The sequence below is a fragment of the Pseudomonas sp. P116 genome, assembly GCF_020149425.1.
Classification (GTDB): domain Bacteria; phylum Pseudomonadota; class Gammaproteobacteria; order Pseudomonadales; family Pseudomonadaceae; genus Aquipseudomonas; species Aquipseudomonas anatoliensis.
Genome location: NZ_JACVHB010000001.1, coordinates 1,028,391 through 1,142,315, shown reverse-complemented (window position 1 = coordinate 1,142,315; position 113,925 = coordinate 1,028,391). Strand labels below are relative to the sequence as shown.

103 protein-coding genes and 2 tRNA genes (2 of these 105 running past the window's edge) are annotated in these 113,925 nt (G+C 58.5%); 43 read left to right on the top strand and 62 right to left on the bottom strand.

What is annotated here, in order from left to right:
* Positions 1-594, top strand: the 3' portion of a protein-coding gene (locus ICA15_RS05565) for a hypothetical protein (RefSeq protein ID WP_210701005.1). 378 nt of this gene lie to the left of the window's left edge; only the last 594 of its 972 coding nucleotides appear in the window; the start codon falls outside the window, past its left edge; the stop codon is at positions 592-594.
* Positions 595-657: 63 nt separating this feature from the next.
* On the opposite strand, the gene ICA15_RS05560 is transcribed toward ICA15_RS05565, so the two are convergent.
* From ICA15_RS05560 to ICA15_RS05550, 3 genes are all read right to left on the bottom strand, one after another.
* Positions 658-1,476 (bottom strand): 2OG-Fe(II) oxygenase, encoded by an 819-nt coding sequence (locus ICA15_RS05560; protein WP_210701004.1) that lies wholly within the window; start codon positions 1,474-1,476, stop codon positions 658-660.
* An 80-nt stretch (positions 1,477-1,556) separates the two neighbouring features.
* Positions 1,557-1,853, bottom strand: a complete 297-nt coding sequence (locus tag ICA15_RS05555) for a hypothetical protein (RefSeq protein WP_210701003.1) — start codon at positions 1,851-1,853, stop codon at positions 1,557-1,559.
* Between the two features lie 10 nt (positions 1,854-1,863).
* The gene (locus ICA15_RS05550) at positions 1,864-2,115 is read right to left on the bottom strand and encodes a hypothetical protein (protein ID WP_224450850.1); all 252 of its coding nucleotides are present in this window, start codon (positions 2,113-2,115) and stop codon (positions 1,864-1,866) included.
* Positions 2,116-2,706: 591 nt separating this feature from the next.
* Here ICA15_RS05550 and ICA15_RS05545 point away from each other — a divergent pair.
* Both ICA15_RS05545 and ICA15_RS05540 read left to right on the top strand, forming a co-directional pair.
* Positions 2,707-3,501, top strand: coding sequence for a DNA adenine methylase (locus ICA15_RS05545; protein WP_210701002.1), 795 nt, complete (start codon positions 2,707-2,709; stop codon positions 3,499-3,501).
* Between the two features lie 452 nt (positions 3,502-3,953).
* Positions 3,954-5,795: a potassium transporter Kup gene (locus tag ICA15_RS05540; RefSeq protein WP_411959648.1), complete on the top strand. Its 1,842-nt coding sequence runs from the start codon at positions 3,954-3,956 to the stop codon at positions 5,793-5,795.
* Positions 5,796-6,490: 695 nt separating this feature from the next.
* Here the strand turns inward: ICA15_RS05540 and ICA15_RS05535 are convergent.
* From ICA15_RS05535 to ICA15_RS05520, 4 genes are all read right to left on the bottom strand, one after another.
* The gene (locus ICA15_RS05535) at positions 6,491-7,786 is read right to left on the bottom strand and encodes a virulence factor family protein (RefSeq protein ID WP_210553845.1); all 1,296 of its coding nucleotides are present in this window, start codon (positions 7,784-7,786) and stop codon (positions 6,491-6,493) included.
* Positions 7,786-10,425, bottom strand: a complete 2,640-nt coding sequence (gene mprF / locus ICA15_RS05530) for a bifunctional lysylphosphatidylglycerol flippase/synthetase MprF (protein WP_150605455.1) — start codon at positions 10,423-10,425, stop codon at positions 7,786-7,788. Before mprF ends, ICA15_RS05535 begins: the two co-directional genes overlap by 1 nt.
* A gap of 278 nt (positions 10,426-10,703) precedes the next feature.
* Positions 10,704-10,780, bottom strand: a tRNA-Met gene (locus ICA15_RS05525).
* Positions 10,781-11,001: 221 nt separating this feature from the next.
* Positions 11,002-11,078 (bottom strand) — tRNA-Met (locus tag ICA15_RS05520).
* A 280-nt stretch (positions 11,079-11,358) separates the two neighbouring features.
* Between ICA15_RS05520 and dinB the strand changes: the two genes are divergently transcribed.
* Positions 11,359-12,420 carry a DNA polymerase IV gene (gene dinB / locus ICA15_RS05515; RefSeq protein WP_150594478.1) on the top strand — a complete coding sequence of 354 codons (1,062 nt, stop codon included), beginning with the start codon at positions 11,359-11,361 and terminating at the stop codon, positions 12,418-12,420.
* A gap of 95 nt (positions 12,421-12,515) precedes the next feature.
* On the opposite strand, the gene ICA15_RS05510 is transcribed toward dinB, so the two are convergent.
* The 4 genes from ICA15_RS05510 to ICA15_RS05495 all read right to left on the bottom strand — a co-directional run bounded on the left by ICA15_RS05510 (position 12,516) and on the right by ICA15_RS05495 (position 17,288).
* Positions 12,516-13,469 carry a hypothetical protein gene (locus tag ICA15_RS05510; RefSeq protein WP_042557944.1) on the bottom strand — a complete coding sequence of 318 codons (954 nt, stop codon included), beginning with the start codon at positions 13,467-13,469 and terminating at the stop codon, positions 12,516-12,518.
* Positions 13,470-13,486: 17 nt separating this feature from the next.
* Complete coding sequence (locus ICA15_RS05505; RefSeq protein ID WP_150618056.1) at positions 13,487-15,202, bottom strand: proline--tRNA ligase; 1,716 nt, start codon at positions 15,200-15,202, stop codon at positions 13,487-13,489.
* Positions 15,203-15,331: 129 nt separating this feature from the next.
* Entirely contained in the window at positions 15,332-16,891 is a 1,560-nt protein-coding gene (locus tag ICA15_RS05500) for an AmpG family muropeptide MFS transporter (protein WP_210553844.1), read from the bottom strand.
* A gap of 43 nt (positions 16,892-16,934) precedes the next feature.
* Positions 16,935-17,288 (bottom strand): MGMT family protein, encoded by a 354-nt coding sequence (locus tag ICA15_RS05495; RefSeq protein WP_210553843.1) that lies wholly within the window; start codon positions 17,286-17,288, stop codon positions 16,935-16,937.
* A gap of 164 nt (positions 17,289-17,452) precedes the next feature.
* Here ICA15_RS05495 and ICA15_RS05490 point away from each other — a divergent pair, with 164 nt between their 5' ends.
* Entirely contained in the window at positions 17,453-18,460 is a 1,008-nt protein-coding gene (locus ICA15_RS05490) for a DUF481 domain-containing protein (RefSeq protein ID WP_150618053.1), read from the top strand.
* Between the two features lie 146 nt (positions 18,461-18,606).
* Here ICA15_RS05490 and ICA15_RS05485 read toward each other — a convergent pair whose 3' ends face one another.
* Complete coding sequence (locus ICA15_RS05485) at positions 18,607-18,816, bottom strand: cold-shock protein (protein ID WP_002554837.1); 210 nt, start codon at positions 18,814-18,816, stop codon at positions 18,607-18,609.
* Between the two features lie 353 nt (positions 18,817-19,169).
* Here ICA15_RS05485 and dcd point away from each other — a divergent pair, with 353 nt between their 5' ends.
* Entirely contained in the window at positions 19,170-19,736 is a 567-nt protein-coding gene (dcd, locus tag ICA15_RS05480) for a dCTP deaminase (protein ID WP_150604965.1), read from the top strand.
* Positions 19,737-19,843: 107 nt separating this feature from the next.
* Positions 19,844-20,053: a hypothetical protein gene (locus ICA15_RS05475; protein WP_042557949.1), complete on the top strand. Its 210-nt coding sequence runs from the start codon at positions 19,844-19,846 to the stop codon at positions 20,051-20,053.
* Between the two features lie 68 nt (positions 20,054-20,121).
* Here ICA15_RS05475 and pdeM read toward each other — a convergent pair whose 3' ends face one another.
* From pdeM to ICA15_RS05425, 10 genes are all read right to left on the bottom strand, one after another.
* Positions 20,122-20,778, bottom strand: a complete 657-nt coding sequence (gene pdeM, locus ICA15_RS05470; protein ID WP_150604964.1) for a ligase-associated DNA damage response endonuclease PdeM — start codon at positions 20,776-20,778, stop codon at positions 20,122-20,124.
* On the bottom strand, positions 20,778-23,264 hold the full coding sequence (locus ICA15_RS05465) for a ligase-associated DNA damage response DEXH box helicase (protein WP_210553842.1): 2,487 nt from the start codon (positions 23,262-23,264) through the stop codon (positions 20,778-20,780). The genes pdeM and ICA15_RS05465 overlap by 1 nt, the downstream gene beginning before the upstream one ends.
* Before the next feature lie 197 nt (positions 23,265-23,461).
* On the bottom strand, positions 23,462-24,226 hold the full coding sequence (locus tag ICA15_RS05460; RefSeq protein ID WP_150604961.1) for an ABC transporter ATP-binding protein: 765 nt from the start codon (positions 24,224-24,226) through the stop codon (positions 23,462-23,464).
* A gap of 13 nt (positions 24,227-24,239) precedes the next feature.
* Entirely contained in the window at positions 24,240-25,358 is a 1,119-nt protein-coding gene (locus ICA15_RS05455) for a succinylglutamate desuccinylase/aspartoacylase family protein (RefSeq protein WP_210553841.1), read from the bottom strand.
* Between the two features lie 31 nt (positions 25,359-25,389).
* Entirely contained in the window at positions 25,390-26,100 is a 711-nt protein-coding gene (locus ICA15_RS05450; protein WP_047300003.1) for an ABC transporter permease, read from the bottom strand.
* A complete protein-coding gene (locus ICA15_RS05445) occupies positions 26,097-26,825 on the bottom strand; it encodes an ABC transporter permease (protein WP_150604959.1) in 729 nt (242 codons plus the stop codon). The genes ICA15_RS05450 and ICA15_RS05445 overlap by 4 nt, the downstream gene beginning before the upstream one ends.
* A gap of 56 nt (positions 26,826-26,881) precedes the next feature.
* Positions 26,882-27,664, bottom strand: a complete 783-nt coding sequence (locus ICA15_RS05440; protein WP_042557957.1) for a transporter substrate-binding domain-containing protein — start codon at positions 27,662-27,664, stop codon at positions 26,882-26,884.
* A 398-nt stretch (positions 27,665-28,062) separates the two neighbouring features.
* On the bottom strand, positions 28,063-29,751 hold the full coding sequence (locus ICA15_RS05435; protein WP_210553840.1) for an ATP-dependent DNA ligase: 1,689 nt from the start codon (positions 29,749-29,751) through the stop codon (positions 28,063-28,065).
* The gene (locus ICA15_RS05430) at positions 29,748-30,779 is read right to left on the bottom strand and encodes a ligase-associated DNA damage response exonuclease (protein WP_210553839.1); all 1,032 of its coding nucleotides are present in this window, start codon (positions 30,777-30,779) and stop codon (positions 29,748-29,750) included. The genes ICA15_RS05435 and ICA15_RS05430 overlap by 4 nt, the downstream gene beginning before the upstream one ends.
* A 160-nt stretch (positions 30,780-30,939) precedes the next feature.
* On the bottom strand, positions 30,940-33,390 hold the full coding sequence (locus ICA15_RS05425) for a penicillin acylase family protein (protein WP_210553838.1): 2,451 nt from the start codon (positions 33,388-33,390) through the stop codon (positions 30,940-30,942).
* A gap of 182 nt (positions 33,391-33,572) precedes the next feature.
* Here ICA15_RS05425 and ICA15_RS05420 point away from each other — a divergent pair, with 182 nt between their 5' ends.
* The gene (locus ICA15_RS05420) at positions 33,573-34,130 is read left to right on the top strand and encodes a cysteine hydrolase family protein (protein ID WP_210553914.1); all 558 of its coding nucleotides are present in this window, start codon (positions 33,573-33,575) and stop codon (positions 34,128-34,130) included.
* A gap of 238 nt (positions 34,131-34,368) precedes the next feature.
* Here the strand turns inward: ICA15_RS05420 and ICA15_RS05415 are convergent, their stop codons facing one another.
* Together ICA15_RS05415 and ICA15_RS05410 are read right to left on the bottom strand one after the other, a co-directional pair.
* Positions 34,369-34,578: an SEC-C metal-binding domain-containing protein gene (locus ICA15_RS05415; RefSeq protein ID WP_008083915.1), complete on the bottom strand. Its 210-nt coding sequence runs from the start codon at positions 34,576-34,578 to the stop codon at positions 34,369-34,371.
* Complete coding sequence (locus ICA15_RS05410; protein WP_150618046.1) at positions 34,575-35,069, bottom strand: LEA type 2 family protein; 495 nt, start codon at positions 35,067-35,069, stop codon at positions 34,575-34,577. Before ICA15_RS05410 ends, ICA15_RS05415 begins: the two co-directional genes overlap by 4 nt.
* Before the next feature lie 388 nt (positions 35,070-35,457).
* Here ICA15_RS05410 and ICA15_RS05405 point away from each other — a divergent pair, with 388 nt between their 5' ends.
* Entirely contained in the window at positions 35,458-36,492 is a 1,035-nt protein-coding gene (locus ICA15_RS05405) for a hypothetical protein (RefSeq protein ID WP_210553837.1), read from the top strand.
* A 97-nt stretch (positions 36,493-36,589) separates the two neighbouring features.
* On the opposite strand, the gene ICA15_RS05400 is transcribed toward ICA15_RS05405, so the two are convergent.
* The 3 genes from ICA15_RS05400 to ICA15_RS05390 all read right to left on the bottom strand — a co-directional run bounded on the left by ICA15_RS05400 (position 36,590) and on the right by ICA15_RS05390 (position 39,014).
* Positions 36,590-36,946 (bottom strand): hypothetical protein, encoded by a 357-nt coding sequence (locus tag ICA15_RS05400; RefSeq protein WP_210553836.1) that lies wholly within the window; start codon positions 36,944-36,946, stop codon positions 36,590-36,592.
* Between the two features lie 499 nt (positions 36,947-37,445).
* Positions 37,446-38,018 (bottom strand): recombinase family protein, encoded by a 573-nt coding sequence (locus tag ICA15_RS05395; RefSeq protein WP_210553835.1) that lies wholly within the window; start codon positions 38,016-38,018, stop codon positions 37,446-37,448.
* A 210-nt stretch (positions 38,019-38,228) separates the two neighbouring features.
* The gene (locus ICA15_RS05390) at positions 38,229-39,014 is read right to left on the bottom strand and encodes a hypothetical protein (RefSeq protein ID WP_210553834.1); all 786 of its coding nucleotides are present in this window, start codon (positions 39,012-39,014) and stop codon (positions 38,229-38,231) included.
* Between the two features lie 29 nt (positions 39,015-39,043).
* Between ICA15_RS05390 and ICA15_RS05385 the strand changes: the two genes are divergently transcribed.
* On the top strand, positions 39,044-39,559 hold the full coding sequence (locus ICA15_RS05385; RefSeq protein ID WP_210553833.1) for a hypothetical protein: 516 nt from the start codon (positions 39,044-39,046) through the stop codon (positions 39,557-39,559).
* Entirely contained in the window at positions 39,560-40,498 is a 939-nt protein-coding gene (locus tag ICA15_RS05380; protein WP_318010470.1) for an FRG domain-containing protein, read from the top strand. It abuts the gene before it with no gap.
* 104 nt (positions 40,499-40,602) lie between these two features.
* Here ICA15_RS05380 and ICA15_RS05375 read toward each other — a convergent pair whose 3' ends face one another.
* Positions 40,603-41,115 carry a hypothetical protein gene (locus ICA15_RS05375; RefSeq protein ID WP_210553831.1) on the bottom strand — a complete coding sequence of 171 codons (513 nt, stop codon included), beginning with the start codon at positions 41,113-41,115 and terminating at the stop codon, positions 40,603-40,605.
* A gap of 323 nt (positions 41,116-41,438) precedes the next feature.
* Here ICA15_RS05375 and ICA15_RS05370 point away from each other — a divergent pair, with 323 nt between their 5' ends.
* Positions 41,439-41,768 (top strand): hypothetical protein, encoded by a 330-nt coding sequence (locus tag ICA15_RS05370; protein ID WP_210553830.1) that lies wholly within the window; start codon positions 41,439-41,441, stop codon positions 41,766-41,768.
* A gap of 37 nt (positions 41,769-41,805) precedes the next feature.
* Here the strand turns inward: ICA15_RS05370 and ICA15_RS28555 are convergent, their stop codons facing one another.
* The 5 genes from ICA15_RS28555 to ICA15_RS05350 form a co-directional block, all read right to left on the bottom strand.
* Positions 41,806-41,949 carry a hypothetical protein gene (locus ICA15_RS28555; RefSeq protein WP_342345741.1) on the bottom strand — a complete coding sequence of 48 codons (144 nt, stop codon included), beginning with the start codon at positions 41,947-41,949 and terminating at the stop codon, positions 41,806-41,808.
* 407 nt (positions 41,950-42,356) lie between these two features.
* Positions 42,357-43,076 (bottom strand): hypothetical protein, encoded by a 720-nt coding sequence (locus ICA15_RS05365; protein ID WP_169903947.1) that lies wholly within the window; start codon positions 43,074-43,076, stop codon positions 42,357-42,359.
* 483 nt (positions 43,077-43,559) lie between these two features.
* The gene (locus tag ICA15_RS05360) at positions 43,560-45,248 is read right to left on the bottom strand and encodes a recombinase family protein (protein ID WP_210553829.1); all 1,689 of its coding nucleotides are present in this window, start codon (positions 45,246-45,248) and stop codon (positions 43,560-43,562) included.
* 21 nt (positions 45,249-45,269) lie between these two features.
* Positions 45,270-45,743, bottom strand: coding sequence for a YchJ family protein (locus ICA15_RS05355; RefSeq protein ID WP_210553828.1), 474 nt, complete (start codon positions 45,741-45,743; stop codon positions 45,270-45,272).
* A gap of 4 nt (positions 45,744-45,747) precedes the next feature.
* Entirely contained in the window at positions 45,748-46,245 is a 498-nt protein-coding gene (locus ICA15_RS05350; protein ID WP_150597365.1) for a DUF6231 family protein, read from the bottom strand.
* A gap of 200 nt (positions 46,246-46,445) precedes the next feature.
* Between ICA15_RS05350 and ICA15_RS05345 the strand changes: the two genes are divergently transcribed.
* The 4 genes from ICA15_RS05345 to ICA15_RS05330 all read left to right on the top strand — a co-directional run bounded on the left by ICA15_RS05345 (position 46,446) and on the right by ICA15_RS05330 (position 49,149).
* Entirely contained in the window at positions 46,446-47,141 is a 696-nt protein-coding gene (locus ICA15_RS05345; RefSeq protein WP_150618044.1) for an OmpA family protein, read from the top strand.
* Positions 47,142-47,230: 89 nt separating this feature from the next.
* A complete protein-coding gene (locus tag ICA15_RS05340) occupies positions 47,231-47,953 on the top strand; it encodes an OmpA family protein (RefSeq protein WP_150604953.1) in 723 nt (240 codons plus the stop codon).
* A gap of 163 nt (positions 47,954-48,116) precedes the next feature.
* A complete protein-coding gene (locus ICA15_RS05335; protein WP_150618042.1) occupies positions 48,117-48,398 on the top strand; it encodes a DUF1145 domain-containing protein in 282 nt (93 codons plus the stop codon).
* Positions 48,391-49,149, top strand: a complete 759-nt coding sequence (locus ICA15_RS05330) for a collagen-like protein (protein WP_210553827.1) — start codon at positions 48,391-48,393, stop codon at positions 49,147-49,149. The genes ICA15_RS05335 and ICA15_RS05330 overlap by 8 nt, the downstream gene beginning before the upstream one ends.
* A gap of 159 nt (positions 49,150-49,308) precedes the next feature.
* On the opposite strand, the gene ICA15_RS05325 is transcribed toward ICA15_RS05330, so the two are convergent.
* A complete protein-coding gene (locus ICA15_RS05325) occupies positions 49,309-49,773 on the bottom strand; it encodes a CopD family protein (RefSeq protein WP_210553826.1) in 465 nt (154 codons plus the stop codon).
* 99 nt (positions 49,774-49,872) lie between these two features.
* Here ICA15_RS05325 and dinG point away from each other — a divergent pair, with 99 nt between their 5' ends.
* The 5 genes from dinG to pdxH all read left to right on the top strand — a co-directional run bounded on the left by dinG (position 49,873) and on the right by pdxH (position 57,822).
* The gene (gene dinG / locus ICA15_RS05320; RefSeq protein ID WP_042557969.1) at positions 49,873-52,017 is read left to right on the top strand and encodes an ATP-dependent DNA helicase DinG; all 2,145 of its coding nucleotides are present in this window, start codon (positions 49,873-49,875) and stop codon (positions 52,015-52,017) included.
* 93 nt (positions 52,018-52,110) lie between these two features.
* Positions 52,111-54,594, top strand: a complete 2,484-nt coding sequence (locus tag ICA15_RS05315) for a beta-galactosidase (RefSeq protein ID WP_210553825.1) — start codon at positions 52,111-52,113, stop codon at positions 54,592-54,594.
* A gap of 178 nt (positions 54,595-54,772) precedes the next feature.
* Positions 54,773-55,918, top strand: a complete 1,146-nt coding sequence (locus tag ICA15_RS05310) for a serine hydrolase domain-containing protein (protein ID WP_210553824.1) — start codon at positions 54,773-54,775, stop codon at positions 55,916-55,918.
* Between the two features lie 113 nt (positions 55,919-56,031).
* Positions 56,032-57,150 (top strand): OmpA family protein, encoded by a 1,119-nt coding sequence (locus ICA15_RS05305; protein ID WP_210553823.1) that lies wholly within the window; start codon positions 56,032-56,034, stop codon positions 57,148-57,150.
* Between the two features lie 24 nt (positions 57,151-57,174).
* On the top strand, positions 57,175-57,822 hold the full coding sequence (gene pdxH / locus ICA15_RS05300; RefSeq protein WP_150618036.1) for a pyridoxamine 5'-phosphate oxidase: 648 nt from the start codon (positions 57,175-57,177) through the stop codon (positions 57,820-57,822).
* Positions 57,823-57,827: 5 nt separating this feature from the next.
* On the opposite strand, the gene ICA15_RS05295 is transcribed toward pdxH, so the two are convergent.
* Entirely contained in the window at positions 57,828-58,064 is a 237-nt protein-coding gene (locus ICA15_RS05295) for a hypothetical protein (protein ID WP_047300016.1), read from the bottom strand.
* A 176-nt stretch (positions 58,065-58,240) separates the two neighbouring features.
* Here ICA15_RS05295 and ICA15_RS05290 point away from each other — a divergent pair, with 176 nt between their 5' ends.
* Positions 58,241-58,705 carry a glycine zipper 2TM domain-containing protein gene (locus ICA15_RS05290; RefSeq protein WP_150604944.1) on the top strand — a complete coding sequence of 155 codons (465 nt, stop codon included), beginning with the start codon at positions 58,241-58,243 and terminating at the stop codon, positions 58,703-58,705.
* A 57-nt stretch (positions 58,706-58,762) separates the two neighbouring features.
* On the opposite strand, the gene ICA15_RS05285 is transcribed toward ICA15_RS05290, so the two are convergent.
* From ICA15_RS05285 to nhaA, 4 genes are all read right to left on the bottom strand, one after another.
* The gene (locus tag ICA15_RS05285; RefSeq protein WP_210553822.1) at positions 58,763-59,002 is read right to left on the bottom strand and encodes a hypothetical protein; all 240 of its coding nucleotides are present in this window, start codon (positions 59,000-59,002) and stop codon (positions 58,763-58,765) included.
* 8 nt (positions 59,003-59,010) lie between these two features.
* Positions 59,011-59,268, bottom strand: a complete 258-nt coding sequence (locus ICA15_RS05280) for a colicin E3-like toxin immunity protein (protein WP_395602003.1) — start codon at positions 59,266-59,268, stop codon at positions 59,011-59,013.
* A 4-nt stretch (positions 59,269-59,272) separates the two neighbouring features.
* A complete protein-coding gene (locus tag ICA15_RS05275; protein WP_210553821.1) occupies positions 59,273-60,505 on the bottom strand; it encodes a colicin E3/pyocin S6 family cytotoxin in 1,233 nt (410 codons plus the stop codon).
* A gap of 187 nt (positions 60,506-60,692) precedes the next feature.
* The gene (gene nhaA, locus ICA15_RS05270) at positions 60,693-61,883 is read right to left on the bottom strand and encodes a Na+/H+ antiporter NhaA (protein ID WP_210553820.1); all 1,191 of its coding nucleotides are present in this window, start codon (positions 61,881-61,883) and stop codon (positions 60,693-60,695) included.
* A 253-nt stretch (positions 61,884-62,136) separates the two neighbouring features.
* Between nhaA and ICA15_RS05265 the strand changes: the two genes are divergently transcribed.
* Positions 62,137-63,231: a PLP-dependent cysteine synthase family protein gene (locus ICA15_RS05265; RefSeq protein WP_411959645.1), complete on the top strand. Its 1,095-nt coding sequence runs from the start codon at positions 62,137-62,139 to the stop codon at positions 63,229-63,231.
* Between the two features lie 90 nt (positions 63,232-63,321).
* Here the strand turns inward: ICA15_RS05265 and ICA15_RS05260 are convergent, their stop codons facing one another.
* The 3 genes from ICA15_RS05260 to ICA15_RS05250 form a co-directional block, all read right to left on the bottom strand.
* Positions 63,322-64,935, bottom strand: coding sequence for an NAD(P)/FAD-dependent oxidoreductase (locus ICA15_RS05260; RefSeq protein WP_210553819.1), 1,614 nt, complete (start codon positions 64,933-64,935; stop codon positions 63,322-63,324).
* A gap of 97 nt (positions 64,936-65,032) precedes the next feature.
* Positions 65,033-65,686, bottom strand: a complete 654-nt coding sequence (locus ICA15_RS05255; RefSeq protein WP_042557980.1) for a COG3650 family protein — start codon at positions 65,684-65,686, stop codon at positions 65,033-65,035.
* A 119-nt stretch (positions 65,687-65,805) separates the two neighbouring features.
* The gene (locus tag ICA15_RS05250) at positions 65,806-66,405 is read right to left on the bottom strand and encodes a short chain dehydrogenase (RefSeq protein WP_210553818.1); all 600 of its coding nucleotides are present in this window, start codon (positions 66,403-66,405) and stop codon (positions 65,806-65,808) included.
* A 104-nt stretch (positions 66,406-66,509) separates the two neighbouring features.
* On the opposite strand from ICA15_RS05250, the gene ICA15_RS05245 reads away from it, so the two are divergent.
* Positions 66,510-67,424, top strand: coding sequence for a LysR family transcriptional regulator (locus tag ICA15_RS05245; RefSeq protein ID WP_150618030.1), 915 nt, complete (start codon positions 66,510-66,512; stop codon positions 67,422-67,424).
* Positions 67,425-67,551: 127 nt separating this feature from the next.
* On the opposite strand, the gene ICA15_RS05240 is transcribed toward ICA15_RS05245, so the two are convergent.
* From ICA15_RS05240 to ICA15_RS05225, 4 genes are read right to left on the bottom strand one after another with little or no spacing between them, the layout of a single operon-like run.
* The gene (locus ICA15_RS05240; protein ID WP_210553817.1) at positions 67,552-68,028 is read right to left on the bottom strand and encodes a DoxX family protein; all 477 of its coding nucleotides are present in this window, start codon (positions 68,026-68,028) and stop codon (positions 67,552-67,554) included.
* Complete coding sequence (locus ICA15_RS05235) at positions 68,025-68,783, bottom strand: DUF2063 domain-containing protein (protein WP_210553816.1); 759 nt, start codon at positions 68,781-68,783, stop codon at positions 68,025-68,027. The genes ICA15_RS05240 and ICA15_RS05235 overlap by 4 nt, the downstream gene beginning before the upstream one ends.
* Positions 68,780-69,667, bottom strand: a complete 888-nt coding sequence (locus tag ICA15_RS05230) for a DUF692 domain-containing protein (protein ID WP_210553815.1) — start codon at positions 69,665-69,667, stop codon at positions 68,780-68,782. Before ICA15_RS05230 ends, ICA15_RS05235 begins: the two co-directional genes overlap by 4 nt.
* A gap of 25 nt (positions 69,668-69,692) precedes the next feature.
* On the bottom strand, positions 69,693-69,998 hold the full coding sequence (locus tag ICA15_RS05225) for a DUF2282 domain-containing protein (RefSeq protein ID WP_210553814.1): 306 nt from the start codon (positions 69,996-69,998) through the stop codon (positions 69,693-69,695).
* 219 nt (positions 69,999-70,217) lie between these two features.
* On the opposite strand from ICA15_RS05225, the gene ICA15_RS05220 reads away from it, so the two are divergent.
* Positions 70,218-71,615: a DUF2599 domain-containing protein gene (locus ICA15_RS05220; RefSeq protein WP_210553813.1), complete on the top strand. Its 1,398-nt coding sequence runs from the start codon at positions 70,218-70,220 to the stop codon at positions 71,613-71,615.
* Positions 71,616-71,649: 34 nt separating this feature from the next.
* The gene (locus tag ICA15_RS05215) at positions 71,650-72,888 is read left to right on the top strand and encodes a DUF2599 domain-containing protein (protein ID WP_210553812.1); all 1,239 of its coding nucleotides are present in this window, start codon (positions 71,650-71,652) and stop codon (positions 72,886-72,888) included.
* A 165-nt stretch (positions 72,889-73,053) separates the two neighbouring features.
* Here ICA15_RS05215 and ICA15_RS05210 read toward each other — a convergent pair whose 3' ends face one another.
* The 5 genes from ICA15_RS05210 to ICA15_RS05190 all read right to left on the bottom strand — a co-directional run bounded on the left by ICA15_RS05210 (position 73,054) and on the right by ICA15_RS05190 (position 78,055).
* Complete coding sequence (locus ICA15_RS05210) at positions 73,054-73,755, bottom strand: ABC transporter ATP-binding protein (protein ID WP_019580929.1); 702 nt, start codon at positions 73,753-73,755, stop codon at positions 73,054-73,056.
* Positions 73,756-74,523, bottom strand: coding sequence for a high-affinity branched-chain amino acid ABC transporter ATP-binding protein LivG (livG, locus tag ICA15_RS05205; RefSeq protein WP_042557989.1), 768 nt, complete (start codon positions 74,521-74,523; stop codon positions 73,756-73,758).
* A complete protein-coding gene (locus ICA15_RS05200) occupies positions 74,520-75,776 on the bottom strand; it encodes a high-affinity branched-chain amino acid ABC transporter permease LivM (RefSeq protein ID WP_042557990.1) in 1,257 nt (418 codons plus the stop codon). The genes livG and ICA15_RS05200 overlap by 4 nt, the downstream gene beginning before the upstream one ends.
* On the bottom strand, positions 75,773-76,696 hold the full coding sequence (livH, locus tag ICA15_RS05195; protein WP_042557991.1) for a high-affinity branched-chain amino acid ABC transporter permease LivH: 924 nt from the start codon (positions 76,694-76,696) through the stop codon (positions 75,773-75,775). Before livH ends, ICA15_RS05200 begins: the two co-directional genes overlap by 4 nt.
* Before the next feature lie 231 nt (positions 76,697-76,927).
* Positions 76,928-78,055 (bottom strand): branched-chain amino acid ABC transporter substrate-binding protein, encoded by a 1,128-nt coding sequence (locus tag ICA15_RS05190; RefSeq protein ID WP_150604927.1) that lies wholly within the window; start codon positions 78,053-78,055, stop codon positions 76,928-76,930.
* A 354-nt stretch (positions 78,056-78,409) separates the two neighbouring features.
* Here ICA15_RS05190 and ICA15_RS05185 point away from each other — a divergent pair, with 354 nt between their 5' ends.
* Positions 78,410-78,715, top strand: coding sequence for a DUF2288 domain-containing protein (locus ICA15_RS05185; protein ID WP_210553811.1), 306 nt, complete (start codon positions 78,410-78,412; stop codon positions 78,713-78,715).
* A 294-nt stretch (positions 78,716-79,009) separates the two neighbouring features.
* Here the strand turns inward: ICA15_RS05185 and ICA15_RS05180 are convergent, their stop codons facing one another.
* Positions 79,010-81,208 carry a hypothetical protein gene (locus ICA15_RS05180; protein ID WP_210553810.1) on the bottom strand — a complete coding sequence of 733 codons (2,199 nt, stop codon included), beginning with the start codon at positions 81,206-81,208 and terminating at the stop codon, positions 79,010-79,012.
* 196 nt (positions 81,209-81,404) lie between these two features.
* On the opposite strand from ICA15_RS05180, the gene ICA15_RS05175 reads away from it, so the two are divergent.
* The gene (locus ICA15_RS05175; RefSeq protein WP_191626499.1) at positions 81,405-82,301 is read left to right on the top strand and encodes an NAD(P)-dependent oxidoreductase; all 897 of its coding nucleotides are present in this window, start codon (positions 81,405-81,407) and stop codon (positions 82,299-82,301) included.
* On the opposite strand, the gene ICA15_RS05170 is transcribed toward ICA15_RS05175, so the two are convergent.
* Together ICA15_RS05170 and ICA15_RS05165 are read right to left on the bottom strand one after the other, a co-directional pair.
* Positions 82,192-84,474, bottom strand: a complete 2,283-nt coding sequence (locus tag ICA15_RS05170; RefSeq protein ID WP_210553809.1) for a putative bifunctional diguanylate cyclase/phosphodiesterase — start codon at positions 84,472-84,474, stop codon at positions 82,192-82,194. The genes ICA15_RS05175 and ICA15_RS05170 overlap by 110 nt on opposite strands.
* Before the next feature lie 145 nt (positions 84,475-84,619).
* Positions 84,620-84,988: a YkgJ family cysteine cluster protein gene (locus tag ICA15_RS05165; RefSeq protein ID WP_150604922.1), complete on the bottom strand. Its 369-nt coding sequence runs from the start codon at positions 84,986-84,988 to the stop codon at positions 84,620-84,622.
* A 301-nt stretch (positions 84,989-85,289) separates the two neighbouring features.
* On the opposite strand from ICA15_RS05165, the gene ICA15_RS05160 reads away from it, so the two are divergent.
* Positions 85,290-86,639, top strand: coding sequence for a spinster family MFS transporter (locus ICA15_RS05160; protein ID WP_210553808.1), 1,350 nt, complete (start codon positions 85,290-85,292; stop codon positions 86,637-86,639).
* Positions 86,640-86,794: 155 nt separating this feature from the next.
* Here ICA15_RS05160 and rapA read toward each other — a convergent pair whose 3' ends face one another.
* Entirely contained in the window at positions 86,795-89,641 is a 2,847-nt protein-coding gene (gene rapA, locus ICA15_RS05155; protein WP_210553807.1) for an RNA polymerase-associated protein RapA, read from the bottom strand.
* A gap of 254 nt (positions 89,642-89,895) precedes the next feature.
* Between rapA and ICA15_RS05150 the strand changes: the two genes are divergently transcribed.
* The 3 genes from ICA15_RS05150 to ccoM all read left to right on the top strand — a co-directional run bounded on the left by ICA15_RS05150 (position 89,896) and on the right by ccoM (position 90,791).
* The gene (locus ICA15_RS05150) at positions 89,896-90,237 is read left to right on the top strand and encodes an aspartate-semialdehyde dehydrogenase (RefSeq protein ID WP_150604919.1); all 342 of its coding nucleotides are present in this window, start codon (positions 89,896-89,898) and stop codon (positions 90,235-90,237) included.
* Between the two features lie 133 nt (positions 90,238-90,370).
* On the top strand, positions 90,371-90,532 hold the full coding sequence (locus ICA15_RS05145; protein WP_191626498.1) for a hypothetical protein: 162 nt from the start codon (positions 90,371-90,373) through the stop codon (positions 90,530-90,532).
* 145 nt (positions 90,533-90,677) lie between these two features.
* Positions 90,678-90,791, top strand: coding sequence for a cytochrome c oxidase subunit CcoM (ccoM, locus tag ICA15_RS28520; RefSeq protein ID WP_003222396.1), 114 nt, complete (start codon positions 90,678-90,680; stop codon positions 90,789-90,791).
* Positions 90,792-91,797: 1,006 nt separating this feature from the next.
* Here the strand turns inward: ccoM and ICA15_RS05140 are convergent.
* Positions 91,798-93,273, bottom strand: coding sequence for an inorganic phosphate transporter (locus ICA15_RS05140; protein ID WP_150604918.1), 1,476 nt, complete (start codon positions 93,271-93,273; stop codon positions 91,798-91,800).
* Positions 93,274-93,643: 370 nt separating this feature from the next.
* Positions 93,644-93,844: a hypothetical protein gene (locus ICA15_RS05135; protein ID WP_008080067.1), complete on the bottom strand. Its 201-nt coding sequence runs from the start codon at positions 93,842-93,844 to the stop codon at positions 93,644-93,646.
* 650 nt (positions 93,845-94,494) lie between these two features.
* Between ICA15_RS05135 and pcaR the strand changes: the two genes are divergently transcribed.
* From pcaR to pcaC, 11 genes are all read left to right on the top strand, one after another.
* Positions 94,495-95,337, top strand: a complete 843-nt coding sequence (pcaR, locus tag ICA15_RS05130; RefSeq protein ID WP_042558002.1) for a pca regulon transcriptional regulator PcaR — start codon at positions 94,495-94,497, stop codon at positions 95,335-95,337.
* Positions 95,338-95,631: 294 nt separating this feature from the next.
* Entirely contained in the window at positions 95,632-96,978 is a 1,347-nt protein-coding gene (locus ICA15_RS05125) for an MFS transporter (protein ID WP_210553806.1), read from the top strand.
* Between the two features lie 253 nt (positions 96,979-97,231).
* Positions 97,232-98,089 carry a CoA transferase subunit A gene (locus tag ICA15_RS05120; RefSeq protein WP_047300031.1) on the top strand — a complete coding sequence of 286 codons (858 nt, stop codon included), beginning with the start codon at positions 97,232-97,234 and terminating at the stop codon, positions 98,087-98,089.
* Positions 98,089-98,868 (top strand): CoA-transferase subunit beta, encoded by a 780-nt coding sequence (locus ICA15_RS05115; RefSeq protein ID WP_150617612.1) that lies wholly within the window; start codon positions 98,089-98,091, stop codon positions 98,866-98,868. The genes ICA15_RS05120 and ICA15_RS05115 overlap by 1 nt, the downstream gene beginning before the upstream one ends.
* Positions 98,865-100,070, top strand: a complete 1,206-nt coding sequence (pcaF, locus tag ICA15_RS05110; protein ID WP_210553805.1) for a 3-oxoadipyl-CoA thiolase — start codon at positions 98,865-98,867, stop codon at positions 100,068-100,070. The genes ICA15_RS05115 and pcaF overlap by 4 nt, the downstream gene beginning before the upstream one ends.
* 35 nt (positions 100,071-100,105) lie before the next feature.
* Positions 100,106-100,810: a protocatechuate 3,4-dioxygenase subunit beta gene (gene pcaH / locus ICA15_RS05105; RefSeq protein ID WP_150604914.1), complete on the top strand. Its 705-nt coding sequence runs from the start codon at positions 100,106-100,108 to the stop codon at positions 100,808-100,810.
* A 1-nt stretch (position 100,811) separates the two neighbouring features.
* Complete coding sequence (gene pcaG, locus ICA15_RS05100) at positions 100,812-101,378, top strand: protocatechuate 3,4-dioxygenase subunit alpha (protein WP_150617614.1); 567 nt, start codon at positions 100,812-100,814, stop codon at positions 101,376-101,378.
* Positions 101,379-101,538: 160 nt separating this feature from the next.
* Positions 101,539-102,834 carry an MFS family transporter gene (locus tag ICA15_RS05095; protein ID WP_150617615.1) on the top strand — a complete coding sequence of 432 codons (1,296 nt, stop codon included), beginning with the start codon at positions 101,539-101,541 and terminating at the stop codon, positions 102,832-102,834.
* Positions 102,835-102,880: 46 nt separating this feature from the next.
* Positions 102,881-104,245, top strand: coding sequence for a 3-carboxy-cis,cis-muconate cycloisomerase (locus ICA15_RS05090; RefSeq protein ID WP_210553804.1), 1,365 nt, complete (start codon positions 102,881-102,883; stop codon positions 104,243-104,245).
* 11 nt (positions 104,246-104,256) lie between these two features.
* Positions 104,257-105,048, top strand: a complete 792-nt coding sequence (pcaD, locus tag ICA15_RS05085; RefSeq protein WP_210553803.1) for a 3-oxoadipate enol-lactonase — start codon at positions 104,257-104,259, stop codon at positions 105,046-105,048.
* Positions 105,049-105,058: 10 nt separating this feature from the next.
* The gene (gene pcaC / locus ICA15_RS05080; protein WP_210553802.1) at positions 105,059-105,451 is read left to right on the top strand and encodes a 4-carboxymuconolactone decarboxylase; all 393 of its coding nucleotides are present in this window, start codon (positions 105,059-105,061) and stop codon (positions 105,449-105,451) included.
* A 95-nt stretch (positions 105,452-105,546) separates the two neighbouring features.
* Here the strand turns inward: pcaC and ICA15_RS05075 are convergent, their stop codons facing one another.
* The 5 genes from ICA15_RS05075 to emhA form a co-directional block, all read right to left on the bottom strand.
* Positions 105,547-106,353, bottom strand: coding sequence for a methyltransferase domain-containing protein (locus ICA15_RS05075; RefSeq protein WP_210553801.1), 807 nt, complete (start codon positions 106,351-106,353; stop codon positions 105,547-105,549).
* Between the two features lie 266 nt (positions 106,354-106,619).
* Positions 106,620-107,879, bottom strand: a complete 1,260-nt coding sequence (locus tag ICA15_RS05070; protein ID WP_210553800.1) for an OprD family porin — start codon at positions 107,877-107,879, stop codon at positions 106,620-106,622.
* Between the two features lie 371 nt (positions 107,880-108,250).
* Complete coding sequence (gene emhC / locus ICA15_RS05065) at positions 108,251-109,711, bottom strand: efflux RND transporter outer membrane subunit EmhC (protein ID WP_150617621.1); 1,461 nt, start codon at positions 109,709-109,711, stop codon at positions 108,251-108,253.
* On the bottom strand, positions 109,708-112,872 hold the full coding sequence (gene emhB / locus ICA15_RS05060) for an efflux RND transporter permease subunit (RefSeq protein WP_210553799.1): 3,165 nt from the start codon (positions 112,870-112,872) through the stop codon (positions 109,708-109,710). The genes emhC and emhB overlap by 4 nt, the downstream gene beginning before the upstream one ends.
* Positions 112,873-112,875: 3 nt before the next feature.
* Positions 112,876-113,925, bottom strand: partial view of an efflux RND transporter periplasmic adaptor subunit EmhA gene (emhA, locus tag ICA15_RS05055; protein ID WP_150604903.1) — the 3' portion only. It continues 108 nt past the right edge of the window; only the last 1,050 of its 1,158 coding nucleotides appear in the window; its start codon lies beyond the right edge, outside the window; the stop codon is at positions 112,876-112,878.

Genomic DNA, 113,925 nt, shown 5'->3' with positions numbered 1-113,925 from the left:
GTATGGCAGCACAGTGACGCCGTGCAACAACGCGTCGACGCGGCCGGCAATTGGTTGCGTAAGACTGACGGCAAGATCCAGGATCAGGCGATCGAGCGCGAAGTGGAAGCAATGGACAACCGCGAGCAGTTTCAGAGCCACACCCAGACGATCGATGACCACTCAACCGAGACAGTGGGTGGTGTGAAAAAGATCGAGGCGCTGGGCGCGCTCAAGTTGCTGTCGGGCGGATCGGCAAGCCTGGCGGCGGTTGATGATCTGCACCAGGCAACTGGCCGGGATTTGAACCTGGTGGTGGGGCAGAAGCACAACGCCACGGTGGGTGGCGATATGCAGGAGAAGATTCAAGGACTGCGCAAAAGCGTGGCTGGGATCAGCCAGCATATGCAGGCACCCAAGACCTGGTTAGGGTCGCAATCGGTGAACGTGCTCCAGGTGCTATGCGATCTGATCGATCTGGTGGATCAAATGAACATTCAGGTCGCCAGTCACGTCCACGCGTCGAGCCCGCCGCCGAACAATGCTGCGGCATTCACGGCAGGATCCGCCGGCGCCAAACAGCAAGCTTTGAAACTGAAACCCATCACCCTTTGATTGTTCAAATGAAAAGCCCGCCTGAATAGGCGGGCTTTTTTGCGTGTAGGTGAACTGCCCGGGTTATTCGTGGGCTTTGTTGACCAGTTTTTTACCCCGGCCCACGCGCAGGACCTTCGACACTGTGTTGCGCAGTTGATTGTCCACGATGCCCAGCAAGCGCCGTCCAGGTTCTTCAGGCCGCCCGCTGAATGACGTCACATGAAAGTAATCATGATCGTCTGGGGACGTTGCCGAAAAGTAGTAGTTGGATACGCAGCAGCGCGGTGTTTCAGCGCGAACACCGCTCACCGAATGCCACGAGTATTTGTTCGTATCCATCACCACCAGCCGGTTGAATTGGGAAACGATGGTTTTCTGTTTCTTGACCTTCGAATCCCACAACTCAAAATTCCCGCCGTTTTCAAGTGGCCAGTTCGGCGACACGTAGTAGAGCAGGTTCAGGCGGCGATACAGATTGCGTGCACCGTCGTGGCTATTGTCGATATGCGGGTTTAGGAAGTCGTCTTTAAACATCATCGACAGGCCACCAGCGTAAAGGCTCGGGTCTGGCACGATGTCTTCCATTCCAACCAGCTGCGCTACCTTGGCCACGACCGATTCGTGCTGCATCGCATAAGTGATGGCGCTGAGGATCTGCGGATAGTCGGCCAGATCCGTGAGTGTTTTTTTCTTCTCACGGAACGATTGCCGGTCGAAGAACCCGTCTGCATTGCGTGGAAACGCATCGTAAATGTTCTGGGCCATCTCTGCTGTGAGTAGGCCGTCTACGACGAAGTGGCGTGTGTGGGTGCCCTCGGGGTTATTCCATTGTTGTTGAATATCGGCGCCGAGCTCGTCAAGTCGGTTGACAATCAGCGCTGCTATTTGGGTGACTTCCATTTGAGATCCTTGGCCTGATGGCATTTCGCGACCAGCATTCTCCCCGAATCGAATCGTTGTATCAAAGTCGAATCATTTACTTACTCTTCACGGCACCACCAAGATTGCGCGTAGGCGCAGCCATCGATGTACTCGATTCCACTCAGGACAAAACCTGTTACCGCCATCCCTGCAAGTGTGGCATCGAGCAAAGGCGGCAAAGGATCGGGATCGAGCGGCATACCTACTTCAACGCGAGCCATGTTGGTGGCCCGGCCCAGTTGGGCGCAAACGGTTGAATTCACCATCACATTGCCGCGAATAGCCGGGTAACGACGCCGCTCTTTGGCATCGAGCGCAACACCGCGCAACCGCATGGGTGTGACAAGTACGTGCATGCGTGGCCCCTTATTCGTCGGTCTTGATGTCGAGCATTGATTCCACAGCGAAGGCCAGCGCTGCATCCGCGAATTCCAGCAAGTCGCTGAGACCATCGGAATCAATCACCTGATCCAGGTGCAGCGCGTGGGCTTGTCTGAGCAGCGCTTTGTGGTGCGCTCCTGGCATAGCCAGCAATGCAACTTCATCGCGCAGCATTGTTTGCCAACGCATCAACGCCGAAGACTTCGCCGCTTCCATTCCAACGTAACTGCTGTTCATGCGTCACCCCAGCAAGATCAAAATAACTGTATGCATAAACAGTATATCGATTCGGTTTATGGTCCGCACCGGAAGGCCGACTGATGGCAAGAACGCAAGCGATTTGAAAAATCCCATCGCCAATAAAAAAACTCAGGAAAAAGCACTTATCCCCCTCCCGCCGACGGGCTTTGTGTCCTTTTTTTGTGCAAATCCGGATGTAGTGCAAACGAACCTGCAGCCCAGGCGGGCCGTGGGGCTTTGCAGGCGATCGCCAATTGCACAGAGTGCGAACTTTTGAGGGGAAATGCAGTGAGGCTGCACAGCGGTGCACGAGCTAGCCGTGGAGGAGGTATCGCTGAAGTGCCCGGTTTCATTGAGGTGAAAAATACAAAACAGTGATTTAAGCGTGTTTTCAAATTTGAGCATGGTCAAATTTCAGCGTGTTATTCGACGAGCGTTGGCGGGGCATTGTTATGCCTGAGGTCTTATAGGTCGCGGCCTGGAGCCATTTTTACCGCCTCCGAAACTTTGCACTAAGGCGCATCGCCATTATTGGAAAAGAGGTATCATTGATACTGTTTATTCATACAGTGTTAGGGTCTATTTTTTATGTCTTCTCCAATCATTCCATGGATGGGCGGTAAGCGGCGGTTGGCCGATCGCCTCATACCGCTGTTCCCGCCTCATGAGTGCTACGTCGAAGTGTTCGCAGGTGGGGCAGCCTTGTATTTCCTCCGGCCGCAGGGTGCGCCCGTTGAGGTTCTCAACGACATCAACGGCGACCTGGTTACTCTTTATCGCGTAGTCCAAAACCATCTTGAAGAGTTCGTGCGGCAGTTCAAATGGGCTCTGAGTTCACGCCAGATATTCGAGTGGCAGAAGATGACCCGAACGGAAACCCTTACCGATATCCAGCGTGCTGCACGATTTTTCTACCTGCAGCACCATGCCTTTGCAGGCAAGGTAAGCGGGCAGAGCTTCGGTACCGCTACAACTGCCCCAGCAATCAACTTGCTTCGCATTGAAGAGAATCTATCAGCCGCATGGCAGCGGCTGTCAGGCACCTATGTCGAGAATCTCCCTTGGCTCGACTGCGCTGAGCGCTACGACCGTGCACACACATTCCATTACATGGATCCACCATATTGGGAGACCGCAGGCTATGGCGTGGATTTTCCGTTTGAGAATTACGAGCGCATGGCCGAATTCATGCGACGGTGCAAAGGTAAGGTGATGGTAAGCATCAACGACCACCCGGACATAAGGGAGGTGTTTAAGGGGTTTCATTTCGAGGAGGTGAACATTCGTTACAGCGTAGGTAATCCGCGAGGAGGAGCGGCAGAGGCGAGTGGTGAGCTGGTGATAACGAGCTGGGAGCCGGCGTCCCTGGGGCAGTTGTTCTGACTTAGATCGCGAGTGAAAAGCTTTGTATATTTTGGGTATCGTTAGGGCAACCCAGGGATACGAAGCCAACCTTTGGATTGGCTGGCGCAGGAGTGGTGGACATGTCTAACCTCGGTATTTTGTGACATCGATTGCCTGACGCGGGAATCGACGGATGGGCGCTTAGGGCGCGCCTCTGATCAAAAAGTGCGCAATTCTATCGACGAGCAGCTCTCTTGACCAGCTTTATGCAGGGAAATACGACGAGTGCTGCGCTATGCTTCGCGCCGTTGAGCTTTACCAATTTTTTACAGTCAACAAATCGTCTGTAACAACAGGTAAAACAGCGCATGCTGCACCACAAAGCATAGTGCTTCATTCGAAGAAGCCGGTCTGGAATCAGGAGTTGTTGGATGGGTCAGGCAAGTAGTCACGCGGCAGGCGCCGAGGGTTCGGCCTCTAAACCGCTGAGCATGCTGGTCGCGGCGGTCGGGGTGGTTTATGGCGACATCGGCACGAGCCCGCTGTACACCCTTAAAGAAGTGTTTTCCGGCGGCTATGGTGTTGCCGTCAATCACGACGGGGTGCTGGGCATTTTGTCGTTGATCTTCTGGTCGCTGATCTGGGTCGTGTCGATCAAATACATGATGTTCGTGTTGCGCGCCGACAACCAGGGCGAGGGCGGGATCATGGCGCTCACCGCGTTGGCACGGCGAGCGGCGGGGGAGCGCAAGAAGCTGCGTTCGCTGTTGGTGGTCTGCGGATTGATCGGTGCGGCGCTGTTTTACGGCGACAGCATGATCACCCCGGCGATTTCCGTCCTGTCGGCGATTGAAGGTTTGGGCCTGGCGTTCGATGGTATCGATCACTGGGTGGTGCCGCTGTCACTGGTCGTGCTGGTTGCGTTGTTTCTGATTCAGAAGCACGGTACGGCACGCATCGGCATTCTCTTCGGGCCGATCATGGTCACTTGGTTCCTCGTGCTCGGCGCCCTCGGTGTCTACGGCATCAGCCACTCGCCTGAAGTGCTGCACGCGATGAACCCGATGTGGGCGGTGAATTTCTTCGTCGTCCATCCTGGTATGGGCGTGGCTATTCTCGGCGCTGTGGTGCTGGCGCTGACCGGTGCCGAAGCGCTGTATGCCGACATGGGACACTTCGGCCGCAAGCCGATTGCCCGCGCGTGGTTTCTGCTGGTGCTGCCAGCGCTGATGCTCAACTACTTCGGTCAGGGCGCCTTGCTGCTGGAAAACCCGGAAGCGGCGCGTAACCCGTTCTATCTGCTGGCGCCGAGCTGGGCGTTGATTCCGCTGGTCGGGCTGTCGACGCTAGCCACAGTGATTGCCTCGCAAGCGGTGATTTCCGGCGCGTTCTCCCTGACCCGTCAGGCGATCCAGCTCGGTTACATTCCGCGCATGTACATTCAGCACACCTCCAGTGACGAGCAGGGCCAGATCTACATCGGTGCGGTGAACTGGGCGTTGATGGTTGGCGTGGTGCTGCTGGTGCTGGGCTTCGAGTCGTCCGGCGCGCTGGCCTCGGCCTATGGCGTGGCGGTGACGGGCACCATGTTGATGACCACCATTCTGGTGTCGGCAGTCATGCTGCTGCTGTGGAAATGGCCACCGATCCTCGCGGTGCCGGTGTTGCTCGGCTTCCTGCTGGTGGACGGTCTGTACTTCGCCGCCAACGTGCCGAAGATCGTGCAGGGCGGTGCGTTCCCGGTGATCGCCGGTATCGCGCTGTTCGTGCTGATGACCACCTGGAAGCGCGGCAAGCAATTGCTGGTCGAGCGTCTGGACGAAGGTGCGCTGCCGCTGCCGATCTTCATCAGCAGCATCCGCGTGCAACCGCCGCATCGCGTGCAGGGCACCGCGGTGTTCCTCACTGCGCGTTCCGACGCCGTCCCACACGCTTTGTTGCACAACCTGTTGCATAACCAGGTATTGCACGAGCAAGTGGTGCTGCTGACAGTGGTTTATGAAGACATCCCGCGCGTACCCCCATCCCGGCGTTTCGAGGTGGATGCCTACGGCGACGGGTTCTTCCGGGTCATCCTGCACTTCGGCTTCACCGACGAGCCGGACGTGCCTCTGGCGTTGAAGCTGTGTCATCTCGATGAACTCGATTTCAGCCCGATGCGCACGACGTACTTCCTCAGCCGTGAAACGGTGATTGCCTCGAAACTCGAAGGCATGGCGCGTTGGCGTGAGGCGTTGTTTGCGTTCATGTTGAAGAATGCCAATGGCAATTTACGCTTCTTCAATCTGCCGCTGAACCGGGTGATTGAGTTGGGGACGCAGGTGGAGATGTAATCCCGTCCCATTGAAAAGCCCCCGTTGGCCTAGTGGCTGGCGGGGGCTTTTTTATTTCTGGCTTAATCCACAAATCCAGATCAAAAGATCGCAGCCTTCGGCAGCTCCTACAGGTTTCGCATTCCATGTAGGAGCTGCCGAAGGCTGCGATCTTTTGATCTTTTTGCCGCTACAGGCTTTCAGGCATCTCTGCTTCAGACTCGGTCTTCGTGCGTGCTGGTCGTGGCAGCAGCGCCTGTATCACGTCGTCAATCAGAGTTGTAGAGGAAGGGGGGTGAAGCCGATGGTTTTAAGATCAGATTGATTGCTCATGTTCAATTCCCTTGATTTCGAGAGCTGCCGCATTCGATCCCTACAAGGTCTGTCGGCGTCATCCGATATTGCGAGACTGGAAGTAAACGAAACTACACGCCATTGGTGATTTACGGGGTTGACGATTCAATGTGACTTGCCGTTTTTCGCTTCATCGAGAGTCAAGATATTTACGAGTGCATGTATAAGGTTTCTGAATCCAGCGCAATTTCATTGTAGGAGTGAGCCTGCTCGCGATAGCTGTGTATCAGTTGGCAAATAGGTGGCGACACTCCGCTATCGCGAGCAGGCTCACTCCTGCAGGGGAATGGGGTCATCGTCCGAGATGTAAAAAGCCCCCGAAACTGCGAAGTTGCGGGGGCTTTTTGTGGGTGTGGCTCTGATCACTCTTCAGCGACCGAGTCCTTGCTCTGACGCTTCTGGATCAAGTCCACCAGACGCTTGGCCAGCGCCGGGTAGTTCTCATCGAAGTGATGACCACCCGGCAGTTTCACCGCCTCGCCGACAGCAGTCTTGTCCGTGCAGCCACTCTCATCCGTCTCTTCTTCACCATAGATGCACACAACCTTGGTCGGTGGCAGTTTGGCCATTTCCGGGCCGGTGGCGGCTTCTTTGCCGGCGTTGCCGAGCCAGCCTTCGACTTCGATTTCGAAGCTGCCGGTGCGGGCGAAGGCCAGCAGGATGATGGCGTCGACGCGTTGCTGTTCGGTGTCCGGCAGACGGTTGTAGATCGCTGGCAGAACGTCGGCACCGAACGAGTATCCGGTGAGAATGAAGCGCTTGGTGCCCCATTTCTGCCGGTAGTGCTGCATCAGTTCGGTCAGGTCCAGTGCGCTTTGTTCAGGGCTTTTGTGCTGCCAGTAGTAGCGCAGGGTGTCGATGCCGACGACTGGGTAGCCGATCTTGGCCATCTCGCCCGCCACGTCGCGGTCGAGGTCACGCCAGCCGCCGTCGCCGGAGAGGAACAGGGTCACGGTGTCCTTGGCCTGACCGGCCGGCACTTCAACCACCGGGATCGCCAGACCACCGTTGGCCTTGTCGCCACCGACGAGGATCTTGCGCAGTTCGTTGTTCAGCACTTGCGGCAGGTTGATGTCGTAGTCACTGATGCTCGTTTCAGCGTTCGGTTGATCGCGCACGAAACCCGCGCTGGCGTCGTCCGGGTTGTCGTTCCATGCCACCAGCCAGTGGCCGTGGGCGGCGGCTTTTGGCAGCAGGTGAGTGCAGCCGGGTTTTTCCAGCGCGAGGTCGACGGAGATGGCCTGAGCCTTGTCGTCCTTTTGCTCGGACAACCAGCGCCAGGCCAGCACGGCGCCTGGGCCGATGCCGCTAACGAGTGTCGCCGGGCCGTTCAGTTCGCGCAGACCGGTTTGCAGGGCGCGGCTTTGCAGCAGGCAGTCCTTGGGCAGAATCACCTGAACGATCTGCGCCGAGGCGCTGCGGCTCAGGGTGCTCAGCTGTTTGTCGCTGAGTTTCTGCTCTTCGGTGACGGCCACCAGCACCTGCGCCTTGGGTTGGGTGCCAGGGATGACGCGGGTGATGGCAGTGCCATCGGCTGGTTTGAGCTGTTCGAGGGTCGGTTCCGGTGCGGGGCGTTTGAGGTACCAGAAACCGCCGCCGGCAATCACGGCCAGCACGATCAGTGCAGCCAGGATGTACTTCAGGGAGCGTTGAATCATCAGCGTTTCACCAATCCAGTCAAGCCGCCCGCGATCAGGGCAGCAGTGTCGGCCAGCGCCACTAGCGGATCGAGTCCGGCGGGCACGGCCATATAACGGGGTTCCCAGTCAGGCTGGAACTTGTCTTTGAAGCGGCGCAAGCCTTGGAAGTTGTACAGCTGCTCACCACGGCGGAAAACCATCGAGCCCAGACGCTGGGTCAGCGGTGCACCACGCCGGGGTTGCAACCCCGACAGCGGCACCATGCCCAGGCTGAAGCGCGCGTATCCGTGACTCTTATAGTGTTGAATCAGGCCGACCATCATGAATTCCATGGTCAGTTTTGGCGCGTCCGGGTGCGCGCGCATCAGGTCGAGACTGGCCAGGTCATGGCTGTAGGTCTCGAGCAGGTTGGCGAACGCTACCGGGCGGCCTTCGAAGCGAATCACCGCGATGCGGAAATGCTTCAGGTAATCGTCGCTGAAACGGCCGAGGGAGAAGCCTTTCTCGCGCACGTTCTTGCCGGTCAGCCAGGCATCGGAGATCACCTTGAGCTCATCCATCGGCGCCTGACCCGGTTCATGGATCTCCAGCGACAGGCCGTCACGGGTGCCACGGTTCCAGGTGTAACGCAGATCCTTCATCTCCTTGCCCTTGGCTTCGAGGTCAAAGCGGATGAGGTCGACCCGCGCTTCTTCGCCAAGCTTGATCGCAGTCAGTCCAATGTCCATGTAGTACGGCAGGTTTTCCGCACGCACTTGATAGAACACCGGGCGGGCGTGATGGATGTCGCAGAGGTCGCGGAATTGCCAGATCATCTCGGCCCGTTGCTGGCCGGGGCCGATCGGGTCGTACAGGGCTACCAGGCTGCGGCCACGGCGGGCGTACATCAGGAACGCTTCGTCGTTAGGGTGGAACAGCAGCGCCTTGTCACCGGTCAGCGCGAGGCCGCCATCGGGTTGCGCCGAGGCCATCAGAATTTTCGAGGCGCGTTCCAGTTCGTCGGGGGTCGGCAAATGGATCACCGGGCGCGCAGTGCGCAGCAGCCAGGTCAGGGCGATCACGATCAGCAACACCGCAGCGCCGAGCAGAGAACGCAGACCACGCGGGGCATCAGCGTCGAGGGTGAACTGCCACCACAATTGATGGCTGTACGGCACGTCTTGATAGGCGAACAGCAGCAACCACGCTGAAGCACCCAGCACACACAGGCTGGCTACCAGATACAGCGGCGAGAACGGCAGTTCGGTCAAGCGGCTCGGGCGATAGAACGAGCGGCGGAACACCGCCAGCAGACTTGCCGTCAGGGTCATCAACAAGGCTTCTTCCCAGTCGAAACCCTTGAGCAGCGAGAGCAGGGCGCCGACCAGCAACAGAATGGTGGTCAGCATCCACGCCGCCGACAACCGGCGTCGCAAGCCTTGGGCCAGCAACAGACAGAGCACGCCGATCAGGCTGGCGCCGAAGTGCGAAGCGTCGACCAGTCGATGCGGGATCAGAAAACCGATGTGTTCCAGGCGCGTATCGATCTCTGGAGTGGCGCCGGAGAACAGCAGCACCACGCCGGACAGAAATACCAGCACCGCCAGAATCGGCGCAGCCAGACCGGATGCGGCGCGCATGGTCTGGGTCTGAAACAGCCGTTGGCCTTCGTTGATCAGCAGCAATACGCAAGCCACCAGCAGCGGCGCCACCACGTAGATCAGGCGGTACAGCAGCAATGCAGCAGCAAGTGGCGCGGCACCGAGTTGGTTGGCGAAGGCGGCCAGCAGAATCGCCTCGAACACACCGACGCCGCCCGGCACATGGCTGAGTACACCAGCGGCCAGGGCCAACAGATACACCAGCAGAAACGCGCCAAACGGCGGGGCTTCCGGCAGCAACAGATAAAGCACGGTGGCGGCAGCGGCAACGTCGAGGGCGGTGATCACCAGTTGCAGGAACGTCAGGCGTCGACCCGGCAGGCGCAAGGTGCGGCGGCCGGCCTTGACCAGCAGATTGTGCGCGAATGGCTGTTCCGGCAGGCGCCGACGATAGATGCCGATCGCCAGAATCGCACCCAGCAGGAGTACGGCGCCAGCAACAGTGCCGAGCAATCCTTCAGATAACCCCAAGGCCTGGGATGCGCCGGGCAGATCGCTGAGGGTCGCGAGTGCGGCCAGTGGTGGCAAAGCGCAGCCCAGCGACAGGCTGGCGAACAAGGTCATGTGCGCAACTTCCGATGCGCTCACACCAAGCCGTGCATATAAACGGTAGCGCACCGAACCGCCGGACAGCAGCGACAGGCCGATCGCATTGCCAATCGCAAACGCGGTGAAGCCGCCGAGGGCCAGCGTGCGCGGTGGCAATGTCACGCCAGCGTAGCGGGCGGCCGACCATTCATAGCCCAGCAGAATAATGAAGCCGACCACGGTCGCACCGAAAGCGCCGAGCAGGGCAGGTTTCGGCACGTCGAGAATCGAGTCGTGCAAGGCATCGAGATCGAGTTCGGCGAGCAGGTGGCGACAGGCAATCAGCGCAATGGCAAACAACAGCAGAGTGACCGCCAGACCGATGGGCTGACGGTATTTGCTTAACCGATCCAGCAAGCGCAAACGCTCGGGTTTGATCGGGTGTTCCGCTGTGACATTGCCTTGTGGATCAGACGAGTTGGCGCGCATCAATCACCTCTTGGATTGTGCGCGACAGGATGGAGGTATCCAGCCAAGTTACCAATCCCTGTAGAAAAAAATAATCACAAAATATTACGCCTCTCACCGAGGATCGGCGAGGGCAGTCATGGATTGCAGGCGTCTGCGCCGCGACTCAAGCATAGTCGCAACTCGACGTGTCTGATGATCCTGGACGGTTCACTGCACGATGACAGCTCATTGTTGCGAAAGGACTTTTTCAACAGATACAAAAAAGGCCACTCTTTCGAGTAGCCTTTTTTGATGTTTGGTTGCGGGAGCCGGATTTGAACCGACGACCTTCGGGTTATGAGCCCGACGAGCTACCAGACTGCTCCATCCCGCGTCTGTGTGGCGGCATTCTACAGGCGAACGGCGGAGTGTCAACCGCTAATCCTGAAAAGGGTCAAATAAGCGTGATATCGCGTCAAACGGTCGCAGGTTATGGGTAACCATTGGAAATGCAACGAATTCCCGTCTGGGGGAGGGCGCTGCTTACAGTCTTGTTTTGTGCAAAACAAGCGCGCACAAAAAAGGCCACTCTTTCGAGTAGCCTTTTTTGATGTTTGGTTGCGGGAGCCGGATTTGAACCGACGACCTTCGGGTTATGAGCCCGACGAGCTACCAGACTGCTCCATCCCGCGTCTGTGTGTCGGCATTCTACAGAGGATCGCTGGGGTGTCAACCTTCAATCTGGATAAAATTCGTTGAGGTTCAATCGGTTAGCGCTTTTATTGAACGCTTGAACAGGCCGCAGGGCAGGTGGAGCAAGGCTTTCAGCTCTATTGGCGGTCGTTCTTTGATTGAGAAAATAAATTCACTGGAGCTTTCCTACAGAAGGAAAAGAACATTCTGACCACTGGTGCTATATACAGTTGTGAGTGAGATACTGCCGATCCGGTTCGCCACGTTTCCTTTTCTGACATGACTCAGCGAAAAATCATCCACGTCGACTGTGACTGTTTCTACGCCGCCATCGAGATGCGCGATGACCCGCGTCTGGCCGGCAAGCCGTTGGCGGTGGGCGGGTCGGCGGATCGGCGGGGGGTGATTGCCACCTGTAATTACGAGGCGCGGGCGTATGGCGTGCGCTCGGCCATGTCCTCCGGCCACGCTCTAAAGCTGTGCCCCGACCTGACCATCGTCAAGCCGCGCATGGATGCTTACCGTGAAGCGTCAAAGGAAATTCACACGATCTTTGCCGATTACACTGACTTGATCGAGCCTTTATCGCTGGATGAAGCCTACCTCGACGTGTCGGACAGCGCGCATTTCGGCGGCAGTGCCACGCGCATTGCCCAGGACATCCGCCGCCGCGTTTCCAATCAGTTGCATATCACTGTCTCCGCAGGCGTGGCGCCGAACAAGTTTCTGGCGAAGATTGCCAGCGACTGGAAGAAGCCCAACGGTTTGTTTGTGATAACCCCGGATCAGGTCGAAGACTTTGTTAGCGGCCTGCCCGTCAGCAAGCTGCACGGTGTGGGCAAAGTCACCGCTGACAAACTGGGCCGACTCGGCATCGTCGACTGTCAACACCTGCGCGAGTGGGACAAGCTGGCGCTGGTGCGCGAATTCGGCAGTTTCGGTGAACGAATGTGGAGTCTGGCCCGTGGGATCGATGACAGGCTGGTGCACAACGACAGTCGTCGTCAGTCGATCAGCGTGGAAAATACCTACGACACGGATCTGCCGGATCTGCGCAGTTGCCTGGACAAGTTGCCCGAGCTGCTCGAAACCCTGAAAACCCGCATGGCCCGTATCGACAGCAGCTATCGGCCGGGCAAGCCGTTCGTCAAAGTGAAGTTTCATGACTTTACCCAAACGACACTGGAACAGGCCGGGGCAGGGCGGGATCTGGGCAGTTATCAGTTAATGCTGACGCAGGCGTTCAATCGCGGGGGCAAACCGGTGCGGTTGCTTGGGGTCGGGGTGAGGCTGGAGGACTTGCGCGGCGGGTTTGAGCAGATGGAATTGTTTGAGCGTTGACCTGTAAAAGCAAAAGATCGCAGCCTTCGGCAGCTCCTACGTTGGAATGCATTTTCCTGTAGGAGCTGCCGAAGGCTGCGATCTTTTAATAACGCTTAATTCGGTCCCGGATCCGCGACCAGTCGCCCGGCATCCTTGGTCAGCGACTTGAGAAACTCAGCCTGCAACTCAGGATCGTTACGCGTCAACTCGATCAGGCTCTGTTCCAGTTCGCTGGCTTCTTCTTCCAGCCCCAGTTCCGAGAGACGTTTGACCCGATGGACCCACTCGCTGACCTCGTCATCTTCCAGATCGTCGTAGATCAGCCCGTGCGCCTCCAGCAATTTTCCGCGCAGGTGGCTGCTGATCATCAGGGATGAGTCAGAGTGCACGTCATCCTTGGCATCCTCGACGCTGATCTGCAATTTGCCGACATGATTGAGATCATTCTCGGCAAACGGACTGTCGAGCAGGTTCAGACGCAACACGCCGTTACGGTCGGTGGTCATCTCGAAGGTCTGCTTGCCAGCCTTGACCTGCACGGGACGCTCGCTCCACGGCAGGCTCGAATACTCCGTGCGCTTGTCACGCTGGATTTCATCGATGCCGGCCAAGTTCTGTTGCGCACGACCGTTGGATTGCACGTTCATGAACGGGTTGAGCCCGGCAAAACCGTAGCTGAGCCAGTCCCGGGTCACGCTGTCCGGCAGGTTGCCGAGCGCGAAGACGTTGACCACGTTCGCGCCGACGCCACCGACCACCGCTACCGCACCCAGCGGAATCTCGTAGACCTCGCGCCAGGGTTGGTAAGGCGTGTAACGATCGTAACGGCGGGTGACTTCGAACTCGGTGACTTCGAAAGTCTTCTGCTCGTTGATCTTCACGCGTCGCTGCGGCAGCTCAAGCACCTTGGGCTCACCGACATCAATCTGCAGGCGGTGATCGAGCAGTTTTCGCTCGACCCGCTCTTCGTGCTCGCTGCGTTGTGACATGTGATTGGCACAGCCGCTGACCAGCAGGGCACCGCACAAGGCGGTGCCTCCGAGGCCCAAGGTGTTTCGCTTGAACATGACGTCTCTATCTGGTTTCAGCGGCGGATACGGGCCTGAAGGAAGGACAATACGTCAGCCACCGGCAGCGCTTGCGCCTCGCCCTCGGTACGGCTCTTGTATTCCAGGTTACCTTCGGCGAGGCCGCGGTCACTGACCACGATCCGGTGTGGAATGCCGATCAGTTCCATGTCTGCGAACTTGATGCCCGGGCTGGTTTTCTTGTCGCGATCATCCAGCAGCACTTCGAAACCGGCCGCAGTCAGTTCTGCGTACAGCTTGTCGGTGGCTTCGCGCACCTGCTCGGTTTCATAGCGCAGCGGTACCAGAGCGATCTGGAACGGTGCCAGTGTGTCGCTCCAGATGATGCCGTTGGCGTCGTTGTTCTGCTCGATGGCCGCAGCCACCACGCGGGACACGCCAATACCGTAGCAACCCATTTCCAGGGTGACAGGCTTGCCGTTCTCGCCCAGCACTTCGCACTTCATCGCTTTGCTGTACTTGTTGCCCAGCTGGAAGATGTGCCCGACTTCGATGCCGCGCGCGATTGCCAGGGTGCCTTTGCCGTCCGGGCTTGGGTCGCCTGCAACCACGTTGCGCAGGTCGGCAACGGTTGGAACCGGCAGATCGCGCTCCCAGTTCACGCCGAAGTAGTGCTTGTCGTCGATATTGGCACCGATACCGAAGTCGCTCATCAGTTCGACCGAGCGGTCGATGATGATCGGCAGTGGCAGGTTCAGCGGGCCGAGCGAACCGGCGCCGGCGCCAATCGCGTCACGCAGTTCGGCGTCGGTGGCCATGACCAGCGGGCTGGCAACGCCAGGTTGCTGGGCAGCCTTGATCTCGTTGAGTTCGTGGTCGCCACGAATCACCAGAGCGATCAGCTTGCCTTCTTCTTCGGCGCGCACGATCAGCGTCTTGATGGTCTTCTCAATCGGCAGATTGAATTTTTCCACCAGCGCGGCAATGGTCTTGGTGTCTGGCGTATCGACCAGGCGCAGCTCTTCGCTCGCAGCCGGGCGCGAAGTTTCGCGTGGCACTGCCTCGGCCTTCTCGATGTTCGCCGCGTAGTCGGAACCGTTACTGAAAGCGATATCGTCTTCGCCAGACTCGGCCAGTACGTGGAACTCGTGGGAACCGGCGCCACCGATCGAGCCGTTGTCGGCCTCAACCGGGCGGAATTTCAGGCCCAGGCGAGTGAAGATGTTGCAATACGCCTGGTGCATGCGGTCATAAGTGACCTGCAGCGACGGCTGATCGGCGTGGAAGGAATACGCGTCCTTCATGATGAATTCACGGCCGCGCATCAAACCGAAGCGTGGGCGGATTTCGTCACGGAATTTGGTCTGGATCTGGTACAGGTTGATTGGCAGCTGCTTATAGCTGCTCAACTCGTTGCGCATCAGATCGGTGATCACTTCTTCGTGGGTCGGGCCCGCGCAGAAGTCACGACCGTGGCGGTCTTTGAAGCGCAGCAACTCAGGGCCGTATTCTTCCCAGCGCCCCGATTCCTGCCACAGCTCGGCCGGTTGGGTGCTCGGCATCAACACTTCCAGAGAGCCGGCGGCGTTCATTTCTTCGCGAACGATGGCTTCAACCTTGCGCATTACCCGCAAGCCCATGGGCAGCCAGGTGTACAGGCCCGAGGCGAGTTTGCGGATCATGCCTGCACGCAGCATCAGCTGGTGGCTGATGACGACCGCATCGGAAGGCGTTTCTTTCTGTGTGGCGAGCAAAAATTGACTGGTGCGCATGGTTGGCCGTTGTCGGTTGCTATGACTGGAAATGACGGAGCAGTGTACCGGCGAGTTTTGCTGACGTACAGAAGTGCGGCCGGCAGTGAGGTTCAACGGCGGGATTCCTCCCGCCGTTGGCGAAACGTCTTACGATTCTTCCGCAAGCGGCGTCGGCGCAGGCTCGGGCGTTGGCGTCGGGCCTTCGCGGCGGCTTTCCTGGAACCAGTGTACCGCGATCAGCACCAGGGTCGGCACGCCGAGCAGTGCGGTGATCAGGAAGAAGTTGTGGTAACCGAATTTCTCGACCATTACCCCGGAATAGCCGCCGATCAGGCGCGGCAGCAGGAGCATGATCGAACTGAGCAGCGCGTATTGCGTCGCGGAGAACTTCAGGTTGGTCAGGCTCGACAGATAAGCGACAAATGCAGACGTCGCCAAGCCGGAGCTGAAGTTGTCCAGGGAAATGGTCACCATCAGCATCTGCAGGTTCGGGCCCATGTCGGCGAGCATCAGGAACAGCAGGTTGGTGCCCGCCGACGCTGCGCCGCCGATGAGCAGGATCGGCAGAATGCCGAAACGCACAATCAGCAATCCGCCCATGCCGGCGCCGACGAGGGTCATGATCAAGCCGAATATCTTGCTGACACTGGCAATCTGATCCTTGGTGAACCCCTGGTCGATATAGAACACGTTGGCCATCACGCCCATCACCGTGTCTGACATTCGATAGGTGGCAATCAGCCCGAGCAGCAGCAGCGCTTGCCAGCGGTAGCGCAGGATGAAGTCGTTGACCGGCGTCAGCACCGGTGCCAGCCCGCGACGGCCCATGGCCGACAGGCACAATGCGGTGAGCAGCGTATAGAGGATGGCGCGCAGGAAGGCACGGTCTTCCAGCAGCAGGTCAAGCAGGCTGGCGCCTTCGAACAGCACGCTGGCGAAATCGGTGTTGTAGAGCTGGGTGAACATCGCTGGCACGGACACCAGCAAGACGATCAACACGAACACGGACATCAGTTGATGCATGAAGGTGTAGCGCCCGGCCTGCAACTGCGTGCGCAACGGTACAGGCGGTTCGCGCATGAACAGCGTTGTCAGCAGGGCAGGGACCATTAGCGCGCCAAACAGCAAGTAGGTGCCGGCCCAGGCCGAGTGCTGATAGTTGAAGCCGGTTGAGCCAAAACCTTCAGCGAAAAACAGCGCGCCGGCAGTCGCCAGCAGCGCTGCTATGCGATAGCCGGACATATAACTGGCAGCGAGTGCGGCTTGCCGGCTGTCATCGGCAATTTCCAGGCGATAGGCGTCGACCGCAATGTCTTGGGTAGCGGAAGCGAAGGCAACGATCACAGCAATGGCGATCAGCCAGGACAGGTGCTTCTGCGGATCGCAGAAACCCATGCCGATCAGGCCCAGGATCACCAGTGACTGCGAAAGCACCAGCCACGAACGTCGACGGCCAAGCTTGCCCAGCAACGGCAAACGCCATTGGTCGAGCAGCGGTGACCAGACCCATTTGAATGCGTAGGCCAGACCGATCAGGCTGGCATAGCCGATGGTTTCACGGGCCACGCCGGCTTCACGCAGCCAGACCGACAGCGTTGAGAACACCAGCATGTACGGCAGGCCGGCGGCGAAACCCAGCAACAACAGCACGAGCGTCGAAGGACTGGCATAGGCGGCGAGCGCGGCGCGCCAGGTTTTACGGGGCATGGGCTGAAGTCTGCCTCAAGATTGCGGGAACAAAGCGCGCACTCTAACCGCTGTGCTCTACCGGACGCCAGCCATGGCGTTGAATATCCACACGATTGTTCAGGACGGTGATGCCCTCCATGCGCAATCGCGCGCGTTGTTCATCGCCCGATGGACTGCCCACCGGCAGGCTGATCCGACCGCCGGCACCGAGAACGCGGTGCCAGGGCAGTTTGGTATCGCCGGGCAATTGGCTGAGCGTGCGGCCGACCCAGCGGGCGGCGCGCCCCAACCCGGCGAGGTCAGCCAATTGACCATAGCTGACGACTTTGCCGGCGGGCACTTGCGCAAGGGTCGAGTAGAGCGCCGTGCGTCGGATTTGCGCCTCGCTGTCGCCTTCGTGGATCGGGTCTGTCACGTACGCAGTTCCTGAACAGGATCGAATTAATGCATGAAGCGTAAACCCTGATCGGCCAGTTGAGAAATGAACTCAATGGAAATAGTCCGGTCAGTCCTTGTCAGGGTCTTATTCCTCCGGATAATGCCGATCCTTTTACGCAAACTTGAGCCCTCGATTCGCTTATGTTTTCCAGAACCTTGCTGTGCCTTGCTGTTTGTAGCGCATCCACGCCCTTGCTTGCCGACACCGTCTGGATGAAGAACGGTGACAAGCTGACCGGCACTATCACTGTGTTCGACGGCGGCAAGCTGTTGATCCAGACCAAATATGCCGGGGCGGTCACGATTGACTGGAAAGAGGTCAAGACCCTGGACAGTGATCAGCATCTGCTGGTCAAGCAGGACGCCTACACGGGTGAAGTCTCGAAGTCGCTGACCGCGGCTGAAGACGGCAAGGTCACCCTGGCCAATGGCGAAGCACCCAAAACCGTGGAACTGGCGAGCATTCAGCAGATTCTCAAGCCGAAGCCGGTGGTCGAGGATCTGGTGTGGAAGGGTAATGTTGATCTGGCGCTGGACTATCAGCGTGCGGAAAAGGACACCGACGATTACGACGTCGGCTTCAAGACCTCGGCGCGTCATGGTCGCTGGCGGCACATCGCCGAAGGCGAATACAACCGTGAAGTGCAGGATGACGTGACCACCACTGACAACTGGCGCGCCGAGTACTCCCTCGACCGCTTCCTGACCGATCAGTGGTTCTGGCAGGGACGTCTGAACTATAAGCGCGATCACATTGAAGAGCTGGCGCGCCAGCGTGTTGTCGGTACCGGTCCGGGCTACCAGTTCTGGGATGATGAATTGGGTGCGTTCTCGCTGGGCTCGCTGCTTAACCGCACTGATTACGAATACAAGGATGGCAGCAAGGACAACTTCTATTCCGTTGCCATGAAATGGGACTACAACCGCTACCTGATCGGCAAGAAGGTCGAGTTCTTCACCAACGGCGAAGTTGGCAAGCCGTTGTCCAACGTGGCCAATTATGCGCTGGATGCCGAGATGGGCTTGCGCTACAAGGTCACCGAGTGGGCCTCGCTGAACCTGAAGGCCGAGCGTGACATCATTAGCGGCACCAATGATGCAGATTTGAACAAGACCCGTTATACCGCTGGGTTTGGCGTGGCCTGGTAACGTAAAGCAAAAGATCGCAGTCTTCGGCAACTCCTGAAGCAGGAGGAGTTGCTGAAGGCTGCGATCTTTTTTTGCGCCTGCAAAACAGACGCCCACAAAAAAGCCCCGCTTTTAAGGGCGGGGCTCTTTTCTAAAAAAGCTACAAGTTAGATAACTTGTACTTCCTCAGCTTGCATGCCTTTCTGACCGCGGGTAGCGATGAAAGAAACCTGTTGGCCTTCTTTCAGGCTTTTGAAGCCGTCGGATTGGATAGCTTTGAAGTGAACGAACAGGTCGTCACCGGATTGTGGAGTGATGAAGCCGAAGCCTTTTTCATCGTTGAACCACTTAACGGTACCGGTTTGGCGATTAGACATGGTGTAACTCCTTGAACAAAGATAACTGCGACGCAGGAATTGCCCTGGCCGAGACTGAGTGCAAAGAGCAGGAAAAATTCTTGTAGATGGTTGGATCGAAATTCAACATATCGTGTAGAGATTCTCAGTGACACAAGCAACACAGTGACGCCACCTTAACCGGTTTTTCGGAACGTGCCAATGTTTCTTGCAAAGGTTTCTGTGATTTCAGGATCAGCGGTTCTGCGGATCGTCGCCACGCCCCGTATTTCCGGGGAGTTCGGCGAGAATTGCTCGACGGACTTTGAACGCGGCGGCGCGCCCGGTAAGATGCCGGACAGAATTTTTCCACCTCGCTATTCAGGACACCCGCCATGAGCATCAAATCGGACAAGTGGATTCGCCGCATGGCGCAGGAACACGGCATGATCGAACCGTTCGTCGAGCGCCAGGTGCGCGGCAACGATGACAACCGTGTGATTTCCTACGGTGTGTCGAGCTACGGTTACGACGTGCGTTGCACCAACCACTTCAAGGTGTTCACCAACATCAACTCGGCCATCGTCGATCCGAAAAACTTCGACGCCGGCAGCTTCGTCGACATCCACAGTGACGTTTGCATCATTCCGCCGAACTCCTTCGCCTTGGCCAGCACCGTCGAATACTTCCGTATTCCACGCAATGTACTGACCATCTGCCTGGGTAAAAGCACCTACGCGCGTTGCGGCATTATCGTCAACGTCACCCCGCTCGAGCCTGAGTGGGAAGGCCACGTGACTCTGGAATTCTCCAACACCACCAATCTGCCGGCAAAAATCTACGCCAACGAAGGCGTGGCGCAGATGCTCTTTCTTGAGTCCGACGAGGAATGTGAAGTTTCCTACAAGGATCGCGGCGGCAAGTATCAGGGCCAGCGTGGCGTGACTCTGCCGCGGACCTGATTCGTCCATCCGGCGGATGTCGGGAATTCTTTGGCGGGCAGACACTCTATGGGGTGTACTGCCCGTTTTTGTTTCTGGCAAAACGGGCCTTCGCCGAGGAGTGCCCCATGAAGATCGATCCGCATATCAGTGCCGAACTGGCAAGGCTTGAGCCCAATCAGATTGGCGTTTTGGCCTGGTCCTTGTTGGCACATCCGCCCATCAGCATGGCCGGCGGGATTCCTGGTCAGCCTGATCCTGATACCCCCAACGAACAACCGACCGAGCCGGGCGAACCGACCCTTCCGGATGAGCCGCCACCCGCACCTGTCGCCTGACTTGCATTAAAAAACGCGCTAAATGACGCGCTGAATGAATGGTCAGTCAGTAGGGGTCTATCAAGACTTCAACTGACTGGCCATATTTCGTTGTCACCAATGACAAAGATCCTGCAGCTCTCGTCGCGTTCGACCCGATAACCACCGGTAAACGCACCGAACGCTGGCATCAGGCTGATGCGTTCGCCCAGTTTGAAACAGGCCAGGCGCAAGCTCTGCCGGCCTTTGCCGTGTAGCCGATAGACCGGGTGCACGTGTCCGGCCAGCACATGTCTTTCGGCGTGGGGATCGGGTTCGTGTTGTAAGGCGAACGGGCCGAGCAACAGTGGCTCCGGCACGACGCGAATGTTCAACGATGCGGGCGGGTCACCTGCGCGTTTGTCGTGATTGCCACGAATCAGCGTCATCGGCAGATCAGCGTGGCGCGCCCGCCAATCGGCCAGCGCAGCTAAAGTGCCCACCGCGTGAGAGCCGGGCCCATGCAAAAAATCGCCAAGAAAGATCAGTTGTCGGCAGGGCAGTTTCGCCAACAGTCGATCAATCACGGCGATGTTGCTCGCCGTCGTGCCCTGCGGGACCGGCTGGCCAAGGCTGCGATAGGCGGCAGCCTTGCCGAAATGCACGTCGGCGATCAACAGCGCTTGTTGCTCCGGCCAATACAGAGCCTTTTCCGGTAACAACCAGAGTTCCTCACCAGCCAGACGAACCGGGTAGGGCGCATTCATTAGGCCTTGCCCTTGTCGGCTGATTGCTCCAGATCACCGACCATCCGTCTGATTCGGTCAGCGAGTTTTTCCGAACTCATGCTCTCGCGCATGCGCTCCACCAGCAGCGGAAACCCCAAGGGTGTAGGACGTTTGATCAGGTGTACGTCGAGTTTCATGCGATTGATGTGCTCCAGCGTCTGTTCAAGCCTGTGAATATCCAGTTCCTCTCGTAGGACTTCTTCCCCGGCCTGCGCCAGCAGCAGGTTGTCGGCGTCATATTGTTTGAAGACCTCGAAAAACAAACCGCTGGAGGCCTGCACCTGGCGAGTACTTTTTGGCGCGCCGGGGTAGCCGGCGAACACCAGCCCGGCAATTCGGGCGATTTCGCGAAAGCGCCGCAGAGCCAATTCGCCGGCGTTGAGGCTGGCCAGAACATCGCGCAGCAGATGTTCGGGGCTGAACAGTTCGGCATCGAGTTGCTGCGACCAATCAACCGGTGTGGCGCTGAGCAACTCCAGACCGTAATCGTTGACCGCAATCGAAAACGTCACCGGCTGGCGCTGACTGGCACGCCACGCGAGCAGGCTGGCAAGCCCCAAATGCACTTGGCGACCGGCAAACGGATAGAGGAAAAGGTGCCAGCCTTCGCGGGATTTCAGCACCTCGACCAGTAAGTTGTTCGTCGTGGGCAGGCCAGACCAGCGCGCCTGGGTTTCCAGCAAAGGGCGCAGGGCCTGCATTTCCGGCCCGACAAAATCACCCTGTGCAGCGGCGGTGAAGCGTGTCACTACTGCCTCGGCCAATTCATTGGAAAGCGGCATGCGCCCGCCATTCCAGCGTGGTACAGCGGCTTTTTTCGCGGTGCTGCGTTTGACGTAAGCGGTCATGTTCTCCACGCGTACCAGCTCCAGCAAACGTCCGGCAAACAGAAAGCCATCGCCTGGCTTGAGCCGCGCAATAAAACCTTCTTCGACGCTGCCCAACTGCTTGCCACCGCCACCCTTGCTCCAGAACTTCAGCTGAATGCTCGCGTCGCTGACGATGGTGCCAATGCTCATGCGGTGCCGCCGCGCCAGCCGCGCATCTGGCACGCGCCAGACGCCGTGCTCATCCGGTTCGACTCGTCGGTAATCCGGATACGCCGTCAGAGACATTCCGCCATGGCGTACGAAAGCCAGCGCCCACGCCCAATCCGCTAGTGTCAGGTCGCGATAAGCCCAGGCGCCGCGGACTTCTTCGTACAGCGCCTCGGGTATAAATCCGCCCCCCAGCGCCATGCTGACCAAATGTTGTACCAGCACATCCAGCGGTTTGTGCGGTGAATGTCGCGGTTCGATACGCCGTTGCGCCACGGCATCGCGGGCAGCGACGGCTTCGATCAGCTCAAGGCTGTGGGTCGGCACCAGCGTCACCCGCGAGGTGCGTCCCGGTGCATGGCCGGAGCGTCCGGCGCGCTGCATCAGACGTGCGACTCCCTTGGCCGAACCTATTTGCAGCACACGCTCTACCGGCAAAAAGTCCACGCCCAGGTCCAGACTGGACGTGCAGACCACTGCCTTCAAATGGCCGTCCTTCAACGCCTGTTCCACCCAGTCGCGGGTGTCGCGAGACAGCGAGCTGTGATGCAAGGCGATCAATCCAGCCCAGTCTGGTCGCGCTTCAAGCAGCGCCTGGTACCAGATTTCCGACTGCGCCCGGGTGTTGGTGAACACCAGGCTGCTGGCGCAGGCGTCGAGTTCGGCGACTACTTGCGGCAGCATCTTCAGACCGATGTGTCCGGCCCAGGGAAAACGCTCAATGGTCGGTGGGAGGAGGGTGTCGACCTTGAGGGATTTTTCACTCTGGCCCTGAATGCTGACGCCACCGCCCTGTGGGATCAGCACCTGCTCGGCGTGGGATTGATTACCGAGCGTGGCGGAGACGCCCCAGACGATCAGGTCTGGCTGCCAGTAACGCAGGCGGGCGAGGGCCAGTTGCAGTTGCACGCCGCGTTTGTTGCCGAGCAATTCGTGCCATTCGTCCACGACGATCATGCGCAGGGTCGAGAGGGCCGTGTGGGCGTCGGCGCGGGCGAGTAGCAGCGTCAGGCTTTCCGGGGTGGTAATCAGCGTGGTCGGCAGACGTCGGCTCTGGCGCGCACGTTCGCTGCTGCTGGTATCGCCGGTGCGCAGGCCGATGGTCCACGGGATCTGCAGATCGGTCACCGGCGTTTGCAAAGCGCGGGCGGTGTCGGCAGCGAGGGCGCGCATCGGCGTGATCCACAGCACGGTCAGTGGTTCGGCAACGGGTTTGCGTTTGCGCACAGTTTCAACAATAGGCGCGGATCGAGCGAAAAGGTTGAGCGCGGCAAACCACACCGCATAGGTTTTACCGGCGCCGGTGCTGGCGTGGAGCAGTCCGGATTGGCCGTTTTTTACCGCGGCCCAGACCTGTTTCTGAAAGACGAAGGGCTTCCAGGCGCGGTTGCTGAACCAGATTTTTGCAAGGTCGGGGGATTTCGCCATGCCGGCTGCGCGCGCTCTGGAGGTGTTCTTCCAGTGACCGCGCGGACATGGCAAAGGTTTAATAACAGCGCAAATCCCCTGTAGGAGCTGCCGAAGGCTCGGGCCGCGATCGGACGATTTTTTGATCTTAAAAAACAAGGTCAAAAGATCGCAGCCTTCGGCAGCTCCTACAGGGGGGGATACCGTAGGTACGGGCGTTATTTGAGGTTTCCGCTTAGGAATTGCTTCAGGCGTTCGCTTTTTGGATTGCCGAGTACGTCTTCCGGGGCGCCTTCCTCTTCCACCAATCCCTGATGCAGAAACAACACCTGGCTGGACACCTTGCGCGCAAAACTCATCTCGTGCGTCACCATGATCATCGTCCGGCCTTCTTCCGCGAGGCCCTGAATCACCTTGAGTACTTCACCCACCAACTCCGGATCGAGCGCCGAGGTCGGTTCGTCGAACAGCATGACTTCCGGCTCCATCGCCAACGCTCGGGCAATTGCCACGCGTTGTTGCTGGCCACCGGAAAGAAACGCCGGGTACTGATCCGCCACGCGCGCCGGCAAGCCGACCTTGTCCAGATAGCGCCGCGCGCGATCCTCGGCTTCCTGTTTGCTGCAACCCAGCACCCGGCGCGGGGCCATGGTGATGTTTTCCAGCACGGTCATGTGGCTCCACAGATTGAAGTGCTGAAACACCATCGCCAGTCGCGTGCGCAGGCGTTGCAGCTCATTTGCGTCAGCGACGTGCATGCCGTGATGGTCGGTGACCATGCGGATGGCCTGGTCATCAAGGCTCATGGCGCCGGCGTTGGGTTGTTCAAGAAAGTTGATGCAACGCAAGAACGTGCTTTTGCCCGAGCCGCTGGCGCCGATCAGGCTGATCACGTCGCCGGTCCTGGCCTTGAGCGACACGCCTTTGAGCACCTGATGGTCGCCATAGCTTTTGTGCAGGCCTTCAACGGTCAGTTTGTACATGGGACAGACATCCTCAAGGCGAAAGTAGGTAGCCGCTGCGATAGGCTTCGGCGCCCGCGACGTGGGCGATCACCATGCCGGCCGTGGCCATGCGCCGTAGCGAACGGGCGTACATCAGGCCGGCAGTGGTGCAGTGAACGGGGGTGATGCGATCGTGGATCGGGTCGATGATTTCGGCAATCTGTTGGCCCGCCTCCAGGTATTGCCCCGCCGTGGCGGTGTACACCAGCAGGCCGCCGACCGGCGTGGTCACTGGTTCCACCCCGGCCAGTGGCGTGGCGGGGTACGGCAATGGTGGCTGCGGTTTTGTCTCACCGACGATGGCATCGGACTGGATCAGGTAATCGATCAGTGCCTGACAGTCGCGGCTGGCCATGGGGTGATTGACATCGCCCTGACCGCGCAACTCGACGGTCACTGAAAAACTGCCCAGCGGAATCTCGAACTGTTCGCCGAAACGTTCCCGCAGTTGCCACCACAGCAGGGTGAAACATTCATCGAACGACTGTCCGCCGGAGTCAGTGGCCAACAGACTGGCCTGCGACCCCATGTAACGCGCCAGCGGCTCTACCTGCGGCCACGCTTCGGGCGTGGTGTAGAGGTGAACCACCGATTCGAAATCGCAGTGCAAGTCCAGCACCATGTCGGCATCGCAGGCCAGCCGTTGCAGGGTCAGGCGCTGTGATTGCAGTTGTGTGCTGGCGGTCTGGCGGGCGAGGGCGTGGCGCAGGCTGGTGCGGATCAGTTCGAGGTTCCGTTGCGGGTCATCGCCCAGCTTGCCCTCGATGGCGTTGCCGATTTCTTCGCTGAGGTCGACGAACCAACGGTTGAAGTTTTGCCCGCTCTCCAGTTCGTAGCGGCCCAGTGGCACGTCCATCAGTACTTGTTCGAGGCCGATCGGGTTGGCCACCGGTACTAGCACGATCTCGCTGCGCAGACGGCCGGCCGCCTCCAGCTCCGCCAGGCGCTGCTTGAGATGCCAGGCCACAAGCATGCCGGGCAATTCATCGGCATGCAGCGAGGACTGGATGTAGACCTTGCCTCTGGCCTGTTCCGGGCCAAAGTGGAAACTGTGAATCTGTCGTGCGGTCCCCGGCAGCGGGGCCAGCAGGTCATGTATCTGGTGTCGCATGTTCTTTCTCTTTAATCCTGAAAGCGGGGGCTTAGTGAGTCGGCCCGAGGAAGGCCAGCCATCGGCGTTCGGCGAGGCGAAACAGACCGACCAGCGCAAAAGTAATGGTCAGGTAAATCAGCGCGGCGATACCGAACGATTGAAAAGTCAGGAAGGTCGCCGAGTTGGCGTCCCGGGCGACTTTCAGGATGTCGGGGATGGTCGCGGTGAAGGCCACGGTGGTCGAGTGCAGCATCAGGATCACTTCGTTGCTGTAGTAAGGCAACGAACGACGTAGGGCCGAGGGCATGATCACGTAGGCATACAGCTTCCACCCCGTCAGACCGTAGGCCTTGGCCGCTTCGACTTCGCCGTGGTTCATGCTGCGGATCGACCCGGCGAAAATCTCCGTGGTGTAGGCGCAGGTGTTCAGGGCAAACGCGAGAATCGTGCAGTTCATCGCATCGCGAAAGAAGCTGTCGAGAATCGGCTGCTCGCGCACGGCGGCGAGGCTGTAGATGCCGGTGTAGCAAATCAGCAGTTGAATGTAGAGCGGCGTGCCACGAAACAGGTAGGTGTAGAACTGCACTGGCCAGCGGATATAGAAGTGCGGAGAAACCCGAGCGATCGACAGCGGAATCGACACAATGAAACCGATGAAGATCGAAGCGCTGAGCAGCCACATCGTCATCGCCAGCCCGGTGATGTTCTGGCCGTCGGTATAAAGGAAGGCTTTCCAGTATTCCTGCAGGAGTTCGATCATCGTACGGCCTCCCGGGAACCGGCGGCATAACGGCGTTCGAGCCAGCGCAGGATGAAATTCGAGGCACTGGTGATCAGCAGATAGATCAACGCGGCGAGGACCAGAAAGTAGAACAGTTGATAGGTGCTTTTACCGGCGTCCTGCGCGGCCTTGACCAGATCGGCCAGACCGATGATCGACACCAGCGCCGTGGCCTTGAGCATCACCATCCAGTTGTTGCCGATGCCCGGCAGGGCAAAACGCATCATTTGTGGGAACACCACGAAGCGAAAGCGCTGGCCGCGTTTGAGGCCATACGCAGTGGCGGCTTCAACCTGCCCGCGTGGTACGGCGAGGATCGCGCCACGAAAGGTTTCGGTGAAATACGCGCCATAAATGAAGCCCAGGGTCAGCACGCCGGCGCTGAACGGGTCGATCTCGATGTATTCCCATTCCATGTAATCGGTCAGCGACGTCAGCCAGGTTTGCAGGCTGTAGAAGATTAGCAGCATCAGCACCAGGTCCGGCACCCCGCGGATCAACGTGGTGTAGAGCTGGGCGGGCAGACGCACCAGTTTGACTTTTGACAGCTTGGCACTGGCGCCGAGCAGGCCGAGCAACACGGCCACCAGCAGCGACATCGCCGATAATTTGATGGTCATCCAGGTGCCTTGCAACAGCAACGGGCCGAAACCCTGAAGGCTGAACGCGGAGAGCCCCAGATTTTGTAAGAGGTTTTCGAACATAAATCAGCAACCTGAGCGGATGGAAAAGGCGCCCATCGAGGATGGGCGCCGGGGCATTATTTGCCGCTGTACAGATTCAGATCGCCAAAGTGTTTCTTTTGAATCTCGGCGTATTTGCCGTCGTCGTGTAACGCTTTGATACCTTTATCCAAAAGCGCTTTCAGCTCAGTGTTACCTTTCTTAATACCGACAGCAGTTTTGGCCGGCAGCAATTCGCTGTCGACTGGCTTGCTGACTTCGTAGCCTTCACCTTTTGGCGACTTCAGGAAGCCCAGTTCGGCTTGCAGCATGTCCTGAATGGCGGCATCGAGACGACCGGAAGTCAGGTCGGAGTAAACCTGGTCCTGGTTCTGATAGGCCTGAGTCTTCACGCCAGCCTTGTCCAGCACGGCTTTGGCGTAGGCTTCCTGAATGGTGCCTTGCTCGTAGCCGACGGTTTTGCCCTTGAGGGACGCAACGTCTTCGCTCAGGCCGGAACCTTTCTTGAATACGTAAGCGGTCGGGCCGGAGAACAGTTCGCTAGAGAAATCGATGACTTTTTCGCGGGCCGGGGTCACGGTCATCGACGAGATCACACCGTCGAATTTGTTGGCCTTGAGGCCCGGAATCATGCCGTCGAAGTCACTTTCGACCCACTTGCACTTGACCTTCAGTTCGGCGCAGATCGCGTTGCCCAGATCAATGTCGAAGCCCACCAGGCTGCCGTCGGCCGCTTTCGACTCAAACGGTGCGTACGAAGGGTCAACGCCAAAGCGCAGCTCTTTGTATTCCTTGGCCAGCGCGGAGCCAGCGGCCATGCACAACGCCAGTGCAGAAAGGGTCAGCAATGCTTTTTTCATTATTCAATCCCTAAGAACCAATATGAGCGCTTGTGGCGCAGAATTATTGTTACTGGAACGCGTACGACCTATAGAAAGTAGCAATTTCCGAACCAGAGTCCCGAACAAGTGTTTTAAAAGGTTGGGATTGATCGAAGAGGCGGGGATTGGTGCACGGAAATGGGCGGCGTAAAAACCCTGCACCATTTCAGTTCGTGACTAGAGATTGAGGGCACTTGTGGTGAGGGGATTTATCCCCGATGGGCAGCGAAGCTGCCCCAGCATTCCCTCAAGCGGACCGCATACTCGGATTTTGCGACTGCTGCGCAGCCGATCGGGGATAAATCCCCTCGCCACAAATGGCTGTCACTCCAGATAAAGCAATGGATAGTAGGCTTTAACTGTCGTTGAATATGGGGTCAGGCCAACAAGTCCTGCAACGTCGCCAAGCTATCCGCCTCGTCCACAGTCTTGTCCTGCCGCCAGCGCAGCATCCGTGGGAAGCGCACGGCGATTCCGCTCTTGTGCCGGCGCGAGAGGGCGATGCCTTCGAACCCCAGCTCAAATACCAGGCTCGGTTTCACACTGCTGACCGGGCCGAATTTTTCCACAGTGGTCTTGCGCACGATGCTGTCGACCTGACGCATTTCCGCATCCGTCAGCCCTGAATAGGCCTTGGCGAACGGCACCAATGCGCGCTGACTGGACTCGGGCGGGCCGTCCCACACGGCGAAGGTGTAATCGCTGTACAGGCTGGCACGGCGGCCATGACCGCGTTGTGCATAAATCAAAACCGCGTCGACGCTGAAGGGGTCGACCTTCCATTTCCACCACACACCCATGTCCTTGGTGCGACCGACGCCGTACATCGCATCGCGCGCCTTCAGCATCATGCCTTCGACGCCCAGGCGCCGGGAGGCTTCGCGCTGACGGGCGAGGTCGAACCAGTCCGTGCCGGTCAAAACTGGTGAGGGCAGCAGCACCGGGCTGTTGCAGCGGGCGATGACATCTTCCAGTTGCGCGCGGCGCCGGGCTTGCGGCTGATTGCGCCAGTCTTCGCCTTGCCATTCCAGCAAGTCGTAAGCGAGCACCACCACCGGTATGTCTTCGAGGATTTTCTTGTCGAGGGTCTTGCGCCCGATTCGCTGTTGCAGCTGGGCGAACGGTTGCACCGCGGGCGGCTCGGTCGATTGCGGATCAAAGGCATCTTCGGTGTGCGGGCGGGTGCTTTTCCACACCACGATTTCGCCGTCGATCACCGTGCCATCGGGCAAACCGTGCACCAGCACATCCAGTTCGGGGAAGCGCTCGGTCACCAGTTCTTCGCCGCGCGACCACACCCACAAGCGGCCGTCACGCTTGACCACTTGCGCGCGAATGCCATCCCACTTCCATTCCACCTGCCAGTTGCTCGCCGGGCCGATCAGCGCTTCAAACTCTTCAACGGGTTGCGCCAAGGCATGCGCGAGGAAAAACGGGTACGGCTGGCCGCCGCGCTGGGAATGCTCGTCGGCAGATTCCGCGGCGATCAATTTGAGATAACTGGCGGCGTTCGGCCGATTGGACAGATCGGTGTAACCCACCAGACGCTGCGCCACGCGTTTGCTGTCGAGCCCGGCCATCGACGCCAGTGCGCGGGTCACCAGCAGTTTCGACACGCCGACACGGAAACTGCCGGTGATCAGCTTGATGCAGAGCATCAGGCTCGCCCGATCCAGTTGCGCCCACAGCGCAGGCAACTGCCGGGACAGGAACTCCGGGGTTTCACCGCGCAGGGGTAATAATTTGTCCTCGATCCATTCGGCGAGGCCGGCGTCGGAGCTGTGCGGGTTTTCCGGCAGCACCAGCGAAATGGTTTCCGCAAGGTCACCGACCGATTGGTAGCTCTCCTCGAACAGCCATGGCGTCAGCCCGGAGACCGCGACCGCCAGCTCGCGCAGGATCCGCACCGGCACCAATTGCCGCGGCCGGCCGCCGGACAAGAAGTACACCGCCCACGCCGCATCCTGCGGTTCGGCCTGGGCGAAATAGGCCTGCATGGCTGCCAGTTTGGCGTTGCTGGACGTGGTGGCGTCGAGTTCTGCGTACAACTCGGCGAAGGCTTTCATGCGGGTATCTCGGCAATGGTCGGTGTGGCAGCGCTTTCTTCTTCGTCATCGCCGTATTCGGTGTTGAAGCCTTGGGCATCGAGGCCTTGCTCGCGCAGATGGCGCACGAGTACGCCAATCGAGCCGTGGGTGACCATCACCCGTTCGGCGCCGGTCTGGTTGATCGCCCACAGCAGGCCGGGCCAGTCGGCGTGGTCGGACAGCACGAAACCGCGGTCGACCCCGCGCCGCCGACGCGTGCCGCGCAGGCGCATCCAGCCACTGGCAAAGGCGTCGCTGAAGTCACCGAAGCGCCTCATCCAGGTGCTGCCACCGGCTGAAGGCGGGGCGATGACCAGGGCCTGGCGCATGATCGGATCGCTTTTTTTCACATCACCGGCGTAGATCGTCGGCGGCAGGTACACGCCGGCGTCGCGGTAAACCCGGTTCAACGGTTCGACGGCGCCGTGGCTGAGGATCGGCCCGAGGCTTTCGTCGATGCCGTGGAGGATTCGCTGGGCTTTGCCGAAGGAATAGCAGAACAACACGCTGGCCTTGCCGGCGGCGATATTGGCTTTCCACCATTCGTTTATTTCGCTGAACACCTGCGCCTGCGGCTGCCAGCGATAGATCGGCAGGCCAAAGGTCGATTCGGTGATGAAGGTGTGGCAGCGCACCGGTTCGAACGGCGTGCAGGTGCCGTCCGGCTCGATCTTGTAATCCCCTGAGGCGACCCAGACTTCACCGCCGTATTCCAGACGCACTTGCGCCGAGCCGAGCACGTGACCGGCCGGGTGAAAGCTCAAGGTGACGCCGTGGTGTGTCAGGCGTTGGCCGTACGCGAGGGTTTGCAGGTTGATGTCCTGTCCCAGGCGCGCGCGCAGAATCCCTTCGCTGGCGCTGCTGGCCAGATAACGCTGGTTGCCGGTGCGGGCGTGATCGCCGTGGGCATGGGTGATCACCGAACGCTCGACGGGGCGCCAGGGGTCGATATAGAAATCCCCGGCGGGACAGTACAAACCTTCCGGGCGCGCGATAACAAGGTCCATGTCGTTACCAGAATGGGGGGCTTGTTAGCTATGAGGTTGGTGCGAGGGTGGAAGTTCTATTGGATTTTCAGGGGTGAAAATCAAAAGATCGCAGCCTTCGGCAGCTCCTACACAGACAAATGTAGGAGCTGCCGAAGGCTGCGATCTCTTGATCTTTCCGTTACTTGCCCGGGGTCAGGGTCAGACGCGCCTTCCCATAAACCCGATCAAAGTTCTGCGGCTGCATCGGCAATCCGATGTACTGCCCCTTCAACCACTGATCGATGCCATTGAGGTAGTTCGGGCTAAGCGGATTCCCCGACTGCCCGGTGCCGTTCTGCCCCATCAATGGTTCGGCCTGACCGAAGTCGACGATAAAACGCATCGACGGCGCACGGGTAGTAGCAAAGTCTTGGCCCCACGCAAATGCCGAAGTATTCAAAGTCGTGTGATCACCACCCGCGGCCAGCGACCCGCGAACGGTCTGGCCATTGGCATTCTTCCACGCATAGCTGTGCAATTTGCCCCACTGCCAGGCTTTGTGATCGCCGCCCAACTGACTGTCGCCAGCGGTAATCGCCGCCGCGAAGCTGCGGGCGAGTATCACGGCTTTGTCTTCTTTTTGCGGCGTGCGCAGGTCATCCCAGAACGGACTGTCCTCACGCTCCAGCAAATGATCGGCCTGCGCCGCGTAGGACAAGTCACCGTTGGCGATAAACGCTTTCCACGCCGGACTCGACTCGGGGCCGAGTTCGTCGAGGAAGATCTGTTTCATGCTTTCTTGCAGGAACAGTTCATAGATCGCCGCATCAGCCGAAGTCGGGCTGAGCTTGCCGTCGAACGCCATCAACCGCGTGAACGCCTCACGCGCCTTGCTGCGATCGGCTTCCGGCAGGGCATCAATCGCCTGTTTCAGCGGCTGTTTCATGCCTGGCGCTTCGAAGACTTTCTTCAGTTTGGCGGCGAATGTTGTGCTCTGGTCGTATTGCATGGCGATCACGCTGCGACTGTCGTGCTTGCCGCTGCCGGCCAGTTCTGCCAGACGCTCGCCGCGTTCCGGCGCAGCCCAGGAGTTGGACAGTTGCATGCCGTAACCATCCGGGATCACGCGCTGGTTGGCGGTGCCGAGCCAGCCTTGCGCCGGGTCCTGATCGTAGGGGTGCAGCATCGGGTCGGCGTAACCGTCCCAGTCGTAGCGACCTTCCCAACCCGGCGATGGCAGCAAGCCTTCGCCTTCACGGCGATTGGGGAAACGCCCGGTGACTTGCCAGCCGATGTTGCTGGCGTCGGCGAACACCAGATTCAACGCGATGGCGCGGATTTCCCGGCTGGCGTCCGAGGCGCGTTCAACGTTCTGCGCACGGCTCAGATCAAAAAAAGCATCCAGCGATTTGTCGTCAGTGAAACTTGGTGTCTGCAAGGCCAGACCGTAGCCGTTGCCTTGCGCCGCAGCCTGAGCACTGTTGAGCAGTGCGCCGTGACGGGTTTCGTACACCGCTTCGCGAATCGGCCGCTGGCCTTTGACGAAGTAGGTTTCGTTGCGCACGCCCAGTGGCTGCCATTTGCCATTGACCTCGTAGGTCAGGCTGCTGCCCTGGCGACGGATTTTTTCCAGGAACAGATCCTGGTTGTCGCCGAGCACGCTGCTCATGCTCCACGCCACTTTGCCGTTGAAACCACCGAGCACCATCGGCAGACCGGCTACGGTCACGCCGGCAGCCTGATATTTCGGCGCGCGGATCTGCACGAAACTCCACAGCGACGGCGCGGCCAATGGGCCATGACTGTCACTGGCCAAAAGACTTTTGCCGCTGCGGCTGCGTTGCGGCGCGATGGCCCAGTTGTTCGAAGACGTGGCGCCCAGCAGGTTCAACGTCGACAGCTGTTGGCTGGCGCTGCTCAATTCGCTCAGGCCGGGGATCTGCCCGTTGAGCTTGAGGCCTTGCAGCTTGTCGGCTTCGCCCAGCGGCAGGTTTTCGTCGGGCGCCGAAGGGGTCAGCCACGCGAGTTTGTCGGTGGTGACGGTCTGTGCCAGCACCAGCGAAGCGATTTCTTCCGGCAGGTTGGCCGACTGGCTGAAGTTCAGCAGGGCGAAAATCAGCGCTGAATCTTCCGGTTTCCAGTATTCAGGCTTATAGCCGCTGGAGGCGAGGTCGCCCGGCAGCTTGTCGGCGTAGCGGAACAGGTAGGCGTTGACGCCCCGCGCATAGACTTCGAAGAAGCGCTTGAGCCGCGGTGACGAGGCTTTGTACAGCTCACCGGCGCTCTTCTTCAGATTGACCGCGCGCATGTAGCGGTCGGCGTCGAGCATCGACGCGCCGGACATCTCCGCGAGACGGCCCTGAGCCAACAGACGCAGGGTGACCATCTGATTGATGCGGTCGCTGGCGTGGACATAGCCGAGGGCGAACAGCGCGTCGTGGAAGCTGTTGCTTTCGATCAACGGCATGCCCATGGCATTGCGGCGCACTGAAACGTTCTGCGCCAGACCCTTGAGCGGTTGCACGCCGGAGGTGGGCGGGAGGGTGTCCTGAGCGTTCCAGGTCTGACAACCGGTCAGGCTCAAAACACCGGCCACTGCTGCGGCAACGCCGAACCGGGGAAGAAAATGTGTGAGGGCTGGCGAGGCCATGGCAAAGCTCCTGCGGGGGGTAGCGTCAGTAAAGGCGCTACGTTAGTGAGCAGGAGGATGCCGCGCAAGCGGGGCGAGTGGTTATTTCTTGCCACTGATCGATGATCGTTTCATGGCTTGCCTGGTTGAAGGCAGGGATGTTGAAGTACGGGAACTCAAATGACGCTTATGAGAAGACCACCATGGAGCTTCAGGCCAACGCGGCACTGATCATCATCGACCAGCAAAAAGGCATCCTGCATCCGCGTCTTGGGCGCCGGAATAATCCGCAGGCCGAAGAACGCATCCTTGATCTGCTTGGGTTCTGGCGGGTTAGCGCGAGGCCAGTGATTCATGTGCAACACCTGTCGCGCTCGCCGGATTCAGTGTTCTGGCCCGAGCAGGAAGGGGTGGAGTTTCAGCAAAGATTTTTGCCCGGTGACGGCGAATGGCTGATTCAAAAGCAAGTGCCGGACGCCTTTTGCGCCACTGGACTGCAAGCGCGGTTGCGTGAGGCGGGGATCGGGCAGTTGATCATCGTGGGCGTTGCGACCAACAACTCGGTGGAATCCACGGCGCGCACGGCGGGCAACCTGGGGTTTGAGGCGTGGGTGGCGGAGGATGCGTGCTTCACCTTCGACAAGGCCGATTATTTCGGCACACCGCGTTCAGCTGAAGAGGTGCATGGGATGTCGCTGGGGAACCTGCATGGGGAATATGCGACGGTGATTAGCGTTGAGCAGATTCTGGCGGCCGGCTGACGCCTTCATCGCGAGCAGGCTGCTGCGGTTTACTCGACACGCAACCCTGTAGGAGCATTCGAGTGCAACGAGGCTGCGATCTTTTGATCCGGTTTTTTTACCATCAAGGTCAAAAGATCGCAGCGTGCCGCAGCTCCTACAGTTGATCGCATGCCATCTGGATAAATTCGATCAACTGTGGGAGCTAGCCTGCTAGCGATGGCGGTTGATCAGGCGAAGAAGCTCTTCGCCCAGATCATCACGCCCCGTGGCACTTCTTGAATTTCTTGCCGTTGCCGCATGGGCAAGGGTCGTTGCGGCCGACGTCTTTCAGGGCGTTGCGCACCGGTTCCTGGTGGGCGTGGCCGCAGTTCGGACCGTGGACATGGCCGTGATCGTGGTCGTGATGATGGTCATGATCATGATCGTGGTTGCAATCAGGGCCATGGACATGAGGTTGTTGGGTCATCGGTGTTGCTCCGGAATTAAATCGGCGGGGATTATCACGCCATTGCGCTCAAGGTGCACGTAGTGAGCGATGAATAAACCGGTTTCCATTTCCCCCTGCAATCGATAGGGAATCTGCTGCTTCGAGTTTTTCAGCATTTTCACTACGTCCTTTACCTTCGGCCACAGGTTGGTTCGGATCGGCACTTTGAAGTACGCGCTGTGTTTGGGGCCGACGGTAAACCAGTGCTCGTGCTCGCCTTCAGTCAGCAACATGTCAGCCAGATGAATACGGTATTCCAGACCGCGCACGGTCAGGTCGCTGTCGTTGGGATTGTCGACGCGAAAGTGCAGGATGAACTTTTGCTCGAGAAGTTTGGCGCGCACCACTTCTACTTTCACCAGATGCACGGCAGGGTCGCGGGTATCGTCGGCGAACCACGAGACGCAGCCGCCGAGCCCGAGAAACAGGAAAAAGGCGAGGGATTGCAACGCGCGTCGTTGAGCAAACATGGAGTAGCTCCTTTTGTTGCTCAGTCTAGCCCTAAAAGATCGCAGCCTGCGGCAGCTCCTACATGGGATTGCATTTCACCCTGTAGGAGCTGCCGCAGGCTGCGATCTTTTGATCTTTCAAATCAAGCGCCAAAATACCCCGCACAGCATTTCTTGAATTTCTGCCACAAATACCTACCAACTCATTCAAGCTCCTCTGATCGAATCATAGTAGGTGCGTGCAGTTCTGGAGCCGCGACAACATCGTGCCATCACGCCAAGGTGAATGCTTGTGAAGAAGCAGAGGGTGTGTCTGCATTAGGTTGGTGGCGTGAAACTGCGGCTACAGTACAACTGATGAACCCATGCAGTCGGTTAGCGGAGTAGACAATTCGGGAAGGGGGTGGGCGTGGCACATTTGGGGAAAAGCTGGGCAGGCAGGGCATTTGGCACAAACACGGGGAATCTTGCTATCTCCTTCACGAAGGATGAGGAAGAGCTTGAAGGGGTGATTCGGTTTCAAGATGAGCAGTACGGAATCGTCATATACAACGTGACAGGCTCGTTCAAAGATGGAATCCATCTAACGGGGAAGACCGAAACCGTAATTGAGGATGTGGTTTTTGGTGATTTGACTGTTGATGCCGTGCTTACTACGGAAGGCAGCCTAAAAGGTGAATGGACTACTACTCTGGGCTCTGGTGGGCCATTTATCGCACATCCTCACGGCGGTACTAAGACCTTGAACGCCCCTACCTCTGATGTGGAAATTGAGCAGTTTTATACGAGAACCCACATTCTTGGTGCGTTGAATTTAGACAGAACGGCTGTGCAATCGCTTATCGAAATGGTGAAGCGAGATTTCAACGCAGGCGGGCGCCTTATCATAACGTATCGCAATGGCGGTGCAGAGGTTACAAAGTTTGGGTCTGACTTTGAAGCTGCAATTGATGGCTTGGGAGAGTTGAGTTACCTGAAGCTTTTCATACAAGAGCCAGACGAGTTCGGTGTCAATAAGATGGTGATGGTTGAGCTGGTTGAGCACGGCCTAAACAAGATTGTCGTTCAAGGTGTGCGTGAGGTTTGGGTAGAAGGTAAGGCGAGGGTGTTGCTGGATGAGCTTGATAAGAGGAAGAGAAATCTAGTCACCAATTTCAAGAAGCACGGTGTAACCATTACGCAATTGGCATTCTTCGCGATGTTGGTTGTGATAGTGGATATCCAGTCATTCTGGAGCAGAGCCGGTTTCATAGCAGTGTTTCTCATCACCATCAGGATCATTGATTGGCTTCATTCTTCGTACATTCCAAATGCAACAATCCGGATGAATCCGGGTAAACAATCACTTTTTTCAAAGTACGGTGTGTCAGTAGTTTCATGGTTGGCAACGATTCTTGGTGCTTTGATAAACAGTTATCTTGCTTACCTGCTGATTCCATCGTGATCAGACGGCACGATGAGGCTGATTGTGAAAACCTGAGTCAGTAATATGAACGAACAAAGCCCGCTGTATGGCGGGCTTATCACTAGTACGGGCAAACTCAGGCTGTGACTTCTTCCAGCTCCTTCTCAGCCGCTGCCAATTCCTGTTGCAGCTTCTCAATATCGCTTTTCAGACGGTCAACCTTGGAAAGCAAGCTCGCTTTGTAAGCACCTTGCAAGCGTGCAATCTCAGCTTTAATACCTTCTGGGGTGGTGGGAGCAGAGGCGGCAGGTGCAGGGTTTTTGGCAGGTGCTGCCTGATCAACTGTATCAAGCCAGCCTTTCAGAGTTTGGTAGGCTGGTTTGTGACCGCGATTCTTGCAAAATACCGTGATTGGGTCGCCGGACTGCTTATACTCAGCAAGGATGGCTTCAATCTGTTCGTTGGTGTAGGTCTTGCTTTTGAAGTCTGTCATTTCATTTTTCTCCGTATCTGTTGTGTTCTGTATGTTTCGATGGAGGTGATGCTACAGCAGGTTCTAGAATGTTGCTAGAATATATTCAGCAGGGTGATGGCAGTGAAGCTCTTTTTCTACACGAAACCCCATCCCCCGCGCCGCGAGGGTCAAGCACCTTGGGCTTGTTCTTGATTTCAGGCTGGAAAATATGAGCTGTACGTTTGGAAACTGGAAAACAGGGTTTTGTGCGAGGGGGGCTTAACGCTTTGCGACCTGCCTAAGCAGAAGCTGCCGAAATCTGAAAGTAACTCGATGCCCGTCTTGGATGTTCCTGCTGTAGTTACCTGAGAGAGCGGCAGGCAGATGATCTGTCCGCACTGGCAGGATCATCCTACGGACAGTTTGCAAACGGGTGTAGGCTGGAGCCCCGTAAGACGTGGCTTACAGGTGAGTTATGCTCTCAACTCGGAGTAGATTCACACCCTCCTAGAAGGGTATTTCAGAATGTCTGAATGTCTCAGGCTGCCTTGTTCCAGTGGCGTTTGATCGTGGCCAAGCTGGTCCCCAGCTTCTGTGCTGTCTGACTTTGGCTTAGACCGTCAGTCTTGCACTTCTGCACAGCCTTGGTGGTGTCCACAGCTTCGGGACGTCCCAACTTCTTGCCTTCGGCCTTTGCACGGTTGATGCCTGCATGGGTACGTTCAATCAGTAGGTCACGCTCAAACTCAGCCACTGCACTCAGCACTTGCATGGTCATCTTGCCTGCTGCACTGGTTAGGTCTACGCCGCCAAGTGCGAGACAGTGAACGCGAATGCCATTAGTAGCCAAGTGTTCAACGGTCTGACGCACATCCATAGCGTTACGGCCAAGACGGTCAAGCTTGGTGACGATCAGCACGTCTCCAGACTCCATCCGTTCTAACAGCTTCTGGAATCCCGGGCGGTCGCTTGCCTGTGTGCTACCGCTAATTGTCTCAGCAATGACGCGCTGTGGCTCTACGTGGAAGCCTGCCCCCTTCACCTCTAACAGTTGGTTATCTGTGGTTTGGTCAGTTGTGGAAACACGGGCGTAAACGAAGGTGCGGGACATGGGGCTGTGCTCACGGGTGTCATTTAGTGTGGTGCCATCATAGCGGTGGTGTCAGGAAAGATAAAGCACATTTGTTGACACTAGTTGAGCCCGTTTTCAGCTGGTGTCTTAAAACGTCCGTTTAATGAGCCAGAAGGGCCGCGCCGTCCGGCGTCAACGTGACAGCTATATAAACGTCCTCATCCGCACTTGATCTACACAGCACAAATTTCACACATCATCACTTGACACATTGAGCCATATATCAGCAATCGCACCGTTAATCACAGCAACATCACAGGCACTCGACACCGCGATACTTGTCTTAGACACCTCACTCATCAGGTGCAGCATAAACCCGACTACCGTCTGCTTCGCCTGTGGATAGGGATGGGAACTAAGAGAGGACGTGACAACTTCCTGAAACTGAGCCTGCACATCTCGAGTCTGCTCACGGCTGAATCCAGCAGGGAAACACATCACGCTGCCCTCAGGCACAACAGCAAATGTCTCAGTGCTGAGTGACGGGTGAAAGAACACAGCCCTTGTGACGTTTTGTCCGTTAGTGGTCGATGGGTAGGTGAACAGCCATCCAGTTTTAGCTAGATCGGATGCTAGCCGTGGGTTGGTGGCGTTAGCCTTCGCATAGGTCTTGCGTGTCTGCTGGATCAGCTCTAGCACTTCATTAGTGGTGGCGAATCCCTGTGCACTAAGATGATCCTTCACAGGATTCAACATTTCGACCATGCCACAGCCGGTCACTATTCCTGCAGGGGTTCTGATAATCTTCTGTGCATCGTCTCCATGCACTGTGAGTGAGCCGTCAGCCTCGTATCGGGTGGCACGTTTGTCAGCAGCTACCACCACTTCACTACCCAGATGAGCAACGAGAATACACGTCATCATTTCTTCTCTTGAGGGCTTTGCACCAGTAGCCAGCGACTCTACCACGGAGCTGCCACCAGAGAGCCCCCCAGCGGGATGCAGCTTGACTGCACGTAAGCCTAGATTGACCATAAGGCCATCTGCAAGCATGGATGGCTGAAATGTCCCCAAGAATCCGGTATGTCGAAACAAGTGATGAGTACAGAGTTAGGTATGTTGAATACGAACTCTTTGAGGGAACACAATGCTTTGAGCTGCTAGACAGCGATCGTCAGAAGGCAAAGCAGAAGATTGCTGAACTCTCCCAACACTTGAAGAACTCCACCTATCTCAATTTGTCCGTAAAGTGGGGCTTTTGCTGGGCAGAGTACGAGAACAACTCAGGCTACATGACTCATGAGCCTTTGAAGTTTGAAGATTTCCTAGCCGACACTTGCAAGACATTCATGCCGACATTAGACACAGGTTTGAATGGTGGCATGATGCGAGAAGACCATAGGCTTAGGAAGCACATCTATTACGACCACCATGTGCCTGAGCTTAAAGGCACCATGAGAGAGATTGATATTAGGTTTGGTCCTAAAGTGCCTCAAGACTATTATGGTAACTACGATTACAGCAAGTATCCCGGTGGCTACAGTCCATCCGTTTCCTACAGTGGAGAAGGTGATTACTGAATGATGGGTAGTCCGATTGAAATGCCTTTTGAAACAGCACGGGAACTACTGGAATATGTCTCCCCTCTCAACTCGGTTTGGGACAAAGCCCGGTACATTTTCAGGGGGCAGCCTAGTGCCGATTACAAGCTGATACCATCCGTTTGCCGGACTGGTGAGGGCTCGTTTGCACACGGAGCACCTAGGCGTATGTTTGATAAGTCCAGTGCAAATCAGATTGGGTTTGAATTGGAGATACTGAGAAAATTCCTAGATGGTTGTGATAGGTCTGGCCTGCCAGTACCGGGCTACTCTGAGCAACTGAAAAGGAAGTTTTCAGAGTTTCCGTTTTTGTTCCCTGAATCTTTTCTGCCTTGGCCACCTGAACAGCTCTTTGAAATCATGGCTGTTGCTCAACACTACGATGTGCCTACACGCCTCCTAGATTGGACTGAGCGAAGCTATGTGGCCTGTTACTTCGCAGCATCATCAGCCAATTTTGAGTTGGATAGTTATACTCATTTGCCCAAGATTGCAGTATGGGCGTTAGATACTACATACCATGACGGCTGGGAAACAGTAAAGATCATTAGGACACCCGGAGGCACTAGCAGGAATCAGGCAGCACAGTCGGGATTATTCACAACACACAATGTGACAAGATATGGCATCAATGATGAGTATCAGTCAGAAGCCCTAGATGATGTTAAGGAAATCTATTGCAGGGGCAGAAGTTCCCGACCACTGATAAAAACGACACTGCCAGTCACTGAGGGGCCAGAGCTATTAGAGTTGCTGTCAAAGCTTGGCGTTGACGGATCAACTCTGTTCCCCGGCTATCATGGAGTAGCTAAGATGGTGCGTGATTGGGCTAACGTTGAGGTTGGTGTTAGGTTGTCTCAAGATGCTATTGATCAAGCCAATGCTGACAACTACGACCATGACCCGGACTTTCATTGAGCATAGAAAAGCCAGCTCTAATGGCGAGCAATCCGTCACTCAACACAGGCTATACGCCCCGTGATTGCTGGTGCTGGGGCGTATCGGTCTCGGTAGAATCTCTACTACATATCCGGGTAGGCTTCTTTGTATGGAATGGCCTTTGGAGCAACTTCAAGACAAACCCTTTCCAAGTGCTTTGCCACTTCTAGCACTTCCATACTGAGCACGCCAATTGCCTTGGCCTCATAGCCGTAGCGAGCATTGTAGAAGTACCCTGAAAACTCTTTCAGCTTCTGCTCAAGCGGCAACTCAGGTGCAAGCTCCTTTGAGGTATCTAAGATGAGTTGGCGGTAATTGGCTGGAATCTTCCTGAACAGCTTGTCTAAGAAGTGGCCTCTGTCTGATTCCACAGCACTTTGATACATCGTCAAGCCACCGGGCAAAGCAATATCAATGGGCGTGCTATCGTCTTTGGCAAGGAATGACTTCAAGAAAAGTTCCATAGAGAAGCCAGCCAGAACACATGCAGGCCGCCATTGACCTACATCCCCATGCTTCACAATCAATGAAGCGGCTTTGAGATATGAACTTCCCTCTTCTATAACTTCCCAGCTTGGCAATGGCAAGAATGGCATTACAACTCCGTCTGTGATTCCTCGTTGGTAGCGTAGAAGATTACCACAAAAGGAAAGCCGCACATAGATGAACTGTAGAAGACTCAGGAGATGGTTTAAGGGCGCTGGGTATCTAGACATATTGCTCATGCACGAAACACGCTTAAAACGCCTTGCGGGACTCTGTACCGGTGTGATGGTGAGTGCTTGAACGAGTCACTAGATGCAACAACATATATCAAAAAATTTTTCATCGCCTGCCATTGAAAAGCCATCATGCAGTCCCAATATAGGCATAACTCCGCACTTCGCGGTTAACGACGCACAATGAAAGGAAGCTGCAAATGATTAGAGTGCTACTGTCCTTGGACTTGAAAAAGTCAGAGGATCAACGGGAAGCTTTCTATGTCTTCTTGAAAGATAAGGGTTGGAAGAAAACCCATGATGTAGATACTGTTTGGACTCTCGAATATGAGAATGCAAACCCTGATGATGATACATATCGAAAAATCAAAAACCACATCAAATCGACACTGATTGAAGCTTCTGAAGAGTTCAATATCTACAGAGTCGAATATGTAGCTCAGATTGGGAACGCTGAATACATTGCGAAAGCGATTAGGAAAGATGAAGGCGTGTACCAGCAATTCAACCGCCCTCTGCACGAAGAATGATAGGTGACAGAGTCCGGTGACTAAACACCACCGGATTTTAACCAGCAGCAGGACCGGAATTTCCAGTACCCGGCGTGACGCCTGTGTGTTTGTGCGTACTGAATGGAATTCCATTAACTGTCCATTCGCCAACAACGTAGCCTTGGCCTGTCCTGTTGGTTTGAGACACGTTGACATTCATTTGTTGTGCATTGAGGGTGATGGAGTTGGAAGCGTTTGGCTCAATGTCCATCACAATACAGTGCCACACCACCTACCTTCACAGAAAAGAAGATGATCTTGCCGCTCTTGATTATACGGTGCAGAGAGAATCAACGGAGTTGAAGGGGTAGTCCCGTGTCGCATCGACACAGGATGATTCCTTTCATTTTCTGGGGAATTGATTTTCATCAATTATTATTCCCCAGTAACCCTTGGAAGGTAGTGGCTTTGACCTACGGTCGAAGTGTATCAAGTTTAGACCTGTCGGTTTGAGAGTTACCTTCATAGTGCGAATGCTTCACTTCTATATCCGAGCGTAATTCACCCATCAAGTGTGTCCTCTCTTACAGGTCGTTCGCTTCTCTCTCTTATCCGAGCGTAATTAAATCACGCCAGTCCTTGCAGTAGCCCGGTGTTGTCTTGGTGGTACGAGTCGGCAAAGTCCACTTCAAACTGTATCTGCTGACGTACAGTCGGATTGCGTTCAAGGTAGAACTCCATTCCTTCGATAGCGAAACGGGCACACTGGCAGATTCTCCGTGCTTGTTGGTCGCTCATCGTGCGTAAACCCTCAAGACGAATCACGCTCTTTACGTTCTCAGTGCTGATCTCATCAAGCATACAAGCCCGCAGTACATGGGAGGGACTTACGTTCATTTTCCCATTGCTGTCCTTGCCTACTGTTATGCAGGCGCCATAAACGTAATCATCAATCCAGCCAAGGCGTTCAGCATGGGCCACCTTGAAATGGCTAGCGTGCGGGTTGGGCGTTACCTTGGGCTTAGGTCCACGTTTACTGCGTTGTGCGTCAAGATCAACAACCCCATCCGGCAGGCACTCCATTTCTTTCTCGATGATGCTCGGCCTTGGAGCAGGGTCAATCTCATAGCGAGAATGTACGACTGGTGCCTTGCCGGCTTGAGGCAGAGAGTAATCGTAGGGAGCAGGGGAAAGGTCGTGAGTGGTGTAGCAGCCCAATACCTCACCAGTGCTCTTGTCGACGACAAAACTGTCAACGGTAGTGGTACGGAGCTTGGTTAGTGCGGGACGAATGTCGGTAGCTGGTGTGGCGGCGGGAAGTACATTGTTGCGGACGAGCGTGGTCATCGTTTATCTCCTGTGTCAGTTCATTTCGATAGGCAGTTCCTCTCGGGTTGTGCCGGTTGGTTTTGTGAGTCCCAGACACGACGAAGCCTCCTTACAAGGGCACCAATTCGGTGGTTGTAGTGGAGGCTTCCAAGTTGTCTGTCTACCTACTGGGTAGGCGGCGGATTGTACACGTTTTGCGACGTTCGGTCAAGGCGTAGCTTGACAAACCAGATCTCATCAGAAATTGGTTTTCATAGTGAGGAACGCGCTTCGCTTAGTCCAGACCACCCATACGCCCCGTAAACACTGAGTTTGGCGTGAGAGCTGGCTGGATATCATCGATTTGAAGGCAAAGTTTAACCAAGGTTTTTGGTAGGTTATTCGGGGTTATTCGATATGCCTCAATGTCTAATCCATCGCCTTGATTGGTGTCCTACTGCCGTAGATACCGAAGGTGATAGAGCTGTCTTCATCTCCGACCATCTGACTGATCAGCGAGTGCTACACACCATGGCGCGCTTTCCATAATGCAAGAAGCTCTGGCGGTAGCTCGTCCCAAGATTCAGTTTTGGCGAAGATGGCTTCCACTTCGCTTAGCTCGTCTTGGGCCACTTGCAGGTCAACATACTCGTCATACATTGCTTCAAATCGAATCTTCTTACCTCGGTGCATCAGGTAGAAGAGCAGGTTTGGCGTCTCTGCACTGAATGGGAGTGGAATGGCGTTGTTCTTGCTGACCCAGTACGTCTCATCTGTTCTGCCGTTCTTGTTGACGAAGATGTAGAGGCCAAGCCTCTTTATGAGATTGTTAGCGGCTACCCGGCCTTCAAAAGAAACGAGGTCCAGCTTCTTAAAGAAGTCGTCTTTGTTCATCACCTTGTCAGATGCCAACTGCTCACTGATGGCTGCACGCTCCGATTCAAGAGCACCAATTTCGGCTTCCAGTTCGTGTAACAGCTTCGCAGTGATGCGGGATGGGAACTCAGCGTGTGACGCTTCTGCATCGTTCTGACGTGCCTTTAGAGAGGCGATGCGGCCTTCTACCAACTGCAAAGATTTCTGCAATCGGCCTGAACTGTCCTGCACAAGCGACAGGCTGTCTACCTTAGGCAGCATCTCTTTAAACACTTCCTCGGTGCGTGGGGCGCTGATGATCCCGGCGTCACACAACCCCCTAGTAGCCTTGGAGCATTTGTAATACTTGCGGCCACGTTGGCCTTGGAGGTGCATGGCGGCCCCGCATTTGTAGCAATTGAGGATGCCTGTCAGCACGTTGAAATTGGTGGTGGTCTTGGTGACGGTGTAGGTTTTACGAGACGATCTAGCGGCGTGGGCTAGGTAGAATTCATCCTCCGTCACCACGGCAGGGAAGTAGCCCTTGATAGGCTCTCCATCGGGAGTTCTTTTCCCATCTATGAAGATGTGGGGCTGATATTCCCCGAGGGTCGTCCGGCTGTCGAGGATATGACGCACGGTTGAGAAGCCCCACAGGCCGGAGAAGTTTTTCCTTCCTGCACTGAAAGCGGGGATTCCTTCCTGATTCAATGTGGCTGCGATGATACGGGAGCCGTGACCCTTGGTGGAAAGGTCGAAGATGCGGCGGACAATGGCAGCTTTGTCAGGGTTGAGCACGTATCTATCTGGTGTCACATCGAGCCATAACGGACGAAGCTTGCCCAAAGGCTTGCCAGTGGTGCGAGCGTCTTTCTGTTTCGCACGCCATGCAGAAGATACCCTGCCACCCTTGGTTGCCGATTCCTCATGAGCACGCGACATCGTGATGATCGAGATGATCAAGTCGAGTTCGTTGTAATCCTTCGTGTACAGGCGTTTGTCCACACTGGTGTAGACGTTGATGCCTTTTGCCAAAAGATCAAGAAAACGGGGAAGGGCGTCTCTCACTCGTTCACGTGAAAGACGGTCCAAAGACTCCACTACTAAGTAGCTGCCCGGTGGGATGGTTCCGTCTTCAACGAAGCTCAAAAATCGGGCTAGCTCGCCAGTGTCGTCTAGGTGTTTACCCTTGAACGCTGAGCGGCCTGCATCGAAGAAAAGGTATTCACGAGGGTCAGCTAGCTCTAAGTCATTCTCATCGCAGAACGCCTTGGCTGCTCTCACTTGCCTTGCGTAGCTGTCACCAGCTGACTGTTTTGCACTACTGAATCGGATGTAACTGAAGACCTTCCCCACGACGCAAACCTACCCAAATCTCTATGGTAGGTAATTGTAACAACACTTCTTGAACTTCTGCCCGCTGGCGCACGGGCAACTGTCGTTGCGCCCCAGTTTCAACTGCACCGTGGGGTCGATGAAATACCAACGCCCGGCATTTTGCACAAATGAAGAGCGTTCGCGGTGGCTGTGTTCGCCCTGGCTGTCGTGCCAGCGCGCGGTGAAGGTGACAAAAGCATGTTCCGGCTGGCCGCCGAAGACTTCCGAGCTTTCGACGTCAAGGCCCAACCAGGTGCTTTGCGCGCTCCAGGCGCTGATCGATTGTCGATCCAGCCCCGCCTGCTGGGCGGGAAGGGTGGTGGCCACCAGATAGTCGATCAGCCCCAGCACGTAGGCGCTGTAGCGCGAGCGCATCAAGGCTTCGGCGCACGGGGCCGGGAGGCCTTCGTGATAATGACCGCAGCAGGCATCCAGCAGGTTGCCGCTGCCGCAAGGGCAAATGGCTGTACTCATCGCATTACCACCAGTATTTCCCGAAGTTTTCCGGATTGGCCCAGAACCGTGAGTTGAGCCAGTCGGGGACTTGTTTGTAGTCAAGCAGGTCATAGGTGAACAGGGTCAGAACCTGCTCATCGCGGGCAAAACGTTCGCTGGCTTGCAGCGCCAGCGAATAGAAATCAGTTTCCTGCCAGCCACTGGCCGACAGATCCGCCAGCACCGCAATGCGACTGGCGTTGAGATTACGAATGCCACCCAACAGATTCAGGCCGTCGCGCTTGGGCAAATGTTCCAGACAATCAACGACAAGGGCCAGATCGAAACGCCGCGCCGCCAGTTCAGCAGGCAAGGCGCCGGGGGCGGCATGGGCCACGCAGGTGTCCGGATGGGCTGCTTTAAAAGCGGCCAATGCCGGGAACTCACTGGCGCCGATCAGCAGCAGACGCGCCGGGGCATAGCGATCCAGCAAAGCGGCTAACGCCTGTTGGGGCGTGCGGGAAGAAATGACGGCGTTCATCGAAGCTCCTCAATCAGACCGCCAAGACTAGCCTGCCTGACTGCGGCGGCAAAGAGCCCTGTCTCGCAAGGTTTCCAGCAAAAGCGCCAAAGTCCTGTGAACACTATCGCAAACAGCAGTGGCCTATCGCTGGCGGAGATTAAAACTCCGGTCTTTACTCCCTGAATCGGTTTTAAGCCGATCCCTCAGGAGAAAACTAGATGAGCATAGTTCGGACAGCATTACCCTTGGTTCTGCTAACCAGTGTGTTGACTGGTTGCGCAGGTTTGCAGAAAACCGACTGGCCGACCTGTGCGGGGGTCGGAGGTGTCATCGGTGCCGGCCTCGGCGCGACCGAGAGTTCGGCGTGGGCGGGCTACGGCGCGCTGATTGTTGGTGGTACGGCGGCGGCGTATTGCTGGGTTCATGGAGATGGCGACGAAGATGGCGATGGCGTGCCAGACAGCCGCGACAAGTGCCCGGGCACCCCGAAAGGCGTGCAGGTCGATGCTAACGGTTGCCCTCCACCCGTCCCTGAGCCGGTGGTTGAAGAAGCGGTAGTGGTCAAGGAAGAAACCATCGTCATCCGCGATGTTCACTTCCAGTTCGACAAAGCCACGCTGACCGGCGCTGACAAAATGGTGCTCGACAAGGTCGCCACGCGCCTGAAACAGGAATCCTCGACCGCTCAACTGACCGTCACCGGTCACACCGACAGCGTGGGCAGCGATGCCTATAACCAGAAACTGTCGGACCGTCGCGCGCATTCAGTGGTCAAGTACCTGGTCGAGAGCGGCATACCGCAAGGCAGCTTCGTTTCGGTGACCGGTGCCGGTGAAAGCCAGCCAGTTGCGGATAACAAAACCGCTGACGGTCGTGCACAGAACCGTCGTACTGAAATCAAAATCAACCGCTAGTCCTCTTGCATCCGCGGCTTGTGCAGTCGCGGATGCGGGTCTTTACTCCTGTGTAACCGGTATGGGCCGGTGACACAGGAGCTTTCACAATGACTGTTTTCTCAAGGTCCGTCTTGCCGGTGCTGCTGCTTGGCAGTTTGCTTACCGGTTGCGCCACGCACAGCGATGGCACTGCACCCCTCAATCAACGTACGTGGCCGATCTGCAGCCTTCTTGGCGGGCTAGTCGGTGGCGGACTCGGCGCTATTGAAAGCGCTGGCTGGGCCGGTGGCGGCGCAGCACTGGGGATTTTAACCGGCGGACTGATCTGTTATGCCCAGGACGGCGATGAAGACGACGACGGCGTGTTCGACCGCCGCGACCGTTGCCCGGATACCCCGGCCGACACACCGGTCGATCACCGTGGTTGCCCGCTGCCGCAATATCCGGTCGTTGAAAAACCGGTCGAACCGGCGCCGCAAACCGAAGTCGTCACCTTGAGCGATGCTGGCGACGTGTTGTTCGCATTCGACAAGTCCGACCTGACCCCGGCGGCGACAGCCCAGCTCGATACGCTGATGGACAAACTGCGCAATGCCGACGTGGTGAGCATCAAGGTGATCGGACATACCGACAGTAAAGGCTCCGATGCCTATAACCAGGCATTGTCGGAACGGCGCGCCAGCAGTGTGGCGGCTTACCTGCTGAGTCAGGGGCTTTCACCGAACAAACTCACCAGTGAAGGGCGTGGCGAGGGTGAGCCAGTGGCTGACAATGCAACGGATGAAGGGCGCGCGCAAAACCGTCGCGTGGAGTTACATATCAATCGTTAGGATGGGTCTGTAGTCCGCAAGCTAGAGCTGCCGGACGGCGATCAGCGTCGATCCGGCAGCCATTTGGCGGCTGCGTAATGATTTTTCATTTTTGCCTCTGGCTTATCCCCCGCAGAAGCCGTTACTGTGCGCCCAAAGAATAATTCGCAACACGGGGGAGCGTATGAAAGTGTTCTGGGGGCTGGGGCGATTATTGACCCTGCTGTTCTGCTGCGTGGTGCTGGCCAATCAACTGGTACCGTTCGTACATCCGCTGCACCTGTTGGTCAATCTGGCCGGCGGTCTGCTGTTGCTGATCCATGTGCTCGAAATGCTGCTGTGCAATCGCAGTCTCAAGGGGCGCCCGCACCCTTGGCGTGATCGTGGCCGCATTCTGTTGTTCGGCGTATTCCACCTGCAAACCATCCCGGCCCCGGCCGCTCCGGAGGCTTCTTCCCATGCGTAAACTTTGTCTGCTCGCTGCATTTATCAGCCCCTTGGCCTGTGCCCAGGTGGTCAGTGTCGAAACCAATTCCCTGATGCGCCTGCCCAACACCGCCGGCACCTTGCAACTGGAAAAACTGGAAGTGGCCGATTACGGCACCTTGCTGATTCCCGCCAATGTGACTGAACTGAGTGTCGGTGAGTTGCGCCTCGGCCATGAAGCGCGGATCGCTATCGTGCCGGGTGAGCAGGCGCTGGACATGAAAGTCAATCGCGCAGAACTGAGCGAAGGCAGCCGGATCACCGCTCGCGGTGCCCCGGGCACTTATGAAAAAGCCGCCCGCGCAGGGCGCAATCTGAACCTGCAATTCAAGGCATTGAACGCACCGCAGCTGCAAGTCGATGCGCGCGGTGGCACGGGCGCGCCGGGGTTTGTCGGGCTCGATGGCGGCAACGGTGAAGATCCGGGCTGCACCTATGGCTCGGCCGGGCACGGTGCCGATGGCAGTGACGGCAGCGATGGTCAGCCAGGTGCTCCGGGTGCGCTGGTGCGTCTTGAAGTGCCGCGCGAGTTTCCGGTCGAGCTGATCAAGGTCAATGTGGCTGGCGGCGCCGGTGGCCCGGCGGGTGTTGGCGGCAAGGCGGGGAAGGGTGGCAAGTCCAAGGGCTGTGTCGTGTACCGCGCCGATGGCGGCAAGAGCGGCAAGGCTGGGGCTGATGGTCAGCCGGGGCCTGTGGGGGCGGCGGGTGCTGTGACTGTGCAACGCCTCTAAAGAACACCGAGATTCAATTTGTGGTGAGGGGATTTATACCCGATGGGCCGCGAAGCGGCCCCTGCTTTTCAATCTAAAAGCGGGACTGCTGCGCAGTCCATCGGGGATAAATCCCCTCGCCACAACAGTGTTCACAGTGCAAAAAAAGTGTGGAGCAGGTCACATCATCGGCCGAGCCGCCGCAATCGCCACCAGCACCAGCCCGACAATCAGATTAAGTCCCACCACCCGCCGAATCCGCCCCAGCACCGCCGCACCCGCCGGCCAGTCCTTCGCCTCGACCGCTTTGCGCAACTCCGGCAGCATCAACCCCTGAATGCGGATAAACAGCGCGGTCATCACCACGTACAACCCGATCATCACCTGCACGTATTTCGGCGCGGTCTCGAACCCGACTTGCTGCAGATGCAGCATACCCACGCCGCTGATCGGCAGAACGATCACCGCAACCCAGACCCAGCGGAAAAAACCTTGAAACACTTCCACCCACAGGGTCAGTCGGTTGGGTCCGTCCAGAGCCTTCCCAGCCGCGGGGCGCAAGACCATCCAGGCGAAAAACATGCCGCCGACCCAGACTAAAGCGGCCAGTACATGCAGGGGATAAACGAGGCTAAAAGGTGTCATTGGGGCACTCCGTTCTGCGCGGGATTAATTAGCGGGGTATGATAGCCGCCATCCGAAACCACTGAAAATTTATCCAGCGTTTTTTGCGCCCGACAATTCATGATCAGCACTGAACTCAAAACCACGATCCAGGGCGCCTACTCGCGTTTTCTAGAGGCCAAGAGCCTCAAGCCGCGTTACGGCCAGCGCCTGATGATCGCTGAAATCGCCAAAGTCCTCGGGGATATCGACACCGACGACGAAGGCCGGCGCAGTGGCGACCCCGCGATTGTCGCGGTGGAAGCCGGCACCGGTACCGGCAAAACCGTGGCCTACAGCCTGGCGGCGATTCCGACGGCGAAAGCTGCCGGCAAACGCCTGGTGATCGCCACCGCGACCGTGGCCCTGCAAGAGCAGATCGTCTACAAGGACTTGCCTGACCTGATGCGCAACAGCGGGCTGAATTTCAGCTTCGCGCTGGCCAAGGGCCGGGGCCGCTATATGTGCCTGTCCAAACTCGACATGCTGTTGCAGGAAGGCCACGCGCAAACTGCCACCGCGCAGCTGTTCGAAGAGGAAGGTTTCAAGATCGAGGTCGATGAGGCCAGTCAGAAGCTGTTCACCAGCATGATCGAGAAACTCGCCGGCAATAAATGGGACGGCGACCGCGACAGCTGGTCGACCGCCCTCGAAGACGCCGATTGGGCGCGACTGACCACCGATCACAGCCAATGCACCAACCGCCATTGCCCGAATTTCGGCCAGTGCGCCTTTTACAAGGCGCGCGAAGGTATGGGCAAAGTCGATGTCATCGTCACCAACCACGACATGGTCCTTGCTGACCTGGCATTGGGCGGCGGCGCCGTGCTGCCGGACCCCCGCGACACCATCTACGTATTCGACGAAGGCCATCACCTGCCGGACAAGGCTATCGGCCATTTCGCCCATTACACGCGCCTGCGTTCCACCGCCGACTGGCTGGAAACCACCGCCAAGAACCTCACCAAACTGTTGGCCCAACACCCACTGCCGGGCGATCTTGGCAAGCTGATCGAGCAAGTGCCGGAGCTGGCGCGTGAGATCAAGGCCCAGCAGCAGTTCATGTTCAGCGCCTGCGAGCAAGTTGCCGATTTCAAACCCGGCGAAGACGTCGAAGGCCGTGAGCGGCCGCGCCATCGCTTTGTCGCCGGGGTCATTCCCGAGCACATGCGTGAAATGGGCATCGAGCTGAAAAAAGGCTTCTCCCGTCTCAATGACCTGTTCACGCGCCTGACCGACCTGCTCAAGGAAGGCATGGATGGCGAGGTCAACATCGGCATCGCCAGCAATCAGGCCGAAGAATGGTATCCACTGTTCGGCAGCCTGTTGTCGCGGGCGTCCGGCAATTGGGAACTGTGGACCGCGTTCACCGCCGAAGACCCGGAAGACAGCCCGCCCATGGCGCGTTGGCTGACCTTGGCCGAAAGCGGTTCGCTGTTTGATATCGAGGTCAACGCCAGCCCGATTCTCGCCGCTGAAACCTTGCGCCGCAGTCTGTGGAATGTCGCCTATGGTTGCCTGGTCACCTCGGCAACCCTGACCGCACTCGGCACGTTCGACCGCTTCCGCATGCGCGCCGGTCTGCCGAAGAAAGCCGTCACCGCCGTGGTGCCGAGCCCGTTCCATCACGCCGATGCCGGCGTATTGCGCGTGCCGGACCTGAAGGCCGATCCACGCGACGCTCCCGCCCACACAGCGGCGATCATCCGTGATTTGCCGGACCTGGTCGAAGGCTCACGGGGCACGCTGGTGCTGTTTTCTTCGCGCAAACAGATGCAGGACGTGTTCGACGGTCTCGACCGTGACTGGCGCAAGCAAGTGTTCATTCAAGGCAACCTGTCGAAACAGGAAACCCTGAACAAGCACAAGGCGCGGGTCGATGGCGGCGATTCCAGCGTGCTGTTCGGTCTGGCCAGTTTTGCCGAGGGCGTCGACTTGCCCGGTGCCTATTGCGAGCACGTGGTGATCGCCAAGATCCCGTTCTCGGTGCCGGACGATCCGGTCGAGGCGGCACTGGCGGAGTGGATCGAAGCCCGGGGCGGCAATCCGTTCATGGAAATCTCGGTGCCCGATGCCTCGCTGAAACTGGTTCAGGCCTGCGGTCGTCTGCTGCGTACCGAAGAAGACCGCGGCACCATCACCTTGCTCGATCGGCGGCTGGTCACCCAGCGCTACGGCAAGGCGATCCTCAATGCGTTGCCTCCTTTCCGTCGTGAAATATCCTGAGACATCGGTGGGCAGTTTTGCCCGCCGCGTTGTCTATCTCTCTGCCATCGCTTTTCCATTGGCCATTTGGTCGTTAGGGAGAACTTCGTTCTTATGATCCGCCGTTCGTTGCCTGCCGTATTTGCCTTGATCTTTGCTGCTCCGTTGCTGGCGGCGCCTGCTGGCCAGCAGACGTTGTTCAACTTTGTCCGTCCCGCCGACGTGGTGAAGATCGCCACGGAAAACGCCGACCTGCCGCAAGCCAACGCCGAGCAAACCGCTGAAGGTGAAGTGCTGCGCCGGGTGACGTTCAACGCCGCGGCGCGTCCGACGTTGCGTCTGACCCCGCAAACCGGCGCCTGGGACTGGTCGCAGTCCGGGATGATGAGCCTGCGCATTCAGAGCGCGATGAACTGGGCCGTGACGGTCTACGTGCAGATTCAAAGCAACAACGGCCAGACGCTGACCAGTCGCGTCGATCTGCCGGCGGGCCCGGCGCAAACCTTGCTGGTGCCGTTGGTGGCAAGTTCGCCACTGAGCCAGGGCATGAAGGCCGGCCCACCGATGCCGACGACCATAGATGGCCAGCGCATTCTGCTGGCCAGCAGCAGCGGTGAGATTGATCGCAGCCAAGTGGTATCGGTGAGCCTGTCGATGGATCAGCCGAAAGTTGCCCAGAGCCTGCTGCTCGAGCGCTTTGGCGTGCAGGACGGCGAGGGGATCACGCAAGCGGTGTACGGCAATCTGGTCGACGCTTACGGTCAATCGACCCGCAGCAAATGGCCAGAAAAAGTCACCAGCGACGAACAACTCAAATCCGCCGCCGCCAAGGAACAGCAACAGCTGAAAACCTGGCTCGCCGAGCGTGAAAAGTCCTCACTGGACAAGTTCGGTGGCTGGAGCAAAGGTCCTGCGTTCAAGGCCAGCGGTTTCTTCCGCACCGAAAAACGTGACGGCCGCTGGTACCTGGTGACGCCTGAAGGGCATCCGTTCTACTCCCTCGGCGTCAACACCGTCAGCCCCGAGGTCAATCAGACCTACGTGGCCGGTCGCGAGTGGATGTTCGAATCCCTGCCCAAACCCGGCGAACCCCTCGCCATCCATTTCGGCGAAGGCGATAACCGTGGCGGCAACGGCGCCGATCAGGGCCGAGGTTATGGCAGCGGGCGCTGGTACGATTTCTACGGCGCCAACCTGCAACGCTTGAATGGCGAACCGTGCAAACCCGACAGCGACGCCAAGGCCGGTGTGGCCGAAGCGGCCAAGGCTGGCGCGGTTGAGGAAACCGCCGTCAATGCCGCAGAGCCGATTGCCACGTCTGAGCAACCCAAGGCTGGCGTCGCTGAGGCGGCCAAAGCGGAATCGGTTGCGCCAACTGCCCAACCGCCCGCTAACGCGCCGTGCACTGCCACGATCGACGAGCAGAAGTGGGCCAGTCATACCCTCGATCGTCTGCAAGCCTGGGGTTTCAACACCCTCGGCAACTGGAGTGCAGATGCTGTGGTCGATGCCGAGCGCGTGCCGTACACATTGCCGCTGTCGATTGTCGGCGATTACACCAGCATCAGCACTGGCAACGACTGGTGGGGCGCGATGCCCGATCCGTTCGACCCGCGTTTTGCCATGGCGACCGAGCGTGCCGTGGCCATCGCTGCCCGCGATCATCGCGACGATCCGTGGCTGATCGGCTACTTCGCCGACAACGAACTGGCGTGGGCCGGTCCCGGCGACGATGCGCAATCGCGTTACGCGCTGGCTTACGGCACGTTGAAAATGACCACCGACGTACCGGCCAAACGCGCGTTCCTCAAGCAGTTGCGCGACAAGTACCGCAATCAGGCAGGGCTGTCGAAGGCATGGGGCATCGATCTGCCGGCGTGGGAATTGATGGAAGATCCGGGTTTCGTGCCGCCCGTGCCGAACCCTGAGCATCCGGAAATCGAAGCCGATTTCAAATACTTCCAGAAAGTCTTCGCTGACACTTATTTCAAGACCATCTCCGACTCGCTGAAATGGCACGCCCCGAATCAATTGCTGCTCGGCGGCCGTTTCGCAGTCACTACCCCGGAAGCAGTGGCGTCGTGCGCGCAGTATTGCGATGTGTTGAGTTTCAACATGTACACCCTCAAGCCGCAGGACGGTTATGACTTTGCCGCGCTGGGCGCTTTGGACAAGCCGGTATTGATCACCGAATTCAACTTTGGCTCGACCGATCGCGGCCCGTTCTGGGGCGGCGTGACGCAACTGGCCAAGGAAGAGGATCGCGGCGCGGCGTATGCCAATTTCCTGAAACAGGCGCTGAACGAGCCGTCGATTGTCGGCGTTCACTGGTTCCAGTTTCTCGATCAACCGGTGACCGGGCGTCTGCTGGATGGCGAGAATGGGCACTTTGGTCTGGTCGGTGTGACGGATCTGCCGTATCAGGGATTTGTCGACGCGGTGCGCAAGGGCAATTTGCAGGCTGTCGATCAGATGGGCAAAGAGGCCGGGAAACCGGCGGCTGGGGCGGTTCATGAGGCTGAAGGCGGTCGCAAGGGTGAGGCGGGTAAAGGGCCGGGGGCTGGACACTCGGGCGGGCATTCTGGGAATGGCCACTGAGTTTTAGATAGCGAGGATCGCAGCTGCATGGGATTACGTTCCCTGTAGGAGCTGCCGTAGGCTGCGATCTTTTGATCTCGCCTGGAAATGACCACCCAGCCCACAGCTGTTCCCAAATCCCTCAAGGGCTGGAACAATGCGGGCCACTTTGTAGAGCGTTTTCGCGGGGGAGTTGCGGGTGCAGATTCAGAGACATTACGAGCTTCAATTCGAAGCGGTGCGCGAGGCTTTCGCCGCACTGTTCGACGATCCCCAGGAACGCGGCGCAGCCTTGTGTATTCAGGTCGGCGGAGAAACCGTCGTCGATCTCTGGGCCGGTACGTCCGATAAGGATGGCGCCGAGGCCTGGCACAGCGACACCATCGCCAACCTGTTCTCCTGCACCAAAACCTTCACTGCCGTCACCGCGTTGCAACTGGTTGCCGAAGGCAAACTGCAACTGGATGTGCCGGTCGCGCGCTACTGGCCGGAATTCGCCGCCGCCGGCAAAGAATCCGTCACGCTGCGTCAATTGCTTTGTCATCAGGCGGGTCTGCCGGCCCTGCGCGAACTGCTCGCGCCCGAAGCGCTTTATGAATGGCAAACCATGGTTGACGCCCTTGCGGCTGAAGCGCCGTGGTGGACGCCGGGCACCGGTCACGGTTACGCCGCGATCACGTACGGTTGGCTGGTCGGCGAATTGCTCCGCCGCGCCGACGGTCGTGGGCCGGGTGAATCGATCGTCGCTCGTGTCGCCAAGCCATTGGGTCTGGATTTCCATGTCGGTCTGGCGAATGAAGAGTTTTATCGTGTGGCCCATATCGCTCGCGGTAAGGGTAACGCTGGCGACGCCGCTGCTCAGCGTCTGCTGCAAACGACGATGCGTGAACCCACCGCGATGACCACTCGCGCTTTCACCAATCCGCCGTCGGTACTCACCAGCACCAACAAACCGGAATGGCGTCGGATGCAGCAACCGGCGGCTAATGGCCACGGCAATGCGCGCAGTCTGGCCGGGTTCTACGCGGGGCTGCTTGATGGCAGCCTGCTCGAAAGCGACATGCTGCAAGAGCTGACCCGCGAACACAGCTTGGGCGAAGACAAGACCCTGTTGACCCGCACCCGTTTTGGTCTGGGCTGCATGCTTGATCAACCGGACGTGCCCAACGCCACCTACGGCCTCGGCCCACGGGCTTTTGGTCATCCGGGGGCGGGTGGCTCGATCGGTTTTGCTGACCCGGAGCACGATGTCGCGTTTGGTTTTGTGACAAATACTCTTGGACCGTACGTCTTGATGGATCCGCGTGCGCAGAAGCTCGCGCGGGTGCTTGCCACTTGTCTGTAAAGTATCACCCGGGGTTCCAGGGCCGGAACCTCGAAAGGTTTTTCGATTCAAAGCGTCTGTTTATCCGGGCGAAAGTGCTCTGATTTTTCATTACTTCATTTTGTGGATTTTCAATGTCAGCTAAAACGACTCTCGCCCTGGCCCTGTGTGTTGCGATCACCGGTTGTGCACAGACTCCTAAAAACGACGCGGACGGCGGCACCTGGTGGCCGTTCGGTTCTTCCGACAAAGTGGCGGCCAATGAGCCTGCACCGACTCCAGCTGCAGCTCCGGCGCCGCTGAAACCTGCCGCCACCGCGCCGGTTGCCAAGGCTGAAAGCAGCAATCCCTGGTACTGGCCGTTCGGCTCTGATGATGCAGCTGTCAAAGCTGACATGAAGGCCGAAGTAGCACCTGAAGCGAAAAAACCGGTCACCGTAGCCAAGGCTGAAGCTGACGCAGGTGGAAAATGGTGGTGGCCGTTCGGCGGCAAGGATCAGCCTGTGGCCAAAGCGGTGCCGATGCCGGATCCGAAAGTCACCCAGGCCTGGCTCGACGACTACGAGCCGCGTCTGCGCACCGCCATCAAGGACAGCAATCTGCAACTCGAGCGCCGTGAAAACGTGCTGGTGGTCACCGCGCCGGTCGAAGGTTCGTTCAACCCGGATCGCCCGGCAATGTTGCTGCCAGTCACCCTCGGCCCGTTCACCCGTGTGGCGAAAATCCTCGAAGCCGACCCGAAAACTGCGGTGCTTGTACTGGGCCACAGCGACACCAGCGGTGCAGCCCCGGCTAACACCAAACTGAGTCAGGAACGTGCCCAGGCCATTGCGGCGATTTTCCGCCTCAGCGGCTTGCAGCGTGATCGCCTGATGCTGCGCGGCATGGGCTCTGAGGCGCCACGTGCCGCCAACGACAGCGTTGAAGGGCGAGCCTTGAACCGTCGTGTTGAACTGCTGGTCACCCCGCAAAACACCATGGTTGCGTTGCTCAGCAAATACAACATGCCGGCGCCGAAGCCAGTGACTATGGTTGCTGCGCAAGAGGTCAAGCCAGTGGCTAAACCAGTAACACCAGCCCCGGCCGCGAAGAAAGCTGCTGTACCAGCCGCCAAAAAGGCCCCAGCCAAGAAAGCTGCCGCCAAGGCACCGGCGAAAAAGGCTCCAGCCAAAGCTCCAGCGAAGAAGACCGCGCCAGCCAAAGCCGCCGCGACCGACAAGAAAGTCGCCGCCACCGATGCCGCCAAGAAGTGATCCGCTAACGAAAAGGAATGCGCCATGACCCAGGCTCTGGCAGATATGCGTCGTGATTACACCCGTGATGGCCTGACCGAGGCGCAAGCCCCGGCCGAGCCGTTTGCGCTGTTTCACCAGTGGTTTGCCGATGCGGTGAAAACCGAGCAGGCGCCGGTGGAAGCCAACGCCATGACCGTGGCCACAGTAGATGCCGACGGGCGTCCGCATTGCCGCATTCTGTTGCTCAAGGGCCTGGACGAGCAGGGTTTCACCTTCTTCACCAACTACGAAAGTGCCAAGGGGCAGCATCTGGCGGCGAATCCGTTTGCGGCCATGACCTTCTTCTGGCCGACCCTTGAGCGCCAGGTGCGCATCGAAGGTCGGGTGGTGAAGGTCACGCCTGCAGAGTCCGATGCGTATTACCAAGTGCGTCCATTGGGCAGCCGTCTCGGTGCCTGGGCGTCGCCGCAGAGCCGGGTGATCGGCGGGCGAGGGGAGCTGGAAGATTTGCTCAAGGCCACCGAGCAGCGCTTCAGCGATACCCAGCCGGATTGCCCGGAACACTGGGGCGGTTATCGCTTGCTGCCCGAGCGCATCGAGTTCTGGCAGGGCCGTCCGAGCCGACTGCACGATCGCCTCAACTACCGTTTGCAAGGCGCCGACTGGATTCTTGAACGTCTGGCACCTTAAGCAGTCTACCGAGCGAGATAGCCTGCCGCTGCGGCCTCCAGCCACATCGGCAGGTCTCTACGTTTGATCTTCAGCGCTTGAGCGCGGGCCAACTGATCGAGCATGAAGGCACGTTTGCCTTCATCTTTGCCGGCCAGTGACAGCGCCAGGTCGCGGTCCATCCAGCGTTTGATCCGCAAGTACAACCACCCGTGGAAGTACAGACCGGCAACGGTGGTAACGACGATGATGAAGTAATCCATGAAAATCCTCGGGGCGGTGGCGCAGGATCGGCCATTTGGCGCTAAGGTAGGGCTTCTGACAGAAGCGCACAGGCGTCTGTACCTCGCCTGAATGAAAGCCAATTTATCCGCACTGCGTCGTGACAGACGTCAAGCTGCAGAGTTTAATGAATAGATGTTCTTTTGGAGTTGATGCTATGCGTAAGTCTGTTCTGCTGATTGCTTCCTTTTCCACGATGGCGATGTTGCTTACCGGCTGCCAATCGAGCCTGACCGGCGACTCCTACTCCCGTGACGAAGCGCGTCGCGTGCAGACGATTCGCATGGGCACCATCGAATCCCTGCGTCCGGTCAAAATCGAAGGCACCAAGACCCCGATCGGCGGCGCAGCAGGCGCTGTGGTCGGCGGTGTTGGTGGCAGCGCTATCGGCGGCGGCAAGGGCAGTATCGTTGCTGCTGTCATCGGTGCGGTGGCGGGTGGTCTGCTCGGTTCCGCAACCGAAGAAGGCCTTACCCGTACTCAAGGCGTGGAAATCACCGTTCGTGAAGACGACGGCAGCATGCGCGCCTACGTGCAGCAGGTTCAGGAGAATGAAGTGTTCCGTGTTGGTGAGCGAGTACGGATTTCGACTGTTGACGGGACTAGCCGCGTTTCGCACTAAGCGGAATTTAGGGTAAAGAAAACCCCGATCAGGTGACTGGTCGGGGTTTTTATATATTTACCGGGTGTTCACGTTACACGTCAGCTGGAAAAAGCACTGATGGTCATGAACTTTTTTGGCGAGTAATTTTTCCAACGCCTCAAGCTGATGCACTTCAAGATCGTAGCCTTCCCAGCCCCATTGTTCTTCCGTCCAACCCATGATGAGTTTTATTTTTTCATCATGTCCGCACGGAAGTTTTTCCTCGAATACGAGAAGGTCAGTCGTTTTGTCGAAGGCCTCAATGATGTAGATCATGTGCAGTACTACCAGTTGTCGCTGTACTCAAAAGCAATTTGATAGTCGTATATGTCCATGGCGATAGGGTGCTGAAAAAAAGGCTGAATAATGTCGACCCAGTGTCCTAGGACATTGAATCCTCCATTGTTGATATTGTTTTCCACTGGGATCCCCAATGCATTTAGTACGGACTCATCGTCGCCTAAATCCTTGGACAATTCCTCGCCTTGCCCAATGGCGGTTCTCTTGTCGTACCACTCCAAAACTATTTTCAGTCCCATCATTACCTCACAAGTATTTTTTTCGGATGCTTCTTTCAGGCTTGGGATCTTCTCGTCGTTCCCCTGTCGCAGGGTCAAACGCTCCCAAATGGGCTCCATCACTTGCACGATATTCTTCCAGTTCACCGTGCATTGAGTCCCATTCGTAAATTCTCTTGCCCTTGGCATCTGTCCATCGTTTTCGAAGTCCTCCACCACCTTGTACCGGATTCATTTTTTTGGCGGTCTTCAGACCGGGGAACGCGGTGATTTCTTCTGTTTTCGGAGGTTGATGATAGCTATGTCCCGCGGTCGCTAAACCTTTACGCGCCTCGTTGATTACGATGTAGAGCGGTTTGACACCCGAACCCACCGGAAACACCAGAATGAAATCCTCGTACTCCGGCGGATAAACCGGATTTACCAGAATCCCATCCGCCGCTTTCGTCGGTGGAAAAACCCAGATATGCGGTGCCTGCGGGGCGGCCTCCAGCGCCGGAATACCGAGGATGTCTGAGCCATCCACGGCCGGGGTCCAGATCAGTTCGACACCTCTATCTTTGTCCAGAACCGCGACGAACTGGCCGTCGCGCACGATGAATTGCACGACATCCACCATTTCCCAATCGCGATTCTTACCGGTATAGAAGGCGTATCCCTTGAGGCGACCGTCGGCCTGCTGTTCGATTCGCAGGCGTACGCGGGTGCGGGCCTGTTTGAGGGCGCGCAGTTGATCGTCGGTGTAGAGAGCGCTGTCGCCAAGGCTTGACGGCATGAATAGCGCGACCAATCCCACCAGGGTGGCCGCTGCGGTACTGGCGGCGACGGCAGGTAACGCTTCGAAGGCAGAGCCGGCCAGAGTAAAACCACCGATCCCCGTTGGGGTGGCGGTCGCGCTGATTTTCTTCAGCGCAACAGCGCCGTTCGCATCAGCCTCACGGGCGCCCAGCAGAATCAGCTCGCCGTAATCCTTCAGGCTATCGGTCGGCACCATCCCGGAAGGGTTGGAGTAATCAATGATCGCGTCTGGCAACTTGCAGGACTTGGCGAATACGCAGCCGGCGCGGATGGGTTCGGGCTTTTTGGCGGCAACTTCAAGGGCTCGCTCAAACGCGTCCTGTCGCGCCAACATGGCGTCATAAGCGTTTTGTCGGGCGTCGCGTTCAGCGAGTTCGCTGGACGTCATATAGCGGTAAGTGACGTGATGGCCGTCACCCGCGGGTGGGTTGGAAACCCGGGGAATGTCCTTGTTGCGAGCCACTGATCGTCCTTGCGTTCATCCATCGACAGTCCCTTGGAAAGGGCTGCACGACGTTAACGAAGCACGGGAGTTGTGGCTGTAGGACGAGTCGCTAATGAGGTGGGGATTGTTCGCTACTTATGTGAAGAGCGCGTAACTTATGGCGAGGGAGCAAGCTCCCTCGCCACAAAAGCCCTTCACAAACGTTTTATGTATTCGGCAAAGCAGTGCTCTTGCGGCTCGCCGCCGCCGTCACTGCATAACCAATCAACGCGGCGAACAGCGAGCCGGTCAGAATGCCCATTCGGTCCATGCCCGCGTACTCACTGGCACCCGGAACGAAGGCTAGCGAACCGACAAACAGGCTCATGGTGAAGCCGATTCCGCAAAGAATCGCGACCCCCAGCACCTGACCCCAATTGGCGCCCTGAGGCAGGGCGGCGATGCCCATCTTCACGGCCAGCCAGGTCAGGCCGAACACACCGACGGTCTTGCCCAGCAACAGGCCCACTGCAATGCCCATGGGTACGTGATGGGTGAAGCTTTCGACGGTGACGCCACTCAGCGACAGGCCAGCGTTGGCGAACGCGAACAGTGGCAAGATGCCGTAGGCGACCCATGGATGCAGCGCGTGTTCGAGGGTCAGCAGCGGCGAAGGCTCGGCGTTTTTCGTGCGCAGCGGAATGCAGAAGGCCAGGGTTACGCCGGCCAACGTCGCGTGCACACCGCTCTTGAGTACGCACACCCACAGGATCAGGCCGATGATCATGTACGGGCCAATCTTGACCACGCCGAGGCGGTTCAGCGCCACCAATGCGGCAATGCACGCCGCTGCCAGACCCAGCGACAGGGTCGAGAGATCGCCGGAGTAGAAGATCGCAATGATCACGATGGCGCCGAGGTCATCGATGATCGCCAGCGTCATCAGGAACAGCTTCAACGACACCGGTACGCGTTTGCCAAGCAGGGCCAGTACGCCGAGGGCGAAGGCGATGTCGGTGGCGGTCGGGATCGCCCAACCGTCGAGGGCAGCAGGGTTGTCGCGGTTGAGGAACCAGTAGATCAACGCCGGCACCAGCATGCCGCCAATAGCGGCCGCACCGGGCAGGACGAGCTGCGATGGCCTGGACAACTGACCGTCAAGCACCTCGCGCTTCACTTCCAGGCCGATCAGCAGGAAGAACAGCGCCATCAAGCCGTCGTTGATCCACAGCAGCAGGGGTTTAGCGATTTTCAACGCACCGATCTGCGCCACCACCGGGGTGTCGAGCAGGCCCGTGTACAGCCACGACAGCTGTGAGTTGTTGATAATCAAAGCGAGGATGGCCGCAGCGATCAGTAATAGACCGCTGGCAGCTTCCAACTGAAAGAAACGCGTGAAAGTGCTACGCAGAGGCAAGGTCGCTCTCCATCGATAAGTCAAAAAGGTGGAACACCCTAACCCGTACCGTTAGTTGTTAAAACAAAAGTTATATTCTTTTTTGTTATATGTCGTTACAACGCGTCTGCTGCAAAAGCCAAGGTCAGCCTAGCAGTTGCCTGACACATTGAGACTCAGCTGTATCTGTGCGCGATGCAGGAATTTTCCTAAGCTTGCGAGAGAGCCTTCGAGGAGGCTGAACTCCCGCCCGATTCGACCGAGAACCCTGACCATGAGCGACAACCGACAGTGGGCCCGCGAAGCCATCCGCATCATTGAAGCGGATTTCCAGCGCAGCGCCGACACCCACCTGATCCCCTTGCCGCTGCCGGGTTTTGCGGGCATCGAGTTGTATTTCAAGGACGAATCCAGTCATCCGACCGGCAGCCTCAAGCATCGTCTGGCCCGCTCATTGTTCCTCTATGCACTGTGTAACGGCTGGCTCAAACCCGGTGCGCCGGTGATTGAGGCGTCCAGCGGTTCGACGGCGATTTCCGAAGCGTATTTCGCGCGCATGCTGGGTCTGCCGTTTATTGCGGTGATGCCGGCGACCACGTCCAAAGAGAAAATTGCCCAGATCGCTTTCTACGGTGGGCAAAGCCACCTGGTGAAAGATCCGACGCAGATCTACGCCGAATCCGAACGCCTGGCTCGCGAGCACGGCGGCCACTTCATCGACCAGTTCACCTATGCCGAGCGCGCCACCGACTGGCGGGCGAACAACAATATCGCCGAATCGATCTTCCAGCAGATGCGCTACGAGCAGCATCCCGAGCCGAGCTGGCTGATTTCCAGCCCCGGCACCGGCGGCACCACCGCTACCCTCGGCCGTTACGTACGCTATCGTCAGCACTGCACCCGCGTGTTGTGTGCGGACGCCGAACGGTCGGTGTTTTTCGATTACTACCAGACTGGCGACGCCAGCCTGCGCCTGGATTGCGGTTCGCGGATCGAAGGCATCGGTCGGCCACGGGTGGAGGCGTCCTTCCTGCCCAAGGTGATCGATGCGATGGTCAAGGTGCCGGACGCCTTGTCACTGGCGGCCATGCATTATCTGGCGCAGCGGCTGGGACGGCACGTCGGTGGGTCGAGCGGGACCAATCTGATTGGCGCACTGATGGCGGCGCAGCAGATGAAAGCGGCGGGGGAATCGGGTTCTATCGTGGCGATTCTGTGCGATGGCGGCGAGCGTTATGCCGACACCTACTACGATCAGCAATGGCTCGAGGCTCAGGGGTATGAGCTGGACGGGTTGATCGAGGCAGTGGCGGCGAGTGCCGAGCGTGGTGAGGCGCTGCCGACCTCTGTCCTGCGCGCCAACATTTAAAAGCAAAAAGATCGCAGCCTTCGGCAGCTCCTACAAGAGAATACATTCCTGTAGGAGCTGCCGAAGGCTGCGATCTTTTGATCTTGAGATTTACGCTTTGAGGCCCAGAATATCCCGAGCCACAGCCTCGGCAATCCGAATCCCGTCGACACCCGCCGACAGAATCCCGCCCGCATAACCCGCGCCTTCACCGGCCGGGAACAAGCCCTTCACGTTCATGCTCTGCAGCGTTTCGTTGCGCGTGATGCGCAGTGGCGACGATGTGCGCGTCTCGATCCCGGTCAACACCGCATCGTGCAGCGAGTAACCGCGAATCTGCTTCTCGAACGCCGGCAAGGCTTCGCGAATCGCTTCAATAGCGAAGTCCGGCAGCGCCAGCGACAGATCACCCAACGCGACTCCCGGCTTGTACGACGGCTCGACTTCCCCCAGTTCGGTGGAAGGAATGTCGTTGATGAAGTCGCCGACCAGTTGCGCCGGCGCCTTGTAATCGCTGCCGCCGAGGATGAACGCGTGGGATTCGAGGCGTTCCTGCAACTCGATCCCGGCCAGCGGGCCGCCCGGATAATCGACTTCCGGGGTGATGCCGACAACGATGCCGGAGTTGGCATTGCGCTCGTTACGCGAGTATTGGCTCATGCCATTGGTGACCACCCGGTTCGGCTCGGAAGTCGCCGCCACCACGGTGCCGCCCGGGCACATGCAGAAGCTGTAGACCGAACGGCCGTTCTTGGCGTGGTGCACCAGTTTGTAGTCGGCGGCTCCCAACTTGGGGTGGCCGGCGTACTTGCCCAGACGCGCACGGTCGATCAGCGATTGCGGGTGTTCAATACGGAAACCCACCGAGAACGGCTTGGCTTCCATGAACACGCCACGGCTGTGGAGCATGCGGAACGTGTCGCGGGCGCTGTGGCCGAGGGCCAGAACCACATGTCTGGAGTGCAGGGTTTCGCCGCTGGCCAGTTGCACGCCGACCAATTGGCCGTCTTCGATGAGCACGTCGCTGACGCGCTCCTGGAAGCGTACTTCGCCACCCAGCTCGCGGATCTGCTCGCGCATGTTTTCAACCATGCCGGTCAGACGGAACGTACCGATGTGCGGCTTGCTGACGTAAAGGATTTCTTCCGGTGCGCCGGCCTTGACGAACTCGTGCAGAACCTTGCGGCCCAGGAACTTCGGATCCTTGATCTGGCTGTACAGCTTGCCGTCGGAGAATGTGCCCGCGCCGCCTTCGCCGAACTGCACGTTGGACTCAGGGTTAAGCACACTTTTACGCCACAGGCCCCAGGTGTCCTTCGTGCGCTGACGGACTTCGGTGCCGCGTTCCAGAACGATCGGCTTGAAGCCCATTTGCGCCAGCAGCAGGCCGGCAAAGATTCCGCACGGACCGAAACCGACCACGATCGGGCGCTGGTTCAGGTCACTCGGCGCCTGGCCGACGAATTTGTAGCTGACATCCGGCGCCACGTTGACGTTACGGTCGTCGGCGAACTTGCCCAACACCTTGGCCTCGTCGCGCACGTTGAGGTCGATGGTGTAGATGAAGCACAGTTCGGAGGACTTTTTGCGCGCGTCGTAGCTGCGCTTGAACAAGGTGAAATCGAGCAGGTCATCGCTGGCGATGCCCAGACGCTGCACGATGGCAACGCGCAGGTCTTCTTCGGGATGGTCGATTGGCAGCTTGAGTTCAGTGATTCGTAACATGGCGAGGATCCGGGTTCGCGGGGCGCACAACTGCGCCAGGGCGTTTGAAGGCCGGGATTATAAGCCGCAAAGGCCGGATCCGGTGAGGCTAAAACACTCAGTCGTTACGCGATCCGCCGAAATACCCGCAGCCGCGCTGCACCTGGCCATCGATACGCAGCTCGGCGCTCATGTGCTGCACGCTGCCAGTGCTGCTGTCGACGCAGCGCTGCGGTGCGACCCACAATTCGATGCGCTGATTGTTGGCTTCACTGCTCAGATTGAAGCGGCCATCGCCCAGTTGTTCTTCAACATAAGGCACGGCGAGTGGTGGCTGACCGTCGCGGTCGATGACCATGCCTTTGCCGCTGACCTTGACGTTCCATTCCGGGCCATGGCCGGCAGCACGCAGGATCAATAGCTTGAAATTGGGGTCATCGCAGGCTGTGCCGGAGCGCTCGACGCGATACAACTGAGTCAGATCGAGTCGGTCGCCGGCGACCTTGCCGCGCACGTCGGCGAACAGCTTGCCTTGTTCATCGGCGAGGGTGGCGGCCTCTTGCAGGACGCTGGTGCCGCCGATGTCGTTGACCACGTATTGACGTTGATCCTGACACGGCTGGAACACCAGTTTGCCGTCGGCTGCGGTCAGTTGCCCCTGCATCCGCGTCTGCCCCACATGCGAGGCACTTTCACGCTGGCCATCGAACAACTGGCACGCGGCGAATAACGGCAACAGGGCAACAAGGACTAACGAACGGGCAACACGCATCTTCGACTCTCCAGACAAGTGCCGCCACGTTACGCAGCCTGTCAGGCAAATGCAAAAAGCGCCTACAGGGAAACGCATAATCTCCTGTAGGAGCTGCCGAAGGCTGCGCTCCTTTGATCTTAACCTACGTGAAACGTCTGACCGGTTTGCAGGCCTTCGACACTCTTGGCGTAGGCCAACGCCACATCTGCCGCAGGAACCGGCTTGTAGCCACGGAAATACGGGGCGTAACTGCCCATCGCTTCCAGCACAACGGTCGGGCTGATCGAGTTCACCCGCAGGCCTCGCGGCAGCTCGATGGCGGCAGCACGGACGAAGCTGTCGAGGGCGCCGTTGACCAGCGCAGCCGAGGCGCCGCTGCGGATCGGATCGTGGCTGAGTACGCCAGTGGTGAAAGTGAACGAGGCGCCGTCGTTGGCGAACTCTCGGCCGATCAGCAGTAGGTTGACCTGGCCCATCAGTTTGTCTTTGAGACCCAGTGCAAAGCTGTCCTCACTCATCTCACCTAGCGGGGCGAATGTCACGTTGCCGGCGGCGCAGACCAGTGCATCGAACTTGCCGGTCTGCTCGAAGAGCTTGCGAATCGACGCACTGTCGCTGATATCGACGTGGAAATCACCGCTGTTGCGGCCGATTCGGATGACTTCGTGACGTTGCGACAGTTCTTTGTCCACGGCCGAACCGATGGTGCCGCCAGCGCCTATCAACAGAATTTTCATCGTGCTGTGCCTCAAGTGATTGAACGAGGTTTCAATTTAGAGTGGTTTTTCCTGTGGATAAACGCGCTAATGGGCAACCTTTGGTTTTCAAATGGAAACAATCCATGAGCGAAATGGATGATCTGGCCGCGTTTGCCGTGTTGATCGAGGCTGGCAGTTTCACCTTGGCAGCGCAGCAACTGGGTTGCAGCAAAGGCCAGTTGTCCAAGCGCATCAGTCAGCTGGAAGCGCGGTTTTCCGTCGTCCTGCTACAGCGTACGACCCGACGTTTAAGCCTGACCGCCGCCGGTGCGGCATTGTTGCCCCAAGCGCAGGCACTTGTAGTCCAGGTGGAAAGGGCACGTCAGGCATTGGCGCGGTTGAAGGACGACATGGCCGGGCCGGTGCGTATGACGGTTCCGGTTTCGCTGGGAGAAACCTTCTTCGACGGTCTGCTGCTGGATTTTTCGCAGCAATACCCCGAGGTGCAGATCGAGCTGGAACTGAACAACAGCTACCGCGATCTTTCGCGGGATGGTTTTGACCTGGCGATTCGCAGCGAGGTCGCCAATGACGAACGACTGGTGGCCAAACCGCTGCTGGCCTGGCAGGAAATGACGTGTGCCAGTCCTGACTATCTCGAGCGCTTCGGCGAGCCAATGACGCCCCAGGCACTGGCCGAACACCGCTGTTTGCTCAACAGTCACTACAGCGGTCGCGAGGAATGGTTGTACCACCAGCAACACGAATTGCTGCGGGTGCGGGTGTCGGGGCCGTTCGCCAGCAACCATTACAATCTGCTCAAAAAAGCCGCGCTCACCGGCGCCGGCATCGCCCGCTTGCCTTCGTACCTGCTGCAAGCGGAACTGGCTGACGGGCGATTGCGCTGGCTCCTGCGCGACTACCAGACCCGGCGCATGCCGATGTATCTGGTGCATCCGTATCAGGGCGGGTTGCCGAAACGCACGCAGGTATTGGCGGACTATTTGATTGGCTGGTTCAAACGTAGCGGCGAGGCGTTGGATCGCCTGTCTCAATAACATCGACTCCCCCGTGTAGGAGCTGCCGAAGGCTGCGATCTTTTGACTTTTAAGATCAAAAGATCGCAGCCTTCGGCAGCTCCTACAGGGATCTCAGCGATTCGACGATTTCGGTCGTTTCAGGGATTCAGCGGTTGTAGTGTCGGGCAATCAGATGATCAATCGACAGCCTGCCCGGGCCACGGGCCATCAGGAACAGCAACACCGCCGCCCAGGTGCCGTGAGTCGGATAGGCATCCGGATATACAAACAACTGAATGGTCAGGGTCATGCCCAGCAGCGCCAACGCCGAAAAGCGTGTAGCGAAGCCAATCAGGATCAGAAGAGGGAAGAAGTGCTCAGCAAACGCTGCCATGTGCGCCGCAATCTCGGGGGAAAGCAGCGGCACGTGGTACTCGCTTTCGAACAGCGGAATCGTCGAATCAGCCAGGCGCGGCCAGCCCAACTGAAAGGTGCCGTCGACCAGATCGATGGCCAGGCCTTCGACCTTGGTCTGGCCTGATTTCCAGAACACCGCTGCAATCGAGAAGCGCGCCAGAAAGGCGATCAGGCTGTGGGGGATTTTTTCCAGCAGCGCGATGGCGCGGATGATCAGGTTATTCATGGCTGTTCCTTGAATTTCAGATGAGTGATGGCGTTGTGCGCGATCAGCAGACCGAGGGTTTGGGCCAGATCGAATGCCGGACTGTTTTCCGCTGCCGCCAGCAGTGGCTGGCCTTCGATCAGATGGCGAATGAATGTGCTGGCGCCGGGTTCAAGCGCAAACACTTCAACCTCCAGACCGTTGCGCAGTACCAGTGCGTGCTGTTCGCAGGTGAGGTCGATGCCGGCAAGTGTTGCCTCCTGCTGATGCGCCGCCCAGATCGCAACCACTGCATGGGCTGAATCCAGCAGGTGCAGGGACGGATGCAGTTCGAAACGCAGGTCGCTCAACACCTGCGGATCGTTCAGTGCCTCTGCGATCTGTTCCGGGCGCACGGGCTCGGCATCGGCGGCGTGGTAGGCGCAGGTGCGCAGGTGTTCCAAGCGCGCGATGTCGGCCAGATAGGGCACGCTGGAGGCCGGCTCAAACGCGACTATGAAATCCGCAAAATCTTCGCCGTAACGGCTCATCAACGGACTTCGCGGCGGCTGGCCCCGGACGAAAATGGCCGCCATGGCACGAAAGAATTCCTCGCCAACCAATTGCATGACCACCGGGTAACTGTCCGCCAGCGCATTGATCAACGAACTCTGCACGTTGTTGCGATACACCGCGAAACGGCCCTCAGGATCGGCGCCGTTGGCACTGCACAAGCCTTCGGGGCAAGGCAATTCAGCGTTGAGCAGCGCGGCGCAGAAGGCGGCGTGAGTGCTCATGACGTACGCCTCGCACGCAGCAACAACTCATCGGCGTGCTGCGCCTCGGCCAGCAACACGTTGAACGGTGGCACCTGATTGTCACGCTCGATCAGCGTCGCCACCGGGCCAATGCGTTCCAGCACTTGGCGGTACAAATCCCAGACCGCTTGATCAATGGGCGCGCCGTGATCGTCGATCAGCAAGCGGTCGCCGAGGCTGTCGGAATCTTCGGCAAAACCGGCCAGATGAATTTCGCCGACCGCGTGCAACGGCAACGCATCGAGATAAGCCAAGGGATCGCGCTGATGATTGACGCACGACACGTAGACATTGTTGACGTCGAGCAGCAAACCGCAGCCGCTGCGCCGGATCACTTCAGCAATGAAATCCGCTTCGTCGATGGTCGAGCGTTGGAAGGCCAGATAAGACGCCGGATTCTCCAGCAGCATGGGGCGTTTGAGGGTGTTCTGCACTTGGTCGATATGCTCGCAAACACGGTTCAGCGTCGGCTCGTCATACGCCAGCGGCAACAGATCATTGAGGAACACCGGGCCATGGCTGGACCATGCCAGATGTTCGGAAAAGGATTGCGGTTGATAGCGCTCGATCAACTCACCGAGACGCTGCAAATGCTGAACGTCCAGTGGTCCTTCAGCACCGATGGACAGTCCGACACCGTGCAACGACAACGGATATTGCTCGCGAATCAAACCCAGGAAATGGTGAAACGGGCCGCCAGCGACCATGTAGTTTTCGGCGTGGACTTCGAAAAAACCGATGTCCGGCTGCGAACCGAGCACTTCACGAAAGTGCCCGGTCTTGAGCCCCAACCCGGCGCGGGGCGGGAGCGCTGCGCAGGCTGCCTGAGTGCGGGGGAGGGCATGGTCGTGGGTTGTGAACATGATCGTCACTCAGGCAGGCGGCAAGTCAGGATTTGGCTTTGAAGGCGTCCATCTGACCGAAGCCGGTCGGCGAGGTTTTGCTCTCAGTGGTGGCGCAGGTGCCTTCCGGAACGAGTTTCCAGGCGTTGGCCTGGTAATCCATTTTCGAGGTGCCGGCACAGGTGGTGCCAGCGCCCGTCGCGCAATCGTTCTTGCCTTTCAATGCCACGCCGAAGCATTTTTCCATTTTGGTGTCAGCGGCCTGAGCGGTCGAAACGCTAGCGATGCTCAGCGCAGAACCAAGGGCCAGAACCAGGGCGGTGGCGGACAGGGTGCGGGTAGTAGCAGTCATGGTGTTTCTCCAGATTCAGCTTGGGTTGTACAAGCGAAGTGCGCTTGCTTGTCCCTCTAGAGAAACGACACGGCGATGCGTTACAGCCCGTACAAATCTTTTTCAAAAAATACGCTGCCCATGCGGTAGCTCCTGCATCGACCGAGGCGAGTTGTTGCGCGTGTTCTATAGTCAGTTCAACGGCCATTTCCACAGGCCGATTTACCAGGACGGTATCTCATGACAATGGATCGCTCAGACTCCGGTGTGCTATCGCGTTGGATTCCTTCTTTCGCCCTGGCCTGCACACTGCCTTTACTGTGCACTACGGTTGCCGCCCAGCCGCCGCTTGATCCGCAGGACACGCTCAGGCGAATCAACCACAACTACAACACCCTCAAGCAAGAGTGCCAGGAGCCGGATACCGGTGCCGCGCGTGGTCTCTACTATTGCAGTGGCGTGACCTTGCGCATGGTCAACGACGGGCCCTTCAACCCGTGGGACTACAGCCCTTATGCGGTCAAGATCGGCGCGACGTCCTACTCCTGGATCCGCAAGGATCTGAGCACCCGGATCCTCATTCATCCGGCCGGTTTGATCCTGCGTAACCCGACCGATGCTGCAGCGTTGAATCTGCCGGTCAAGGAGCAGGGCTTCACCTGCATCTACGCGTTCGATGGCGGTACCGGGCCGGAGCGCAAATGGTATGGCTGCGGCTTTTTCGACAGCCGTGAGCCTCCACGTGCGGCCCAAGGCGTGTTGAATAACCGCAATGCCGCTCTGGCCTACGGCACCTGCGCTGAAGCCGGCGTCAGCACCGCCGAGCAGTGGACGCAGAAGTACACCGGGCTGATGAAGGGCCCTATCCAGTACAGCCAGTGTTCCTGGAACGCGGAAAAGCCCAGTGACTGGAACGCCATGATCCGTGTGCACGAATCACGACCGAACACCACCAACAGAGACCCCTTCGCGTTCAGTGGCCAGGTCAACGAGTTCATGTTGAAAAATGCCACGGCGACCAACGACGGCAGCGAAAACATGAAGTACATCGATGCCTTTATCTACAACGTCAACAGCACGCAGAACTTCGCCACCCGTGGTGATCAGGCCGCGCCGAAACCGGAGAACGGTCTGAACAGTGCGCGCAGTTTCCAGAGAAAACTCCAGGCTCAAGGCTACAGCGTGCCGATTCTGCGACTGGACTTCACCAAACCTGCGGAGCAGCGTTTCAGCTATGTCGCGGCTGATCAGGCGATAGACCTGACGGCTTCTGGCGGTGAGCCGTCGACGCCGACGCCGGCTGTGTCTGCACCGAGCTATATCGCTTCGGCCAACTGGATCAAGCGTTACGACCCCGGCACCCGCAAGGATGAATGGAGCTTGAGCGTCGTCCCCACAGCAGCAGGTCGCGCGTTGCCAAACGAGCAGGTCGGCGCTTTGTACGACCAGTTGCTTGCTCGCAACGGCGCCGACAGCAATTGGCGTGACAATGAAAAATCGGCCGGCAGCATGCGTCAGCAATTGAGCTGTGTTCTGGGTAATTACCGCAACAAAACGCCGTGGAATCTCGAGCCATTCCGACCGGCGTTATCGGACAGCGAAACGCGGGCTGCGGGTTGCAATCCGCTCCAGCGTTGAAGGTGTGTGTTGGCTAATCAAGGAGATGCAAGCCATGAAAAAACGCTTGAACAGAATCGCTCCATTACTCATGTTCCCGCTGTTGGTGCAGGCGACATGGGCCAATGCCGAGTCATGCGACGAGACGCTGAAAAAGGTTGAGTCGTTGTACAACAAAACAGTCGACAGTTGCGGTCAGGATCCCGCCTCGGACTGTTCGGGATTGCTGGTCAGGGGCACGCACCGCGCCGACCCTGCCAAGGGGCAAAAATGGGACGTCTGGAATCCCAGTCCGAAAGCCGTGGAGATAGGCGCTTTTGCCGCCTCGTACATGCGGGCCGACGGCATCAGTTATGAAGACCCGGGGATGAGTACTCAGAATGGTTATCTCATTACGCCAAGGGATCTGATACGCGACCCCGAGACACCAGTGCATGTCTATTGCGCTTTTCCCAACGACGCCTGGACTGACTTTCGCAATGACCGCGGCTGTGGTGACAACAAAAACACCGCGCCAACCGAGGCTGTTTGCCAGTCCATGGCGCCGCCCATCCTGAGTCCGAATGCCTGGCTGGCGCACTTCAGCAAATTCAACAACAACCGCCAGCAAGACCAGTTGCAGTGTGGGTTCAACATGCGCAATCCGATGAGCAGCAAGGAACGGGTCGATGCCTTTCGCAACTTCCTGGGGGCGCGCAAAGTCATCAATAGTCGTGAGTTTCAAACCCAGACTGAATTGCGACTGGGCAATCCAAAGACCGATGAGCTACCCATTCTGGCGTTTTTCTACAGCGATCAACGTGGCTTGAACGACGCCATGGCCAATCAGCGCGATTACAAAGCCAAAACAGGCAAGGATCGCAACATCATCAAGATCGATTTTCCCAGAACGCCAGTCGCCAAGGCCTCTTTCTCATGCATTCAGACCTCGACGCCACCGGCACAGCAATTCTGTGGCAAGTACATCGAATCCAGCACCTGGGTACAACGTCCCGATCCGAAACTCGGGCCGAACACCTGGTCGCTTTCGGTGGTACCGACCGCTTGCGGCCGGGCAATCAAGGATGATCAGACCGATCGCATGTTTGCCGAGTTGTACAACAAGCATAAAGACGATCAGCAATGGCGCGAGTACAGCGTCAATGGCGGCTCCCTGCGTCGGCAGATGGTTTGTCATCTGGCAGCCACCTACGACGGCAAGCCTGTCAGGAACAAGCCTGAGTGGAACCTTGAACCGGCACGGCCTTACGTTGATCAGGCGACGGCGATAGCGCAACACTGCAATCCGTACTGAGGCGGATTATCTGACGGCCCGTTGCCCTGTAGGAGCTGCCGAAGGCTGCGATCTTTTGATTGTAAAAAACAGATCAAAAGATCGCAGCCTTCGGCAGCTCCTACAGGGGAATTTGACATGCATGAAAAAACGGCCCGAAGGCCGTTTTTTTATAGGGCGAAACCATCAACCGCCGAGGTACGCCTCGCGCACTTTCGGGTCGGTCAGCAGGGCTTCACCGGTGCCTTGCATGACCACGCGGCCGTTCTCCAGAACGTACGCGCGGTCGGCGATTTTCAGCGCCTGGTTGGCGTTCTGCTCGACCAGGAACACCGTTACACCGTCCTTGCGCAGCTGTTCGATGATGTCGAAGATCTGCTGGATGATGATCGGTGCCAGACCCAGCGACGGCTCGTCGAGCAGCAGCAGTTTCGGCTTGCTCATCAGCGCACGGCCGATGGCGAGCATTTGCTGTTCGCCACCGGACATGGTGCCGCCGCGTTGGGCAAAGCGTTCTTTCAGGCGTGGGAAAAGTCCGAGAACCTTGTCCATCTGTTCCTGATAGTCGCCCTTGTCGGTGAAGAATCCGCCCATGGCGAGGTTTTCTTCAACGGTCAGACGGGCAAACACCCGACGACCTTCCGGGACCACGGCAATGCTCTTGCGCATGATCTGCGACGAGTCCTGGCCGACCAGTTCCTCACCCATGTAACGGATGCTGCCGCTGTGCGCTTGCGGCGAACCGCACAGCGTCATCAGCAGCGTGGACTTGCCGGCACCGTTGGCGCCGATCAGGGTCACGATCTCGCCCTGACGGACTTCGACGTTGACGCTGTGCAGGGCCTGGATCTTGCCGTAGAAGGTGGAAACGTTTTCGAACTGCAGCATTTACGCTTCCCCCAGGTAGGCTTTGATCACTTCAGGATTGTCGCGGATCTGTTCCGGCGTGCCGTCGGCCAGAGGCGTGCCCTGGTTGATCACAACGATGTGGTCGGAAATGCTCATGACCAGTTTCATGTCGTGCTCGATCAGCAGCACGGTGACGTTGTGCTCTTCACGCAGCATGCTGATCAGCGCTTTGAGGTCTTCGGTTTCCTTCGGGTTCAAGCCCGCGGCTGGTTCGTCGAGCATGAGGATCCGCGGACGGGTCATCATGCAACGGGCGATTTCCAGACGACGTTGCTGACCGTACGCCAGGGTGCCGGCGGTACGGTTGGCGAACTCCTTGAGGTTGACCTTATCCAGCCAGTACTCGGCAAATTCCATCGCCTCGCGCTCGCTTTTGCGGAACGCCGGGGTCTTGAACAGGCCGGACAGGAAGTTGGTGTTCAGGTGACGGTGCTGGGCGATCAACAGGTTCTCGACCGCCGTCATGTCCTTGAACAACCGTACGTTCTGGAAGGTGCGCACCACGCCTTTGAGGGCGATCTTGTGGCCCGGCAGGCCCTGGATCGGCTCGCCGTCGAGCAGGATGCTGCCGCCCGATGGCTGGTAGAAACCGGTCAGGCAGTTGAACACGGTGGTCTTGCCCGCGCCGTTGGGCCCGATCAATGCAACCACCTGTTTTTCCTTCACGGTCAGGGCCACGCCGTTGACCGCCAGCAAGCCGCCGAAGCGCATGCTCAGGTTTTCGACTTTAAGGATCTCGCGGCTCATTTTCGCAACTCCATGTGTGGGCGTTGCATCGGCAGCAGACCTTGTGGACGCCAGATCATCATCAACACCATCAGGGCACCGAACATCAACATGCGGTACTCGCTGAACTCACGCATCATTTCCGGCAACAGGATCATCACCACGGCAGCGAGGATCACGCCCAGCTGCGAGCCCATGCCACCCAACACGACGATGGCGAGAATGATCGCCGACTCGATGAAGGTGAACGACTCAGGTGTCACCAGGCCTTGGCGCGCAGCGAAGAAACTGCCGGCAAAACCGGCGAATGCAGCACCGAGGGTGAACGCGGAAAGCTTGATCACGGTCGGGTTGAGACCCAGCGCGCGGCAAGCGATTTCGTCTTCACGCAGCGCTTCCCACGCACGGCCGATCGGCATGCGCAGCAGGCGGTTGATGACGAACAGTGCCGCCAGCGCCAGCAACAGGGCAACGAGGTAAAGGAAGATCACCTTGTTGATCGAGTTGTACTGCAGGCCGAAATACTCGTGGAAGGTTTGCATTCCTTCTGCGGCTTTGCGTTCGAAGGTCAGACCGAAGAACGTTGGCTTGTCGATGTTGCTGATGCCGTTCGGGCCACCGGTGATGTCGGTCAGGTTACGCAGGAACAGACGGATGATCTCGCCGAAGCCGAGGGTCACGATCGCCAGGTAGTCACCGCGCAAACGCAATACCGGGAAGCCCAGCAGGAAACCGAACGTCGCCGCCATCAGGCCGGCAATCGGCAGGCAGATCCAGAAGCTCAGGCCGTAGTAGTGCGACAGCAGCGCGTAGCTGTAGGCGCCGACGGCGTAGAAGCCGACGTAACCAAGGTCGAGCAGACCGGCCAGACCGACGACGATATTCAGGCCCAGGCCGAGCATCACGTAGATCAGGATCAGCGTGGCAATGTCCACCGCGCCACGGGAGCCGAAGAACGGCCACACCAGCGCCAGCAGGATCAGCGCAATGATGAAATAGCGCTGGGTGGTCGGCAGGGTCAGGAAGTTGCTGGCCTTGGCCGGGATCAGCGGCATGCCCGGCGAGGAACGCCAGGCCTTGCTGATCTGCTGGTTGAACAGCACGCGCAGGAACATCAGCACCGAGCAGATGGCGATAGTCGCCAGAACAGCCGTGCTGGTGTTGTGCACTTCCAGATTGATGCCGACGATGGTCAGTTTCAGACCGAGTACCGGGTAGGCCACGGCCCACACCAGCAAGGCACTGAACAGTGCCTGTTTAAGATTCCTAGTCATACTTTCTCAACCTCCGGACGGCCCAGAATGCCGGTCGGACGGAACAACAGCACCAGAACCAACAAGCCGAAAGCCACGACGTCCTTGTACTGGTCGCCGAAGATATCGGCACCGAAAGCTTCCGCCACCCCAAGCACCAACCCGCCGAGCATGGCGCCGGGGATGCTGCCGATGCCGCCCAGTACCGCGGCGGTGAAGGCTTTGAGGCCGACGAGGAAACCGGCGTTCGGGTTGATCACCCCGTATTGCATGCTCAGCAGCACAGCCGCGACGGCCGCCAGCGCAGCACCAATGACGAAGGTCAGGGCGATGATGTTGTTGGTGTTGATGCCGAGCAGGTTGGCCATCTTGATGTCTTCGGCACAGGCGCGGCAGGCGCGGCCCAGACGAGAGCGAGAGATGAACAGTGTCAGGCCGAGCATGGCGATCAACGTGACTACAAACACCACGATCTGCATGTAGGAAATCAGCACTTCTTGTGCGCCACCTGGCCCGAAGACAATGTTGCCCGGAATCAGGTTGGGGATAGCTTTGTCCTTGGAGTCTTGCGCCAGCAGAACGGTGTTCTGCAGGAAGATCGACATACCGATGGCGGAAATCAGCGGGATCAGACGGTTGCTGCCGCGCAGAGGGCGGTAGGCGATCCGTTCGATGCTGTAACCGTAGGAACTGGTCACGACGATGCTGGCGATGAACGCCGCCGTCATCAACAGCGGGACACTGTCGAGTCCCATCATGGTGAGCCCGGCGATGGCGATGAACGCCACGTAGGAGCCAATCATGTACACCTCGCCGTGGGCGAAGTTGATCATTCCAATGATGCCGTAAACCATCGTGTAGCCGATGGCGATCAGGGCATACATGCTGCCAACGTTCAGGCCGTTAACCAGCTGTTGGAAGAAGTGATAGATGTCAGGCATTACAGCGCTCCTAAAAACCTGATACGCATTTCACTGGTGGAGTCATTTTCCCGCCCGGCCCCGTGGATCTTTATCCACTTCGAATCCGGGTTTTGCCAGCGAACCGCTGATGACGGTTTTGAGATTTTCAGGTGGGGAGACTGGCGGATCACGCCAGCGCGGCCCTATACATTCGTAAAACAAAGCCCACGGCACGCCGTGGGCTTTATTGGCAGTCAGTTTGGCAATGCCTTACTGAGGCGAAACCTCGGTTTTAGGTTTGCCGTTGTGCCACTCGTAAACTACGAATTTGAAGTCCTTCAGGTCGCCCTTGGCGTCGTAGCTCAGGTCGCCAGTCGGGGTCTTGAAGGTGCCGGCGTGAATGGCTTCAGCCACTTTGGTCGGGTCTTCGGACTTGGCAGCCTTGATGCCTTCAGCGATCAGGGTCACGGCCGAGTAGGACGGGAACACGAACGGGCCGCTCGGGTCTTCTTTCTTCGCCTTGAATGCATCAGCCAGGGCGATGTTGGCAGGGTCCTGGTCGAAGGATTTCGGCAGGGTCACCAGCAGGCCTTCGGCAGCGTCTTTGGCGATCTGGGTGATCGAGTCGTTACCCACGCCTTCCGGACCCATGAACTTGGCTTTCAGGCCTTTTTCCTGAGCCTGGCGCAGGATCAGACCCAGCTCCGGGTGGTAGCCGCCGTAGTAAACGAAATCGACGTTGGCTTGCTTGAGTTTGGCAATGATGGCCGAGAAGTCTTTGTCGCCGGCGTTGACGCCTTCGAACACGGCAACTTTGGTGCCTTTCTTCTCAAGGGTGGATTTGACGGCAGTGGCGATGCCTTCACCGTACTGCTGCTTGTCGTGCAGCACGCCGACGATTTTCGGTTTGACGTGGTCGGCGATGTAGTTACCGGCGGCAGGGCCCTGGGCGCTGTCCAGACCGATAGTACGGAAGATCATTTTGTAACCACGGGCGGTGATGTCCGGGCTGGTGGCAGCCGGGGTGATCATGATCACGCCTTCGTCTTCGTAGATGTCCGAAGCCGGTTGAGTGGAGCTGGAGCACAGGTGACCGACCACGAACTTGACGCCGTCGTTGACGACCTTGTTCGCAACCGCTACCGCTTGTTTTGGATCGCAGGCATCGTCGTATTCAACAGCTTGAAGTTGCTTGCCGTCGACGCCGCCCTTGGCGTTGATCTGTTCGATGGCCATTTTCGCGCCACTGAACTGCATGTCGCCATATTGGGCTACTGGACCGGTTTTAGGACCGGCGATACCGATCTTGATGGTGTCAGCTGCGAACGAATGGCTGGCAACCCCGGCCAGAACCATAGCGGCAAACAGTTTGGAAATCTGCTTAGTAGCCTTAGTCATAGTGCTCCACTCTTACTGTTGTAATTTTTTTTTGAGTTCTGGCGCCGTAGCAGCAGAACCGGGTCAGATATCTTTGCGATACCCTCCGGAAATACCCTCGGCAACTGTACCGGTACAGTGTAGAGCGCCGGTTGTTGGCCTGGGAAGCAGGCGCCGAGGGACAAAACTTGAGGGTGTCGCATTTTTGAATGAAAAAGACAGAATTGCGGCGGGGCGTTCGAGGGCATATATCCCAATCAACAGCATTCCTTGGCCTTCCTGCTCTTTTCGTTCGGTTCAGCTTTTTGCAACCGGGTTTTTCTGGCGGACCACCGACGTTATTATTCGCGTCGATTTCTTTTCCGGACAGTTCCCATGAATCAAGAACCTAGCACCCTCTATGCCAAGCTGCTTGGTGAAACCGCATCTATTACCTGGAAAGAGCTGGAGCCGTTCTTCGCCAAGGGTGCCCTATTGTGGGTCGACCCGAGCCTGGATCTGATCGCCGCCGCCGAAGCCGTGGCCTCTGACGAAGGCGAGAAAGTCGCCGCCTGGCTGGCCGAAGACGAGCTCGCCAAGCTGTCTGAATCGCGGGCGCTGGATCTTTTCGAGCGTGATCCTGCGCTGTGGGCCGTGGTGGTCAGTCCGTGGATTTTGATCCAGGAAAGGGCGGGCGAATAATTGGTTGCACCTTGTTGGTGCGCGGCATCAGCCAAAGAAAGTGTGTAGCCGAGTAGCGTGATGGCATGTTGCCGTAGAGATTCGCCACAGGCAGGGGTGGCATAACGGTGACGTAAACGTAACGGGCACAGTTGAATGAGCAGCCTGACGGCTGCTTAATTGTTTCTGGATGTTGGAAAGGCTGAAGCCTTCAGTGAATTTGAAGGCCTCATCGCGAGCAGGCTCACTCCTACAGGGTACGCATTTCAAATGTAGGAGTGAGCCTGCTCGCGATTGGAGCGACTCGGTCCAGAGTCAGACCGTAAACGACTTCCCGGTATGGTTATTCAGCGAAATAACCTTGGTCTTGCCAATCCGGTGACGGTAGATCTCGCGCAGGTATTTGATCGACTTCTTCACGCAATCACGCGACAGACGAATGTCGTTGATCGAAACAAACTTCTCTTTATCGTTGATCAGTTCGCGGTACTTTTTCTCGTACATCGGTTTGATCGCGTACCAGTTGGTGTCGAGGATTTTCGCCGGGTTTTCGAATTCGTTGAGCAGTTCGTCGATGCGGTTTTCGTCGAATTCTTCATTGATGATGAAGTCGAGGATCGAGTTGTCCAGCGTCTCGTCGAAACGGTACGGGTTCTTCGCGAAGCAGCGCTTGATGAACGCGACGATCAAGGTCAGGAAGTCGTCCGACAGGCACGGGCTCTTGGCGATCAACGTGGTCAGCGACAGGTTGGCCGAGGCGCCGATCACCAGCGCGTAGCGCTTGAGCGTGGTGTTGGGGAACAGGCTGTTGAGGTGCGTCTTCAACCGGTTCAGATCCATGTACGACAGCTTGTAGTCCTTGGGCAGCGAAACGATCGAGACCACCGACGAGCAGTTCTTGAAGAAATGCAGGTCGTGCAGGGCAGCGGCGTCGTAGCCGGAATTCTTGTACTGCTCGAGCGAGGCGCGATAGCGCTTGGATTCGATCGGCAACAGGCTGATGCCTTCGATGGCCTGAGTGACCTTGTTGAAGTGCGGCAGGTCGATCGAACGGAAGAACAAGTCGTCGATGTTCAGACGCTGCGGTTCTTTATCGAACACCTTGAACTTGTCGCTGCTCGGTGGCGGGGTTTCCGGCACCACCGATTCGGCGTAGGCAATCGCCACCGGGCCGGCCAGGCTCATGAACAGGTCGTTGGCGTCGAGGCGAATGGTTTCGCCGATGTCGATGCCGGCGCGACGGAAGTAGTTCTGGTCGTAGTCGGTGGTGACGGCCTGCGCCGTCAGAATGTTGAAGATCTGTTGCGAGATGTATTGGTTGGCGTGCTTCTCCATGGCATTGACATCTATGTTCTGGATGTTGCCGTCATCGCTTTCTTCGGCGTAACGCATGATGTCGTTGGAGATCAGCATCATCGCGTTCCATGGGCGAATACGGCCCATGACGCTGGCTTCGCTGCTGTCTTCATTGTCGAAGTTGTAGGAGAAATCCCATTCTTCCGAAAGGTATTTGCACAGCAGGCGACCGGCGTTGATGTGCAGCGCCTCGGACATTTCGCTGCGGTGATCGGAAATGTTCGGCAGCACGCAGATGCCGCTGGTGAAGATCGGCTCGAACACGAATGAATGACCGCTTTTGCCGTCGTGCTCGTCCATCGGTTTGGTGTCGAACGTCTTGTTCATGTACGAGTGCTGCTGAGCCAGGCCAAACTCCGAAGCCATGCCCGAACCCGTACCGCCACCGGCACTGAAGATCGAGAAATACAGGCGCGACTGGTTGGCCTTGATGCCGCAGCTGTCGATCAGGTACGAGTGGATCATTTTCCAGTCAGGACTGGAGAAGCGCTGGGTGTCCTTGTTGAGGATGATCTTCGCCAGGTATTGGCCGAGGATCGGCGCGTTACCGGCGCCACCGGCGTGGACTTCGGACAAGTCCATGATCTTCATTTTGCTGTAGTCGCGCAGGAAGCCGCTTTTCTCGCCCTTGCGCGAGAAACGGATGCGCCCGGCAATGTCCTTGTCGAGGTCGCCGAGCATCACCAGCGGTTCCACCAGGAATACCGGTTTGCTGCTTTTGTTGGTGCCGAGTCGCAGGTTGTTCTTGATCCACTGCGCCGGGCTGTAGCCCTTATCGGCCGAACGCCGGTCGGCTGCACGGTCTTCGTTGTTGAATTCGTTGAGGTAGAACTTGCGCGCGTTGTACACCAGCTCCGCCACATCGAGGGCGATGTTGGAGCCGCAGCGACCGAGGCCGATCAGGCACACCGACGGGAATTCCTGATCGCTGTGCTGCTCGTTGTCGCCTTCCAGGTGCGGCGGGCGCGGGAACACCATGTCGCGCAAACCGTCGAGGTTGTCGAGGATGCGGTCAGTATTGGTTTCGGTGAAGTACAGGTATTGCTGAGTCGACAGCGGGCGCGAGGGAACCGATGGCTTGGACGATGACGGGCTGTTGGCAGCCGGGCTCAGGGTCAGATCGGCTACCGCTGTGGCGGGATTATTTTTAGAAGTCATTGTGCGCCATGTACCTGGACTGGGTTGGCCCGGTGACTGAATGTCAGCGAACCTCACGGAATAAGATCTCGCGTCTTTTTTGCGCGAATTTGGCCCGGGCGTCAGGGACTTGGCCTGACTGTCGCTCGGGGGAATCCTTTCCTGATCGTTGATGAATCGGCCATTATTCGGCGATCTTTAATCAAAAGGAGGCTAAATGATGTCATCGCTACCTTCGTTGGGATTTGCCGGAATCGGCCTGATGGGCCTGCCGATGTGCCGACGCCTGCTGGCGGCGGGTTATCCGCTAGCGGTGTGGAACCGCAACCCGGCCAAGTGCGCGCCACTGGTCGCGGCCGGGGCACGACTGGTCGCCAGCCCTTCGGAGCTGTGCGAACACGCCGACGTGGTGATGCTGTGCCTGGCGGATACCGCCGTGGTGCGCGAGGTGGTATTTGGCCCGGCCGGTGTCGCCGAGGGCGCGAAGGGTGGCCAGTTGCTGGTGGATTTTTCCAGTCTCGAACCCACGGCCACTCGTGAGATGGCCGCGCAATTATTGAGTCAAACCGGCATGGCCTGGCTCGACTCTCCGGTGTCGGGCGGGGTGGTTGGTGCCGAGGCTGGCAGTTTGGCGATCATGGTCGGTGGTGAGGCGGCAGATCTTGAGCGCGTACGCTCGGTGCTGCTCAATCTTGGTCAGCGCGTCACGCACATGGGCGGCGTGGGGGCCGGTCAAGTGACCAAGGCCTGCAATCAGATGATCGTCGCCTGCAATGCACTGGTGATCGCCGAAGTGGTGGCACTGGCCGAGCAGGCCGGGGTCGATGCGAGCTTGATCGCAGAAGCGTTGGCCGGTGGTTTTGCCGATTCGAAACCGTTGCAGATCCTCGCCCCGCAAATGGCCGAGAGTCGTTTCGAACCGGTGAAGTGGCACGTGCGCACGCTGCTCAAGGATCTCGACACCGCCGTGAAATTCTCCCGCGAGCAAGGTTCGGCCACACCGATCAGCGGATTGGCCGCACAACTGATGCGCCTGCATGGGGCGCAGGGTTTTTTGGCGAAGGATCCAGCGACACTGGTGCAAATGTACCGCGCGCCAGAATCAACGGATTGACCGTAAGTGAATGTTTGCGCTGATTGATTTCTTCCAGCACCGGGCGCAGCTCGTCCAGCGGCACCGGGCGGCTAAGCAGGTAACCCTGAATGAAATCGCAGCCCGAGCGTTCGAGGAATTCGTACTGCTCCAGGCTTTCGACGCCTTCGGTGACCACCTGCAAGTGCAGAGTGTGGGCCATGACGATGATCGCCTGGACGATCTCCATGTCTGCCGTCGCGGTGGGAATGTCGAGGATGAACGAACGGTCAATCTTCAGCGTGTTGAGTGGCAAGCGCTTGAGGTAAGCCAGTGACGAGTAGCCGGTGCCGAAGTCATCGATCGACAACGACACGCCGAGGGCGCGGATCTGCCGTAACAACACTAGGGTATTGGCGATATTGCCCATCAAGGCGTTTTCGGTGACTTCCAGTTCCAGCCGTTCCGGAGCGACGCCAGCGGTGCGCAGCGCATGTTCGATTTCGTCGGCCAGTTCTTCGCGAGCCAGATTCAACGGCGAGCAGTTCCAGGCGATTTTCAACTCTTCGCAACCATGTTTCGACAGCTCGCCCAGGTCCTTGCAGGCCCGGCGCAGCACCCAGTTGTCCAGTTCGGCAATCAGGCCGTTGCTTTCCGCGATGCTGATAAAAGCGTCAGGCGTCAGCAGACCACGAGTCGGATGCTGCCAGCGGATCAGCGCTTCAAGCTTGGTCACCCGACCGGTTTTCAGTTCGAAGATCGGCTGGTAGTACAGCATCAGGCCGTTTTCTTCGCGCAGTGCGTGGCGCAGTTCTTCTTCGAGTTGCAATTCGAGGGTCGCGCGGTTTTTCAGGCTGGAACTGAAAAAGTGCAGGCCATTGCGCCCGGCGCCCTTGGATTGATACAGCGCCAGATCGGCGTGCTTGAGCAGTTCTTCGCAGGTGCTGCCATCTTCAGGAAACAGACTGATGCCGATGCTGGTGGTCATCACCATGCGGCGTCCGGCCAGTTCTATGGGCTCCTTCATCTTGGTCATGATGCGCTGGGCCATGTTGCGCGCCTCTTCGCGGTCGCGCAGGCTGATCAGGATGCAGAACTCGTCACCGCCGAAACGTGCGACCACGTCTTCGTGGCTGCGCACCGAACCTTTGATGTGACTGGCGATGACCTTGAGCAGGGCATCGCCGGCGTCGTGGCCGAGACTGTCATTGATGCGTTTGAAGTGGTCGATGTCGAGAAACATCACCGCGAGCATGCCGCCTTCGGTGGTTTTCTGGCTGAGCTTCTCGGCAAAGATCTGATTGAAGCCGCGGCGGTTGATCAGGTTGGTCAGGGCGTCGTAGTTGGCCACTTGTTGCAGCGCCATGCGCGCCTGATCAAGTTGGCTGAGCAGGGCGTTGACGCGGCGCAGGTCGTTTTCCTTGTTCTGCAGTTTCTTGTCGGACAGCGCCGCGCTGATCGCGCTGCTCAGAATCAGCAGGATGATCAGCGCGACCGTCAGGCCCAGTTGCAGCTGGCTGGTATCGACCGGCGTCGCGGGCAGGCTGCCCTCGGGCAACACCAGTTGCAGTGCCGCCATCCCGGTGAAATGCATACTGAAAATGCCTGCGCCGAGAATCAGCGCCGCGCTGTATTTGAGCAGTTGATGAGCCATGCCACTGCCTTCGCGCAGGTAACCGGCTACCCACAGCGCGGCGAAACTGGCACCGATGGCGATCGCAATCGACAGCGCAAACAGGGACGGTTCGTAGTACGCAGTGGCGCGCGATTGCATGGCGGCCATACCGACGTAATGCATGCCGGCGATACCGAGGCCGATGAGCAGTGCGGTTTTCAGGTAGAGCATCAGACTTGGCTGCGCGTGGCTCAGCGTGTACATCGCCAGCCACGAGGCGAGCAGGGCGATCAACAGGGAAAACAGGGTGATCGGCAGGTCGTACTGGATTTCAATCGGCGCCTGAAAGGCAAGCATGCCGATGAAATGCATGGCCCAGATGCCGCCGGCCAGGCAGGTAGCGCCTATCCAGCGCCACAATCGCTGTGAACTCGGGTCGTCGGCGTGGGCAACCCGCTCGGCCATATCGAGGGTGGCAAAACTCGCTGCGCAGGCAACCAGATAGGCCACCAGCACCAGCAAGGGGTTGTGTGTGCAATCAAGAATGACCTGCCCGCTCTCTGGCAGCTCGGTAACAAACTGCAAACCAAGCCACTCCATAGCACGCCCCGTCTCTGAAGTCCTTACCGCGCGGTTAACGCTGGCTGAAGACAGAAGTATAGAGGCGGTTTTCGGAGAGCAAGCGATAGTGGCACATTGGCGCTAATGATTTCGGCATTAGCGTCATAGCGATTGGCGCTAAGGGTCAGGCGCTCTTCTCAAACGGAATTTCGGCCCAGTCCGGTTGCAAGGGGGGCAGCCCGAAACGGGCGCGTGCCTTGTCGCAATCGACATTTTGCTCGCCATTTTCCCAAGACGACTCGAATTCACGGCAGGCGCTGGAGCGTTTGTCATAAATCGAACAGCTGACGGTGCTGCCAACGTCACCCTCCAATGCGGTGCATCGCGGCGATTTGCAGTCGGTGCCGTTCATCGCCACCCGGCTGGGAGAGATTTGGGTCACCAGCTCATCGGGCACTGTGCCCCCGGACGAAGCACATTCACCCCAGAAAAAAGACACGCGAAAATGGGAACAGCAGGCACCGCAATTCAGACACGGACTGACTTCGGACATTGGGGAGGGTATCAAAGGGATTGATCGGGAGATCCGGACGGATCCGGCGGCCATTCTAGGCTTCGCAACGGCAATGGGAAGGGGGGCTTGAAACTATTTTTTTGTGGCAAGGTTTTGCCGCAAAAGCCCCGGATTCACGGGGATTTCAGACTTATCAAGGGCTTACGTTTCGTTACAGTGACATTGCCCTATATCAAGCAGACGAATGATCACAGACAGCCGCCACCGCGCTGACTAGATTGCAGGTTCCGGGCTCGGATGCGTTGGCAGTGAAGCCCCATAACAATAAAGAGACGGACCCATGCAGAACTCGACCCAAGCGGCGAATGCCTGGCGCATTCTGTTCCTGCTGTTCCTTGCCAACCTGTTCAACTTCTTCGACCGCACCATCCCGGCGATCATCATCGAGCCGATCCGCATGGAATGGCACCTCAGCGACTTTCAGCTGGGCATCGTCGGTACGGCGTTCACCATTGTCTACGCGATTGCCGGGTTGCCGCTTGGGCGCATGGCTGACACGGGTTCACGCAGCAAGCTGATGGGTTGGGGGCTGGCGACGTGGAGTGCGTTGACCGCCGTCAACGGGTTGGTCGGCAGTTTCTGGAGTTTCCTGATCGTGCGCATGGGCATCGGCATTGGTGAAGCCAGCTATGCGCCGGCCGCCAACTCGCTGATCGGCGATCTGTTCCCGGCCCATCGTCGGGCACGGGCCATGGGCATTTTCATGCTGGGGCTGCCGCTGGGATTGTTGCTGGCATTCTTCACCATCGGCTGGATGGTCAAGGCGTTCGACAGCTGGCGCGCGCCATTTTTTATCGCCGCCGTGCCGGGCTTGCTGCTGGCGGTATTCATGTTTTTCATCAAGGAGCCTAAGCGCGGCGCGGCGGAAAGCGTGCAGGTGTCGCAGGAGAAAGTCGACAAGCCGATACGCCGGATCCTCGCTGTGCCGACTTTCCTGTGGCTGGTGATGGCGGGGCTTTGCTTCAACTTTGCCACTTATGCCTGCAACTCGTTTCTGGTGCCGATGCTGCAGCGTTATTTCCTGATGCCGTTGCAGGAAGCGGCGGTGGCGACCGGTGTGATCGTTGGTGTGACTGGCCTGGTCGGCCTGACCCTCGGCGGCTGGATTGCCGACAAGATTCATCAGCGGGTGGCTAACGGTCGTCTGTTGTTTGCCGCATTCAGCCTGATTATCTCGACTGTGTGCACGGCTTGGGCACTGCATGCCGGGCGGATCGAGATTGGTCTGTTTGTTGCGGTGTTCAGCCTGGGTTGGCTGTTTGCGTACAACTTCTACACCTGCGTGTACACGGCGATTCAGGACGTGGTCGAACCGCGCCTGCGGGCCACGGCGATGGCGTTGTTCTTTGCCGGGCTGTATTTGCTGGGCGGGGGCTTGGGGCCAGTGGTGGTGGGTGCGTTGTCGGATCATTTCGCGCATACGGCGATGCTGGCGGCCGGAGCGCAGCAGATGACCGAAGCGTTCAAGGCTGTCGGGTTGCATGACGCGATGTACCTGATTCCGGTGGCGCTGTTGCTGACCATGGTGTTTCTGTTTTTGGCGGCGCGGTGTTTTGTGCGCGATGCGCAGCGGATGAAGGAGGGGTTGGTGGCTGTGGTTGAGCCAGAGGTTGTAGCGGCAACGGCTTAAGATCAAAAGATCGCAGCCTTCGGCAGCTCCTACAGGGTGCGCACATTCCAATGTAGGAGCTGCCGAAGGCTGCGATCTTTTGCTTTGCTTCTGAGATAAAAAAAGGCCCGCATCGCTGCGGGCCTTTTTGTTTTTCACCGGTGAAGGAGGGCGGTTTAACCCGCCACCAACACCCGGATCGCTTCCAGGCGCAACGCCGCCTTATCCAGCATCGCCAGGCCCTGCTCACGCTGCTCGCGCAACGCAACCAGTTCGCTGTCACGGACGGTCGGGTTGACCGCCTGCAGCGCGGTCAGGCGCGCCAGTTCTTCGTCGATGTCGGCCGCCAGACGGCGACGCGCCTCGGCCACGCGCTCGGCGTGACGCGGAGTGATCTTCTCTTCACCGGCGTTGATCCGCGGCGTCAGCTGATCGCGCTGGGCCTGGATGAACTTGTTGGCGCTGGCCCGTGGCACGCTTTCGAGCTGATCGTTCAGCGTCTCGAACGAGACGCGTGACGACAAGTCGTTGCCGTTGGCATCCAGCAGGCAGCGCAGGGCGGCCGGCGGCAGGTAACGGCCCAGTTGCAGCGAACGCGGGGCAACCACTTCGCTGACGTAGAGCAGTTCCAGCAACACGGTGCCCGGTTTCAGCGCCTTGTTCTTGATCAGCGCGACGGCGGTGTTGCCCATCGAACCGGACAACACCAGATCCATGCCGCCCTGCACCATCGGGTGTTCCCAGGTGATGAACTGCATGTCTTCGCGCGACAGCGCCTGGTTGCGATCGTAGGTGATGGTCACGCCTTCGTCGTCGCCCAGCGGGAAGCTGGCGTCGAGCATCTTCTCGCTCGGCTTGAGGATCAGGGCGTTTTCCGAATGGTCTTCGCTGTCGATACCAAACGCATCGAACAGTGTTTCCATGTAGATCGGCAGGGCGAACTGATCGTCTTGCTCAAGGATGTCCTCGACCAACTGATCGCCTTCGCCCGAACCGCCAGAGTTGAGTTCCAGCAGACGGTCACGACCGGTGTGCAGCTCCTGCTCCAGACGTTCGCGCTCGGTGCGCGCCTCGTCGATCAGTGCTTGCCACTCGCTGTCGTCGGCTTCTTCGAGCAGCGGCAGCAGGCGCGGGCCGAACTGATGCTGCAAGGCATTGCCGGTCGGGCACGTGTTGAGGAACGCATTCAGCGCTTCGTGATACCACTGGAACAGGCGCTCTTGCGGGCTGGTTTCCAGGTACGGCACGTGCAGTTCGATGATGTGCTTCTGACCGATCCGGTCGAGACGACCGATACGCTGTTCCAGCAAGTCCGGGTGTGCCGGCAGATCGAACAGCACCAAATGGTGAGCGAACTGGAAGTTGCGACCTTCACTGCCGATTTCCGAGCAGATCAGTACCTGCGCGCCAAATTCTTCGTCGGCGAAGTAGGCGGCAGCGCGGTCACGCTCGAGGATGTTCATGCCTTCATGGAACACCGTGGCCGGGATGCCGGAACGCACGCGCAGTGCGTCTTCCAGGTCCATCGCGGTTTCGGCGTGGGCGCAGATCACCAGCACTTTGGTGCGCTTGAGCATTTTCAGCTGATCGATCAGCCACTCGACGCGTGGGTCGAATTTCCACCAGCGCTCTTCTTCGCTCGCGTCCGGCTGCGCCTGGAAACTGACTTCCGGATACAGCTCGGCGTGGTCGCCCAGCGGCAGTTCGAGGTATTCGTCCGGGCACGGCAGCGGGTACGGGTGCAGATTGCGCTGCGGGAAACCCTGCACGGCGGCGCGGGTGTTACGGAACAGCACGCGGCCGGTGCCGTGGCGGTCGAGCAGTTCACGCACGAGACGGGCGCTGGCTTCGGTGTCGCCATCGTTGACCGCGGTCAGCAGGGCTTCGCCTTCGTTGCCGAGGAAACCGTGGATGGTCTTGTGTGCTTCAGGCGACAGGCGCCCTTTGTCCAGCAGCTCCTGAACGGCTTCGGCCACCGGGCGATAGTTTTCGCTCTCGGCGCGGAAAGCGGCCAGGTCATGGAAACGGTTTGGATCAAGCAGGCGCAGACGGGCGAAATGGCTGTCCTGACCCAGTTGTTCCGGGGTCGCGGTGAGCAGCAACACGCCGGGAATCACTTCGGCCAGTTGCTCGACCAGCGAATACTCGGAGCTGGCCTTTTCTTCGTGCCAGACCAGGTGGTGCGCTTCGTCGACCACCATTAAGTCCCAACCGGCGGCGAACAGTGCGTCCTGGGCTTTCTCGTCTTCGACCAGCCACTCCAGCGCAACCAGCGCCAGTTGGGTGTCTTCGAACGGGTTGGCGGCATCGCTTTCGATGAAGCGCTCTTCGTCGAACAGCGCAACTTGCAGGTTGAAGCGGCGGCGCATCTCCACCAGCCACTGGTGCTGAAGGTTTTCCGGCACCAGGATCAGCACGCGATTGGCACGGCCCGAGAGCAGTTGGCGATGGATCACCAGACCGGCTTCGATGGTTTTACCCAGGCCCACTTCGTCCGCCAGCAATACGCGCGGCGCGATGCGGTCGGCGACTTCACGGGCGATGTGCAACTGGTGCGCGATCGGTTGCGCACGCACGCCGCCCAGGCCCCAGAGCGAGGATTGCAACTGGCGGCTGGTGTGTTCGAGGGTGTTGTAGCGCAGCGAGAACCACGCCAGCGGGTCGATCTGCCCGGCGAACAGACGGTCGCTGGCCAGACGGAACTGAATGAAGTTCGACAGCTGGGTTTCCGGCAGGGTGACGGCTTCGTTCTGCGCGTTGAGGCCGTGATAGACCATCAGGCCATCGACGTCGTCGACTTGCTGGACGGTCATCTTCCAGCCTTCGAAGTGGGTAATGCTGTCACCGGGCGAAAACCGCACGCGGGTGAGGGGCGCATTCCGTAGCGCGTACTGGCGGGTTTCGCCAGTGGCCGGGTAAAGCACGGTCAACAAGCGGCCGTCCTGTGCCAGAACGGTGCCTAAACCAAGCTCTGCTTCGCTGTCACTGATCCAGCGTTGCCCCGGTTGATACTGCTGCGCCATGCTGCCTGACTCCCACCTTGAAAAAGCGGGCTATCTTAACGGAATGCGACCCTGAGGCCAAAGGAATACTGGGGTAGGAGCTGCCGAAGGCTGCGATCTTTTGATCTGGGGGAACACTTGGAATCCGTGTTGTCCCATTAAAAGATCGCAGCCTGCGGCAGCTCCTACAGGTGCCAAGTGCGTCACAGATTTTCGACCAGTGGCTCAAGGCGCCTGCGCCGCAGCCGATAGCCTGCTGACAGGAGACCCCTTATATGTTGCCACCGATGCTCCCCTTGAGCGTTGTGCCAGTTACTTCCCAGCAGGATCCGATCCGTCAGCGACCGGACATCCCTCCTGTAGTGCCGGTGCAGGAAAGCTCAAACGAAAGCACGATCGATCTGCAAAAGCGTGATCCTGAAGAGGACGGTTTGCTGCTGCGCGAAGAACAGCGTCGCCAGCAGGAACGTGATCGCCGTCGCCGCGAAGCCGATGAAGACCCCGAAGAACACCTCGCTGTGCCCGGCAACGAACTCAATGCCGACAACACCGTGCCCGTCGTGCCGCTGATGGAAGATCAGCCGCGTCAGGGTTTGTGGGTCGATATCGAGATCTGAGATTCGTCGTTTACATGAATTGATGTAGAGCGTTGGTGCTGGCGACTGGTCAGCGCTGGCGTCAGGCTGCATTATTGGCGCAGTCCTGCCGTTGTCGCGGCAGTTGTGATTATTTTTAGCGATGTGTGTTGCCATGAGCCAAGACGACAAACTGATCGACCTCAATGCTGAGCGTGCCAAGCGCGTACATGACATCAAAGAAAAGCGCTTGAACGAAGTGCGCAATGCCTTCGAGCAGGCAATGCCGTTGGGAAAAGCCAAGAAAAAGTCGAAAAACAAGCCGAAAAAGCGTTGATCTCCCCCTGCATCCTTTGATGCAGGTCAGTTATTTCCTCTCCTTTAGTTTTTGTGTTGGCCGGAGTTGATCCTGGTCAATGGTTGCGCCTGCGTGTTTGGTTAACTTAGTTCCATCGCAGCAGAGCAGGGCCGGGAGGCCAGTCATGTTTTTCGATAACGTGGTTTTTGCCGGAGTGCTGACCGTTGGCCTCATGGTTCTGTTTTTTGCAGGGTTTGGATTTTTTATCTGGAAGGATGCGAATAAGCGTAAGAAGTAGGTCGCGCTTTCTGGATTGATGAGCACGCAAGGCATTTTGGGCGACTTCGGTTGCCCTTTTTTTTTGCCTTGGCGGCTTGGGGGCCGACCAGGTTGTTGGGGTTTTGGGGGTATATCCGTTTTTTTGGTGATGGCGGGTTAGGGTTCCGCCCTTACGGCGGGTCACTTTTTCCAGACGCCGAAAAAGTAACCAAAAAGGCTTTGCCCTGACGTTCGGCCCACTCGCTGGGGCTCGGGGTTCCTTCGTTCCGCGATTGATCCGGGCGCATCGCCTCCGGTTTGCTTCGCTGCACCTCCTCTCGATGTGTTTGGCTTCGCCAAACGGTCGCTGCGCTCCCACCCCCGGATCAATCCCTCCACTCAGCCTGCCGACGGGCTCTGAGATCAAGAGCTGCACTCGAGCTAACGCTCATTGTGTTGATTGGTGGAAGAGCGATGCGGTCGGCTTTGGTTTTGTGGTGGATTTGCCCCTCATCGGAACGCCGCCCGCCCAGCCCTCTCCCGAGGGAGAGGGGGCCGATTTTTGGGCTTTTCAAAATCCGTGTTCGACTCGGTATTGCACGTCGGTGTACTTCTCCCAATCACCTCAATCATTCCCCTCTCCCTCTGGGAGAGGGCTAGGGTGAGGGGCTCTTGATCTGGCCTTTGCTCTTGATCTGGCTTTTGATTTGTTGCCCCTTCGGCAGGCCGAGCGAAGGTGTTCATCCGGGGGTTAGGCGCGTAGCGCCGTGCGGCGAAGCCGCACACATCGAGAGGAGGTGCAGCGCAGCAAACCGTAGGCGATGCCCCCGGATGGACGCCGTAGCGAGGGAACACTGAGCCTCAGCGAAGTGCCGTACGCCGGGGCAAAGCCTTTTGGGTTACCTTTTCGGCGTTTGGAAAAGGTGACTCGCTGTAAGAGCGAAACCGCCAGCGGCAACCCCCGCAGCAACGGATATACCCCCAATCCCCAAACCAAAAAAGGCGCGACTCTTTCGAATCGCGCCTTTTTCATTTCCAGCTATCTATCAGCTACCCAGCGCCTTGGACGCCAGCCAGAACAACCCGGCCGACAGTGCCACGGTCGCCGGCAAGGTCAGTACCCACGCCAGAAGAATGGTGCGAACCGTCCCGCCTTGCAGGCCGCTCTTGTTGGCAACCATGGTACCGGCCACGCCCGAGGAGAGGACGTGAGTGGTGGACACCGGCAGGCTGAAGATGTTGGCCATACCGATCAGGGTCGCGGTAGTGATCTGCGCCGACATGCCTTGCGAGTAAGTCATGCCTTGCTTGCCTATCTTCTCGCCGATGGTCAGTACTACGCGTTTCCAGCCGACCATGGTGCCCAGGCCCAGGGCCAGAGCGACCGCCAGAATCACCCAGAACGGGGCGTATTCGGTGGTGGTGGTCAGGTCTTTGCGCAGTTTGTCGAGGTCAGCCTTTTCGCGTGGTTCCAGGCCAGGCAACTTGCCGACTTTCTTCGCAGTGTCGTCCAGGCACAGCAGGTAGCGACGGACTTCAATACGGCTGTCCGAAGACAGCGAGTGATAGTCCGCAACACCTTTAAGGGTGTGCAGCAGGGCAGTGATGGTCGGTTCGGTCTGCTGCGGGTTGCAGCGGAATTTCTCCGGCAGGTCGCCTTCTACGCTCTTGCCCAGGGCCAGGAATTCACCGAGGGATTCGGAATTGCGCTGGTAGAACTGGCTCAGGTGCAGGGTTGCGTCGCGGGTACGTTCGATCTGGTAGGTGGTGCTGTTCAGGTCGAGGACGAACTGCGCAGGTACGATACCGATCAGCACCAGCATGATCAGGCCGATGCCTTTTTGACCATCGTTGGAGCCGTGCACGAAGCTTACGGCCATGGCCGAGATCACCAGAACCAGACGGTTCCAGAACGGTGGGTGCTTCTTGTCGTCGAGTTTACGGCGCTGTTCCGGCGTCTTGTGCATCTTCGACAGCGGGCGCCACCATTTCAGACCGATCAGCACCAGCGCCGCGATCAGGAAACCGGCCATTGGCGAGAACACCAGCGAGGCGCCGATGTCGATCGCCTTCTGCCAGTTCACACCATCGGCCAACGGAATGTCGTTGATCAGGGCGTTGGCCAGGCCGACACCGAGGATCGAACCGATCAGGGTGTGCGAGCTGGACGCCGGGATACCGAAGTACCAGGTGCCAAGGTTCCAGGCGATTGCCGCGGCGAGCAACGAGAACACCATCGCCAGGCCATGGCCGGTGTTCACATTGATCAGCAGCTCAACCGGCAGCAAATGGACAATGGCATACGCCACGCCAACGCCACCCAGCAGAACGCCGAGGAAGTTGAACACGCCGGAAAAGAACACCGCCAGGTGCGGCGGCATGGCTTTGGTGTAGATAACAGTGGCTACCGCGTTAGCGGTGTCATGAAATCCATTGATGAACTCGAAGGCGAGGACGAATGTCAGGGCGAGCAGGAGGCTCACAAGCACCCAAGCATCCAGTCCGCTGAATAAATCGATCATGAAGGTTTTCTGACCCGGTCGTAAGGGGGCGCGATTATGCCAGAAAAGTCTCGAAATCGATGCCCTACCTGCTCATCAGTAACACTCTTATTCGAATTAATTTGTTGCAGCGCATTAAAACCAAGCGGCGCGCAGGGTCTTTCAAGTTACTGATTTTATTGGGGAAGGCCAATGATGGCAGGGTTTTTTACCCATAAAACAAGGGCTCATACGCTTGTCTGAAATATAAATGAAACCTGTAAGAAGCTTCCTATCACCCTGTAGGACGGGCAATGGCTGCTGCCCGCGGATAGCGGGCGCACAGGGCATCATCGTCACACCGCGCTTGTAAACGGTGCGCACTGACCCTCGGATATCAAAACCGGTTGGCTCATGGCTCTTCGGCTTTGAGTTCCTTTTCGATCTTTTCGATTTCCTGCTTGAAGACCTGATCCTGAACGGTGGGGCGCTTACGCCACGCCTTGCGTTCGGGTTCGGGCTGAGCGGCGTAGGTGGTGACTTCCCCGCCGTAAACTTCCTTGTAACGTTGTTCCTGGCGCTCAAGTTCCGCGCGCAGTTCGTCTTTCGTCACAGTGCTACCTGTATGAGTTGAGATAAATGTCTGGTGAAACGCACTGCAACGAATCGATTGAGCGAATCTACCGAAGGCCAACACCTGAGCAGGCGTTGCTGGGATCGGCAAGACGATCAAGACTTGCTTGTAGCAGGCGGCTACGGCACCAGATTAAAACTGACGCAGCATCAGTTTCCAGTTTCAGCGAGCGTTGGCGTTACATTGACTATAAGTGCCAGGCGCTGGCCGGGGCCGACAGCGATGGACATCGCGTCAGCGGGTGGCGACCTCGGTATTGCAAAACGGGGTCCCACTGAGGTGCATTATAGCGGTCGATTCGGGAATGACTATCTTTGCCAAGTTAAAAACGGTTCTGGATGTGTGATTGTTTTGTTACTCGCAACTTTTATCGGTAGTTGAACTGCGCACAGACCGTTATTTACGAAGTGATCTGTTTTTGGCGTCATTTAGTCGGTCAACTAAGACGCTGACTCCGTGGTCCGTCGAAGTTCAGTAGACGTCGAGAGGGATAGGGTTATCCGCCGCGTGACCGATTGCGATAATCGGTCGGCGGTTCGATAATCGCCCAATCTTCGCGCCGCCACCCTTGTGCATACCGCCGCGAGCCGATTGTATAGCCATCGATCCGAGCCGGATAAGGACCTGAAATGAACGATCAAATGCGCAACTCCTTCACTTCCGTGGCACCGCCGATCGTCGCCTCGCCGGCCAAACGCATTCAGGCGCTGACGGGGGATCCGGATTTCATGACCTCGCTGGCCCGAGGCCTGGCGGTGGTTCAGGCATTTCAGGAGCGCAAACGGCACCTGACCATCGCCCAGATCAGCCACCGAACGGAAATTCCCCGCGCTGCCGTGCGGCGTTGCCTACACACCTTGATCAAACTCGGCTACGCCACCACGGACGGTCGCACCTACTCGTTGCTGCCCAAAGTGCTGACCCTCGGCCACGCTTATCTGTCGTCGACGCCGCTGGCCGTGTCCGCCCAGCCGTACCTCGACCGCATGAGCGAGCAACTGCACGAAGCCTGCAACATGGCCACGCTGGAGGGCGACGACATTCTTTACATCGCCCGTTCGGCGACCACCCAGCGTTTGATCTCGGTGGATCTGTCGGTAGGCGGGCGCCTGCCGGCGTATTGCACGTCGATGGGGCGGATTTTGCTGGCGGCGCTGGACGACACGTCGTTGGGTGAATATCTCGACCACGCTGAACTCGTTGCCAAGACCAGTCGCACGATTCACACCCCGGACGCCTTGCTCGAATGCTTGCAGCAAGTGCGGCAGCAGGGCTGGTGCATTGTCGATCAGGAACTGGAACAAGGCCTGCGCTCGATTGCCGTGCCGGTCTATGACGCCTCCGGCCAAGTGGTGGCAGCGCTCAACGTCAGCACCCACGCCGGTCGCGTCAGCCGCACCGAGCTGGAACAGCGCTTTCTGCCGGGCCTGCTCAGCGCCAGTCGCGACCTCAGCGCGCAACTGTTTGCCTGATGAAGCTGTTCGATAAACGCACAGTGTTGCGTTTATCGAATTGACGCTAAAACCCTTGGATCATTAATGTCGCGGCAGCGTCATCCGGCGCCGATGTGAATGAGCTCGCCGGACTGCCGACCCCCATAATAATGACAAGAGGCAACTCACCATGCGCATGCTCCCCGACTGTCTCCGCTCTGATCGCTGTTGCCGGATTCAACGCAACGCCTGATCCCGACCTTCTATTCTTGTGCCTGTGCCGCTCTCTGGCCGGCCGCCGTTCGACTGCGTTTTTTGCGTGGAATAAAAATAATGAACCAGCCTCAGTCCGCTGTGGGTAACTGCCTCGATGTGCAGACCTTCATCAATGCTCAACCAATCTCGCGCTATCAATGGCGAGTGGTAATCCTGTGTTTCCTGATTGTGTTCCTAGATGGCCTCGACACTGCGGCGATGGGCTTTATTGCCCCGGCGTTGTCGCAGGATTGGGGCATCGACCGCGCCAGCCTCGGCCCGGTGATGAGCGCCGCGTTGATCGGCATGGTCTTCGGCGCACTCGGTTCCGGGCCTTTGGCTGACCGCTTCGGGCGCAAAGTCGTGCTGGTCGGGGCGGTATTTCTGTTCGGCGCGTTTAGCCTGGCCTCGGCTTACGCCACCAACATCGAAGAGCTCCTAGTCCTGCGTTTCCTCACCGGGTTGGGTCTGGGCGCCGGTATGCCCAACGCCACTACGCTGCTCTCGGAGTACACCCCGGAGCGCAAGAAGTCGCTGTTGGTGACCAGCATGTTCTGCGGCTTCAACCTCGGCATGGCCGGTGGCGGGTTCATTTCGGCGAAGCTGATCCCGGCGTTCGGCTGGCATAGCCTGTTGCTGATCGGCGGGATTCTGCCGCTGATTCTCACCGTGGTGCTGGTGTTCTGGCTGCCGGAATCGGCGCGCTATCTGGTGGTGCGCAACCGTGGCACTGACAAGGTGCGCAAGACGCTGGCGCCGATTGATCCGGTTACCGTCGCCCAGGCCTCGAGCTTCAGCGTGCCGGAACAGAAAACCGTCAAGGCACGCAACGTGTTCGCGGTGATCTTCTCCGGCACCTACAGCACCGGCACCTTATTGTTGTGGCTGACCTATTTCATGGGCCTGGTGATCGTCTATCTGCTGACCAGTTGGCTGCCGACGCTGATGCGTGACAGCGGCGCGAGCATGGAGCAGGCAGCGTTCATCGGTGCGTTGTTCCAGTTTGGCGGGGTGTTGAGCGCGGTCGGCGTAGGCTGGGCGATGGATCGGTTCAATCCGCACAAGGTCATCGGCACTTTCTACCTGCTGGCCGGGGTGTTTGCCTACGCGGTGGGGCAGAGCCTGGGCAACATCACGCTGCTGGCGACGTTGGTGCTGGTGGCGGGGATGTGCGTCAACGGCGCGCAATCGGCAATGCCGTCACTGGCGGCGCGGTTTTATCCGACCCAGGGTCGGGCGACCGGTGTGTCGTGGATGCTCGGGATCGGCCGTTTTGGCGCGATTCTCGGGGCGTGGATGGGCGCGACGTTGCTGGGGCTGGGCTGGAATTTTGAGCAGGTGTTGACGGCGTTGGTAATTCCGGCGGCGTTGGCGACTGCTGCTGTCGTGATCAAGGGCGTGGTCAGTCATGCGGATGCCACCTGACAGGTTGGTGTGAAGCGAAAAGATCGCAGCTCCTGCATTGGGAATGCGTACCCCTGTAGGAGCTGCCGAAGGCTGCAATCTTTTGCAGGCAACACAGAACGATAGGCTGGCAACAATCTGTTCGATAAACGAACACTCAGTCGATTATCGGATTGTTTGGTGTTTTTCACAGGCTTAATCTTCAGTGACTCCGGCGCTGAACCTCGCGCCTTTTTATCACTGGCGATCCACTACAAAAACGGGAGCCCGCTCCATGGCTGAGATCCTTTCGCTGCACGACGCGGTGAAGCAGTTCGTCAACGACGGCGATACCGTCGCGCTCGAAGGCTTCACTCACCTGATCCCTACGGCGGCGGGTCATGAAATCATTCGTCAGGGCAAGAAAGATCTGACGCTGGTGCGGATGACGCCTGACTTGATCTATGACCAACTGATCGGCGCAGGTTGCGCGCGCAAACTGATTTTCTCCTGGGGCGGTAACCCGGGTGTGGGTTCGCTGCACCGTCTGCGCGACGCGGTCGAGAAGCAATGGCCGCAGCCGCTGGAAATCGAAGAACACAGCCACGCCGACCTGGCCAATGCCTACGTAGCTGGCGCTTCCGGCCTACCGTTCGCCGTGCTGCGCGCCTACGCCGGTTCCGACTTGCCGAAGGTCAATCCGCTGATCAAGTCCGTCACTTGCCCGTTCACCGGTGAAGTATTGGCGGCGGTGCCATCGGTGCGCCCGGACGTCACGGTGATCCACGCGCAGAAAGCCGACCGCAAAGGCAACGTGCTGCTGTGGGGCATTCTCGGTGTGCAGAAGGAAGCCGCGCTGGCCGCCAAGCGCTGCATTGTCACCGTCGAAGAAATTGTCGATGACCTTAATGCCCCGATGAATTCCTGTGTTCTGCCGACCTGGGCCCTGAGTGCGGTTTGCCACGTACCCGGTGGCGCGCATCCGTCCTACGCCCACGGTTACAACGAGCGCGACAATCGTTTCTATCAGGCGTGGGATCCGATCGCCCGCGACCGTGAGACGTTTACTGCGTGGATCAACGAATACATCCATGGCAGCGCTGATTTCAGCGAATTCCAGGCCAAGTTGGCCGCTGCGTCGGAGGCCAAGTAATGACTTACACCACCAATGAAATGATGACCGTCGCCGCGGCCCGTCGCCTGAAGAACGGCTCGGTGTGTTTCGTCGGCATCGGCCTGCCATCCAAAGCCGCCAACCTCGCACGCCTGACCTCGTCGCCAGACGTGGTGCTGATCTACGAATCGGGCCCGATTGGCGCCAAGCCAAGCGTGCTGCCGCTGTCCATCGGTGACGGCGAACTGGCGGAAACCGCTGACACCGTGGTGCCGACCGGTGAGATTTTTCGCTATTGGTTGCAGGGTGGACGCATCGACGTCGGTTTTCTTGGCGCGGCGCAGGTCGACCGTTTCGGCAACATCAACACCACCGTGGTCGGCGACTACCACGCGCCGAAAGTGAGGCTGCCGGGTGCCGGTGGCGCGCCGGAGATTGCCGGTTCGGCGAAGAGCGTACTGATCATCCTCAAACAGTCGGCGCGCTCGTTTGTCGACAAGCTCGATTTCATCACCTCGGTCGGTCATGGTGAGGGCGGTGATTCGCGCAAGCGCTTGGGCCTGCCGGGCGCTGGTCCGGTCGGCATCATCACCGACCTGTGCATCATGGAGCCGGAAGAGGGCACCCATGAGTTCGTGGTCACCGCGCTGCATCCCGGCGTGACCCGCGAGCAAGTGGTCGCCGCCACCGGTTGGGCCATCCGTTTTGCCGACAGCGTCGACACCACCGCCGAACCGAGCGAAGTCGAACTGACCGCGCTGCGCGATCTCGAAGCGCGCACCGCGGCGGCCCACGGTCAGGCACCAGGAGAAGCATGATGCGTGACGTTTATATCTGCGACGCGATTCGCACCCCCATTGGCCGTTTCGGTGGTGGTCTGGCCACCGTGCGCGCCGACGATCTGGCCGCCGTGCCGATCAAGGCGTTGATGGAACGCAATCCATCGGTGGACTGGACCGCAATCGACGAGGTGTTCCTCGGTTGCGCCAACCAGGCCGGCGAAGACAACCGCAACGTCGCGCGCATGGCGTTGCTGCTGGCGGGCCTGCCGGAAACCGTGCCGGGCGTGACCCTCAATCGCCTCTGCGCTTCGGGCATGGATGCAATTGGTACGGCGTTCCGTGCTATCGCCAGCGGCGAGATGGAACTGGCGATTGCCGGCGGCGTCGAGTCGATGTCCCGCGCGCCGTTTGTGATGGGCAAGGCTGACGCGGCGTTTTCGCGCAACATGAAACTGGAAGACACCACCATCGGCTGGCGTTTTATCAACCCGTTGATGAAGGCGCAGTACGGCGTCGATGCGATGCCGCAGACTGCCGACAACGTCGCCGATGACTATGAAATTTCCCGCGAGGATCAGGACGCTTTCGCCCTGCGCAGTCAGCAACGTACTGCGGCCGCGCAGGCTGCCGGCTACTTCGCCGAAGAAATCGTCGAGGTGCGGATTGCGCACAAGAAGGGCGAAACCGTGGTCAGCCAGGATGAACATCCGCGTGCCGACACCACGATTGAAGCCCTGAGCAAACTGAAACCGGTCAACGGCCCGGAAAAAACCGTCACCGCCGGCAATGCCTCCGGGGTTAACGACGGCGCGGCCGCGCTGATTCTGGCCTCGGCTGACGCGGTGAAAAAACACGGTTTGACTGCCCGCGCCAAAGTGCTCGGCATGGCCAGTGCCGGGGTAGCGCCCCGTGTAATGGGCATCGGTCCGGTGCCGGCGGTGCGCAAACTTATCGAGCGCCTTGGTGTGGCGGTCAGTGATTTTGATGTGATCGAACTCAATGAAGCCTTCGCCAGCCAAGGTCTGGCAGTGCTGCGTGAGTTAGGGCTGGCGGACGATGCCGCGCAGGTCAACCCGAACGGCGGCGCGATTGCCTTGGGGCACCCGTTGGGCATGAGCGGTGCACGGCTGGTGCTGACCGCCCTGCATCAGTTGGAAAAGACTGGTGGCAAGAAAGGTCTGGCGACCATGTGCGTCGGAGTCGGCCAAGGTCTGGCCCTGGCCATCGAACGCGTCTGACGCAGCCGTGACGAAGAAGAACAGAGGAAAGCGAAATGTCTGACAAGCCTGGTTACCGTCGCCCGCAGGAAGGCACCCAGCCTGAGTACCTGCACCCGGCGTATCAATCCACCAATCTGCGCTCGCCATCGAAGCCGTTGGTGTTTCTGCCGCATTCGCTGTCGGAAATCACCGGTCCGACCATCGGCGCCGAGCGAGTTGCCGAGAAGGACAACGACCTGACCGCCCAACATGAAGCTGAGCCGCAAGGTGAGCGCATCATCGTTCACGGCCGTGTGCTCGACGAAAACGGTTTGCCGGTGCCGGGGATTCTGGTGGAGATCTGGCAGGCCAACGCCGCCGGTCGCTACAACCACAAGCGCGATCTGCACGACGCGCCGCTGGACCCGAACTTCACCGGTACCGGCCGCACCGTGACCGATGCCGACGGCTGGTACCAGTTCCAGACCATCAAGCCCGGCGCCTACCCATGGGGCAACCACCACAATGCCTGGCGCCCGGCGCACATCCACTTTTCGCTGTTCGGGCCGAGCATCCTCACCCGGCTGGTGACGCAGATGTATTTCCCCGGCGATCCGCTGCTGGCCTACGACCCGATCTACAACTGCGTGCCAGACACGTCGGCCAAGGAACGCCTGATCGCCAGTTTCGATCTGGAAAAAACCATTCCGTCCTACGCCCTCGGTTATCGCTGGGACATCGTGCTGCGCGGGCGTGAAGCCACGCCGATGGAGAAATAAGATGACGCTGACTGCGACCACGTCCCACACCGTCGGGCCGTATTACCACATCGGCCTGACCTGGCTGAACCGCGAAAACCTCGCCAATGAACAAACCCTCGGCGAGCGCGTGGCGATCACCGGTCAAGTGGTGGACGGCAACGGCGATGTCGTCAACGACGCCATGCTTGAAGTGTGGCAGGCGAATGCCGCTGGCAAGTACGACCACCCGGAAGACGAGCAGGACAAACCCCTCGATCCGCATTTCGAAGGTTTTGGCCGAGTGCCGGTGGATGCCGAAGGGCGTTTCCGTTTCACCACGATCAAACCGGGTACGGTTGAGGGCCTGAAGGGCTCGACCCAGGCGCCGCATCTGGTGGTACTGGTGTTTGCCCGTGGGTTGGTGAAGCACTTGCTGACGCGGATCTACTTTGAGGGTGAGCCGGCCAACGTTGCTGATCCGCTGCTCGAATGCGTGCCGGCCGAACGTCGTGCGACGTTGCTGGCCAAGCCGGATGCGTCGGGGGTTTATCAGTGGAATGTGATTTTGCAGGGCACTGAGGCCGAGACTGTGTTCTTCGATTATTGAGATCAAGAGCAAAAGATCGCAGCCTTTGGCAGCTCCTACATTTGGAACGTGCTTTCTGTAGGAGCTGCCGAAGGCTGCGATCTTTTGATGTTCCAGCTTGTGGAACGGGACTGTTGCAAAGTGTGTCTAGACTCTCACTGTCCCTATTGAGTAAAAAATAATGACAACCCAGACCTCCCATTACACCGGCGAAGAGCGCAGCAAGCGCATTTTCGCGATTGTCGGCGCTTCGTCCGGCAACCTCGTCGAATGGTTCGACTTCTACGTCTACGCCTTCTGCGCGATCTACTTCGCCCCGGCGTTTTTCCCCTCCGACAATCCCACCGTACAGCTAGTCAACACCGCGGGTGTGTTCGCCGCAGGCTTCCTGATGCGCCCGATTGGCGGCTGGATTTTTGGCCGGGTGGCGGACAAGCACGGCCGCAAGAACTCGATGCTGATCTCGATTCTGATGATGTGCTTCGGTTCGTTGCTCATCGCCTGCCTGCCGACTTACAAGGACATCGGCGTCTGGGCGCCGGTGCTGCTGCTGTTCGCACGTTTGCTGCAGGGCCTGTCGGTTGGCGGCGAGTACGGCACCACCGCGACCTACATGAGCGAAGTTGCGCTCAAGGGCCAGCGCGGGTTTTTTGCCTCGTTCCAGTACGTGACGCTGATCGGCGGACAATTGCTGGCGGTGTCGCTGGTGGTGGTGCTGCAACAGTTCCTCACTGAAGAAGACCTGCGTGCCTACGGCTGGCGGATTCCGTTTGTGGTCGGTGCGGTGGCGGCGCTGATTTCGCTGTTCCTGCGCCGTTCGCTGAAAGAAACCACCAGCAAGGAAATGCGCGAGAACAAGGACGCCGGCAGCATCCGCGCGCTGTTCCGCGATCACAAAGCCGCGTTCATCACCGTGCTCGGTTACACCGCTGGCGGTTCGCTGATTTTCTACACCTTCACCACGTACATGCAGAAATACCTGGTGAACACCGCCGGCATGCACGCCAAGACCGCGAGCTACATCATGACCGGTGCGCTCTTCCTTTATATGTGCATGCAGCCGCTGTTCGGCATGCTCGCCGACAAGATCGGCCGACGCAGTTCGATGCTCTGGTTCGGCGCCCTCGGTACATTGTTCACCGTGCCGATCCTGCTCAGCCTGAAAAGTGTCAGCAGTCCGTTCCTGGCGTTCCTGCTGATAACCGTGGCGCTGGCCATCGTCAGTTTCTACACCTCGATCAGTGGTCTGGTGAAAGCCGAAATGTTCCCGCCGGAAGTCCGCGCCCTCGGCGTCGGCCTGGCGTATGCGGTGGCGAACGCGATCTTCGGTGGTTCGGCGGAATTCGTCGCGCTAAGCCTCAAGGCTGGCGGTATGGAAAACGTCTTCTACTGGTACGTTACGGCGATGATGGCAGTGGCTTTCCTGTTCAGTCTGCGCTTGCCGAAGCAGGCGAAATATTTGCACCACGATCTGTAAACCCATTTGCGCGGGCCGCGATGGCCCGCGCCGGCAAGGACTGTTTATGACTCAGCGACCGGGCAATCAACTGTTCGATGCCTACTTCACCGCCCGCGATATGCGCGAAGTGTTCTGTGATCAGGGCCGTGTGCAGGCGATGCTCGACGTCGAAGCGGCGCTGGCCCGGGCCGAGGCGCGGGTGGGGTTGATTCCGGCAAGCGCTGTGGCGCCCATTGAAAGCGCCTGTCGCGCCGATTTGTATGACTTCGCAGCGCTGGGCGAGGCGATTGCCACGGCGGGCAATTCGGCGATTCCACTGGTCAAGGCGTTGGGCAAGCAGATTGCCGCAACCGACGCCGAGGCCGAGCGTTATGTGCATTTGGGCGCGACCAGTCAGGATGTGATGGATACCGGACTGGTCCTGCAATTGCGCCAGGCGCTGGATCTTATCGAAAGCGATCTGGCGCAACTGGCCGATGCTCTTGCTGCGCAGGCTCAGCGCCACTCGGCAACGCCGATGGCCGGGCGCACCTGGTTGCAACACGCGACACCGGTGACTCTGGGCATGAAAATCGCCGGATGGCTCGGCGCCGTGACCCGCAGCCGCCAGCGTTTGCGCGAGCTGAAACCCCGTTTGCTGGTGCTGCAATTCGGCGGAGCCTCGGGCACCCTCGCGGCATTGGGCGAGCAGGCATTGCCGATTGCCCAGGCGTTGGCCGAAGAACTGCAACTGACCTTGCCGGAACAGCCGTGGCACACCCAGCGTGATCGCGTGGTGGAGTTTGGCGCGGTACTTGGTTTGATCGCCGGCAGCCTCGGCAAACTTGGCCGGGACATCAGTCTGTTGATGCAGACCGAGGCGGCGGAGGTTTTCGAGCCGTCGGCACCGGGCAAGGGCGGCTCTTCGACCATGCCGCACAAGCGCAATCCGGTCGGCGCCGCCGTGTTGATCGGCGCGGCGACGCGTGTGCCGGGGCTGGTGTCGACGCTGTTTAGCGCGATGCCGCAGGAGCACGAGCGGAGTCTGGGTCTGTGGCATGCCGAATGGGAAACCTTGCCGGAAATCTGCTGCCTCGTCTCGGGCTCACTGCAACAGGCGCGCCTGTTGGCGGATGGCCTGGAGGTAGACGCTGCACGCATGGCGCGCAACCTCGACCTGACCCAAGGGCTGGTGCTGGCCGAAGCGGTGAGCATCGTGCTCGCACAACGGGTTGGCCGCGACACCGCGCATCACTTGCTCGAACAATGCTGCAAACGTGCCGTGGCCGAACAGCGTCACTTGCGCGCGGTGCTCGGTGACGAGCCACAGGTCACTGCGCAATTGAGCAGCGCTGAACTGGATCATCTTTTGAACCCCGCCCATTACCTCGGTCAGGCTCAGGTCTGGGTCGAGCGTGCGGTGGCCGAACACAACGCTTTGACTGTCTGAAGGAGAGGGCTGTGGCTTTCGTTCAACTCGCCGATGGCGAACTGCACTATCAAATTGAAGGCCCGGTCGATGCGCCGGTGCTGGTGCTGTCCAACTCGCTGGGCACCGACCTGCACATGTGGGACGTGCAGATGCCGGCATTTACCGAGCACTTTCGCGTGCTGCGTTTCGACACCCGCGGGCACGGCAAGTCGTTGGTGACGCCGGGGCCGTACAGCATCGAGCAACTGGGTCACGACGTGCTCGGGCTGCTGGATGCGCTGCACATCGAGCGCGCGTATTTCTGCGGACTGTCGATGGGCGGGTTGATCGGTCAGTGGCTGGGGATCAATGCCGGGCATCGGCTGCACAAACTGATCGTGTGCAACACGGCAGCGAAAATCGGCGATCCGTCGGTGTGGAATCCGCGCATTGAAACCGTCCTGCGTGACGGTGCGGCAGCAATGGTTGCGCTGCGCGATGCGTCGATTGCCCGTTGGTTTACCCCAGACTTTTCCCAAGCCCATCCGGCGGCGGCCAAGCAGATTACCGACATGCTCGCGGCGACTTCGCCAGAAGGTTATGCGGCCAATTGCGCGGCGGTGCGTGATGCCGATTTCCGGGAACAACTGGCCTCCATCAACGTGCCGCTGCTGGTGATCGCCGGCACTGAAGACGCTGTGACGCCACCGTCCGGTGGCCACTTCATCCAAGAGCATGTGCGCGGTGCCGAGTACGCCGAGTTCTACGCAGCGCACCTTTCAAACGTGCAGGCAGGTATAGCTTTCAGCGATCGCGTGTTGGCTTTTTTAAAGGCTCAGTGAGGAAGTTTTTGTGGACGAGAAACAACGTTACGACGAAGGCATGCAGGTCCGCCGCGCGGTGTTGGGCGACGCGCATGTCGATCGCAGCCTGACCACCCTGACCGAGTTCAATTCGGAATTTCAGGAGATGATCACCCGCCACGCCTGGGGCGACATCTGGACCCGCCCGGGCTTGCCTCGGCATACCCGCAGCCTGATCACCATCGCGATGCTGATCGGCATGAACCGCGAGGGCGAACTGAAACTGCACCTGCGCGCGGCGGCCAATAACGGCGTGAGCCGGAGCGAGATCAAGGAAGTGATCATGCAGAGCGCGATCTACTGCGGGATTCCGGCGGCGAACGCGACGTTTCATCTGGCCGAAGCGGTGTGGGATGAGCTGGGTGTTGAATCCCGGGAGTAATTGTCGGGTTTGAAAAGATCGCAGCCTTCGGCAGCTCCTACAGGGGATTGCATTGCAGATTGTAGGAGCTGCCGAAGGCTGCGATCTTTTGACTTTCAGACTGTGGCCACAATGAATATTCGCTTGAACGGAAACAACGTATGCCCATTCCGCTCCTGCGGATAATGCGCATGCACCCGCATCAGAAAGTGGTAAATGAAGCGCGCCTGTTCCGCTGAATCCAGCGACTGCATCACCGGCCGCAGCGCCGAAACTTTTATCCAGTCATACACCGGCGATTTGCCGTCCACCACTTGCAATTGCTCGGTCTCCCAGATGTCCAGCGACGTGGTCAGCGGTGCGAGCAAGCGGTAGTAATCCTCAAGTGACAACAACGGCCGCGCTGCCATGCGCTGGCGCAGTTGCGGTGTGCCCAGTGGCGTGTTGCCAGGGCCGGCATCGTCGAGGGTGTCTAGCATCAGTCGATACCACAATGCATCGCGCCAGTCCGGCATGTGCGCCGCCAGGCAACCTCCATAATTGAGCTGACCCAGCAGGTTCGGCAGTAACGTTTCATGGCCGTTGATGAAATGCAGAACCGCCGCTGCGAACAGCAGGTCAGCAGGTTGTTTGGGTCGCCAGTCGAGCAGATCGCAGTGCTGCCACGATGCGTTGATCGGCAAGCAACGCGCCTGTTCGAGCATTTGCGCGGAGCTGTCGACCCCGTGCAATCGGGCTTGCGGCCAACGCTCAGCCAACAACTGCGTGGCAATGCCCGTGCCGCAACCAAGGTCGTAAATATGCTGGGGTTTTGCCAGGTCGATTCGGTCGAGCAGTTCATTGACCGGCCGTTGCCTGAGACGGGAAAACTGCTGGTATGCCTTGGCGTTCCAGTCAGGTGCTGCGTTGAGTCGAGCGATCATGAGGTGGTCCTCCGGTGATCAGCAGTGTCTTCCGTGACAACCTGGCTCAAGTCTTGGGAGGACCAACTACAACAGCAACGGAAGCGGGGAGGGTTGTTTGCCTGAGTCCTTCAGGTTTTTCAACTCTACTCGCCAGCAAAAAAAGCTCCAGCCGGCCTGACGGGTGGCGTCCTGATACGGCCTTTTTTGTAGGAACTGCGGCACGCTGCGATCTTTTGATTCCATTTTTCAAGATCAAAAGATCGCAGTGCCTACAGAGGGGGAGGTTAGAGCAAACTGATCGGATAGCTGACGATCAAGCGGTTCTCATCAAACTCGTTGTTGCTGAAATCCCGGCGCATGGTCGAGTTGCGCCATCTGACGTTCAGATCCTTGAGCGTGCCGCTCTGCACGGTGTAGCCCAGTTCCGATTCGCGGCCCCACTCCTTGCCGTCGGTGATACTTCCGGTGTGTACGTTATCGCCGCTGATGTAGCGGTTCATCAGCGTCAGACCGGGGACGCCGAGGGCGGCGAAGTTGTAGTCGTGACGTACCTGCCAGGAGCGTTCTTGCGCATTGTCGTAGCTGGCGTTGTAGCTGTCGTTGGCCAGGGTGCCGCCGCTGGTGCCGTTGACGCGCATCCACGCGCTGTCACCGGTGAGTTTCTGCAGGCCTACGTAGAAAGTATTGCCGCCATATTTGGCTGAGAACATCCCGGACCAGGTCTTGTTGTCTAGCTCCCCGGCGCGCGCGCTGCCGTCGTCCTTGCCGTAGAAAAACCCGAGGTTGGCGCCCAGGGTCCAGTCGCCCAGTGGCTGGCTGTGGATCAGATTGATGTATTGCTGGCTGTAGATGTCCTTGAGCTCGGCATTCCACAGACCGATCTGCGTGCGTTTTTCGTTGAACGCATATTCACCCCCCTGGAAGTTGAAGCGATCAGAGGTGAACGCCGTTTTGCCGGTCATCGACATGTCGCTCATGCTGCTGTCGTCGCGCGGGCTGTTGGCGCGGAACTGGCCGCCGTAAAGCGTCAGGCCGTCGATTTCCTTCGAGGTGATCTGACCGCCACGGAAGGTTTGCGGCAGCGAGCGACCGTCGTCGGAACGCAGGATCGGCAGTACCGGCATCCATTCGCCGACCTTCACTTCGGTCTGCGACAGCTTCGCCTTGAACGCGACGTTGGTGCGGCCGAAGTTGTCCGCCGGGCGACCGTCATGATCCAGCGGCAACAGCTGGGTGCCGCCAGTGCCTTTGCCGCCATCGAGTTTCAGCGAGTACAGCCCGAGCACGTCCATGCCGAAGCCGACGGTGCCTTGGGTGAAGCCGGATTTGGCGTCGAGGATGAAGCTTTGCGTCCACTCTTCGGCCTTGCCCTGAGCCTTGGTCGGGTCGGTGAAGTTACGGTTGATGTAGAAGTTGCGCAGGTTCAGGTTGACCTTGGCGCCTTCGACAAAACCGGCTTCTTCAGCCGCAACGGGCAAAGCCGCGCAAGCCAGTGCCAGGGCGATCAGGCCGGGGAATGCGTACGGCGCAGTTGGGTAGGTCATTGCAGTTTCTCTTGTTATTTTTTTTGGGTCGAACGAGTTCCGGTGCCGGCGCTCTTCGCGGCGGGCATTGGATTGCAGATTTCGGAATAAGGCGGCGGTGATCAGCCGGACAGGGCAGGGCGCGGGGGCATGGTGTCGAACCTGATGTTTTTGATTTTGTGGGACGAATGGTGCGGGGCGCAGAGAGCGGGATTCAATCGGGGAAAGCGGGTTTTGGGCGATTACCGAACAAGATCAAAAGATCGCAGCCTTCGGCAGCTCCTACATTTTGGAATGCGTTCTCCTGTAGGAGCTGCCGAAGGCTGCGATCTTTTGATCTTCAAAAACAAAAAGCCCACCAAAAAGGTGGGCTCTCTGTATTTAGCAGATGATCAGAACAACTTCATCTTCGGTGCTTCTTCTTTCAGCGGTTCGTTCTGCGCAGTCTGTGCATTCCAGCCACCACCCAATGCCTTGTACAGGTTGACCGCACTGGTCAGCTGCGCGAGGCGGTCGGTGATCAGCGCTTGTTGGGCGCTGAACAGCTGACGCTGGGCATCGAGGAAGGTCAGGTTGCTGTCGACACCGATGCGGTAACGACGCTCGGCCAGGCGGTAGTAATCTTGGTTGGCCTGTACGAAATCACGCTGCGCCTGCAATTGCTCGGTGTAGGTCTGGCGTGCGGCCAGGCCATCGGCGACTTCCTGGAAGGCCGTTTGAATGGACTTCTCGTAGTTCGCCACGCCAATGTCCTTCTGGATCTTGGCGTAGTCGAGGCTGGCGCGCAGGCTGCCGGCGTTGAAGATCGGCAGGTTGATCTGCGGCTGGAACAGCCACGTCCCCGAACCACCTTTGAACAGACCGGACAGGTCCGGGCTCAGGGTGCCCGCGTTGGCGGTCAGACTGATGCTCGGGAAGAACGCTGCACGGGCGGCGCCGATGTTGGCGTTGGCGGCCTTCAGGTTGTATTCGGCCTGAAGGATGTCCGGACGACGTTGCAGCAGGTCCGATGGCAGGCCCGGCGGTACGTCGCTGAGCAGGTCATCGGCCAGCGGTTTGGCCGTTTGCAGATTGGCCGGGATGCCGGTGCCGAGCAGTAGGGTCAGGCTGTTTTCGTCCTGAGCCACCTGGCGGGTGTAACGCGCCAATTGCGCACGGGCGTTTTCCACCGAGGTGCGCGACTGCGCCAGATCCAGCGCCGAAGCCACACCGACTTCATTGCTGCGACTGGTCAGCTTGTAGCTTTCTTCAAAGGCACCGAGGGTGTCCTGAGTCAGCTTGAGCAGTTCCTTGTCGGCCTGCCAGGTCAGATAGGCGTTGGCGACGCTGGCGACCAGACTGATCTGGGTGCTGCGACGCGCTTCTTCAGTGGCGAAGTATTGTTGCAACGCTTGTTCACTCAGGCTGCGCACCCGACCGAACAGGTCGAGTTCGTAGGCGCTGATGCCGACGGTGGCGGAGTACGAACTGCTGATCATCGACTCGCCGGTCTGCGACGCACGCGCCGGCAGACGTTGACGGCTGCCGCTGCCATTGGCCGAAACCGCCGGGAACAGGTCGGCACGTTGAATGCGGTATTGAGCCGCATAAGCGTCGATGTTCAGTGCCGCGACGCGCAGGTCGCGGTTGTTTTCCAGCGAGACCTGGATCAGCTGTTGCAGGGCCGGGTCATGGAAAAACTGCTTCCAGCCCTGCTCGGCAGCGGCCTGCGCCGGTGCCTGGGCCGGCGAGTACGCCGGCCCCTGCGGGTACTGGCCTGCGACCGGAGCCTCAGGCTGCTGATAGTCAGGTATCAGCGAGCAACCGCTCAGCACGAAGGCGGCGACTGCGAGGGAGAGTAGCGACTTGCTCATTGGCCAGCCTCTTTAGGAGTTTCAGTAGTCTCATCCTGGTCGGCTTTTTTACGCTGACCGATGGACGACACAGTAACGAAGAACAGTGGGACCCAGAAGATCGCCAGGATCGTGGCCGTCAGCATACCGCCAATTACGCCAGTACCGATTGCATGCTGGCTGCCCGAACCGGCACCGGTCGAGATTGCCAACGGTACAACACCGAGGACGAAGGCCAGCGAAGTCATGATGATCGGTCGCAGACGCATGCGGCAGGCTTCAATCGCCGCTTCGCGCAGACTGCGCCCTTGCTCATGCAGCTCCTTGGCGAACTCGACAATCAGAATGGCGTTTTTCGCTGCCAGACCAATGGTTGTCAACAGACCCACCTGGAAGTACACGTCGTTGGACAGACCGCGCAGGCTGGTGGCCATCAACGCACCGATGATCCCCAGTGGCACCACGAGCATGACCGCGATCGGAATCGACCAGCTTTCATACAGGGCCGCCAGACACAGGAACACCATCAGCAGCGACAAGGCGTACAACGCTGGCGCTTGCGAACCGGACAGACGTTCTTCATAAGACAGACCGGTCCAGGAGATACCGACACCCGACGGAAGTTTCTTGGCAATCGCTTCGACTTCCGCCATGGCCTCACCGGTGGAGTAACCCGGCGCCGGAGCACCCAGCACTTCTACCGCTTCCACACCGTTGTAGCGTGCCAGCTTCGGCGAGCCGTAGATCCACTCGCCTTTGGCGAATGCGGAGAACGGAACCATGGTGCCGGACGCGTTGCGCACATACCACTTCTTCAAGTCTTCCGGGCTCATGCGCGAGTCCGGCTGGCCTTGCACGTACACCTTCTTCACGCGACCGCGGTCGATGAAGTCGTTGACGTAGCTACTACCCAACGCAATCGACAAGGTGTTGTTGATGTCGTTGATGGTAACGCCCAGGGCGCTGGCCTTCTCGTCATCGATTTCCAGCTGGAACTGCGGCTCGTCGTTCAAGCCGTTCGGACGCACCTGGGTCAGGACTTTGCTCTGTGCCGCCATGCCAAGGAACTGGTTGCGTGCTTCCATCAGTTTTTCGTGACCGATACCGGCACGGTCTTGCAGGAACACGTCGAAACCCGTGGCGTTACCCAGCTCCAGTACTGCGGGTGGTGCGAAGGCAAACACCATCGCATCGCGGAAACTGAAGAAGTGCTGTTGAGCGCGGGCGGCCAGTTTGAACACGCTGTTTTCGGCGTCTCGTTCGCCCCATGGCTTGAGCATGATGAACGCCATACCCGAGCTCTGACCACGACCGGCGAAGTTGAAGCCGGTTACGGTGAACACCGAAGCCACCGCGTCAGCCTCACCGCCATCCTTGTTCGGACGCAGCAGGTACTCACGCATTTCATCCACGACCACCTGCGTGCGCTGCGCACTGGAGCCGGCCGGTGTCTGCACCTGGGCGAACAGAACGCCTTGGTCTTCTTCCGGCAGGAACGCGGTCGGAATGCGAGTGAATAGCCAGATCATGCCGACGACGATCAGCAAGTAAGCCAGCAAGTACGGGGCCTTGCGGGTCAGCATGTTGCCGACACCGCGTTCGTAGCTCCGCACGCCGCGGTCGAAGTTGCGGTTGAACCAGCCAAAGAAACCTTTCTTCGGCGTACCGTGCTCGCCTTTCGGAATCGGCTTGAGCATGGTCGCGCAGAGCGCCGGGGTGAAGATCAGGGCAACCAGAACCGACAGGGCCATGGCCGAAACGATTGTGATCGAGAACTGTTTGTAGATCACACCCGTGGAACCGCTGAAGAACGCCATCGGCAGCAGTACCGCCGACAGTACGAGCGCGATACCGACCAGTGCGCCCTGGATCTGGCCCATGGACTTTTTGGTCGCTTCCTTAGGCGACAAGCCTTCCTCGCTCATCACCCGCTCGACGTTTTCCACCACAACGATGGCGTCGTCCACCAGCAAGCCGATGGCCAACACCATGCCGAACATGGTCAGGGTGTTGATGCTGAAACCGGCAGCGGCGAGGATGCCGAATGTACCGAGCAAGACCACTGGCACGGTCATCGTTGTGATGACTGTGGCGCGGAAGTTCTGCAGGAACAGGAACATCACCAGGAACACCAGCACCACTGCTTCGATCAGCGTGTGAACCACACCTTTGATCGACTCGGTGACCACTGGCGTGGTGTCGTAAGGGAACACCACTTCCATGCCTTGCGGGAAGAATGGCTTGAGGCTGTCGATAGTGGTACGCAGGGCCTTGGCCGTGTCGAGGGCATTGGCGCCGTTGGCCAGTTTTACCGCCAGGCCGGATGCCGGACTGCCGTTGAACTGGGCGCTGATTGCATAGTTCTCACCACCCAGGCCCACATTGGCGACGTCTTTGAGGCGGACCTGCGAGCCGTCCTTGTTGACCTTGAGCAAGATCTCCTTGAACTGCTCGGCGGTTTGCAGACGCGTCTTGCCGATGATTGTGGCGTTGAGTTGCTGGTCTTCAACGGCAGGCAAACCGCCGAGCTGACCGGACGAAACCTGAACGTTCTGCGCCGCGATGGCGGTTTTCACGTCGACCGGGGTCAGGTTGAAGTTGTTCAACTTGGCCGGGTCGAGCCAGATGCGCATCGCGTACTGGGCACCGAAGACCTGGAAGTCGCCGACACCCGCAGTACGGGAGATCGGGTCCTGCATGTTCGACACGATGTAGTTGGACAGGTCGTCCTTGCTCATGCTGCCGTCACGCGAAACCACACCGATCACCAGCAGGAAGTTCTTCACTGCCTTGGTCACGCGGATACCTTGTTGCTGCACTTCCTGCGGCAACAGCGGGGTAGCGAGGTTCAGCTTGTTCTGAACCTGCACCTGCGCGGTGTCGGAGTTGGTGCCTTGCTCGAAGGTTGCGGTGATGGTCATGCTGCCGTCGGAGTTACTTTCCGAGGACACATAACGCAAGTTGTCGATACCGTTGAGCTGTTGCTCGATCACCTGGACCACGGTGTCCTGCACGGTTTGCGCCGAGGCGCCCGGGTAGGTCACGGAGATCGCAATGGCCGGTGGCGCAATGCTCGGGTACTGGTTGATCGGCAATTTCAGGATCGAAAGTGCCCCGACCAACATGATCACCAGGGCAATTACCCAGGCGAAAATCGGACGGTCGATGAAGAATTTTGACATGGGTTACTCCCCTTTGCCGCCGGCGGCTTTATCAGCTGCCTGTGCGGGGGCCGGGTTCTTTGCGCCGACATTGGTCGCTTCGGTCGGTTTGACCTCGGCACCGGGTTTGACGTATTGCAGGCCTTCGGTGATCAGACGATCGCCAGCCTTCAGGCCGTCTTCGATCAGCCACTGGCTGCCGACGGTGCGGCTGGCTTTGAGCTGACGCAGTTCAACTTTGTTGTCCGGGCCGACGACCAGTGCAGTTGGGGTGCCTTTGAGGTCGCGGGTCACGCCTTGCTGTGGCGCGAGGATCGCGGCGCTGTTCACACCGGCCTGCAACTGAGCGTGGACGAACATGCCAGGCAGCAAAGTGTGATCAGGGTTCGGGAACACGGCACGCAGGGTCACGGAACCGGTAGTCGGGTCGACCGACACTTCGGAAAATTCCAGCTTGCCGTCGAGCTTGTACTGGCTGCCGTCTTCCAGGGTCAGTTTGACCGCTGCCGCGTTGTCACCGGACTTTTGCAGACGACCGCTTTCCAGCTCGCGGCGCAGCTCCAGCAATTCAACCGAAGACTGGGTCACGTCGACGTAGATCGGGTCCAGCTGCTGGATCGTCGCCATCGCGTCGGTCTGGCCGTTGCTGACCAGCGCACCTTCAGTGACCGAAGAGCGACCGATGCGACCGGAAATCGGCGCGTAAACCTTGGTGTAGCGCACGTTGATCTGTGCGGACTGCAAGGACGCTTCCGATTCCATGCGGTTGGCCACGGCAGTGTCGTATTCCTGACGGCTCACGGCTTGCTCATCGACCAATTGCTTGTAGCGGTCGGAGATCGACTTGGTCGAACGCAGGTTGGCTTCGGCGCTTTTCAGGGTCGCGTCATAAACCGACGGATCGATCTGATACAGCTGCTGGCCGGCTTTGACATCGCCGCCTTCCTTGAACAGACGTTTGAGAATGATGCCGTTGACCTGTGGTCGCACTTCAGCAATGCGGAACGCACTGGTGCGGCCCGGCAGTTCGGAGGTGAGGGTAAACGCTTGTGGCTGCAGGGTGACGACGCCGAC

Excerpts from the sequence above, each read along its gene's own strand:
- ICA15_RS05560 (WP_210701004.1), bottom strand. The coding sequence starts at position 1,476 with ATGGAAGTCACCCAAATAGCAGCGCTGATTGTCAACCGACTTGACGAG.
- ICA15_RS05555 (WP_210701003.1), bottom strand. The coding sequence starts at position 1,853 with ATGCACGTACTTGTCACACCCATGCGGTTGCGCGGTGTTGCGCTCGAT.
- ICA15_RS05550 (WP_224450850.1), bottom strand. The coding sequence starts at position 2,115 with ATGAACAGCAGTTACGTTGGAATGGAAGCGGCGAAGTCTTCGGCGTTG.
- ICA15_RS05545 (WP_210701002.1), top strand. The coding sequence starts at position 2,707 with ATGTCTTCTCCAATCATTCCATGGATGGGCGGTAAGCGGCGGTTGGCC.
- ICA15_RS05540 (WP_411959648.1), top strand. The coding sequence starts at position 3,954 with ATGCTGGTCGCGGCGGTCGGGGTGGTTTATGGCGACATCGGCACGAGC.
- ICA15_RS05535 (WP_210553845.1), bottom strand. The coding sequence starts at position 7,786 with ATGATTCAACGCTCCCTGAAGTACATCCTGGCTGCACTGATCGTGCTG.
- mprF (WP_150605455.1), bottom strand. The coding sequence starts at position 10,425 with ATGCGCGCCAACTCGTCTGATCCACAAGGCAATGTCACAGCGGAACAC.
- dinB (WP_150594478.1), top strand. The coding sequence starts at position 11,359 with ATGACTCAGCGAAAAATCATCCACGTCGACTGTGACTGTTTCTACGCC.
- ICA15_RS05510 (WP_042557944.1), bottom strand. The coding sequence starts at position 13,469 with ATGTTCAAGCGAAACACCTTGGGCCTCGGAGGCACCGCCTTGTGCGGT.
- ICA15_RS05505 (WP_150618056.1), bottom strand. The coding sequence starts at position 15,202 with ATGCGCACCAGTCAATTTTTGCTCGCCACACAGAAAGAAACGCCTTCC.
- ICA15_RS05500 (WP_210553844.1), bottom strand. The coding sequence starts at position 16,891 with ATGCCCCGTAAAACCTGGCGCGCCGCGCTCGCCGCCTATGCCAGTCCT.
- ICA15_RS05490 (WP_150618053.1), top strand. The coding sequence starts at position 17,453 with ATGTTTTCCAGAACCTTGCTGTGCCTTGCTGTTTGTAGCGCATCCACG.
- ICA15_RS05485 (WP_002554837.1), bottom strand. The coding sequence starts at position 18,816 with ATGTCTAATCGCCAAACCGGTACCGTTAAGTGGTTCAACGATGAAAAA.
- dcd (WP_150604965.1), top strand. The coding sequence starts at position 19,170 with ATGAGCATCAAATCGGACAAGTGGATTCGCCGCATGGCGCAGGAACAC.
- ICA15_RS05475 (WP_042557949.1), top strand. The coding sequence starts at position 19,844 with ATGAAGATCGATCCGCATATCAGTGCCGAACTGGCAAGGCTTGAGCCC.
- pdeM (WP_150604964.1), bottom strand. The coding sequence starts at position 20,778 with ATGAATGCGCCCTACCCGGTTCGTCTGGCTGGTGAGGAACTCTGGTTG.
- ICA15_RS05465 (WP_210553842.1), bottom strand. The coding sequence starts at position 23,264 with ATGGCGAAATCCCCCGACCTTGCAAAAATCTGGTTCAGCAACCGCGCC.
- ICA15_RS05460 (WP_150604961.1), bottom strand. The coding sequence starts at position 24,226 with ATGTACAAACTGACCGTTGAAGGCCTGCACAAAAGCTATGGCGACCAT.
- ICA15_RS05455 (WP_210553841.1), bottom strand. The coding sequence starts at position 25,358 with ATGCGACACCAGATACATGACCTGCTGGCCCCGCTGCCGGGGACCGCA.
- ICA15_RS05450 (WP_047300003.1), bottom strand. The coding sequence starts at position 26,100 with ATGATCGAACTCCTGCAGGAATACTGGAAAGCCTTCCTTTATACCGAC.
- ICA15_RS05445 (WP_150604959.1), bottom strand. The coding sequence starts at position 26,825 with ATGTTCGAAAACCTCTTACAAAATCTGGGGCTCTCCGCGTTCAGCCTT.
- ICA15_RS05440 (WP_042557957.1), bottom strand. The coding sequence starts at position 27,664 with ATGAAAAAAGCATTGCTGACCCTTTCTGCACTGGCGTTGTGCATGGCC.
- ICA15_RS05435 (WP_210553840.1), bottom strand. The coding sequence starts at position 29,751 with ATGAAAGCCTTCGCCGAGTTGTACGCAGAACTCGACGCCACCACGTCC.
- ICA15_RS05430 (WP_210553839.1), bottom strand. The coding sequence starts at position 30,779 with ATGGACCTTGTTATCGCGCGCCCGGAAGGTTTGTACTGTCCCGCCGGG.
- ICA15_RS05425 (WP_210553838.1), bottom strand. The coding sequence starts at position 33,390 with ATGGCCTCGCCAGCCCTCACACATTTTCTTCCCCGGTTCGGCGTTGCC.
- ICA15_RS05420 (WP_210553914.1), top strand. The coding sequence starts at position 33,573 with ATGGAGCTTCAGGCCAACGCGGCACTGATCATCATCGACCAGCAAAAA.
- ICA15_RS05415 (WP_008083915.1), bottom strand. The coding sequence starts at position 34,578 with ATGACCCAACAACCTCATGTCCATGGCCCTGATTGCAACCACGATCAT.
- ICA15_RS05410 (WP_150618046.1), bottom strand. The coding sequence starts at position 35,069 with ATGTTTGCTCAACGACGCGCGTTGCAATCCCTCGCCTTTTTCCTGTTT.
- ICA15_RS05400 (WP_210553836.1), bottom strand. The coding sequence starts at position 36,946 with ATGACAGACTTCAAAAGCAAGACCTACACCAACGAACAGATTGAAGCC.
- ICA15_RS05395 (WP_210553835.1), bottom strand. The coding sequence starts at position 38,018 with ATGTCCCGCACCTTCGTTTACGCCCGTGTTTCCACAACTGACCAAACC.
- ICA15_RS05390 (WP_210553834.1), bottom strand. The coding sequence starts at position 39,014 with ATGGTCAATCTAGGCTTACGTGCAGTCAAGCTGCATCCCGCTGGGGGG.
- ICA15_RS05385 (WP_210553833.1), top strand. The coding sequence starts at position 39,044 with ATGTCCCCAAGAATCCGGTATGTCGAAACAAGTGATGAGTACAGAGTT.
- ICA15_RS05380 (WP_318010470.1), top strand. The coding sequence starts at position 39,560 with ATGATGGGTAGTCCGATTGAAATGCCTTTTGAAACAGCACGGGAACTA.
- ICA15_RS05375 (WP_210553831.1), bottom strand. The coding sequence starts at position 41,115 with ATGCCATTCTTGCCATTGCCAAGCTGGGAAGTTATAGAAGAGGGAAGT.
- ICA15_RS05370 (WP_210553830.1), top strand. The coding sequence starts at position 41,439 with ATGATTAGAGTGCTACTGTCCTTGGACTTGAAAAAGTCAGAGGATCAA.
- ICA15_RS28555 (WP_342345741.1), bottom strand. The coding sequence starts at position 41,949 with ATGAATGTCAACGTGTCTCAAACCAACAGGACAGGCCAAGGCTACGTT.
- ICA15_RS05365 (WP_169903947.1), bottom strand. The coding sequence starts at position 43,076 with ATGACCACGCTCGTCCGCAACAATGTACTTCCCGCCGCCACACCAGCT.
- ICA15_RS05355 (WP_210553828.1), bottom strand. The coding sequence starts at position 45,743 with ATGAGTACAGCCATTTGCCCTTGCGGCAGCGGCAACCTGCTGGATGCC.
- ICA15_RS05350 (WP_150597365.1), bottom strand. The coding sequence starts at position 46,245 with ATGAACGCCGTCATTTCTTCCCGCACGCCCCAACAGGCGTTAGCCGCT.
- ICA15_RS05345 (WP_150618044.1), top strand. The coding sequence starts at position 46,446 with ATGAGCATAGTTCGGACAGCATTACCCTTGGTTCTGCTAACCAGTGTG.
- ICA15_RS05340 (WP_150604953.1), top strand. The coding sequence starts at position 47,231 with ATGACTGTTTTCTCAAGGTCCGTCTTGCCGGTGCTGCTGCTTGGCAGT.
- ICA15_RS05335 (WP_150618042.1), top strand. The coding sequence starts at position 48,117 with ATGAAAGTGTTCTGGGGGCTGGGGCGATTATTGACCCTGCTGTTCTGC.
- ICA15_RS05330 (WP_210553827.1), top strand. The coding sequence starts at position 48,391 with ATGCGTAAACTTTGTCTGCTCGCTGCATTTATCAGCCCCTTGGCCTGT.
- ICA15_RS05325 (WP_210553826.1), bottom strand. The coding sequence starts at position 49,773 with ATGACACCTTTTAGCCTCGTTTATCCCCTGCATGTACTGGCCGCTTTA.
- dinG (WP_042557969.1), top strand. The coding sequence starts at position 49,873 with ATGATCAGCACTGAACTCAAAACCACGATCCAGGGCGCCTACTCGCGT.
- ICA15_RS05315 (WP_210553825.1), top strand. The coding sequence starts at position 52,111 with ATGATCCGCCGTTCGTTGCCTGCCGTATTTGCCTTGATCTTTGCTGCT.
- ICA15_RS05305 (WP_210553823.1), top strand. The coding sequence starts at position 56,032 with ATGTCAGCTAAAACGACTCTCGCCCTGGCCCTGTGTGTTGCGATCACC.
- pdxH (WP_150618036.1), top strand. The coding sequence starts at position 57,175 with ATGACCCAGGCTCTGGCAGATATGCGTCGTGATTACACCCGTGATGGC.
- ICA15_RS05295 (WP_047300016.1), bottom strand. The coding sequence starts at position 58,064 with ATGGATTACTTCATCATCGTCGTTACCACCGTTGCCGGTCTGTACTTC.
- ICA15_RS05290 (WP_150604944.1), top strand. The coding sequence starts at position 58,241 with ATGCGTAAGTCTGTTCTGCTGATTGCTTCCTTTTCCACGATGGCGATG.
- ICA15_RS05285 (WP_210553822.1), bottom strand. The coding sequence starts at position 59,002 with ATGATCTACATCATTGAGGCCTTCGACAAAACGACTGACCTTCTCGTA.
- ICA15_RS05280 (WP_395602003.1), bottom strand. The coding sequence starts at position 59,268 with ATGATGGGACTGAAAATAGTTTTGGAGTGGTACGACAAGAGAACCGCC.
- ICA15_RS05265 (WP_411959645.1), top strand. The coding sequence starts at position 62,137 with ATGAGCGACAACCGACAGTGGGCCCGCGAAGCCATCCGCATCATTGAA.
- ICA15_RS05260 (WP_210553819.1), bottom strand. The coding sequence starts at position 64,935 with ATGTTACGAATCACTGAACTCAAGCTGCCAATCGACCATCCCGAAGAA.
- ICA15_RS05255 (WP_042557980.1), bottom strand. The coding sequence starts at position 65,686 with ATGCGTGTTGCCCGTTCGTTAGTCCTTGTTGCCCTGTTGCCGTTATTC.
- ICA15_RS05250 (WP_210553818.1), bottom strand. The coding sequence starts at position 66,405 with ATGAAAATTCTGTTGATAGGCGCTGGCGGCACCATCGGTTCGGCCGTG.
- ICA15_RS05245 (WP_150618030.1), top strand. The coding sequence starts at position 66,510 with ATGAGCGAAATGGATGATCTGGCCGCGTTTGCCGTGTTGATCGAGGCT.
- ICA15_RS05240 (WP_210553817.1), bottom strand. The coding sequence starts at position 68,028 with ATGAATAACCTGATCATCCGCGCCATCGCGCTGCTGGAAAAAATCCCC.
- ICA15_RS05235 (WP_210553816.1), bottom strand. The coding sequence starts at position 68,783 with ATGAGCACTCACGCCGCCTTCTGCGCCGCGCTGCTCAACGCTGAATTG.
- ICA15_RS05230 (WP_210553815.1), bottom strand. The coding sequence starts at position 69,667 with ATGTTCACAACCCACGACCATGCCCTCCCCCGCACTCAGGCAGCCTGC.
- ICA15_RS05225 (WP_210553814.1), bottom strand. The coding sequence starts at position 69,998 with ATGACTGCTACTACCCGCACCCTGTCCGCCACCGCCCTGGTTCTGGCC.
- ICA15_RS05220 (WP_210553813.1), top strand. The coding sequence starts at position 70,218 with ATGACAATGGATCGCTCAGACTCCGGTGTGCTATCGCGTTGGATTCCT.
- ICA15_RS05215 (WP_210553812.1), top strand. The coding sequence starts at position 71,650 with ATGAAAAAACGCTTGAACAGAATCGCTCCATTACTCATGTTCCCGCTG.
- ICA15_RS05210 (WP_019580929.1), bottom strand. The coding sequence starts at position 73,755 with ATGCTGCAGTTCGAAAACGTTTCCACCTTCTACGGCAAGATCCAGGCC.
- livG (WP_042557989.1), bottom strand. The coding sequence starts at position 74,523 with ATGAGCCGCGAGATCCTTAAAGTCGAAAACCTGAGCATGCGCTTCGGC.
- ICA15_RS05200 (WP_042557990.1), bottom strand. The coding sequence starts at position 75,776 with ATGACTAGGAATCTTAAACAGGCACTGTTCAGTGCCTTGCTGGTGTGG.
- livH (WP_042557991.1), bottom strand. The coding sequence starts at position 76,696 with ATGCCTGACATCTATCACTTCTTCCAACAGCTGGTTAACGGCCTGAAC.
- ICA15_RS05190 (WP_150604927.1), bottom strand. The coding sequence starts at position 78,055 with ATGACTAAGGCTACTAAGCAGATTTCCAAACTGTTTGCCGCTATGGTT.
- ICA15_RS05185 (WP_210553811.1), top strand. The coding sequence starts at position 78,410 with ATGAATCAAGAACCTAGCACCCTCTATGCCAAGCTGCTTGGTGAAACC.
- ICA15_RS05180 (WP_210553810.1), bottom strand. The coding sequence starts at position 81,208 with ATGACTTCTAAAAATAATCCCGCCACAGCGGTAGCCGATCTGACCCTG.
- ICA15_RS05175 (WP_191626499.1), top strand. The coding sequence starts at position 81,405 with ATGATGTCATCGCTACCTTCGTTGGGATTTGCCGGAATCGGCCTGATG.
- ICA15_RS05170 (WP_210553809.1), bottom strand. The coding sequence starts at position 84,474 with ATGGAGTGGCTTGGTTTGCAGTTTGTTACCGAGCTGCCAGAGAGCGGG.
- ICA15_RS05165 (WP_150604922.1), bottom strand. The coding sequence starts at position 84,988 with ATGTCCGAAGTCAGTCCGTGTCTGAATTGCGGTGCCTGCTGTTCCCAT.
- ICA15_RS05160 (WP_210553808.1), top strand. The coding sequence starts at position 85,290 with ATGCAGAACTCGACCCAAGCGGCGAATGCCTGGCGCATTCTGTTCCTG.
- rapA (WP_210553807.1), bottom strand. The coding sequence starts at position 89,641 with ATGGCGCAGCAGTATCAACCGGGGCAACGCTGGATCAGTGACAGCGAA.
- ICA15_RS05150 (WP_150604919.1), top strand. The coding sequence starts at position 89,896 with ATGTTGCCACCGATGCTCCCCTTGAGCGTTGTGCCAGTTACTTCCCAG.
- ICA15_RS05145 (WP_191626498.1), top strand. The coding sequence starts at position 90,371 with ATGAGCCAAGACGACAAACTGATCGACCTCAATGCTGAGCGTGCCAAG.
- ccoM (WP_003222396.1), top strand. The coding sequence starts at position 90,678 with ATGTTTTTCGATAACGTGGTTTTTGCCGGAGTGCTGACCGTTGGCCTC.
- ICA15_RS05140 (WP_150604918.1), bottom strand. The coding sequence starts at position 93,273 with ATGATCGATTTATTCAGCGGACTGGATGCTTGGGTGCTTGTGAGCCTC.
- pcaR (WP_042558002.1), top strand. The coding sequence starts at position 94,495 with ATGAACGATCAAATGCGCAACTCCTTCACTTCCGTGGCACCGCCGATC.
- ICA15_RS05125 (WP_210553806.1), top strand. The coding sequence starts at position 95,632 with ATGAACCAGCCTCAGTCCGCTGTGGGTAACTGCCTCGATGTGCAGACC.
- ICA15_RS05120 (WP_047300031.1), top strand. The coding sequence starts at position 97,232 with ATGGCTGAGATCCTTTCGCTGCACGACGCGGTGAAGCAGTTCGTCAAC.
- ICA15_RS05115 (WP_150617612.1), top strand. The coding sequence starts at position 98,089 with ATGACTTACACCACCAATGAAATGATGACCGTCGCCGCGGCCCGTCGC.
- pcaF (WP_210553805.1), top strand. The coding sequence starts at position 98,865 with ATGATGCGTGACGTTTATATCTGCGACGCGATTCGCACCCCCATTGGC.
- pcaH (WP_150604914.1), top strand. The coding sequence starts at position 100,106 with ATGTCTGACAAGCCTGGTTACCGTCGCCCGCAGGAAGGCACCCAGCCT.
- pcaG (WP_150617614.1), top strand. The coding sequence starts at position 100,812 with ATGACGCTGACTGCGACCACGTCCCACACCGTCGGGCCGTATTACCAC.
- ICA15_RS05095 (WP_150617615.1), top strand. The coding sequence starts at position 101,539 with ATGACAACCCAGACCTCCCATTACACCGGCGAAGAGCGCAGCAAGCGC.
- ICA15_RS05090 (WP_210553804.1), top strand. The coding sequence starts at position 102,881 with ATGACTCAGCGACCGGGCAATCAACTGTTCGATGCCTACTTCACCGCC.
- ICA15_RS05075 (WP_210553801.1), bottom strand. The coding sequence starts at position 106,353 with ATGATCGCTCGACTCAACGCAGCACCTGACTGGAACGCCAAGGCATAC.
- ICA15_RS05070 (WP_210553800.1), bottom strand. The coding sequence starts at position 107,879 with ATGACCTACCCAACTGCGCCGTACGCATTCCCCGGCCTGATCGCCCTG.
- emhC (WP_150617621.1), bottom strand. The coding sequence starts at position 109,711 with ATGAGCAAGTCGCTACTCTCCCTCGCAGTCGCCGCCTTCGTGCTGAGC.
- emhB (WP_210553799.1), bottom strand. The coding sequence starts at position 112,872 with ATGTCAAAATTCTTCATCGACCGTCCGATTTTCGCCTGGGTAATTGCC.